The following is a 112582-nucleotide window of genomic DNA, read 5'->3' as shown; positions in this document are numbered from 1 at the left end:
CAGACGCAGTTGGCGTTGATCTGTCGGCAGTTGGGGCCGTTGCGCACATTGGCTGCACACTTGATCAAAGACACCGGCGCAGCTTAGGCCGCTATCGGGGGCAAGCCCCCTCCCACAGGGGACTGCATTCCGAAGGCAGGACGATAAGGCCAGAAAGAACGCTACATCCCATGCTCTTTCATTAACCGGTCATAACTACCGTCGGCCTTCATCTTGGCGATCTCCCGATCGAAGCCGGCAACGATCTGCGCATGCTCCGGGTTCTTCAGGCTGACCAGGATATGCAGGCTGTTCTCACTCAGCGGCTTGGGCAGGAACTCCACCGAATTGCGCACCCGCGGCGACTCCCGCGCCAGGTAGTAGCGGGCCACATACTCATCTTCCAGCGTCAGCCTCACCCGCTGTGCAGCGAGCATGCGCACGGCCATGGCGAAGTTATGCACCGGTATTTTCTGTAACTGTGCATCCTGATCGAACGCTGGCGAATAGGCATACCCGCGCACGACAGCAATAGGTTCGCCGTGCAACTGCTCCAGGTTCTGATAGTCGATCGGGTCATCGCCACGTTTAATGAAACGCACCCGGTTGAGCAGGTACTCGGCGGAGAACTGCCCAAACTGCGTGCGGGCATCGTCGTACCAGGCATTGATCAGCACGTCGTAGCGCCCCTCACTGACCCCCATCAGCGCGCGCGCCCAGGGCACCTGCTCGAAATCGCTGGCGTAGCCGGCGCGGGCCAACGCAGTGCTGACAATATCGGTGGCCAACCCACCGTTGACCAGCGTGATATCGGTAAACGGTGGCCAGGCGTCCGCGACCAGACGCAGGCGTTGCGCGAGCGCCGGTTGGGCCAGCAACAGCACTGCAATCAAAGCAACGGCACGATAACTTCGCAGCATGCTCAAAGTCCTTGGCGGGCACGTGATGGCTTTATAACAGTAGCTCATCAATGAGCTTGTATTGCAGATTACACAAAGAAGTCAGCGGCGAGCGCAGAGAATGATGGCAAATTGACGCCATTCACAAAAATGCACGACTTAGACAGCAACCGCCGTCGCGCTTACTATCCTCTCCAGGCATTTCCAAGAGCACATATGATGACGATTGAATGGGTCTGCAAGCATCACGACGATTTGGGCAAAGAGCAGCTCTACGCCATCCTGCGCCTGCGCTGCGAGGTGTTTGTCGTGGAGCAGCGGTGCGCTTATCAGGACATCGACGGGCAGGACCTGTCCGGCGATACCCACCACCTGATGGCCTGGAAAGAGAATGAACTGGTGGCCTACCTGCGCTTGCTGGACCCGGAGTCCCAGGGCGGCGACGTGGTGATTGGCCGGGTCATCGTGGCACCCTCGGCGCGCGGCAGCGGCCTGGGGCACCGGATGATGGAGGAGACGCTCAAGCACATCGCAGAAATCTGGCCCGAGATGCCGATCTTTCTCTCTGCCCAGGCGCATTTGCAGGAATATTACGGGCGGTATGGGTTTGTGGTGGCGGGTGAGGAATACCTGGAGGACGATATTCCACATATTGGTATGCGGCGCGCTTGAGGGCCCCATCGGGGGCAAGCCCCCTCCCACATTTTGACAGTGTGAACCCAACCCAGTGTGGGAGGGGGCTTGCCCCCGATTGCGTCAGCCCTATCACCGCATCCCTCAGGGGTAACCCAACACCTGCTTGATCGACACCAGATTCCCTTCGATCCATTGGCGATCAATCGCGCCCCAGCTGCGAATCCGATAGTGCCCGGCATGATTGCGCGCACCGTCTTGCTGCTCGAACTCACACACGATATCCAGGTCGGCCAGCGCCGCAATCGTGTCCTGCGCGGTGCGCCTGGGCATGCCGGTGACGTCAGTCAGTGCCGGGACAGTGCTGGCCAGCTGGCTGTCGATCAAGTACGCCACGTACAGGCGGCGGTAAAAGCTGCTTTTGGTCTTGCTCACATCCATGGTCAATCGCCTTGTGCGGTCAGGGCTTGCCCTGCAGGTCGCGATACGTGAGGTACACCCGCAGGTCGAATTCCACCTGATGGTAGCCCGGCATCATGTAGTCGCAGAGTTTGTAGAACGCCTTGTTGTGGTCCGATTCCTTGAAGTGCGCCAGCTCATGCACCACGATCATGCGCAGAAATTCCGGTGCCGCCTCCTTGAACAACGCGGCAATACGGATCTCTTTCTTGGCTTTGAGGTTGCCGCCCTGCACTCGGGAAATCGTGGTGTGCAAACCCAAGGCGCGATGGGTCAGGTCCAGGCGGTTATCGAACAGCACCTTGTCGATGGCCGGGGCGTTGCGCAGGTGTTCCTGCTTGAGCGCCAGCGCATACGCGTACAACGCCTTATCGCTCTGCACCGCGTGGCGCTCGGGATAACGCTGCTCCAGGTAGGCGCCCAACTGGTCCTTGGCGATCAATTGGCGCACCTGCTCCTGGAGCGCGGCGGGATAGGCCTGGAGGTATTTCAACGCGGTCATGGGATCTGCAACGGGGCTCGAAAGGCCACCAGTGTAGCGAATTCACAGCTGACGGGGGTGAGACCAGGCGCCAACTTCCTCGGCGAGCAATGGTTGCGCCGCCAATGGGCCCTGGATAAACAGGCAACCATGGGTTTTAAGCCACAGGGCCTGCTCCGATGTCTCCACGCCCTCGGCGATGACCAACACATCGAAATGCTCGCACAGCTGGATAATGCTGCGAGCCATCGCCGCGTCCCGTGTCGAGCCCGGCAGGCGAGCCACCAGTTGCGGGTCCAGCTTGAGCGTATCGAACTCCAGGTCACGCAGATGGGCCAAGGAGCAGCGACCCGAGCCGAAATCATCCAGGGCAATGCGTACACCGATCTGGCGCAGTAACTTGAGTTGCTTGGTGGAGTCTTGAAGGTTGTTCATCAGGCAGTCTTCACTGATCTCGACCTCCAACTGCCGCGCCTTCAAGCCATGCTGCTCCAGTACCTGCTGCAGTTGGTTCGCGAGGTTAGGCATATTGAACTGGCTGCTGCTGAGGCTGACACTCAACACCAGCTCGCTATCGAAAATGCCTTGCCAGGCTTCGCGCTGAACCGCGACCTCCTGGTAGATCCAGGCACTCAGTTGGCTGATCAGGCGGGCCTCTTCCAGCAACGGTAGAAACAGCCCCGGCGGCACGTCGCCGACGCTCGGGTGCTGCCAGCGCAACAGGGCCTCGAAGCCACGCAAACGCCCATCCTCCAACGACACCTGCGGCTGGAACACCAAGGTGAACTCTTTGTTCTGGATCGCCGTGCGCACACTGTCTTCGAGCATCAGCCGTGAGCGCGCGCGGCCGTTCATGTCTTTATCGTAGTAACGATACTGCTGGCGGCCGGCGCGCTTGGCTTCGTACATGGCGATATCCGCCGCTCGCAGCAGGCCGCTCAGGTCGGCACCGCAATCCGGGTACGTCGCAATCCCGATGCAGGCCCCGAGCATCACATCCAAGCCGTCGACGTGTTGGCTGACAGACACGCGCTCGATCAGTTTTTCCGAGATTTTCGCCGCTTGTTCCGGAAATTCCAGCTCCAACAACGCGGTGAACTCATCCCCGCCCATGCGCCCGAGAATGTCATAGGAACGCAGACACGCCTGCATCTGTTCCGAGACCCAACGCAGTACACGGTCACCGGCGTCATGGCCCAAGGTATCGTTGACCCGCTTGAACCCGTCGAGGTCCAGGTACAGCAACACCAGTGATTGATCACTGCGCTCGCTGCGCGCCAGGGTGCTTTCCACCGCCTGCTGGAAACCGCGCCGGTTCAACAGCCCGGTCAACGGATCGGTGACGGCCTGGAACTCCAACTGTTGATGCAGATGGCGCACTTCCGACATGTCGAGCACCGTCACCACCATGGCCCTCTGCTCAGCGGGCAGAGGCGCACAAGACAAGGCCACCGGCACTTGCTGGCCGCGACGGGTGCGCAAGATCGCGTCGTGCTGGCGCCACGTTTCGCCTTTGCGATACGCCTCGTACATCGGGAAACCCAACCAGGCAGGCACGTGAGGCTTTTGCAGGAAACTCAGGAAACTTTCACCCTGCAACTCAGCCATCGTAGCGTTGAGCAAGCGTGAAATCGCCGGGTTGGCATACTGGATGACACTGCCCTCACCCACCACCAAAATACCCTCGGCAGCGTTGTCCAGCACCGAGGCATTGAAGGCACGGGCAGCCTCCAGCTCAAGGCTCAGGCGCTGCAAGGAGCGCCGGTTACGCTGGTGTTCCAACAGTGCCTGCACTTTGGGCTTGAGGATATTCGGGTCAAAGGGTTTGAACAGGTAATCGATGGCACCGCTGGCATAGCCTTCCTGCACTGCGTCGGGCGATTGGGCATGGGCGGTGAGGAAGATGATCGGGGTCATTCGCGTACGCTGGCTGCCGCGCATCAGGCGCGCCACTTCAAAGCCATCCATGCCGGGCATGCGCACGTCCAGCAATACCAGATCGATCTCGTGGGCCAGCAATAATTCGAGGGCTTCCAGGCCGGAAGCGGCGGTAATCACCCGCCAGTCTTCGCGCTGCAACAATGCACGCATGCTGATGAGATTTTCCGGGTAGTCATCGACCACCAAAAGAACCGAACTGCCATCGCCGTGGTGTGGAGCACAATCCATGCTACTTCTCTTCCTTGAAGGGCTGCACCGGTCACTTCTAAGACTAAAACCGGACAAACACTGAGGTCTCACTCTAGACCCGGTTCTAAAAAAGCAGAAGCGACGTCGATACCATCATTGCGCCAATAGCCAGGAAGCCGACTAACGGTACAGCCCTGCAGGCCACGCGGTATGGGACACATGGCTTTTTGGCATTCCATTGGCGCCAAAAAATTGCCAACAAGTATTTAACAATCGGTTTGAACCGACCTATAAAGAACCCGTGCAGCCCTCGGGCTAAAGCCTTCAACCCCTGTAATAAGGCCAACACCATGATCGACCTTTCCACCTGGAACCTGAGCATTCCTGTCGGCTCCCCGCCCGCGACTATCGACACACCGAAGCTGGTCAGCGGCTTCAAGGACCAGTACTTCCAGGCCGAAGGCAGCAACGTGCAATTCTGGACACCGGTGACCGGCACCCGCACCGAAAACGCCATCTACCCCCGCAGCGAATTACGTGAAACCTATGCCGACGGAAGGCTGCGAAACTGGACCTACCCAGAAGCGAACAACTTCCTGCGCGCGACCCTGGAGGTCAACCAGGTGCCGTCGTCCGGTAAAGTCGTGATCGGGCAGATTCATGCCTATGACAGCCAGAAGCCGCTGATCAAACTCGAATACCAGTTCAAGGAAAAGACCCAGACCGGCAACATCGTCGCCAAGGTGCGCATGCGCCCGGACGACGGCGAAGGCCGCGTGGTAACCATCGCGTCGAATGTGCCGCTGGAGAAGAGTTTTACCTACGTGATCAACCTCAACAAAGCCGGCCTGCTCAGCGTGTATGCCGCGGACGGAGAGTGGAACGAGCGAATCGGCGCGGCGTGGGGGAACAAGCCGTTGTACTTCAAGGCGGGGGTGTATGTGCAGGACAACAGTGGGGATAGCAAGGAAGGCGCGCGGGTGACGTTTGCCAAGTTGGATATTGATCACGAGTGAATGGTCCTGTGATCCCAAGGATTGCACCTCGATGAATCCAGTTTCTTAAACCCTCTGTGACGCCGGGCTTGCCTGCAATCGGAGTATCAGCCAACTTCTTCAAGTGACTGACACCCTTCTATCGCGGCAAGCTTGGCTCCCACGGTTGATCTCATTTGCCTGTTCGCAGCAAACGGTGGCTATTCTTCTCCTGAGTTAAGAATGTTCCATGAAGCCAACTGCCACCTTGCCGGTTCATGCCTTGCACTGAATCGGCAACCGACACCCCTGTTCTGCTCATCGATAGCGACGCCCCACTACCGGATATCCACGCCTGCCTGTTGGAACACAGTGTCAGCGAGCTAAAGCTAATGAGCCATCAGTAGTACTAAGCTCTCAGACCGCCCCTGAAGCTTTGTTCTACCTCTCATAATCTCAACCTTCGTAGCGTTCAATTTCAGCGACGGAGATCACACCCTACTACTCTCTCACGACACACTACCTACGGGATCTGAAAGCTCTCTCGAAGCACGTTTTGAATAGAAATTCGAATTAGATATAGCAAAAAACCATAAAGAACTGTGAATATTAACAGGTTCATAGAGAGCAAAATGAAGATAGTATTTTAAATACTACACACCAGTAATATTTAACCACTCGAAAACCTATGAGCAAATACTCCCAGGCGACATAGCTATCGCTATAAAGACAGGAATAAATTCATGACCACACTGACGGCGATTTCTCCTTATCCACTTCAACCGATAACGTCTGCAATTTCGGCGACATCGATCAATGGCCTGCCAGTCATGACACCTGCGGCAGGGTACGCACCGCTTATCGTGTTATCGCTAAGTCTCTTGGGTTTAACGACCTTCCTTCATGTCAACACTAGAGTAGGAGACAGGATGGATTTCTATTTGGACCCTGTTTCAGGTCCGCCCGCAGCCGCTCCATTTCATACAAAAACATTCACTCAGGCTGACCTCAACTTATTATTGTCTGCCAATGTGGCGCGATACGCTGCCGAAATTCAAAATTTCGCGCCCCCTCCACTAGGCGACTATGACTGTTATTACGTACAAACCAATTCAAATGGAACAGTAGCAGTAGCATCATTGGCAATGATCTGGAGGTTCAGTTAATCAATTCTATTTCAAAAATCGCTTCAAATAAATCACTCCTCACACCCATCAAGGGTAGAAATCCGTAAGAATTACATCTCACCGGCGTGGCAGCAAACGCATGATCGACTAATTTCAATGCTGTTTTCTAGGCATTTGTCTCGAGTATCGAGCCTTTAACTTCCCCTCGAAATCCCCCCTTCACCCTCCGCACGATTCAATATTTTTCCATTATCAATACGATACATATCTCAGTAAACGCTTTCTTGAAACAAACCCAAATTAAAAGTGCTGAGGCACATATCACTTTTCAAGTTCCCAAAAAAATTCCTCAGCCCTTAAAATCATATCAAAAATATTTTTATCGCAAAAAAATATATACAACTGTTATTTCTAACAGTATCCATCAGGTTCCATTGGTACCAATATCAAGGCTCACCTACGTATAGGAGTTCCAACATGGCAATTATCTACGCTCCGGGTTCAACGGTCTTCAACAATGGCCCTGTTATCTACCCGTCAGTGCCACAACCTGCGCCACAACCTGCACCTACAGTGGGAATAACTTTCACGCCGCTAGGTTGCTTGTTATTGACTGGCCTGTTTGGAAAAGTACCACGCAAATGCTACCTAAAGTCCGTAAACATGGCCAACTCAACAATTGAAGTAACTGAGGAGTCGGGAGTTAATACTACAATCGACACTAAAACAAACCGAATCTACATTAATGCTCCGTACTCAGTCATCAACAACTATGAAAACAACTTTTACCAAAATCCTTACATTAACGCACCCGGTTCACAGTTCTCGATATGGGGTAGAAAAATAGATCTTTCGCAACCGATTATTGCCATCACTAATCAAGTTTCTTAAAGACTCTGAGGATTAACACATGCAAACCACATGCAATGCAGACGCCAGTATAGCACTGGAAATTAATGACCCAGTCACGTTTATAGCAAACGCAACTTTGTATGAAAACGTGAACCTAGTAGGTTTAGATCAAAAGGCCGCAAGTATAATAGTGGTAGGTCCAACGACGGGAGGGAGACCCCGTGCATTCCTCGTAAAGGATTGCACCTTCCTACTGGCAATTGACCTTACGACCCCCTCAGCATTGAGACCAACACCTGTTCTCTATCTGACGACGCAAGGAAGCTGAAACCCAAATATTTTTTGGGAGGGATTTCCCTCCCATATTTTTAGAGTTTAAAGCCGAGGCGACCATGGCATTCTCTTCTTATCTAACTAACATTTATCTATCACCTGAACCAGGTGAGCAGCTTGAGATAAGGACAGCACAAGGAAATTTTATTTCAACGGACATCTGGGCAGACCCACAAACCAAGAACATATATTTTAAAACAAAAGATGGAAGAACTTACAACTTCACGATTTATGATGTAGACACTATTACATATATAGCCTCAGAAGACTCTATTCTCCAAATACCGATACAACTGGAAGACGGCTCGGTCTCACACGTCATTACTACAACAGGACCATCCACAATCGACATATTCCATCTTCAGCCAATTTACCGTACCAGCACGACGTATAATCGAAACAACATACCTACAACAGCAAGAGCTAGAGTATGGTTAAAACTAGCACATAACACTCAACAGCTACACATTGTACATTGTTAATTCGAGCAAACTCTGTAACGCGCACCTAAACCTCTTTATGCAAGATAGCTTTAATTGCGGCATCAGAGCCGTACAGCGGGTTTAAAATTGCCAACCTAGAGATTAGTTTTTGATACCGAGACATAGCCAAACTTATTAACCCCAACCTTATATTCGAGATTATCTCATGACAACTCTTCCTCAACGCCCATTCGGCGCAGGCCAAGCCCCGCAACTGGTAAACCCAAAACAATTTCCGTCGCCGCCCTTCTTCACCTCCAATCCAATTGCTGACATAGCAAACAACACGCCGATTGACTTTCTTATCCCCAGCCACTCTAGTTTTCGGCCAGGAGACGTTATAGAGATTTACATAGACCGAACACCCACAGCAACTCCTAGCACAACGCCTTATGCAACAATCCCGGTAGGAATTATGCCTGGAACAAACAGCGTCGCTCAAAATACCAAGTTCCAAATACCCTTTACCGACGCAAGAAAAATGTTAGACCACGTGTTTGAGATATCCTGTGCCTCTGGAACGCCTGGAAGCCCGCATATATTCCACGTCAGTTATTTTTTTGGAATTACGTTTATAGTGCCCTAACTCGCACATTACAAAAACCTAGCTTAAAGCGCTCGCACCCTAAGTTAAATTATTTTCTGAATCAATTGGCGCGCTTTCTAATCAGGCTCCAGCCTGTGCTGAAGCCCCTTCTGTATGTACTCTTATCTTGTTTATCTATCAATGGCTCCTGTTAACTTCAAAAATGAATCAAAAATTAAGCGCACAGAAAAATCAGCCCTGTCAACTGTCAGAGTTCACAGTTGAAAGCCTCATTACCGAGACTAAGATAATACCTCACACACCCATAAGGTGATCATCATGGCCACGCCAACATACAAGGTTTTCCCACAACTTGAGCTTCTCTACAGCACCGACGCGAATGCCAATACGCCTTTTACTGAGACTATCATTGGTATTGACAGAAAAAATCCTGCATGTGTTGACTACACAGTTAATAATAAAAACTACGCCACCCACTCAAATACCTCAGGACTCATGATTCGAACTGCACCATCGGCGCTGATCAAAAAAGGTTATATAGTAGATATCTATATAGACAACCTGACTAAAGGCACTACTTTAGCTTACCAATTCACATTGACATACGAACTCTCCGGCGCAATATACTTCCCCCAAAAAGAAATGGAGATTCTAGACGAAGGAAATTGGGACCTATATGGAAGCATATCAACGCCTGCCGCCAGTGCAAACTATACGGTCTATGCAATACTCTCTAAATACCTGCAAGTTAAAAAACCCTAAATCATCCGTCTCTTTTCGAACGCCTGACCGACCAACATTGACTACTTTGATTAAAATCCAGCTTAACCAGATATTCAGCCACAAAAAAGCCCGCATTATTGCGGGCTTTCTTCAAATACCTGAAATTCAAATCACATTAGCGTAGCTCAGCCGATCAAATGACGCTGGAAATAATACCGCCTTCAAAAAATTCTATGACTTGTGGATGCTGAGATCGACTTCAGAGCGATACACGAAAGATCTCTATCGTCTAAACAACCTCATGAAAACTCAACATCACGCCTATTACAGACTTATATACCAAAATAAAACACATATGACAACTACTTAAAACAATAAATTCTAAACACCTGTCAACATTCACAGTTACCTTCTCAAGAATCATACTCTAGATTAATTATAAACAACTGCCTATCACCGAATTTGGTGCATGCCAGTTTCCAAACCAGGGATCTCTTCGATCAAAATTCATCTATGGTTTTTCAATCACACACCACAACAGCCCTTAGCAGGAGGCCCTCTAACCATGACTAACTTTTAATTCGAATCTTTATCAAAATTACATCACCACGATTCGCGACCCTGATTAAAACAACCATAAGCATCACAGGAACCACACAAAACAAACGTATCAACAGAAAACAAACGACAAAAAGGAATATGATCATGAACGCTAAAAAAACAGTTGTGAGCGTAGTTCTTGATGTAGAGTCCCATGTAAGCTTCGTCGCTGACGTAAATGGTAGGGTTAGAGCAACTTCTGGAATAATAAAATCTCTTGATAAAGCTACAAAAACATTAACACTTGAACTCGACGGCACCACAGCAAATACAACTTACCCCTTGGATAAAATCAAGTCATTTGAGCTACCAGATAGCTATCTCAGCACCGCATATGCACTCACAAAATTCACTTCTTATATCAAAGATGGACACCAATATTATACAATTCATGAATCTCCAATCCCACCGGGAGGCGGACCACATTCTGTAACAGCAGGGTCATATGAAGTTAGTGGAAGTAATATCAGCCAGGATGTTGGCGATGAAGACGATGACGATGACTATGACGATGATCAAGAAGACGGCAGCGGCTACGACTTCGCCAAAGGCATGTATCGCCTTTATTTCAGCGCTACCCATTTCACCACTAGCCGCAGGGGTACACCTGCTCTTATCTTGAATTTAATAATCCCTTAAATTGCAAACATTTAGGACAATAACCAACTCACCACTCACATCAAAAAACTACCAAAGTATTTACCGATCTAGGCTTCACGCCTTCATTACTACAGGTTCCGGCGTGAAGTTCTAGATCACATACCACTAATAACTAAATCCATGTCAGTGGACGCATCATCCCGGATAACAAATGTTTTTCAAAGTTAACCATTACGACAGCTTAACGTACAAATTCAAAGTTCAGAGATCACCCACCGTATACACTCATTAAATTAACTTTTTACAGATCCCAGTCAAACTCATTTTCTTGTGTTTACAGGCGAAGGCCAGATATCAATTTTCGCCCACCTAATAACTGATTGCTCATTCGTCGGCCGAAAAAAACCCGCATCACTGCGGGCTTCTTTTCAAACACCTGAGGCTCAATTCACCTTGGCGTTCAACTCACCTTTCAAATACCGCTGGTACATCGCTTCCAACGAGATCGGCTTGATCTTCGAAGCATTACCGGCCGTGCCGAACGCTTCGTAGCGAGCGATGCACACGTCGCGCATTGCCGTTACGGTGGCGCCGAAGAACTTACGTGGGTCGAACTCGCTCGGGTTGGTCGCCATCAGGCGACGCATCGCACCGGTGGAGGCCAGGCGCAGGTCGGTGTCGATGTTGACCTTGCGCACGCCGTACTTGATGCCTTCGACGATTTCTTCAACCGGTACGCCGTAGGTTTCCTTGATGTCGCCGCCGTACTGGTTGATGATCGCCAGCCACTCTTGCGGTACCGAGGAAGAACCGTGCATCACCAGGTGGGTGTTGGGGATGCGCTTGTGGATTTCCTTGATGCGGTCGATGGCCAGCACGTCGCCGGTCGGTGGCTTGGTGAACTTGTAGGCGCCGTGGCTGGTGCCGATGGCGATGGCCAGGGCATCCACCTGGGTCTTTTTCACGAAGTCGGCGGCTTCTTCCGGGTCGGTCAGCATCTGGCTGTGATCCAGCACGCCTTCGGCGCCGATACCGTCTTCTTCGCCGGCCATGCCGGTTTCCAGGGAGCCCAGGCAGCCCAGCTCACCTTCAACCGAGACGCCGCAGGCGTGAGCCATGGCCACGGTTTGTTGGGTCACGCGTACGTTGTACTCGTAGTCGGTCGGGGTCTTGCCGTCTTCGCCGAGGGAGCCGTCCATCATTACCGAGCTGAAGCCCAGTTGAATGGAGCGCTGGCACACATCAGGGCTGGTGCCGTGGTCCTGGTGCATGCACACCGGGATGTGCGGGAATTCTTCGATCGCGGCAAGGATCAGGTGACGCAGGAACGGCGCGCCAGCGTATTTGCGGGCACCGGCCGAAGCCTGGACGATCACGGGGGAGTCGGTCTTGTCAGCGGCTTCCATGATGGCGCGCATCTGCTCAAGGTTGTTGACGTTAAAGGCTGGGACGCCGTAGCCGAACTCGGCTGCGTGGTCCAGCATTTGACGCATGCTGATAAGTGCCATTGTGTTGTCTCTCCCGATCGAGGGTCGTTAATCGTGCAAGCCTGCCGTAGCGCAGGCCGCTATTCAAGTTATTGCCGGTCAGGTTTTGCACGCCTGGCCTGCTGAATCGTTATTTCTGATGGGCGCGACTCAAGTTCCAGTTTTGAACCGAATCTCATGTGGGAGGGGGCTTGCTCCCGATGGCAGCCTCCCAGTGATGAATCTCTTGACTGACCCACCGCTATCGGGGGCAAGCCCCCTCCCACATTTGGATCTCATGACCTTCGAGACCGCGCTCCAGTTACTGGGCCTTGCAGCCGCGCCCGATCAAATCGTCAGTCGCAACCCAGTAGACCAGGCCTTCCTCACCTTTAGTGTGAAACGCCAATTGACCGTCGCTGTACAGCACGCCCGAGGCGGCAACCTCTTGTTTGAGGCGGTAAACCTGCTCGGAACCCCCGAGACGTACATCCACCTCGGAACGAGCCTGGTTCGCGAAGCGCCAGTTGACCTCAGCCTTGCTGTCGCAGGTCCAGGTGGTCCACTTATCGGCAGGCTCTGCCTTGTTGAACATGTTCATGCTGCTGCAACCGGCCAACAGGGCCAGTGCCGTGAGGGCGAAAACGCCTTTCATTGCCAATCCTCGAACGCAGGCCCAAGGGCCCCTGCTGCTGTCGGTTAGTTGATCAGACCCGTCAAGGGCAACCCTGTTCCTGACCGTTGGGCGCGGCGTCGTATTTCTCCAGCCGCTCGTTGCCGATGCGCTTGTTGATCACCGGCATGGTTTCGGCTTGCCAGTCAGCCTGGTAGCAACTGTGTTTGCGAGGCGCATCGGCTTTGTCCGCCTCGGGCGCCACACGTGGCGTACTACCGCAGGCGGCCAACAGGCCTGCGGTCATCACCAATGCCAGCGACTTGATCATGGGAATGCTCCTTTTCCGGATCACGCGCCTTAACCTTTGGCTCGGGTTTCCAGCACTTCCACGGCCGGCAGCACCTTACCCTCGACGAACTCGAGGAACGCGCCACCACCGGTAGAAATGTAGGAAATTTGATCAGCAACGCCATATTTATCGATGGCCGCCAGGGTGTCGCCGCCACCGGCGATGGAGAACGCCGCGCTTTCAGCAATCGCCTTGGCCAGCACTTTGGTGCCGTTGCCGAACTGGTCGAATTCGAACACGCCGACCGGACCGTTCCACAGGATGGTCCGGGAAGCTTTCAGCAGTTCGGCGAAATTAGCCGCGGTTTGCGGGCCGATATCCAGGATCATGTCGTCGGCGGCCACGTCAGCGATCAGCTTGACGGTGGCTGCGGCGCTCTCGGCGAACTCCTTGGCAACCACCACGTCGACCGGCAACGGCACGCTGACCTTGGCGGCGATGGCGCGGGCGGTGTCCAGCAGGTCCGGCTCATACAGCGACTTGCCTACCGGGTGGCCGGCAGCGGCCAGGAAGGTGTTGGCGATACCGCCGCCGACGATCAGCTGGTTGCAGATCTGGCTCAGGCTGTTGAGCACGTCCAGTTTGGTGGACACTTTGGAACCGGCCACGATGGCGGCCATCGGTTGCGCCGGCGCGCCCAGGGCCTTGCCCAGTGCATCCAGTTCAGCCGCCAGCAGTGGGCCGGCCGCCGCGACCTTGGCGAACTTGGCCACGCCGTGGGTCGAACCTTCGGCACGGTGAGCGGTGCCGAAGGCGTCCATCACGAACACGTCGCACAGGGCCGCGTATTGCTGGGCCAGTTCGTCGCTGTTCTTTTTCTCGCCCTTGTTGAAGCGCACGTTTTCGAACAGCACGATATCGCCCGCTTTAACCTCAACGCCACCCAGGTAGTCAGCTACCAGCGGCACGTCGCGGCCCAGGGCCTTGCTCAGGTAGTCGGCCACCGGCTTGAGGCTGTTTTCGGCGGAGAACTCACCTTCGGTCGGACGGCCCAGGTGGGAGCACACCATCACGGCCGCGCCTTTTTCCAGGGCCAGCTTGATGGTCGGCAGCGAGGCCAGGATTCGCGCATCGCTGGTGACAACACCGTCCTTGACTGGGACGTTGAGGTCTTCGCGGATCAGTACGCGCTTACCTTGCAGATCGAGGTCGGTCATCTTCAACACGGTCATGGGTCGCAGTTCCTGAATTACTGTTGAGGTTGTTTAGAAGCGATGTGCAGATAGTGTTCGGCAACATCCAGCATGCGGTTGGCAAAGCCCCATTCGTTGTCGAACCAGGCCAGGATGTTCACCAGCCTGGGGCCGGAAACGCGGGTCTGGCTGGCATCGACAATCGCCGAATGCGGGTCATGGTTGAAATCACAACTGGCGTGGGGCAACTCGGTGTAGGCCAGCAAGCCTTTGAGCGGGCCGCGGGTGGCGGCATCACGCAGGATCCGGTTGACCTCCGTCGCATCGGTGTCGCTGACGGTCTGCATGGTGATATCCAGGCAGGACACGTTCACCGTCGGCACCCGTACGGCTTTGGCCTGGATTCGCCCGGCAAGTTCCGGCAAAAGGCGCTCGATCCCACGGGCCAGGCCGGTGGACACCGGAATCACCGACTGGAACGCCGATCGTGTGCGGCGCAGGTCTTCGTGATGGTAGGCGTCAATCACCGGCTGGTCGTTCATCGCCGAGTGAATCGTGGTGATCGACACATAATCCAGGCCAATCGCCTGATCCAGCAGGCGCAACAGCGGCACGCTGCAGTTGGTGGTACAGGAGGCGTTGGACACCAGCAACTCATCACCGGTCAGGCAATCCTGGTTGATGCCGTAGACGATGGTGGCGTCGACATCCGCCTCGCTGGCCATCGGCTGGGAAAACAGCACGCGTGGCGCGCCAGCGTCGAGGAACCGCTGGCCATCGCCACGGGTGTGGTAGGCACCGGAGCATTCCAACACCAGGTCGACGCCCAGCGCCGCCCAGTCGATGCCCTCGGGGGTGGCACTGCGCAGCACTTTCACGCAGTTGCCATTAATGTGCAGACAATCGCCGTCAACCCGCACTTCGCCAGGGAAGCGGCCGTGGGTGGAGTCAAAGCGTGTCAGGTATTCAATACTGGCCATGTCGGCCAGATCGTTGATCGCGACAATTTCAAAGCCAGCCGCCGCCCCTCGCTCGAACAGAGCACGCAAGACGCAACGACCAATGCGGCCGTAGCCGTTGAGTGCAACTTTGTAGGGACGCGGTTGAGGCATGGGGTTCTCGTAGTGTGGGCGACATAAACCATTGTAGGAGCGAGCTTGCGTGGCGAGGGAGCTTGCTCCCGCTGGAGTGCGAAGCACTCCCAGACCGGTTGACGAAGTGTATCTGACACATATCGATCGCACGGTTTGGGGCCGCTTCGCAGCCCAGCGGGAGCAAGCTCCCTCGCCACAACAAGCTCGCTCCTACAAGGAGACGTGCTTTTAGTCTTCCAGCAGCTCTTCAGCCTGGCCCAGGATGTTCTCCAGGGTGAAGCCGAACTCTTCGAACAACGCTGGCGCCGGCGCCGACTCACCGTAGGTGGTCATGCCGATCACACGGCCTTCCAGGCCCACGTACTTGTACCAGTAGTCGGCGTGAGCCGCTTCGATGGCAATGCGCGCGCCGACTTGCAGCGGCAATACCGATTGCTTGTAGCTCGCGTCCTGGGCTTCGAACACGCTGGTGCAAGGCATCGAAACAACACGAACCTTGCGGCCTTGCTCGGTCAGCTTGTCATAAGCCTGAACCGTGAGGCCCACTTCGGAACCGGTGGAGATCAGGATCAGTTCCGGCTCGCCGGCGCAGTCCTTGAGCACGTAGCCGCCGCGGCTGATGTCGGCGATCTGCGCGTCGGTACGCACCTGGTGCTGCAGGTTCTGACGCGAGAAGATCAGCGCCGATGGGCCGTCCTTGCGCTCGATCGCATGCTTCCAGGCCACCGCGGATTCCACCGCGTCGGCAGGGCGCCAGGTGTCCAGGTTCGGCGTGGTGCGCAGGCTGGTCAGTTGCTCGACCGGCTGGTGCGTCGGGCCGTCTTCGCCCAGGCCGATGGAGTCGTGGGTGTACACATGGATTACACGCTTCTTCATCAGCGCGGCCATGCGCACGGCGTTGCGTGCGTATTCCATGAACATCAGGAAGGTCGCGCCGTAAGGCACCAGGCCGCCGTGCAGCGACACGCCGTTCATGATGGCGCTCATACCGAACTCGCGCACGCCGTAGTACATGTAGTTGCCGCTGGCATCTTCAGCCGAGACACCTTTGCAACCTTTCCACAGGGTCAGGTTGGAACCGGCCAGGTCAGCCGAACCGCCGAGGATCTCAGGCAGCAGCGGGCCGAAGGCATTCAGGGTGTTCTGGCTGGCTTTACGGCTGGCGATGGTCTCGCCCTTGGCCGCGACTTCGGCGATGTAGGCCGAGGCTTTTTCCGCAAAATCGGCAGGCAGGTCACCGGCCAGGCGGCGTACCAGTTCGTTGGCCAACTCAGGGAACTGGGCGGAGTAGGCAGCGAAACGCTGATCCCATTCGGCTTCAGTGGCCAGGCCCTTTTCCTTGGCGTCCCACTCGGCATAGATGTCGGCAGGAATTTCAAACGGGCCGTGGTTCCACTTCAGCGCTTCGCGGGTCAAGGCGATTTCCGCGTCACCCAGCGGGGCGCCGTGGCAGTCTTCCTTGCCTTGCTTGTTCGGCGAGCCGAAACCGATGGTGGTCTTGCAGCAGATCAGGGTTGGCTGCGCGCTCTTGCGAGCGGTATCGATAGCGGTCTTGATTTCTTCCGGGTCGTGGCCGTCGACGTTGCGGATCACCTGCCAGTTGTAGGCTTCGAAACGCTTCGGGGTGTCATCGGTGAACCAGCCTTCGACTTCGCCGTCGATGGAGATGCCGTTGTCATCGTAGAAGGCAATCAGCTTGCCCAGGCCCAGGGTGCCGGCCAGGGAAGCGACTTCGTGGGAAATGCCTTCCATCATGCAGCCATCACCCAGGAACACATAGGTGTGGTGGTCGACGATGTCGTGGCCAGGGCGGTTGAACTGTGCGCCCAGTACTTTTTCAGCCAGCGCAAAGCCGACGGCGTTCGCCAGGCCCTGGCCCAGGGGGCCGGTGGTGGTCTCCACGCCTGGGGTGTAGCCGAATTCCGGGTGGCCCGGAGTGCGGCTGTGCAGTTGGCGGAAGCTCTTGAGGTCATCGATGGTGACGTCGTAGCCGGTCAGGTGCAGCAGCGAGTAGATCAGCATCGAGCCATGGCCGTTGGACAGCACGAAGCGGTCACGGTCGGCGAACGACGGGTTGCTCGGGTTGTGCTTCAGGTAGTCACGCCAAAGTACCTCGGCGATATCCGCCATGCCCATCGGGGCACCGGGATGGCCGCTGTTGGCTTTTTGCACGGCATCCATGCTGAGGGCACGAATGGCGTTGGCACGCTCACGACGGCTGGGCATCGCTGATCTCCTGGGGATTTTGAATAGACAATGAATAAAAGAAACGGAAAAAAGGACCGGCATTTTCCCTCAGCCACCGCCTGCGGGCAATGACAGATAGTCACTTGGCGGTGTTTTTCCTGTGCTTTAAGCGGCAATCGCCTGCAGAAACCTTTCACCGGTTCGTCCCAAGACTATACCGACTGCTTATAACCGCCACTTATCGTTCAATATCAAAACTTTTTGATATTGACCTTGCGGGGACCTCCCCCCACCACTAGACTGCTGGCCTTATGAACCTACCCGTGCCCTCCCTGCGCCCAGACGACGGCGATGAACTGGCAGCCTTGTGCAAGGCCGCTGGTGATCCGCTGCGCCTGAACGTATTGCGTGCACTGGCCAACGACTCCTTCGGTGTACTGGAACTGGCGCAGATCTTCGCCATCGGCCAGTCGGGCATGAGCCACCACTTGAAGGTGCTGGCCCAGGCCGAACTGGTGGCCACCCGCCGTGAAGGCAATGCGATCTTCTACCGCCGCGCCCTGCCCCACACCGAACTGCTCGGCGGCAAGCTGCACGCGGCCTTGCTGGAGGAGGTGGACAACCTCGGGCTGCCGACGGATGTACAGGCGCGTATCGCTCAAGTGCACGGGCAACGCGCCGCTGCCAGCCAGGACTTTTTCTCACGGGTAGCCGAGAAGTTTCGCGCCCAGCAGGACCTGATCGCCGGTTTGCCCCAGTACCGCGAGAGCGTACTGGCGTTGTTGGACAAGCTGAGCTTCAGTGAAGAGGCGAGCGCACTGGAAGTCGGCCCTGGCGATGGCGGTTTCCTGCCGGAGCTGGCGCGCCGCTTCAAGCAGGTCACCGCGCTGGACAACAGCCCGGCCATGCTCGAGCTGGCGCGCCAGTTATGCGAGCGCGAGGCACTGGGCAATGTCAGCCTGCAGTTGGCTGACGCCCTGAATCACACCAGCCTGCGGGCCGACTGCGTGGTACTGAATATGGTCTTGCACCATTTCGCCGCCCCCGCCGACGCCCTCAAGCAAATGGCCGGGTTGCTGCACCCCGGCGGTAGCCTGCTGGTTACGGATCTATGCAGCCACAACCAGAATTGGGCCAGGGAGGCCTGCGGTGATCTCTGGTTGGGTTTTGAACAGGACGATCTGGCCCGTTGGGCCACCGCTGCGGGACTCGTTCCCGGGGAAAGCCTCTATGTAGGTTTACGTAATGGTTTCCAGATCCAGGTTCGCCACTTTCAGCGACCGGCTGGCGACACTCACCATCGGTAAATATCAGGAAAACATCGAGATGAGCGAATACTCCCTTTTCACCTCCGAGTCCGTGTCTGAAGGGCATCCGGACAAAATCGCCGACCAGATTTCTGATGCGGTGCTGGACGCCATCATTGCTCAAGACAAGTTCGCCCGCGTGGCGTGCGAGACCCTGGTGAAAACCGGTGTAGCGATCATCGCTGGCGAAGTGACCACTTCGGCCTGGGTCGACCTGGAGCAGATCGTCCGTGATGTGATCACCGACATCGGCTACAACAGCTCCGACGTCGGCTTCGACGGCGCCACCTGCGGCGTGATGAACATCATCGGCAAGCAGTCCCCCGACATAAACCAGGGCGTGGACCGTGCCAAGCCGGAAGATCAAGGCGCGGGCGACCAGGGCCTGATGTTCGGCTACGCCAGCAACGAGACCGACGTGCTGATGCCGGCACCGATCACCTTCTCGCACCAGTTGGTACAGCGCCAGGCCGAAGCCCGTAAATCCGGCCTGCTGCCATGGCTGCGCCCGGACGCCAAGTCCCAGGTGACCTGCCGCTACGACGGCGGCAAGGTGGTCGGTATCGACGCTGTTGTATTGTCGACCCAACACAACCCGGACGTGTCCTACGCCGACCTGCGTGAAGGCGTGATGGAACTGATCGTCAAGCACGTGCTGCCTGCCGAACTGCTGAGCAAAGACACCCAGTTCCACATCAACCCGACCGGCCAGTTCATCATCGGTGGCCCGGTGGGCGACTGCGGCCTCACCGGTCGCAAGATCATCGTCGACAGCTACGGCGGCATGGCCCGTCACGGCGGTGGCGCGTTCTCGGGCAAAGACCCATCCAAGGTTGACCGCTCGGCGGCCTACGCCGGTCGTTACGTGGCCAAGAACATCGTCGCCGCCGGCCTGGCCGAGCGTTGCGAGATTCAAGTGTCCTACGCCATCGGTGTAGCGCAGCCTACGTCGATCTCGCTGAATACTTTCGGCACCGGCAAGATCAGCGACGACAAGATCATCAAGCTGGTACGCGAAATCTTCGACCTGCGCCCTTACGCGATCACCACCATGCTCGACCTGCTGCATCCGATGTACCAGGAAACCGCAGCCTATGGCCACTTCGGCCGTACACCTGCACAGAAGACCGTCGGCGACGACACCTTCACCACCTTCACCTGGGAAAAAACCGACCGCGCCAACGACCTGCGCACCGCTGCCGGTTTGTAATCGCTCGCAGTACCCAAGGCCCCGCCGGTTAGCCCGGCGGGGCTTTTTATTGCCCGCAGGTTTACGCACAACGGTCAAATATTTTGGATCCAAACCTTGCAGGCCAAATAATGGCCCTCTAGAATCCGCGCCCTCTCGGGCCCTTCACCTCCATCTGGATATTGCACTGCGCCCGCCCGGGACGGATAAGCGCGCAGGCAATCGAACATTGAGGTTTTTCATGCGCATTTCCACGCTCGCCCCTGCCGCCCTTCTGCTCAGCCTGTTCACCCTGCCGGCTCACGCCGCGGACCTGAGCGCACTGAGCGGTGCCCTGAGCTCCCAACTGGGCGGCGGTAATTCCGGCGATTGCCAGCAACACGCCAAAGACCTGCAAGCCAAGATCGATGCAGCCAATGCTCAGAACGACGTTTTGAAAGTGAAGGCCTTTGAGGCTGCGCTGGAACAAGTCAACAAAGGTTGCAACAAACTCGCCGAGTCCCAGGCCAAAGTCGACGCCAGCCAGCAAAAGCAGCAGGCCAAGGCACAGAACAACGACGCGGTGAAAGCCTTGGGCGGCCTGTTCAAGTAAGCCGAAACACCCAGTAAAAAGCCCCGCTCGTTCGGGGCTTTTTTGTGGCTGCGTGGATCACTTAGGCTGGGCACCCTTTTCGAGCAAGGATGCTCATGATGCGCTTGCTGATGGTTTTACTGCTGAGTGCTCTACCTTTGTGGGTCACGGCCGAAGACTGCACCGACCGGACCCGCTCACAGTTCGACACCCTGGCCAGGCAAATACACCTGTGGGATGACCGTTACCACCGCCTCGGCCAATCCCCCGTCAGTGACGAACTCTACGACCAGGCCCGCCAGCGCCTGAGCCGGTGGCGCGAATGTTTTCCCCACCCCACATCGGACACCGACTCACCTCTGGCCAGTTCACGGGGCACGCGGCCTCATCCGGTGGTACACACCGGCCTCGAAAAGTTGCTGGATGAATCGGCCGTCGCCGACTGGCTTGGGCGCCGCCAAGACGTCTGGATTCAACCCAAGGTCGACGGCGTGGCGGTGACATTGGTGTACCGCAGCGGGCGCTTGAGCCAAGTCATCAGTCGCGGCGATGGCGTGCTCGGCCAGGACTGGTCCACCTCCGCCAGCAAGATCGCCGCGATCATCCAGCAACTGCCGGAGCCCATCGATGTCGTGTTGCAAGGCGAGCTTTACTGGCGCCTGGATGCACACGTGCAGTCGGAACAGGGCGGGCTCAATGCCCGCAGCAAAGTAGCCGGCCTGATGAATCGCCACCAGTTGAGTGACGTCGAAGCCGCCGGAATCGGCCTTTTCGTCTGGGCCTGGCCAGAAGGCCCGGCCAGCTTCTCCGAGCGCCTGGCGACCCTGGCACGCTGGGGTTTCAGCGACAGCGAGCGTTACAGCCACCCTATCAAACACATCAGCGAAGCCGCGCATTGGCGCACTTATTGGTACAACCAGCCTCTGCCCTTCGCCAGCGATGGCGTGGTGCTGCACCAAGCCGCGCGCGCACCCGCCGAACGCTGGCAAGTCGCTGCACCTTACTGGGCAGTCGCCTGGAAATACCCGGCCGCCAAGGCCCTGGCACTGGTACGCAAGGTGCAATTCAAGATCGGTCGTACGGGGCGCATCACCCCCATTCTGGAACTGGAACCCGTGCGCCTGGATGATCGGCAGATCAGCCGGGTCAGCGTCGGCTCCCTGAAGCGCTGGCAAACCCTGGATATCCGCCCCGGAGACCAGGTGTCCATCAGCCTGGCCGGCCAGGTGATTCCCCGATTGGACGAAGTCATCCTGCGCAACGAGACCCGGGTGCAAGTGCAAGCGCCCGACGCCCATGCGTTCCATGCCTTGAGCTGCTGGCAACTGGACCCCGGCTGCGAGGAGCAGCTGCTCGCGCGCCTGACCTGGCTCAGCAGCAACCAGGGCCTGGCTTTACCGCATATGGGCCGCGAGACCTGGAACATATTGATCCAGGCCGGTCTAATCGCAGGCTTTCTCGATTGGTTAACCCTGGATGCGACAGAGCTTGCTAACATTGACGGCTTCGGCGACCGCAGCCGTGCGCGGGTGCTCGACAACATCCACAGCGCCCGGCAACGCCCTTTTGCACAATGGCTCAAAGCCCTGGGCGTACCGCCCTCGGCACGCAATAACCTGGAAGGCGGCTGGCACACTCTGGCTGCCCGGGACACACAAGCCTGGCTCGCCACCGACGGCATCGGCCCGGGTCGCGCCGCGCAACTCAGCGCTTTTTTTCACGACCCGCAAGTGCAGGCGCTGGCTCAAACATTACGTACGGCCGGAATAGACGGGTTTTGAACCCAGGCCAACTACTTTTAACCCCGGCAGAATTCATCCTGCCATCGGATCGCGACTTTGGAGTCCCACATGAATTTTTTCGCCCCCCTCGCCCTATTGACCGCCGCAAGCTTCATGACCACACCGTTGCTGGCAGCCGAAGAAGACTCGCCACTCACCGGCTGCGCCGCCAAGCGCCAGGCCATCAGCACGCAGATCGAACAAGCCAAGGTGCACGGCAACAGCGAGCAGCAGGATGGCCTGGAAAAAGCCCTGAGCGAAGTCACCACCCACTGCACTGACGCCTCCTTGCGCAAAGAGCGTGAAAACAAAGTGCTCGACGCCAAGCACGAAGTCAGCCGCCGTCAGGCCGACCTCGACAAGGCGATGAAAAAGGGCGACGCCGACAAGATCAACAAGCGCAAGGACAAGCTCGCCGACTCGCGCAAAGAGCTGCAGGACGCCGTGGAAGAACTCGACAAATAAAACCGGTCAATGGTCTCGGAACTGCTTATGGCAGGCGGTGCAGGCATCTTCGACTTTCTGCACGGCAGGCCCCAGGTTGCTGGCTTTGTAAGGCTGGACTTGGCTGGCGATCACCAGTTCACCGGTGGCCGCCTCAAGGTTACGCGCCAGCTCCTGGAAACGTGCCTGTTGTTGCCACACGTTATCCTTGGCGCTGGTATGGTCTTCTTCACGTACGCTTGGGAAATGTTTCCACGGTTCGTGGGACAACGCGTCCAGCTTGACCGCACCTTCGGCAAACTTTGCGCCGTCGAACGGAATGCGTCCGCGCAACATGCCCCCCAGGTCTTCGCCGGTCTTGAGCATCTGCTTGAAGATCGCCTTGCGCTGACCCAGCGGCGAGTTCGGATCAACACCGCCACAGGCGGACAACGTCAGGCAGGCCAGCAATACCACGGTCAGTTTTTTAAAAGTCATGATGGCTTCAAGGTCACGGGAACGGCGGCCAGTATCCTCGCCCCGCCCGTAAAGACCAATAGCCCTATTAATAATAAGGGTTGCCCACAGGCATAAATGCACGGGTGACCGCTTCAGGAATTGCTTGTATATGAATCTCACCTTCAAACCTTGGAGCCGCCTGGCGTGGGCTCTGCCGATCTTCGCGCTGCTGGCGGGCTGTGACGGCGGCAAAGACGCCAATCAACCGCAAGCCCCCAAACCCCATGCTATCGCCACTTATGTGAGCGCGCCGTGGGAAGCCTTGCCAAGCGTGTCCGACAGCGACCTGCTGGCCGGTTTTGAGTCCTGGCGCAGTGCCTGCCAACGCCTCAAGGCCGATCCGGTGTGGGGCGCGACCTGTGCGGCCGCAGTGAGCGTGCCGGGCAATGCCGAGGCGGTTCGCGGTTTTCTCAAGGAGCGCCTGGATGTATTTGGCCTGCGCTCGGCCGACAACACTCCGAACGGCCTGATCACCGGCTACTACGAGCCGGTCTACCCCGGCAGCCTGACCGAAACCGCCACGGCCCATGTGCCGGTGTATGGCGTGCCGGACGACCTGATCATCGTCAACCTGGAAAGTATCTACCCCGAACTCAAGGGCAAGCGCCTGCGTGGTCGCCTGGAAGGTCGCGTCCTCAAGCCCTATGACGACGCCAGCACCCTCAACAGCCAAGGCTCGACCGCCAAGCCGATTGCCTGGCTGACCAACCCGATGGACCTGCAGTTCCTGCAAATCCAGGGCTCGGGGCGTATTCAACTGGCAGGCGGGCGCCAACTACGCGTGGGTTACGGCGACCAGAACGGCTACCCCTATCGCCCGATCGGACGCTGGCTGGTAGAGCAAGGCGAACTGAAAAAAGACGATGTGACCATGGGCGCCATCAGCGCCTGGGCCAAGGCCCATCCACAGCGCATTCCGGAACTGCTGGCGAGCAACCCCAGCTACGTGTTCTTCAGCGCCCGCCCCGACAGTAACGAAGGGCCACGGGGTTCTTTGAATGTGCCGTTGACGGCCGGTTATAGCGTGGCCGTTGATCGCAAGGTCATTCCGCTCGGCAGCCTGTTGTGGCTGTCGACCACCAAACCCGATGGTTCACCGATCTCAAGGCCCGTCGCCGCGCAAGACACGGGCGGCGCGATCACGGGTGAAGTGCGTGCGGACTTGTTCTGGGGCACGGGGGATGCGGCGGGTGAATTGGCCGGGAACATGAAGCAGCAGGGGCAGATCTGGATGTTGTGGCCTAAAGGTGCTGCATTGCCACAGGTGCCGGACGCGCCTGCCGGCACCTGATGTTGACCTATGGCGAGGCCGCCCCAAACCAGGCACCTGAGCTCTGCCTGGAAGAACGCGGTGCCTGGATTAGGGCGGCTTCGCCATAGGTCAACATCAGGGGTTTGCGTCAGGCGTCAGATCGAGACAAAGAAGAAACTCGCAATCAACGCCATGCCCACGAACCACACCAGCGAACGCAACATCGCCCAGTCCGCCAGGTAGCAAATGATGTACAGCAGGCGACTGGTGATAAACAACACGGCCAGCACGTTGATCGTCACCAGCGACGCCGTACCGGCCAGGTGCGCAATAATCACCGCCGCGGCGAATGCCGGCGTCACCTCAAAGCTGTTCAGTTGTGCGTTGTGGGCGCGTCTGGCTACCCCTTCCAGGGTATCCAGGAAAGCACGTGGGTCGTGGTTCTGCCGCGGTCCGAATTTGCCGCCGCTGAACTTGGCCACTCCCGTGCACAGGTAAGGTAGGAAAATCGCGATCAATACACACCAGAATGCCACCGTCATCACAGATTCCTTTTGTTGTTTTAACCAGCGGTTAGAGTTTTAGCACCAAACATTCGCGACCGCACTCACCCGCTATGAGCCCTGTCGAACCGAAAAGGTTCTATCCAGCGCTTGCAACATCCCACCGCTGCTGCGGTCCATCCACCCATTGACGAACGATCCAAACCACTTCCAAGGACCCCGGATGCTTGAACTTGTCGCCGCTTTCATTTGCCTCACCACACTGCTCACCTATGTGAACTTCCGTTTCATCGGCCTGCCGCCCACTATTGGCGTGATGGTCACGGCCCTGCTCTTCTCACTGATCCTGCAAGGGTTGAGCGTGCTTGGCTACCCTGGCCTGGAAGACCGCATCCAGCAACTGATCGGCCAGATCGACTTCGGCGACTTGCTGATGAACTGGATGCTGTCGTTCCTGTTGTTTGCCGGCGCCTTGCACGTGAACTTGAATGACCTGCGCAGTTACCGCTGGCCCATCGGCCTGCTGGCAACCTTCGGCGTGTTGATTGCTACCGTGGTGATCGGCAGCCTGGCGTATTACATCTTTGCCCTGTTTGGCTGGCACGTGAGCTTCCTCTACTGCCTGTTGTTCGGCGCGCTGATTTCCCCCACTGACCCGATTGCAGTGCTCGGCGTACTGCGTACCGCCAACGCCTCGAAGCCCTTGAAAACCACCATCGTCGGCGAATCGCTGTTCAACGACGGCACAGCGGTCGTGGTGTTTACCGTATTGCTGGGCATCGCGCAGTTGGGCGAAACCCCGACCGTGGGTGCCACCGCCATGCTGTTCGCCCACGAGGCATTGGGTGGCGTGGTGTTCGGCGGCTTGATTGGTTACCTGGTGTACCTGATGATCAAAAGCATTGAACAGCATCAGGTCGAAGTGATGCTGACCCTTGCCCTGGTCATCGGCGGCTCGGCGATGGCCACCGAACTGCACGTCTCTGCACCGATTGCGATGGTGGTCGCAGGGCTGATCATCGGCAACCTGGGCCGCAAACTGGCGATGAACGACATGACCCGGCGCTACCTGGACGGTTTCTGGGAACTGCTCGATGACATGCTCAACGCCCTGCTGTTTGCGCTGATCGGCATGGAGCTGTTGCTGCTGCCGTTCAACTGGCTGCATGTGTTCGCGGCAAGCTTGCTGGCCGTGGCGATCCTGCTGTCGCGCCTGCTGACGGTGGCTCCGGCGATCCTGCTGCTGCGTCGCTGGCGCAGCGTGCCGCGTGGCACCATCCGCATTCTCACCTGGGGCGGCCTGCGCGGCGGCGTTTCGGTGGCATTGGCCCTAGCCTTGCCGCTGGGCCCGGAACGCGACCTGTTGCTGAGCATCACCTACATCGTGGTGTTGTCATCGATCCTGCTGCAGGGCTTGAGCATCGGCAAGCTGGTCAAGCATGTGACCCAGGGCGAACCCGAGGCCACACCCGAACCTCACTGATCCTTGTTGATGGGCTGCGGATGCCTTGGGTCCGCAGCTTGTTTGCCGGGCAGGCTGCCTTCGCTGCGGATCTGCGCATGGCTGATCAACGCAAAGATGAAGCTGCCACCAATGATGTTGCCGGCCAGGGTCGGGCCGGCAAATACCAGCCAGAAGTCATGCCACGACAGTTCACCGGCAAACACGAGGTAGGACACTTCCGCCGACCCCACCACGATATGGGTGAAGTCGCCCAGCGCCATCAGGTAGGTGATCAGAATGATGATCCAGATCTTGGCGCTTTCCATCGACGGGATCATCCACACCATGGTGGCGATCATCCAGCCGGAAACGATGCCCTTGGCGAACATCTGGCCGGCGTCGTTCTCCATGATCTTGCGCCCGATCTCGAGGAAGGCAAGGTCGGTCTTGCTGTCGAAGATCGGCAAGTGCAGCATCACGTAGGCAACCAGCAAGGTGCCGCACAAGTTACCCACCAGCACCACGGACCACAGCCGCAGCAGCCGACCCGCATTGTTCAGCGTAGGTTTGCTCATCACCGGCAGCACGGCGGTCAGGGTGTTCTCGGTGAACAGTTGCTGGCGTGCCAGGATCACCGCGAGGAACCCCGCGCAGTAGCCGAAACTGGCGATGACCTTGAAGGCTTCGCCCTCCGGCAGGCGCGAGTTGAGCAGCCCCATGGCCATCAATGACAATCCCATGGTCAACCCGGCTGCCAGCGCCGACCACCACAACGCCGCAACGTTGCGCTCCAGTTCCTGGTCGCCCTGGGTACGGATGATTTCATGCAGCACAGCCGCACGGGGCGGCTGGTTTTTGTCTACGTCCTGCTGCTCTTCCTGCGACAGGTTGGGGGTCTTGCCGTCTTCGGGGGTGGCCATGATCTACAGTGTCCTTAGGGGGTTCCTGTAGCTACGACACGCCACAACGATGGCTGTTCAGTGGCACCGTATTTAAACCGGAATGCGCCAGGCCTTGGCCATTTCAACGGCTGTTCAGTGGCACCGTATTTAAACCGGAATGCGCCAGGCCTTGGCCATTTCAACGGTGGTCGACCTGACCGGCTTGCTCCAGGGTTTATTGCGCGCACCGTAGTGCTCAATGATGCCGTCGAGTACGCGGTTGAACTCGGCGGGCGTGGTCGCATCGGCCAAGTCACGCGCCGAGCGCTGCAATAACTCAAGATTGGCCTTCGATTGGCCCGGGCGGTGCATTGAGGGGTAAATCACTTCACGCGTGAAATTCTCGGCTTTCACCGCGATATCGCGTCTTTTCATCTCAGCGACGGCACTGCTCATCACTTTGGACAGGGGCGAAGCCTGTTTGGCAGCCACTTGCAGCAACTGCTGGAAGTTGCGCTGGCCCGGCGCATTCAAGCGCTGCGCCAGCCACTCGATGTGCTCAGGTTTACGGGCCAGCGCGTCCAGGTTACGCAAGGCTGCCGCCACCTTGGGCGTGACCTTGAGGGCGCCACCGGTTTGATTGGCCTCGCTGATGGCGCTGTCCAAGGCGTGCAAGGCTTGTTGTGCATGCCTGCGAAACATCAACACCTGTGCGGCAGCCGGGTCTTTCTGGAGTTCCGTTTGCACGCCGGCAAGCAGTTCATCGTCCATCGCCAGCACCGCACTTTCCAATGAAGGAAACTCGTGCGTTTCACGCGCCTGCGCACGCTGATCCAGATGCCCTGCGACCGCTTGCCGGCTGCGTGCCTGCAGCTCCTGTTTCTGTTCGGGGGTCATGGTGAAGTTGACCGTACCGTTGAGCAGGCCGCGAAAGTCACCTTTGTTGGTTTTCAGCGGCAAGGTCACCGTCTGATCGCGATACGCCTTGAGTCGCTGCTCCTGATAAGCGCCCGCTGCGGCGTGGGGCGTACCGGTAAAGCGGTCGACCAAATGACTGAAGAATCCCCCACTTTTTTTCGGCCCTGCTGCTGCGGACTCAAACTCGACGACCAGCGACTCGGGCCGATTCAACGGGCCCTGCGCAACGGCGCCGCCGATCACCCCCGGCGCGGGCGTATTGGCCAGCAGGCCACCGTCCTGAAACGCCGTGATCTGAGCCTGTGCCTGGAATGCATGGCCTTGCTCCTCAGGGCTTTTGAACAGCCCCGGCAAGGCACCCGAGATACGCGCTGCCCGGGCAATGTCCATATCCGGAGTGAGACTGGCGTTGAACACAACCAACTGCGGCCGCCCATCGAACATGCCCGTGCCGGTGATATTGAGTGACTTGATCGCCGGGATATGCCGGCTCAACACCTCCAGATCGCGGAACGTCGGCGCACCACCGGCTCTGAGCCTGGCGGCGATCTTCATCACCTCGGCGGGCGGCTTGGCCCCGGGCATTGCGGCGATATGGGCGAGGATCGACTTACGCGACTCGTTGCGTATCATCTCCTCCAGCGGCGAGGCCTCGGTTTGCAGGCGCGGCAACAGGGTCAGCAGCAGTTGGGAAATGTTTCCGGCGGCGCCAGGCAGACGCCCGGCGAGCTTGCCAAGTTCGGAACTGATGGTTTGCAGCCAGGCCGTCACCGGGTCCTGGCTATTGAGCAGGCTGGGCAGGTCGATACTGTTCGACAACTCACCGAACGCCTGCGCGCCCATGCCGCTGGCGATCAGCGTCGCGGAAATCGCTCCGGCCGATGAGCCGGAAATCACTTTGACGCCAGGGAGCTTATTGGCCTGCTCGAGCGCCTGTAGCACTCCGGGGAAAGCGATACCCTTCGCACCGCCACCACTGAGCACAAGATGGCTCACCGCCGGCGGCGACAGAACCACTTTTACGCGGCCATCGCTGTAACGATGAAGGCTTAACTTGCGCGGGCCCACCTCTTTGAGCAGAGGCGTCTTCACCGCCTGTTCGAGCGCTTGAGGAAACGAAGATTGGACAGGCGAGGTTGACACTTTCATACACGGGGCTCTCTCTACAGGGTGTAGGCCTGAGTGATAAGAGAGCCACGCAAAGATCCTTACGGAATAACCCGGTAAAGATTCAACACCTACCCGGCGACGGCGTCGTCCTGGAACTGGTCCTTCACGTATTTGATCTCGGTACGCCCATGGGGCGCAGGCAAGCCATCTTCGCCGAGGTTGACGAACACCATTTTTTCCACGGTGAGGATACTTTTGCGGGTGATCTTGTTGCGCACTTCACAGGTCAGGGTGATGGAGGTGCGGCCGAACTCGGTAGCCGTGATGCCCAGTTCGATGATGTCGCCCTGGCGCGAAGCGCTGACGAAGTTGATTTCGGAAATGTACTTGGTCACCACGCGCTGGTTGCCCAGTTGGACAATCGCGTAGATGGCCGCTTCTTCATCGATCCAGCGCAGCAGGCTGCCGCCGAACAGGGTGCCGTTGGGGTTGAGGTCTTCAGGTTTTACCCACTTGCGGGTGTGGAAGTTCATGGTCACTCCAAAGCGTCTTGCCGAATGATGGGTGACATCATGGCAGAGCCTGGGCTCTGGCTCTATGAGCCATTGCCTATCAACCCCATGAGCGATCTTCATATGACCGACGGAAAGGCTTGGGAAGTCAGGCGCACACGGCTATAATCGCCACCGTTTCAAAACGGTCATCTACGATTGATACCGTTCTCCCGCCACCTGTCCGAGGGGCGCTGCAGCAGGTTCAACCTGTCAGGCTCGGATGGGGCGTTGTCCGGCCTGGTTGCCCTGGCCTGATACTAAACGCACAACGGCGCCCATTCGCACACTACGAATGGAGGCTCTTCATGAGCGCTGTCAACACGCCTGCAGATTTCAACGACTACAAAGTCGCCGACATGTCCCTCGCTGCCTGGGGCCGTCGCGAAACCTTTATCGCCGAATCCGAAATGCCTGCCCTGATGGGCCTGCGTCGCAAGTACGCCGCTGAGCAGCCGCTCAAGGGCGCGAAGATTCTCGGCTGCATCCACATGACCATCCAGACTGCCGTGCTGATCGAAACCCTGGTTGCCCTGGGTGCCGAAGTACGCTGGTCGTCCTGCAACATTTTCTCGACTCAAGACCAGGCCGCTGCCGCGATCGCTGCCGCCGGTATCCCGGTATTCGCCTGGAAAGGCGAGACCGAAGAAGAGTACGAGTGGTGCCTGGAGCAAACCATCCTCAAAGATGGCAAGCCTTGGGATGCCAACATGATCCTCGACGACGGCGGCGACCTGACCGAGCTGCTGCACAAGAAATACCCGGCCATCCTGGACCGCGTCCACGGCGTGACCGAAGAAACCACCACTGGCGTACACCGCCTGCTGGACATGCTGGCCAAGGGCGAGCTGAAAATCCCGGCCATCAACGTCAACGACTCGGTGACCAAGAGCAAGAACGACAACAAGTACGGCTGCCGTCACAGCCTGAACGACGCCATCAAGCGCGGCACCGACCACCTGCTGTCGGGCAAGCAAGCCCTGGTGATCGGCTACGGTGACGTGGGCAAGGGTTCGTCCCAGTCGCTGCGTCAGGAAGGCATGATCGTCAAAGTCTCCGAAGTCGACCCGATCTGCGCCATGCAAGCCTGCATGGACGGCTTCGAAGTGGTTTCGCCGTTTATCGATGGCGTCAATGACGGCACCGAAGCGAGCATCGACAAGGCCCTGCTGGGCAAGATCGATCTGATCGTCACTACGACCGGCAACGTGAATGTTTGCGACGCGAACATGCTCAAAGCCCTGAAGAAGCGTGCTGTTGTCTGCAACATCGGTCACTTCGACAACGAGATCGACACCGCTTTCATGCGCAAGAACTGGGCATGGGAAGAAGTGAAGCCGCAGGTACACAAGGTTCACCGTACCGGTGCCGGCGATTTCGACCCGCAGAACGACGACTACCTGATCCTGCTGGCTGAAGGCCGCCTGGTTAACCTGGGCAACGCCACCGGCCACCCAAGCCGCATCATGGACGGCTCGTTCGCCAACCAGGTACTGGCACAGATCTTCCTGTTCGGCCAGAAGTACGCCGACCTGTCGCCGGCCCAGAAAGCCGAGCGCCTGACGGTAGAAGTACTGCCGAAGAAACTCGACGAAGAAGTGGCCCTGGAAATGGTCCGCGGCTTCGGCGGCGTTGTGACTCAACTGACCAAGACCCAGGCCGACTACATCGGCGTGACCGTTGAAGGTCCGTTCAAGCCGCACGCTTACCGCTACTGATTTGCCTGCTGCCCGCTCTCTACTCACGGGAGAGCGGGCTTTATGTGGGAGGGGGCTTGCCCCCGATGGCGGTAGCACATTCAACAGCTCTGTTGACTGAACGACTGCTATCGGGAGCAAGCCCCCTCCCACATTGACGGTGTACACCTCCCGGCATTTTGAGTTTCCAAGGATCCGACCATGTCCCAAGACCGTCGCTACAGCTTCGAGTTCTTCCCGACCAAGACCGATGCTGGGCATGAAAAACTGATGGCCACTGCTGAGCAACTGGCCCGCTACAACCCTGACTTCTTCTCCTGCACCTACGGTGCCGGCGGTTCCACCCGCGACCGTACGATCAACACCGTGCTGCAGCTGGAAAGCCAAGTCAAAGTTCCCGCCGCTCCGCACTTGTCGTGCGTGGGCGACAGCAAGGCCGACCTGCGCAGCCTGCTGACCCAATACAAGCAAGCCGGCATCAAGCGTATCGTCGCCCTGCGTGGTGACCTGCCGTCCGGTATGGGGATGGCCAGCGGTGAACTGCGCCACGCCAATGACCTGGTGAGCTTCATCCGCGAAGAAAGCGGCGATCACTTCCATATCGAAGTGGCGGCTTACCCGGAGATGCACCCTCAGGCACGTAACTTCGAAGACGATCTGCGCAACTTCGTACGCAAGGCCAATGCCGGCGCCGACAGCGCGATCACCCAGTACTTCTTCAACGCCGACAGTTACTTCTACTTCGTCGAGCGTGTACGGGCCATGGGCGTGAACATCCCAATCGTGCCGGGCATCATGCCGATTACCAACTACAGCAAGCTGGCGCGTTTCTCCGACGCTTGCGGCGCTGAAATCCCACGCTGGGTGCGCAAGCAACTGGAAGCCTATGGTGATGACGTCAAGAGCATCCAGGCGTTCGGCGAACAGGTCATCACGCAAATGTGCGAACAATTGTTACAAGGCGGTGCGCCAGGGCTGCATTTCTATACCCTGAACCAGGCTGAACCCAGCCTTGCCATCTGGAACAACCTCAAGCTGCCACGCTAACGCTTGCCCGGTTGTGCCAAGGCCCTCGTCCAGACGAGGGCCTTTGTCGTTTTACGTAGCCACGGAACTGCGAAATCCGCCCCACCTCCGATCAAGGCCCATGCCCACTTGATGGACGCTGCGGCGAAATAGCTCGCGCCGCCAATGCGCGTGCCAGAGCTTCTCTTTAGGGCTGGAGCGTCGTAATCTCCCGGCATGCCTGTCATTTTAAAGCTGTTGACTGCTGCGCTTTTCGCTTGCCTGAGCCTGGCCGCTTACGGCGAGAAGCTGCGCATTGTCACTGAGCCTTGGACGCCCTACGTCTACGACGACAACGGCACCATGCGCGGGCTCGACTATGAAACCACGGTGACCGTGTTCCAGCGCCTGGGGGTGGATGTGCAATGGCAGTTCCTGCCCTGGAAGCGCTGCCTGGCAATGCTCGACCAAGGCCACGCCGATGGTGCGCTGGATATTTTCCACAGCCACGACCGCGATGCCCTGCTGCTTTACCCCAGCGAGCCGTTATCGGAGGTCGAGTTCGTGCTGTTCTACGCCAACGAACGCCCTCACCCCGCCAAGACCCTGGACGAGTTGCGCGGCCTGACGGTCGGCATCTCGCCAGGCTACCTGTATGGCAGCGCCTTCAGTGACTCCACGGCCTTCAACCGCGAACCCGCTCCCAGCCACGAAGCCAATTTCGGCAAACTCATGCTGGGGCGCATCGACCTGCTGATCACTGACCGACGCGTGGGAATGCATGTCATCAAGGACCTGGGCCTGGAAGGCAAGGTCAGCCAGGCACCGCTGGTGGTCAGTCGCCAGCAGCAATTTCTGGCCGTACGCCGTGGCGCGGGCATGGACCTGCTGGTGCAACGTTTCGCCGCCGAGCTCAAGCGCTTCAAACAAGAGCCGGCCTATGCCGTATTGAGCGCAAAATACGGCGATGCCCACCTGCACACCATCCCGATTACCACGCCCGCAGGAACCGTTGAGCAGCAGGAAAGCAGCGCGCAGTGATTGCTCTGTTATACTCCGGCCTTTCCGCCAGGCTTACGCCCGGCCGCTGAGGTCTTGAAAAAGGCACCTAACCCAGCTACTGCGCAGCTTTCAGCCCGCGCGAGCCGGTGGAGTGCCCGCCAGACGCAGCAGGACCGGACGGGGTTGCGCTCCCCTAAGCGCCATTCACGCCCGGCAAGATTATCCCTTTGGGCCAAGCCCTAACTAAAACAGGATTACTCATGTCCTTTGCTTCCCTCGGTCTCTCCGAGGCTTTAGTCCGCGCCATCGAGGCTGCGGGCTATACCGAGCCTACTCCGGTGCAACAGCGGGCCATTCCCGCCGTGTTGCAAGGTCGCGACCTGATGGTTGCGGCACAGACAGGTACTGGTAAAACCGGTGGTTTCGCCCTCCCGATTCTGGAGCGGTTGTTCCCCAACGGTCACCCGGACAAATCCCAGCGTCACGGCCCGCGCCAACCGCGCGTACTGGTCCTGACCCCAACCCGCGAACTCGCAGCCCAGGTGCATGACAGCTTCAAGCTGTATGCCCGCGACTTGAAGTTCGTCAGTGCCTGCATCTTCGGCGGCGTCGGCATGAACCCACAGGTTCAGGCCATGTCCCGGGGCGTTGACGTGCTGGTAGCGTGCCCGGGTCGCTTGCTCGACCTGTGCGGTCAAGGCAGCGTCGACTTGTCCCACGTCGAAATCCTCGTGCTGGACGAAGCCGACCGCATGCTCGACATGGGCTTTGTCCATGACGTGAAAAAAGTCCTCGCCCGTCTGCCGGCCAAGCGCCAGAACCTGCTGTTCTCGGCGACGTTCTCCCAGGACATCACCGCCCTGGCCGGCAAGCTGCTGCACAACCCGGAGCGCATCGAAGTCACGCCACCGAACACCACGGTCGAGCGTATCGAGCAACGTGTGTTCCGCCTGGCCGCCAGCCACAAGCGTGCATTGCTGGCCCACCTGATCACCGCCGGCGCCTGGGAACAGGTGCTGGTGTTCACCCGTACCAAGCACGGCGCCAACCGCCTGGCCGAGTACCTGGACAAACACGGCCTCACCGCCGTCGCCATCCACGGCAACAAGAGCCAGAACGCGCGCACCAAGGCCCTGGCCGACTTCAAGGCCGGCACCGTACGCATCCTGGTTGCCACCGACATCGCCGCCCGAGGCCTGGATATCGACCAGTTGCCGCACGTGGTCAACTTCGAACTGCCTAACGTCGACGAAGACTATGTGCACCGTATCGGCCGTACCGGCCGCGCCGGTCGTTCGGGTGAAGCCATTTCCCTGGTTGCACCGGACGAAGAAAAACTGCTGAAAAGCATTGAGCGCATGACCAAGCAGAAGATCGCCGACGGCGACCTGATGGGCTTCGATGCCAGCGCCGTAGAGGCTGAAAAGCCTGAAGCGCGCGAGCGTCCGGACGTGCGCAACCCACGCAACCCACGCGGTCCTAAGGGCGATGGCCCGAACGGCGGCGGTGGTGGCGGCGGGCGTCGCGACAAGGGCAAAGACAAGGGCAAGGAAAAGTCCGCGAGCAACGGCCGTGGCGAACGCCCAGCCCGCGAGCAGAAGCCCCGCGAAGGCACACCGGCCCGCGAACAGCGCCAGCCGAGCCAGCCACCCCGCGCCGCAGCCGACCGTGCTCCGGACGAGTTCCTGGACGACGATATCGACAACTTCGGTAACCGCGTCGACTACGTGCCTCAGGCCAAACCGGCCCAGGGCCGTGGCCGCCGCCCAGGTGCTCCGGCACAGGGCGCAGGCGCGGGCGCTCCGCGCAGCGGCCAGCCTCAAGGCGGCCGCCAGAACGGCCCACGCAACAGCAGCGGCGGCACCGCCGGCACCCCACCAGCCAAGCGCAATGGCGGACGTAATGGCGCATCACGTGACGGCCAGGCCCGTCGCGAAGATTCGCGTAACCGCCGCCCGGCCCGTGACGACCAGCCTCGCTCGTCTGAACCTGCCGTGCAGAACCCGCGTGGTGGCCCGGCGCCGAAGATCATCCACAAGGAGTCCAAAGCCGACCGCTTCCCGACACCCGAGCAGCTGGATCAACTGCCAGGCCGTCCTCGTGGTGAAAAACCAGCGCTGCTGACCCGCAACCGCTGAGTTTTCAAGCCCCATAAAAAATGCCCCGCATCGAAAGATGCGGGGCATTTTTGTATGCGAGGCGAAAATTACTTCGCTTTCACACCTTCAAAGGTGATGTACAAATTAACCACGTCGGACTGTGGACCTACGTCCATGCCACCTGGATTGAACTCCTTGCGGCTGATCGAGGTGGTCCCTTCAAAGCCGGCACGGTAGCCGCCCCATGGATCCTTGCCTTCACCCAGGAACGTAGCCTTGACCACGATAGGCTTGGTCACGCCGTGGAAGGTCAGGTCGCCAGCCACATCGGCAGTCTGCTTGCCATCAGCATTCTTGCCGGTTGGCTTGACGCTGGTGGAAACGAACTTGGCGTCCGGGAATTTGCCCGACTCCAGGAAGTCCTTGCTGTTGACGTGCTTGTCACGTTCAGCATGGTTGGTGAACACACTGGCAGTGCGCACATTGACTTCGATCTTGGCGTCTTCAGGCTTGGCCGCGTCAAAACTGAACTTGCCGTCCAGATCCTTGAAGGTACCGGTGATGTAGCTGTAGCCCAGGTGGCTGATCTTGAAGTCGACGAAGGCGTGCTGGCCTTCTTTGTCGATCACATAGTCGGCAGCCATTGCCGAACCTGCGGACAGCAGGGCAGAACCGATTGCCAGAGCGGCGAGAGTCTTTTTCAACATGCTTTCTATTCCTTGTGAGTCGAGGTTGAACATCAGGCTTTGCGCCCCAGCATTCGCGTCAGGGTCACATCACGATCGATAAAGTGGTGTTTCAATGCAGCCACGCCATGCAAACCGGCGAAAACCACCAGCACCCAGGCCAGATACAAATGCACCACACCCGCGGTATCTGCCTGGTCCGGTAGACCGGAAACCAAGGCAGGAATTTCAAACAGGCCAAACACCGGGATACCGACACCGTCGGCGGTGGAAATCAGGTAACCGGCAATCATCACGGCAAACAGCCCGAGATAGAGAAACGCGTGGCCAAATGCGGCCCCCATACGGGTCAAGCGGCTATAGCTGGCCAGCGGTGGTGGCGGCGGGCTGATCAAGCGCCAGACGATCCGCACCAGCATGATGGCAAACAGCGTGATGCCGATGCTCTTGTGCAAATCCGGAGCTTCTTTGCGCCAGGCGCTGTAATAGTCGAGACCGACCATCCACAAGCCCAGGGCGAACAAACCAAACACCACCAGGGCAACGCCCCAGTGCAAGACCATACTGACCCAACCATAGCGGGCCTCTGAATTGCGTAGCTGCATGTACTTAATCCCGTAAGAGCTGTGCCAAGCCTAGCGATTTACCTATCGAATTAAAGCGGAAAATTTTGCTTTGAAATATCAAGAAATACGATATTGAGAGTAGGCAGATTAAATTAACAAGGGATTAAGGACTATCCAGAAGAAACGTGACAGACCGTCCTGTGTTTACTGCCTATTCGCACGTAATGGGTTGTGACACGGCCGCCCATTGCATAGGCTTGCGCGATTGTTTCGCCTGCGTGGTGCGCAGGACCGCTTCGAGGAGAAAACCGATGGGCTTGAACAACCAGTGGATGCAACGCGACCTCGCGGTGCTGTGGCACCCCTGCACCCAGATGAAAGACCACCAGCAATTGCCGCTGATCCCCATCAAGCGCGGTGAAGGCGTGTGGCTGGAAGACTTCGAAGGCAAGCGCTACCTCGACGCCGTCAGTTCCTGGTGGGTCAATGTGTTTGGTCACGCCAACCCGCGCATCAACCAGCGCATCAAGGATCAGGTCGACCAGCTTGAACACGTGATCCTCGCCGGTTTCAGCCACCAGCCGGTGATTGAGCTGTCCGAGCGCCTGGTGCAAATGACGCCTGAGGGCCTGACCCGGTGCTTCTACGCCGATAATGGATCGTCCTGCATCGAAGTCGCGCTGAAAATGAGCTTTCACTATTGGCTCAACCGGGGCCTGCCGAACAAGAAGCGCTTCGTCACCCTGACCAACAGCTACCATGGCGAGACCATCGCCGCGATGTCGGTAGGCGACGTGCCGCTGTTCACCGAAACCTATAAGGCGCTGCTGCTCGACACCCTCAAAGTGCCCAGCCCGGACTGCTACCTGCGCCCTGAGGGCATGAGTTGGGAAGAACACTCGCGCACTATGTTCCAGGCCATGGAACAGACCCTGGCGCAGCACCATGAAACGGTCGCCGCCGTCATCGTCGAGCCGCTGATCCAGGGCGCCGGCGGCATGCGCATGTACCACCCGGTCTACCTCAAGCTGCTGCGCGAAGCCTGCGACCGCTACGGCGTACACCTGATCCACGACGAAATCGCCGTGGGCTTCGGCCGCACCGGCAGTATGTTCGCCTGTGAACAGGCCGGCATCCGCCCGGACTTCCTGTGCCTGTCCAAGGCCCTCACCGGCGGCTACCTGCCGCTGGCCGCCGTGGTCACCACCGAAGACGTGTACAGCGCGTTCTACGACGACTACCCCACCCTGCGCGCCTTCCTGCACTCCCACAGCTACACCGGCAACCCGTTGGCGTGCGCGGCGGCCCTGGCCACCCTGGATATTTTCGAAGAAGACAACGTCATCGAAAATAACCAGGCCCTGGCCCAGCACATGGCCAGCGCGACTGCGCATCTGGTTGACCACCCCCACGTCGCGGAAGTCCGCCAGACCGGCATGGTGCTGGCCATCGAGATGGTCCAGGACAAAGCCACCAAGACCGCCTACCCCTGGCAGGAACGCCGTGGCCTGAAGGTATTCGAACATGCCCTGGAACGTGGCGCGCTGTTGCGGCCGCTGGGCAGCGTGGTGTATTTCCTGCCGCCCTATGTGATTACGCCACAGCAGATCGACTTCCTCGCCGAGGTGGCCAGCGAAGGCATCGATATTGCGACCAACAGCCGCGTCAGCGTGGCGGTGCCCAACAATTTCCACCCCGACTTCCGCGATCCCGGCTGACTGATCGTTCCCGCGCTCTGCGTGGGAACGCATCCCCGGACGTTGCGCGTCCGCTCTGCAGACCCTTTTCCAGAGAACACAAATGAGATTGTCCCGTTTCTTCACCGACACCCCGCTGAGTCTCGGCGATCACGAATTGCCCGAAGCCCAGGCGCATTACATCAGCCGCGTGCTACGCATGACGGAAGGCGACGCCGTGCAATTGTTCGACGGCTCCGGCCAGGAATTCCTGGGCAGCTTGCTGGAAGTCGGCAAAAAGCGCGTCACCGTGCAGCTGACGGAACGTTTCGCAGGCCAGGCCGAATCACCGCTGCACATCCACCTCGGCCAGGGCCTGTCCCGGGGCGAGCGCATGGACTGGGCGATCCAGAAAGCCACCGAATTGGGCGTCAACGCCATTACCCCGATTTTCAGCGAGCGTTGCGAGGTGCGCCTCAAAGACGAACGCGCCGACAAACGCCTGCTGCACTGGCGCCAGGTGGCGATCAGCGCTTGCGAGCAATGCGGACGTTCAACGGTGCCGGTGATCCATCCGCCGCTGCTGTTGGCGGACTGGTTGAAGCAGACCGAGGCCGACCTGAAGCTGGTGCTGCATCCGGTCGCGGCGCCGCTGGTCAGCCATGCCAAGCCCTCGAGCCTGGCCTTCCTGATTGGCCCCGAGGGTGGGCTGACGGACGCCGAAGTCGAAACCGCCCAAGGCGCCGGCTACCATGCCGCCCGCCTTGGCCCACGGGTGTTGCGTACCGAGACGGCACCGGTGGTGGCGCTGGCGGTGGCCCAACAACTGTGGGGCGATTTCTAAGCCTGTTTGGTAAAACCAATCCCGATAATGTGGGAGCAAGCCCCCTCCCACATCCACCTCTATCCAGGCGGGGTTATCAGTCCACCGGATCACTGACCGGCTTGGCGATAATCGCCTTCAACTCAGCGGTCATCGGGAATTCCAGGTTCAGGCCCTTGGGCGGAATCGGCTGTTCAAACCAGCGCTGGTAAATCCCGTTGATCTCCCCGCTGCGATACAGGTCGCCGAGTGTCTCGTTGACCACGGCCAGAAATTGCGGGTCGTCCTTGCGCACCATGCAGCTGTAGATTTCCCTCGATTGCTCCTTGCCGACCACCACCCAGTGGTGCGGGTCCCTGGCCTTGGCGCGCTCGCCGTACAGCAGCGCGTCATCCATGTAGAACGCCGCCGCACGGCCGGTCTCCAGCATCTTGAACGCTTCGCCATGATCCTTGGCGCTGATCACGAACATATTGGTTTTGTGCTCGGCGTCATAGCTCTTGAGAAAGCGCTCGTTGGTGGTGCCCGCAGTGGTCACCACGTTCTTGCCCTTGAGGTCGTCGAACCCCTGGATGCCACTGTCCTTGGCGGTGAGCAACTGGCCCTTCACGTAGATAAAGCCATAGGAGAAGGCCACCTGCTTCTGTCGCTCGGCCGTCACCCCGGTGGACCCGCACTCCAGGTCGACGGTGCCGTTCTGCACCAGGGGAATGCGGGTCTGGGAGGTCACCAGGTTGTATTTGACCTTGAGGTCCGCCACCCCGGTTTTCTGCTGAATGCGTTCGACGATCTTGTTCGCCAACTCCACCGAATACCCCATGGGCTTGCCGCTCTGGTCCCCTACGTAGGAAAACGGCACCGATGCGTCGCGGTAGCCCAGGGTGATGGACCGGCTGCTGGCGATCTTGCTCAGCGTGCCCTCCAGCGGTGCTTCGTTCGCATAAGCCTGTGCCCCGAGTAAAAGCCCCAGGGTGCAGCCGCTCAACAGGATTTTTTTCATTGTTATGCTCCGTTGGTTTTTTGGATTATTGACGTACGGCGATCACGCTGATTTCCACCTGTACACTGGGCCGCGCCAGCTCCGCTTGCAGCGTGGTGCGCGTTGGCGCCATGCCCGGGGATAGCCATGCGGACCACACTTCATTCATCGGGGCAAAACCCGCGCCGATATCTTTCAGATAAATAGTCGCATTGAGCAGATGGTCCTTATCGCTACCGGCCTGGGCCAGCAGCGCATCGATCTTTGCCAGGACCTCGCGGGTTTGTGTCGCCACGTCCTGGCCTTCGCCCGGCACCTGACCCGAAAGAAATACAAGATCCTTGAAGGTGACGGCGCCAGAGAGGCGCTCGTTGCTGTCGATTCGGCTGATGGTCATGGGACATCCTCATGCAGCGCGGGGCGCCAGGCCCTGCATATCAATGGAAGGAACCTGCTGGCCAATCAACTCAGCCAGCAGTTGGCCGCTACCGCTGGCCAGCGTAAACCCGAGCGCGCCATGGCCCAGGTTCAACCACAGGTTGCTATAAACACTGGCGCCGATCAGCGGCACGCCGGTCGGAGTGGCCGGACGCATGCCTGCCCATTCGACCGCGTGGGCATAGTCGCCGGCCAGAGGGAAAGTCTCCAACGCCTGACGCTTCATCAGCGCCAGGCGCTTGGGTTCAAGGCGGGCGTCAAAACCGACGATGTCCACCATGGCCGCCACCCGCAGTTGCTCACCGATGCGCGCGTAGACGATCTTGCGGTCGTAGTCGGTGATGCTCACACTCGGCGCCCGGTGCTGTGGGCCGATGGGCACGCTCAGGCTGTAGCCCTTGAGCGGATACAGTGGCAGCGCCAACCCCGGCAGGCCCAACTCAGCACTGCGATGGCCGGCCGCGAGTACCAGTTGTTCCACGGGCAGCACTTCATCGCCCAACTCGACGGCCCGCACCACGCCGTTGGCGTGGCGAATCGCAGTCACCCGCCGCCCCAGCAAAAACCTGCACCGGCCCGACGCCTCAAGCCGCTCGGCGAGCCGCCGGCAGAAGGCATGACAATCGGCAACTTCCTCGTTCGGCGTGTAAATGCCGCCGACAAAACCACCGTCTGCCAGTGCGGGTTCTAAACGCGCGCACTCCACGGCCGACAGTACTTGCTGCTGGAGGATATCCGTGACTTTGCTGCGTGCCTGTTCAAACGTGGCCGCGTGGCGGAAGGTCACCAACTTGCCGTTACGCCGCCAGTCGAAACCGTCCAGATGATCATCCTCGCGCCAGCGCTGCAACGTGTCCTGGCTCAGGGACGCCAGGCGCAGCAGGTGCTCGGCATTGCTCTTGTTGACCGAGCCACGGCAGGCGCCAAGAAACGCGGCCATCCAGCGCCATTGCTGAAGGTCCAGGCGCGGGCGCAGCCTCAGCGGCGAGTCACCACGCAGCAACCAGCCAATGGCTTGCAGGGGGACACCGGCGTCGGCCAACGGTGCGACGTAGCGATAAGACAACTGCCCACCGTTGGCGAAACTGGTTTCACTGCCCACACTGTCGCGAGCCTCGATCAGTGTCACCTCATGGCCCGCCCGCACCAACGCGTAGGCACTGGCCAAACCGATGACGCCACCGCCGATGATGCAAACTCGCTTGGCCATCCCCGCCACCCGTGGTTGAAGTAAGAGGTTCCAAGGGTAGAGGCAGGTGACAGGTCACCGACAATGAATAAAGATGGTCCACCTATAAACAAAGGTTATGGACTTGCCATGCGCTTGCGGCATATCGAAATTTTCCAGGCCATCCGCCAGACCGGCTCCGTCAGCGCCGCCGCGCAGTTGTTGCACGTCTCGCAACCGGCAGTGACCAAGGTGTTGCAACACGCCGAATTGCAGCTCGGCTTCCCGCTGTTCCTGCGGGTGCGCGGCAAATTGCAGCCCACCCCGGAAGCCCTGGCGCTGGAAAGTGAAGTGGAGAAAGTCATCCAGAGCCTGCAAGGGGTGCGGCGCCTGGCCAAGAGCCTGCGCCACGAGCCTGGGCAAAGCGTGCGCATCGGTGCGATTCCGGCGCTGGCATTGTCACTGTTGCCACCGGCGGTGCTGGAGTGGAAGCGCGATTACCCGGACATCGCCTGCGAGCTGTCCAGCGACCACAGCCGCGAGCTGGTCCACAAGCTGTTGATGCGCGAGATCGACCTGGCGCTGACGCTCAACTTCTCCGGCCATCCGGGGCTGACCACCCAGGTGCTGGCCAACGGTGTGCTGGTGGCGTTGGCGTCCAAAGGCTATTGGCCCGAAACCGCGTCGGCTCAACCTTTACCTTTATCGGATCTGGCCGGCGCACCGCTGATTGGCTTGTCCAGCGCTGACCCACTGGCGGCAAAACTCGAGAGTTACCTGGAAAGCGTCGACCCGGCGCCTCGGGTGACCCTCTCCGTACAGACCTACTCCCTGGCCCGGGCCATGGTGGAGTCCGGCGCGGGCTTGACGGTGATCGATCCCTTCACTGCATCAGGTGCCTCGACGACCACCACCTGCATCCGCACGCTCACACCGCCGCTGCCCATCACCCTGTATGCCTTGACCCGCGCCGACGAGCCGCCGCCGCATATGCTGGCCAAGCTGGTGGAGATCTTCGGACTGCGCGCCAGGGAGCTACTGGAGCGCTTATAAGACGTAATGCATGATCGCCACGAAGTGCAGCAGGCTGCCGCCGATCACGAACAGATGCCAGATCCCGTGGGAATGCCGCAGCCGGTCCTCCAAGGCAAAGAAGATGATGCCGACGGTGTACAGCACCCCACCCGCCGCCAGCCAGGTAAACCCCGCCGTGCCCAGCGCGGCGATCAGCGGCTTGACGGCCACCAGCACAATCCAGCCCATCACCGCGTAGATCACGATCGACAGGATGCGCGCCTCGGAGCGCGGCTTGATCTCCTGCAGGATGCCGATCACCGCCAGCCCCCACACGATGCCGAACAGCGTCCAGCCCCACGGGCCACGCAAGGTCACCAGGCAGAACGGCGTGTAACTGCCGGCAATCAGCAGGTAGATAGAGAAATGATCGACCTTCTGCATGATCTCTTTTCGCCGCCCGCGCACGCTGTGGTACACGGTCGACGCGCTGTACAGCACCAGCAACGTAAAGCCATAAATCGCCACGCTGACAATCTTCCACGGGCTGCCATCCAGGCTTGCCACCACCAACATCCACACTGCACCAATACACGCCGCCACTGTGCCGAGCAAATGGCTCCAGGCGTTGAATCGTTCACCGTGGTACATCTGTCACCGACCTCCCTAACCGTTAACCATTGGCGAGCTAGCGTCCAACCTTGCGCATAAGAGTGCAAGTGTCTTGTGACGTTCCGAGGACGCCACGCGGTTTTGCGGGCACAATCGAACGCATTCGAACAAGAGCCACGGCCATGCTGATCGACGAAGAGTTCACCCTCAAGAAGCTGGAAATCTTCCTGGCGTTCATGCGCACCGGTAACCTGGCCCGCGCCGCCGCCGAGCTGCAAACCAGTAACGTCAGCGTGCACCGCGCCATCCACTCCCTGGAAAATGCCCTGCGTTGCCCACTGTTCAAACACGAAGGGCGCAACCTCACCCCGCTGGAAAGTGCCTACGTGCTGGAAGAGCGCGCGCAAAAACTGGTCGCCGATGTGGTCGACAGCGTGCGCTTGACCCGTGAAGCCGCGGGTTTCTCCGCCGAACGCTTCAAGCTCGGCGCGTTGTATTCGCTGACGGTCAAGACCGTGCCGCAACTGATCATGGGCCTGAAAATACGACGCAGCGAACTCAACATCGACCTGATCCTGGGCTCCAACTTCGACCTGCTCTACAAGCTCAAGAATATGGAAGTGGACGCGATCCTGATCTCCCTCGATGAACACGCCAACGACCCTGACTGCGAACAGATCGCACTGTTCTCGGATGACATCTTCCTCGCCACCCCGGCCGACTCGCCGTTCGATCGCGAGCAGCAGATCGACCTCGCCGATGTTCGCGACGCCACCTTCATCACCCTCACGCAAGGCTTCGCCACCCACCAGGATGGCAATCGCGTATTCAAGCAAGCTGGGTTCGAACCGAAGGTCGCGATGCAGGTGAATGACATTTTCACGTTACTGAGCATGGTCAGTTCGGGAGTGGGCTATGCCCTGCTGCCGGGACGGATTGCGGCGGTGTATGAGAACCGGGTGAAACTGATACCGCTGCAACCGCGGTATCGGTTGCAGCAGCATATTGGCGTGGTGTTCTTGAAGGCCAAGGAACGCGACCCGAATTTGCTCGCGTTGCTGGCGGAGTGTCGGATGTATGCCAACCGCCAGACCGCTATCGGGAGCAAGCCCCCTCCTACATTTTGATATGTGAACCCAATCAAGTGTGGGAGGGGGCTTGCTCCCGATGACGCCAGACCAGACAACACAAACTGCAGCGTCAGCCAACCAGCCCACGCACAATGAAGTACAGCACCGAAGGCCCGAGCAAACATCCAAGCCCGGTATGGAACGTCGCCGTCAACGCCCCATAAGGCACCAACCGCCGATCCGTCGCCGCCAGCCCCGCCGTCACTCCGCTCACCGTGCCGGCCAAACCGCCAAACACCATCGCCGAGCGCGGGTTATCCAAGCCCATCCAGCGCGCCGCCACCGGGGTGCCGACCATCACCAGAATCGCCTTGATCAAGCCGGTGGCAATCGACAGCGCCATCACATCCGACGTCGCGCCAATCGCCGCGCCGGTCACCGGGCCGACGATGTACGTCACCGCACCGGCGCCGATGGTGGTCATGCTGACCGCATCGCGATAACCAAAGGCCCAGGCCATGCTGGCGCCGACAATAAACGGCAGCACCGTGCCCAGCAGCAACGCGATCACGCCGATCAACCCAGCCTTGCGCGCTTCGGTGGCTTGCACTTCAAACGCCGTGGCCACGATGGCGAAATCCCGCAGCATCGCACCGCCCATCAGGCCAATGCCGGAGAACAACGCCACATCGGCCAAGCCCTTTTGCCCGCCGGTAAGTGTGCCGCCGACCCAGGCCAGTACCAGCCCGATAACGATGGCAATCGCCGAACCATGAATGCGCCCGAACGTCAGGCGCTTGGACAGCACCACGGAAATCCACATCACCACACCCACGAAGGCGAATGCGGTAACCAGGCCGTTATGTTCCAGACCTTTCTCGATGAGGTCCCACATATCAGCGACCTCCTGCCGACGCGATCAGCGGCTCTTCAGCGGGTAGCGGTTCGCCTTTGTGGGTGCGGCTGATCAGGGCAATCGTGCAACCGCAAACCAGTACCGAACCGATGGCCGCCAGTACCGCCACCGGCCCACCGTGCAGGGCCGTCACCACGTTTTGTTGCGCCGCCATCGCCACCACCACGGGGATGTACATCGCGCCCCAGAAGCCCACGCCCATCTCGCAATCCTTGGTCATGCCACCGCGTTTTTGCATCCACAGGCGGGCGCAGATCAGCAGGATCATCGCAATGCCCACTCCGCCCACGTTGGATTTGACGCCCAGCAACACGCCGAGCATGTCGCCCATGATCACGCCCGCTAGCGTGCAGATCGCCAGCAATGCCACACCGTAGATAATCATTGTTGTTGTCCTCAAAGTGCTCGATCGAAATTGTTGTTTTTGTACTTCGAATGCCTTGGGTGGGGCTTTATCGGTGGCGGCGTTCCTCCTCTTGCAGCAGGGCCTGCAAGGTGTCCAGGCGCGCGCCTTCATAGGCGATCACCGTGCCTTGCTCGAACACCCGGCGTGACAGGCCGGTCAGCACGGAGCCCGGCGGCAATTCGATTTGCAGGCGCACGCCGCGCTCATAGGCGCTTTGCACGGTGCCGCGCCAATCGACGATGCGGCACATGTTGAACGCCAGGTCATCGCGCAGTTGCTCGGGGTTGTGGATAGGTCGGGCACGCGTGCTGCTCAGGTAGGTGATGCGAGGCGCCTTGAGTGCAACGAAGGCTTGTGCCAACACCTGGGCGGGTTGCTCCAGCAGCGCGCAGTGGGACGGCACGCTCACCGCCAGGCGCTTGGCAATGCCGTTGCCCTTGATGCGCTCGGCGACAAGCGCCATCGCCGCGTTGCTGCCGGCAATGACGACCTGGTTGTCGGCATTGATATTGGCCAGGTACACCGGGGTTTGCGGGCTGTGGATAGCGGTCAGCAAGGCTTCGACGGTGGCTAACTGCGCACCGATGATCGCCGTCATGCCATACCCTTGTGGATAAGCCTGCTGCATCAGTTCGCCGCGCAGGCTGACCAGTCTGACCGCGTCGGCAAAATCCAGGGCACCGGCGATCACCGCGGCCGGATAAGCACCGATGGAGAGGCCCGCCACGTAATCCGGTGTGTATTGCAGCTGGCGGGCATGGGCCACCCCGCTGATCAACAGGCACAGTTGCACGGCGCGCGTCGACTCAAGGGCTTGCGCGCAATCGAGTTGGCGAACGTCCTCGCCCAAGGTATCGCTGGCTTCATCCAGCACAGCGGCAGGCAATGGCTGGAGCATGCCCGGCCGTTGCGCGCCCTGCCCCGGAAACACCAGCAGGCTGCTCATGCCACGGCCTGCCAGGGGTTGAATACGAGGTGCGCACCGCTGACGGTTTTCAACAACACGCGGCGTGACGGGCCAGCCCATTCGCGTAAAGCGACCGCGCCGAAGGGCGTTTGCAGTTGCAGGTCCACCGCACACACGGCCGTGTTCAACAACGCCAGCAGGTCCCGCGCGGCATGCCGATCAAGCGGTTCAGGTGTACACAGAATCAAATCCAGATCGCTTTGGGCATGCAGCGCCTCGATGCCGCTGGCCAACTCAAAGCCGGCGCTGCCGCTGACGCCCCAGTCCAAAGACGCCAGCAACGGGCGCAGTTGATCAAGCGCGCGCAATGCCGGCATCTCCCGCGACGAGCGGCGCTCACGCAGGGCTTGCGGCGTGACGCTGCGCTGCACCGAGTGCAGGGGCATGGTCGTGGCAAAACGTTGCTCGCGTAAACGCCCACGCACACCGACCGCCACAGAGCCAGGCTCGGTGATGGCGCGACGCACCACCACCGGGTGGCCGGCGCTGATCGCGTCCAGCGCCCAGGCCGGTGCATCGGCAGGCAGTTGCGCCGGGGTCATGCCCCAGAGCAAATCGTGCGCGTTCACCATTGCTCCCGCAGCAGTTGGCGTACGTGGCTGGAGGCGGCGCGATTGGAGGCGCCCAGGCGCCCGCTCAGATCGGTGCTGGCGATATCCTTGATCGCGTGCACCAGGCAGTCGCTGACCCGCGCCACATCATCCGCCGTAGGCTGTTCGATCTGGCTGACCGACAGCGTCTCCCAGAGCAAACCGAGGCTGGCATAACTGTCAATGTCGTAGGCCATGGGCGGCACGCTGGCAGCCAGGGCTTCCAACTCTTCGACGCTGCGCAGGGTCACCCGCGCGGCAGAAGCTTTGCCCATGGCATGCACCATCACACCCGGGTCGCGCAGGGCGATCAAGCGATTGGCCTGGTAGCCGTGGGCGAGAAACGCACCCGACATGGCCTTGCCCACCAAGAGCGCAATCACCGGGTGCCCGGCCAAGCGAGCGCGGGCGTAACTGTCGGCGGCGGCGGCCAGGGCCTGATGAATGCCGAGGGCTTCTTCGCGACGCCCGTAGGCTTGGCTGGGCACATCGACGATGGCAATGATCGGACGCCGGTCGCCACGGGCGATGGCGTCATCCACCGCCTTGGCCAGGCCCCAGCCTTCGAGCAAGCCGACTTCCCCATTGCGGGCACGGGCAAAGCGGTTTTGTGGGTCGGTGACCACGGCGATAAAGCGCACGGCTTGCCCGCCCAAGGCAGCGTCGGCGACCCTCAATGAAGCCGGCAAGCCCTCAACAGGCGTCGCCCCGGCGCTCAATGCGTTGAACCACTGCAAGCCTCTCATGGGAGTTCTCCTTGATACAGCTTGCGCACCGTCGCCGGATCGATCTGCGGCGTGGCGTCCAGTTCGGCCAGGCGCGCCAAGTAGTACTCGGCCTGACGGCTGCGCTGTTGAGCGGGTAAGCCTTGTTGCAGCAGCGCGGTGACGGTCTGCTGGATCTGCACGGCATCGTCCGCGACATAGCGGTCGGCCAGGCCACTGTTAAAGCGTTGCTCCCCTCCGGTGAGGCTCCAGATGAAAGGCCGGTCACGGGAGTCATACTCATCCAGGCCCGCTTCCTGCTCGATCACTTGCGGGCCGTTCAGGCCCAGGCGGGCTTCACGGGTGACAACGAGGTAGCTGCACAGCCCGGCCGCGATGGACATGCCGCCAAAGCAACCGACACTGCCGGCCACCACGCCGACCACGGGCTGGTATTGGCGCAGGTCGACAATCGCCGCGTGGATATCGGCAATCGCGGCCAGGCCCAGGTTGGCTTCCTGCAGGCGCACGCCACCGGTTTCCAGCAACAGCACGGCACGCGTGGGCACACCGTTGCGGTTGTCTTCGGCCGCCAGCTCCAAGGCGCCAGCGATTTTTGCGCCACCGACTTCACCGAGGCTGCCGCCCTGGAAATTCCCTTCGATGGCCGCGATCACTACCGGCAACCCGGCCATGCTGCCCTTGGCGATCACCACGCCATCGTCGGCCTGGGGTACCACGCCCTGGCGACTGAGCCAGGGCGACATCACGCGCTGGAACGGATCGATCAGTTCGCGCAGGGAGCCGGCGTCCAGCAATGCCTTGGCCCGCTGACGAGCGCCCAATTCGACGAAGCTGTGTTTAGCGAGCAAGTCAGTCATGCCCGACCTCCTCGAAACCCTGCTCCAGGCGCAGCCGCACCACGCCGGGCGTCGCGCCGAAATCGTGAATATCAATGCGCAACGCCGGTGGCGTCTGCTCCTGGAAAATCCGCTCAAACAGATGACGCCAACGTTGTTCGGCGCCATTCACCGAGGTTTGCACCTGGATCGTCAGCGTGCCCGCCGTGCCTGGCTCCAGCAGCACTTCCAGGTCTCCCGAACCGACACATCCCACCAATGCACGGCCTTTGGGCGGCACCCCGGCGGGGAATTCAAAGGATAAGGTTTCCATCACAACGCTCCGTCGAGGCGGTCGATAAACAGGCAGGCGGCCAACAGGTCGGCAGCGCCGCCGGGGGAGGCATTCAGGGCCAGCAGTTGCAGGTCCAACTCGTGCAGTCGGCGGCGTCCGGCGAGGGTTGCGCTGCCGCCAGCCTCCAACACGGCTTGGGCACCCTGCTGCATGGCGCTGATCCCTTCAGGGCCGGCACGGTAGAGCACGCAGGTGTCGGCCAGCTCGGTCATGATCGCCAACAGCGCGTCCAGCCGAGCGTTCTGCTCACCGACGTTTTGCAGGCGGCTTTTACGCAGTTGCGGCAAGCCGCGTTGCATCACCGAAAGGAAGCCGAGCTGGGCTTCCTCGCGAGCACCGCGCGCGCCGTAGCGTTGCGCAACTTGTGCGCCGTGGCTCAAGGGTTGCGGGGCATAGCGGTCATTGAGCAGGGCCAGCCTGGCGGCAGTCAGCGTGACAGCGCGGGGTTGCAACGCGGCGGCGGCGGTAAGCAGACCGAGCGCCCAGATCGCCCCACGATGAGTGTTCACGCCTTGAGTGGTGATCAGCATCGCTTGCTCACCTTCGCGCCCCAGCCGCCCGAGGGCTTCGCGCAGGGGCAGGCCGATTTCACCGAATTCGATCGCCGCCTCGGCCATGGCCTTGAACATCGGCCACAACGACAACGCCGAGGCGTGCATCAGGCCCAGGTGCAGATCGCTGTGGGCGCCGTTGCCGCGACGGTCCACCAAGGCGGGTTTGGGCGACAGGTCGGCCTCATCGATCAGCGCATCGACGGCCAGGTCGGCCAGCCGATCGGCGAGGCTGAGTTCATGCAATTTGAGGGCGCGCATTTACCAGCTCCTGAACTTGGCGGGCGGGTTGTACAAACCACCGGACCACTCCACCAGGTCGGCCACGCTCTTGGCGGCCAACAGCTCGCGGGTGGCGTCGGTACGGCGGATGCCGAGGTCTTCGGGCAAGGCGATCAAACCTTCACGACGCATGCGTGCGGTGTCCTTGGGGTTATGGCGCATGCCGATGGCCGTTACGCCTGCAACGGCGGCGATCATCGCTTGGCGCTCTTCCAGCGAGCGCGCCTTGTACAGGTAGGCAATGCCTTCTTCGGTGAGCAGGTGGGTGACGTCATCGCCGTAGATCATGATCGGCGCCAGCGGCATGCCGCTTTTACGGGCGACTTCCACCGCATCCAGCGTGTCGACGAAGGTGGGTTTGCCCCCTTCCTGGAAGGTCTCGACCATTTGCACCACGAGTTTTTTGCCGCGCTCAAGCAAGGCTTCCGGCGCGTCGTCGTGGCGCATATCCAGCCAGGCCGGTGTGCCATGCCGGCGGCCGCGTGGGTCGTGGCCCATGTTCGGCGCGCCACCGAAACCGGCGAGGCGGCCACGGGTGACGGTGGAGGAATGCCCATCACCGTCCACTTGCAGGGTGGCGCCGATAAACAGGTCCACCGCGTATTGGCCGGCGAGTTGGCAGAACATCCGGTTGGAGCGCATCGAGCCATCACGGCCGGTGAAAAATACATCGGGCCGTGCGGCGATATAGTTTTCCATGCCCAGCTCGGTGCCGAAACAATGCACGCTCTGCACCCAGCCGCTTTCGATGGCCGGGATCAGGGTTGGGTGTGGGTTCAGGGTCCAGTTACGGCAGATCTTGCCTTTGAGACCGAGGGATTCGCCATAGGTGGGCAGAATCAATTCAATCGCGGCGGTGTTGAAACCGATGCCGTGGTTGAGCGACTGCACGTTGTGTTTTTCGTAGATGCCGCGGATCGCCATCATCGCCATCAGCACATGCACCGGCTTGATGTGGCGCGGGTCGCGGGTAAACAGCGGTTCGATGTAGAACGGCTTGTCGGCCACCACCACAAAATCCACCCAGCTCGCCGGGATATCGACGCGGGGCAAGTCAGTAACGTCGTCCACCAACTGATTGACCTGCACGATGACGATGCCATCGCTGAACGCAGCGGGCTCGATCAAAGCCGGGGTGTCTTCGGTACTCGCGCCGGTGTAGATGTTGCCGGCGCGGTCAGCCATGAAACCGGCGGAGAGCACCACGTTGGGGATCAGGTCCACCACCAGTCGCGCATAGAGTTCGATGTAGGTGTGGATCGCGCCGATTTCCAGCAGGCCATCTTCCAGCAACTGGCTGATGCGCAGGGATTGGGTGCCGGCGAAAGAGAAATCCAGCTTACGGGCGATGCCTTTTTCAAACAGGTCCAGGTGCTCGGAACGGCCGACACTGGGCATGATCATGTGCAAGTCGTGGAGCTTGGCCGGGTCGGCCTTGGCCAGGGAGCGCGAGAGGAAATCGGCCTGCTTCTGGTTGTTGCCTTCCAGCACGACGCGGTCGCCGGGGAGGATCAGGGCTTCAAGGGCCTCGACGATTTTGTCACTGGCCAGCACGGCCCCGTCTGCGTATTGCCGGACCAACCCGAGGCGCCGCTGCTTCTCGTCGCGCCGCCGCGTCCAGCGCGAGTCGGGGGTGATTGTTGTTGTCATGGTCGCTCCACGAGGATTGCTGTCGTGGGCTGTACCTTAGGAGTGAAACTGGGGGGTATCAATCAAGCTGGTCGTTGGACTATTACGCTTGGGTTAACGATAACCCGAATGAATACAGGCATTCACGTTCTATGGGAGGGTTGGCGGTTTTCAAGTACTCCCACATTTGATCAAGTCATTCCCACTGATAGCTCGCCAACAGATACTCCACGCTACTCAGCAATGTCCTCGCGTTGTCAATCAACTGGGCTAACAGCGAATCGTCTTCATCCATATAACCTTCGTACTCCGCCAGGTTACGACGCTCATGACATAGCGCCAGCAACCTCACCGCCACCTTACTCACGTCGCAGGTATGAATCAGGCATTGAAAGACCAGATAGCGTTTCTCAGAGCGATACCCTTGCAGGCGTAGCGCCGTGAGAGCGAGAGCATGAGCGGCGTTATAGGCCAGATCGAAACGACTGGCGAACGATAACTGTGGATTACCAGCGTCCTTCAACCGATCCCTGGCTGAACGCATCAACCCATCGCACTCCTTGCGATCCGGCGGTTCAGCCTTTAAGCCACCACTACGTTGCAGGTTCTCCAGGTTTGCCTTGTTGTCCATCCGTGGGTTCCAGGGGGTTGTCCCCAATCAGGTTGATCTTGTCCTGCTGCATGACCCGCCGTACAAAACTGTTCCCCGCATGCCATTTGCCTATCCAGTCTTCAGGGGTGTAAAGCGTCGGGTTGATGGTGCGGCCCAGCTGTTCTTCCAGCGGCATCAACTGCTCCATGACTTCACTGTAGTTGAGGCTTTCGCCAACCAACATGAGATCTATGTCACTGGATGAGTGCGCCTCGCCCTTGGCGATGGAACCGTAGATAAAGGCCCAGGTTATCTGTTCGGCAAACGGTGTCAGTGCATTACGCAATGGCTCGTCCAGGCTCAAGGTCTTGCGCACGATGGCCAACAACTCCGAGTAAATCGGACATTGGGGGTTGGCTTGGTAGTGGGTCTGATTGCCCTGGCGTGTCATGTTCAAGATACCTGCCAACTGCAAACGCTCCAGCTCACGGGTGAGACTGCCCTTGCCCACTTGGGCCCAGCGTGCGATTTCATTGGTAAAGAAACTTTGATCGGGCTTGCCGTAAAGCAGGCCAAGCACTTTTTGCTGAGTGACGGTAAAGAGCACAGTGCTGAGCGGCAAGGTATGCATGACGGCGGCCAAAGAGTCCCAAAAAGGGAACGATAGGTCCCATTTTGGGAACGATCAAGTTTTAAAGCACAAGGGATCTCCCGCGCACAGCCGCAATCACAAGTACAGCAGACATAAAAAACGCCCACTGAATGGCTATAGACGCTGGTGCGCCCACGTGCTCAAGGCAAAAACACTTCCTGTAGTGAGCGGGCTTGTCCCGCGCTGGGTGGCGAAGCCGCCCCAACAGGGACGCTGGGGTGTTTCAGATAGACCGAGGCGCCTGGGTTTGGGGCGGATGCGCCACCCAGCGCCGGGCAAGCCCGCTCACTACATTGAATGTTGCAGGCCCAACGCGCAGCATCGGTCAATCACAACGCCATCACCACCTTGACTCCTCCAAGGCTTTCAAGAACGTAGCTGCTGTACTCATACACTCGCCCCCGAACATCCAAGCGAAGCACGCCCTCATGCCCACTGACTTGCACAGTGGGCTCCTGGGTTTTCAGAAAGGGATGTGCCGAGACCAATGTCTTGAGTAGTTCCTGATCATTTCCCAGATCCTTATGCACGTAGTACCTGTAGGAAAAACCCACCGTCGCGCCCCCCTGACCATCCCGAGCGCCGTAGATAGAGGTGCCGTTACCCAGGGAATACTTGAGTACTACCTCATCCAACTGCGGCGTACCGGAGCTCATCAACCAACTGATCGCCAAGTACCCGAGACACATCACCAGCAGCCCGTTGAGCAGGCCTTGAACCGGCCATTTAATATCCTTGGCTTTTCGCATATTCGATACCCTCCTTGATCCAGTGCTGGTCAATCTGATCATCGCCGTACGGCGCGTCTCCCCACCAGTCTCCAAACTCCGCCCGGGACGTCCCCGCCGCCTTTTGCGCAGCACCGGCCGCTCGCAACAGCAAGCCTTCCGGAATGCCCAGCACCGTGCCGGTAACCCCATAGTTGAAGTTGCCGAACGCCTCTGGCTGTCGATGCAAAGTGCCTACGACCTATGGCATGCCTAGGTCTGGAAGCGAACATATTTGTGTGTGGGAGGGAGGGGGCTTGCTCCCGATGGCTTGCTGCCTGTCGATACATCCTTGGCTGACCCACCGCTATCGGGAGCAAGCCCCCTCCCACACTCGCTCAGTGGTGTTTGTCAGTAAGCAGTCCCGCAGAGGGACCGCTTCACACTTCCGGCGACGGGCTGACTTGCTCCAGCGCACGATCCACCAACAACTGCCCCAACTCCACCATTTGCTGGATCCCGAGCATAACGGCGCGCTGGGACGTGTCCAAGTCAAAAGCCAGATTGCAGGTGAGAACGTTGAGGGAGGACAGGGTTTCGCTGGCGTTGACCAGCAGGGTTTCGGTGTTTTGATGAGGGTTTACGGTGAAGATTGGTGGGTGAGGCGTAGGTTTGATCATGATTCGCAGCTCCGATATGGGATGGAAACTGCCCTCTTCCGCTTGCACGCGAATTAAGGTGGCAGCCGTGCGCAGGTGTGCAAGACCGGGCATATCGGACCCCGGCAGATCCCGAAGAATCTCCCACGCACAGCCGCCATAACAAGTACAGCAGACATAAAAACGCCCACTGAATGGCTATGGGCGCTGGTGCGCCGACATGTAACCGGACTTGCACGTCCGTGTCACCGTTTTTTGCGATGACGGGACGAAGACTAGGCGCGCCGACTGCACGCGACAAGTTCATGCACGGCCCAAAATCTTGCAGGAGAAATCCTGAGCAACCGCCTCCCCTCATTACCCCTACAGGCAGCAAAGAATGCTCCGACAGGCTTTTCAGGTTGTTGCTCGGAACTCGCCTCTCTAGCCTTTTCCATCCGAATCGTGCCACGGGCAGGCATCATGAATCCGACTGTTAAATTCGATGCAAGGTCATTGCAGGGCGTGATGCATCACATCACAATTACGCCATGATCGTCAGCTGGAAACATAAGGGCCTTAGGGCCTTCTATGAGACCGGTTCAACCAGAGGCATCAACGCAAACCATGCAAAGCGCTTGCGCCGTGTTCTGCTCATTCTGGACAAAGCCGAGCACCCTGATGCGCTGGACCTGCCTGGCTGGCGCTTCCATCGTTTGAAGGGCGACCTGATCGACTACTGGTCCGTCAGCATAAGTGGTAACTGGCGCATCATTTTTCGGATGTTCGACGACCAGGTCGAATTGGTCGATTATCTTGACTACCACTGAGTGGAGGTATCGATATGGGTATGCACAACCCACCTCACCCAGGTGAAATTCTGCTTGAGGATGTGGTTCCCTCGCTGGGTATCACTATCACGGAAATGGCGCGGCGCCTCGGCTTCGCGCGAGAAACCTTTTCAAGGATCTTGCATGGCCGCGCCCCGGTCAGCCCGGACCTTGCCGTTCGGCTGGAACGGGCCGGCGTAAGTACTGCCCAGTTATGGTTGTCGATGCAAAGTGCCTACGACCTGTGGCAGGCCGAACATCGGGAGCAGCCGGTGATTGAGCGGTTTGTGCGGCCTGAGTAGCAAACACGAACGTACAGACGCAGCAGATCAACCGGCCCGCGACGTGGCCTCCCCCCACACGTTGATTCGTACAAGGCCTGAAAACAGAGCAATTCAGGCCAGGCCGGACTCGACCAGCAGCGCTTCCAGCCCCATCAAGTCCGGCACCTTCGCCACATGCTCCCCCACCTGCACCGCCGCCAACTCCAGGGGGCACAGGGGGACGTCCACATAGCTCAACTGGCTGTCGAGCTTGTACGAGCGGGGAATCCCCTGGATCACCATCGCAATGAACTTCAATGTCGGCCGCCCACCCAGCGTATTCAGCACCACGATCCGCGAGCGTTCGCTTGTGACGATGGCTTCACCGCACACCGCTTCAAAACTGATCAGCGGCAACTGCCGATCGCGCCAGGTGACTTGCCGCAAATACCAAGGGGGTGCATCGCTGGCCGGTTCGCCGCGTTGGAAGTCGATGAGTTCGGCCACGGCGACGTTGGGCAACACCAGGTGGCGGTCAGCCAGAGGTAGCAGCAGGCCGGTGACTAGGCTGGCACGGTGGTCAAGCATGGGACTTGCTCCAATAGGCGATGCTTTCCAGCAGCACCGACTCTTGATACGGCTTGCCGAGGTAGTCGTTGACACCAATGGCCATGGCGCGATCGCGGTGTTTCTGGCCGGTACGCGAGGTGATCATGATGATCGGCAGGCGCATCAGGCGCGGGTCGTTGCGCACCTGCATCGCCACTTCAAAGCCGTCCATGCGCGGCATTTCAATGTCGAGCAGCATCAGGTCCGGCGTGTGTTCTTCAAGCACGGCAATGGCATCGATGCCGTCCTTGGCAGTGAGGACGTTCATGCCGTTGCGCTCCAGCAGGCGGCTGGTGACTTTGCGCACAGTGACCGAGTCGTCCACCACCAGCACCAGCAGCGGGCGCTTTTTCAGCGGGTCGTTGAGCACCAGCGGCGCATCGACCACCTGGGCCGGCAAGGCCGGTTGCCGGGCGCGGATATGGGCGAGCAAGTCGATGATCAGCACCACGCGTCCGTCACCCAGGATCGTCGCCCCGGACAAACCCTGCACGCCCGCAAACTGTGGCCCCAGGGCTTTCACCACGATCTCTCGCGTACCGGCCATGGCGTCCACGTGTACCGCCACGTGACGTTCATTGCATTGCACCAGCAGCACCGGCACCGGCTGGTACTGGCCGAGCAATTTCGGGCGGGCGCCGGTATGCAACAGATCGCCAAGGTAAAACAATTCGTAGCGCTGGCCGGCGTATTCATAACTCGGTGGGTCTTGCTGATAGTGCCCCGCCAGTTCATGGGGCAGCACGCGCACCAACCCCTCAATAGTGTTGAGCGGGATCGCGTATTGATCGTCGGCGCATTGCACCATCAGCGCACGGTTGACCGAGACGGTAAACGGCAGGCGAATACGGAAGTGCACGCCCATGCCCGGTGTCGAATCGATCACCATCGAGCCGCCCAGTTGGCGCACTTCTTCATGCACCACGTCCATGCCGACGCCACGCCCGGAAATCTGCGTGATTTTTTCCGCAGTGGAAAAGCCTGGCTGCAAAATGAACTGCAACACATCGCGGTCGCTCATCTCCTGCTGAGGAGCCAGCAGGCCGCGCTTGATCGCCTTGCGCCGCACCGCGTCCAAGGGCACGCCGGCGCCGTCGTCGCGCATGTCGAAGACAATATCACCGCCTTCGTGGGTCAGGTCCAAGGTGATGCGGCCCTTCTCCGGCTTGCCGGCCAACAGCCGTACCTCGCGCGACTCCAGGCCATGGTCGACGGCGTTGCGCAACATGTGTTCCAGCGGCGCCACCATGCGTTCCAGCACGTTGCGGTCCATTTCGCCCTCGGCATTGCCGACCACGAACTCCACGTCCTTGCCCAACTCCTCCGCCACCTGCCGCACGATACGCTTGAGGCGCGGCAGCATCCGTTCAAACGGCACCATGCGCGTGCGCATCAAGCCTTCCTGCAACTCGGTGTTGATGCGGGCTTGTTGCTGCAACAGGTTGTGGGCGTCCTGATTGCGGCGGTCGAGGGTTTCCTTGAGGTCCAACAGGTCGAACGCCGACTCCGACAGCGCTCGCGACAATTGTTGCAGCTGCGAATGGCGGTCCATTTCCAGCGGGTCGAACTCCTCATAGCCCAGGCGCTCGGCCTCGGCCTGCTGATGGCTGAGGATACGGCCCTGGGTTTCAGTCTCGAGGCGACGCAACTGGTCGCGCATGCGCTCGATCGTGGTCTCCACCTCATTGAGGGCAACGCGTGCGTCGTTGACTTGCTGCTCGATGCGCCCCTGCAGGATCGAAGTTTCGCCGGCCAGGTTAACCAGGTCGTCCAGCAGGTCGGCGGAGATTTTCACCATGTCCGCCGCAGGGTCGACCGCAGCCTCGGTCTTGCCGCCGGGCAAGGCGACCGGTACCGGCGGCTCGTCGCCGGCCTGCACCAGGCTTTTGATGCGCCCGATGAGCTTGTCCACCGAGCCTACCGGCAACCCCTGTGCCACGGCGTCGATCATCTGCGCCAGGCGGTCATGACAGCCTTGCAGTAACGCGAACAGTTCGGCGGAAGGCGCCAGCTGGCCGGCGGATAACCCTTCGCAGAGAAATTCCAGTTCATGCGCCAAGTCGCCAATCGGCGCGATTTCGACCATGCGCGCACCGCCCTTGAGGGTGTGCAGATCACGCAGCAGGGTTTCCACCTCCTGACGATTACTCGGCTCAGCCTGCCAACGCGCCAGCGCACTGCCGGAGCTGTCGAGAATATCGGCGGCTTCTTCGAGGAAGATATCCAGCAGCTCAGGGTCGGCGCCCTGGGTGGGCGCTGCCGTGGCGGCAGCGGGCGCAGTGCTGCCTTGGCGCAATGCGCGCACCCTGGCGACCAGCTCGCCGCTGTCGCTCAAGGGTTGGTGGTGTTGCAGTTCTTCGAGTTGCAAGGCCAGCCGCTCGTGGCAGGCCATCAGCACCTGGGACAGCTCGGTGGAATAACTGTAGCGGCGGTCCACCAGGCCTTCATAAAGGCCCTCCAGCTCATGGGCCAGGTCGCCGATCGGCCCTATTTCGGCCATGCGCGCACCGCCCTTGAGGGTGTGCAGATCGCGTTGCAATGACGACAACGGGGCGACACTGTCGGGCTCCAGTAACCAGCGCTTGAGCGACTGCCCGGCGCTGTCGAGGATATCGACCGCTTCTTCCAGGAAGATCTCGACCAGTTCATCGTCCATGGCCGTGTCATGGTCGAGCCTTGCAGTCGCGGCGCCCAGTTCGGTAATGCTCGGAGCGCGGCTGCCGTCACGTTTGATCAGGCCGGTGGCGGAGGGGTCGAGGGCTTCATCCAGCAGCTCGCGCAAGGCTTCGACCCGCGCCGGTGCCGGGCTGATTTCCTGGCCGGCGGCCAGTTGGTCGAGCATGTTGATCAGCGCTTCATGGGCCTGTTCGGCCTCCTGGAAAAACCGTTCGCTGACCGCCAGGCTGCTCTCTTCCACGGCGCCATACAGGTCGAGCAAGGCTTCGCAGAGTGCGTCGATGCTGTGCAGGTCGGCGTCGTGTGCGCCCTCGCCCAGGGTGGTCAATTCGTCCAGCAGCGCCGTCAGTTCCTGGCGCTCGCCAGGGTGCTGCTGCCAGCGCCGTAACAGGCTTTCTGCGTCGAGCAGGATATCCATGCCCTGGGCCAGGAAGTTGGTGATCAATTGCGGGTCGCGCTTGGTACGCAGGCCAGTATTGGGTGCGTCGAGCAACGCTTGCAGTTGTTGATCGAGCAGGCCTTGGGTACGGCTGATCAGGTCTTGCGCGCCTTTTATCGGCGCCAGGGGGTCGCTGTCCAAATCACGCAGCCCACGCTGGAACAAGCCTTCGGCCTCCAGCAGCAACTCCACTTCGTCCAGGTCCAGCGGCAGGCGGTGAGCTTTGTATTCGCGGGTCAGGTGGTCAAGGGGGCGCGCCAGTTCGGCGATGGGTAGCACACCGGCCATATAGGCACTGCCCTTGAGCGTATGCAGGGCGCGTTGCAGCTCATCGCTGACTTGCAGCGGCACGTGTTCGGCGGCCTGTTGCAGGAACTGGTTGAGGCTCTCGAGATGGCTCTGGGCTTCGTTGCGGAAGATCTCCAGCAACAGCGGGTCATGCGGTTCGGCGCCGCTGGCCAAGGCATGGGCGCGGGCCGCCAGGGCATCGACTTCATCGCGCTGGCGCTGCTCGTCGTTGGCGAAGTCGGCGACCAGTGTCGGCAACAGGGCCACCGCTTCATCCAGCACCTGTTGCACTTCAAGGCCAAGGGTCACGCTGCGCTCCAGGACCCGATTGAGCAGGTTTTCCACCGCCCAGGCCAGCTCGGCCAGGACCAGCGCGCGCACCATGCGACCGCTGCCCTTGAGGGTGTGGAACGCCCGGCGCATTTCGCCCTGGGCGGTTTTGTCGGCGCTGTCCGGCAGGTAGCGGTGCAACACCTCGAGCACTTCGTCGACTTCTTCGAGGAAGACCTCGCGCAGCTCATCGTCAATCGGTTCTTCGTCGGCCGGTGGCGGCAGCAAGCTGCCGGGGCGGTGCAGGGCCGGCGGGTTCAAGCGCGAGGCCGGGCTGGCCAACGCATCGAACTGGGACTGGCTGGGGATGATCTCGGCCGACAGCGCCCCATCGGGCGCGACCAGCGCCTGGCGCCAGGGCTTTTCGGCAGGCAGGTAACCCAGCGCGGCCAGACCCTGGGTCGCCAGCTCAAGCACCCGCTCACCCGAAGCGTCAGGGTCCTGGAGCATGCGCTCCAGGTAGTATTCCAGGCTGCTGACCACCTCGGCAAAATGCCCCAATTGCACCTCGGCAGGAGGGCTGTCGCTGAGCATCAACTGTTCGTCGACGTAATCCGAGCAACCCCGCATCAGGCTGGCCGCCCGTGGCAGGGGAATCATCGCCAGCGCACCGCGCACCTGGCTCAACAGCTGCGGCAGCGACTCCAGGCGCTGGCGGTCCCAGTCCGCTTCGATGCAGTCGATGACCAGCTCCTGCGCTTGCCGCAGGCATTGGCAGGATTCGCGGATCACCAGTTGGTGAACCTGGGTCAGGTCGGTCGTGGGCAGACGGCTTTCTTCACGGCTTTGCGGTTCAACGGTGCCGACCATGCCCGCCAGAGTGGCCTCGACGTACAGCAAGGCACCGGCGACGTCCATCAGCACCGCATCGTTGGGCTCGCGCTGCCCCTGGACAAGGCTGAGGACCACGGCCAGTTGATCGATGATCACCTTTCGCGGTTGGCCAAACCCGAGTACCGCCAGGGTATCGGCTATCTGGCGCAGCGGCGCCAGCAACGCATCAAGATCGCTGGTGTGTTGCCGGTCGCTGCGCACGAACAGATCCAGGCGCTCCTTGACCCGCACCAGCTCTTCACACAAAGCGCCGAGTACCGAACCCATGCCGTCGCGATCCGGCCCGGCCAGGCGCGCACGCTCGGCATCGACCACGGCGCTGTCGGGCAAGGCTTCGTCCAGGCCGTAGCGCTCCTTGAGGCTTTGCATGCGCGGCGTCGGCCGAGTGACCTTGGCCACGTAGAACAGCAGGCTCCTGAGCAGTTCATCCGGTGCCGGCTGGTTGATCCCGCCGATCCCCTGGGCCAGCAGGCGCTTGAGTTGTTTGTCGCTGGCCTTGAGCAGGCTGCGCAAAGCCGGGCTGTTGGCGATCACCCCGGTGAGCATGCCTTCGACCAGCGCCGAGGTGACCTGCCACAACGGCAACAACGGCGCGCCTTGGCACAACGCTTCGAGGCGCGCAAAGACCCGCGCCATGTCCACCAGGTTACTGGGGCCGTGATCTTCACGCAGCAGGCCGGCCAAGGCTTGTTGCAGCAGTTGGTGCCACTGGCGCAGTTGCTCATGCAGTTCAGGCGGCGCACGTTGCGCCAGGACCTCATCGCTCAACGGCGCAATCGTCAGCAGTTGCGGACTGAACAGGCTGGTTTCCGACAGCAGGCTTTCACCGCGCGCGCTGCGCAGGTCGTTGAGCAGCGGCAGTACCACCAGCGGCAGGTCACGCCGGGCACTGTGGACGCGGTCCAGATACAGCGGCAATTGGCCGAGGGCCTGTTGCAGCAGGCGGATGCTTTCATCGCGCTGGCCGACACGCCCGGCCTGGAACGCCAGGGCCAGCTCTTCGAGTTCTTCGGCGAGCAAGGCGGCACCGTAGAATTCGACCATTTGCAGCGCACCCTGCACTTGGTGGATACCGGCCAGGCACTCGTCGATGGCTTCGCTGTCGCCGGTTTCGACAAATGTGTCCAGCGCCGAACGAGCCTGTTTCAGGGTTTCGGCAATGTCGCCCTTGACCCATTCGAGGGCCACGTAGTCGTGCCGATCAACCATAACTGCTCCGCTTAGAATTCATGAGTGGCTGGTGTTCTTGAAACCTGTGGCCTGCGGCGGCCAACTGTGGGAGGGGGCTTGCTCCCGATGACGGTGGTTCAGCCAATGGCTCAGGTGACTGATGCACCGCCATCGGGAGCAAGCCCCCTCCCACAGTTGCATCGCGTTTCAATCATCGGTTTGCTTGGCCGCCGGCAAGGTGAACCCGGATACCGACCTGCGCAACTGGCTGGCCATTTTTGCCAGGTTGCCAATGCTTTCAGCGGTGGCGGTGGAACCCGACGACGTCTGGGTGGTGATCTGCTGGATCACGTTCATGGTCAGGGAAATCTGCCCAGCCGACGACGTCTGCTGTTGCGCCGCGTTGGAGATGCTCTGGATCAGCGCCGCCAGGGTTTTCGATACGCCCTCGATCTCTTCCAGCGCGACGCCGGCGTCCTGGGCCAGTCGCGCGCCACGTACCACTTCGGTGGTGGTCTGTTCCATGGAGATCACGGCTTCGTTGGTGTCGGCCTGGATCGCGCGCACCAGGGTCTCGATTTGCCGCGTCGCGGCCGACGAACGCTCGGCCAGCCGTTGCACTTCATCGGCCACCACCGCAAACCCGCGCCCGGCATCCCCGGCCATGCTCGCCTGGATCGCGGCGTTGAGGGCGAGGATGTTGGTCTGGTCGGCGATGTCGTCGATCAGGCTGACAATATCGCCAATTTCCTGGGACGACTCACCCAGGCGCTTGATGCGCTTGGCGGTGTCCTGGATCTGTTCGCGGATGTTGTCCATGCCGTGGATGGTGTTGTGCACCACCTCGTTGCCCTTGTTGGCAATCTCCACCGAGCGCTCGGCCACCGCCGAGGATTCGGCGGCATTGGCCGACACCTGATCGATGGACTGGGCCATTTGCTTGATTGCGGTGGACGCCTCGGCGATCTGCTGGGCCTGGTGCTCCGAAGCCTGGGCCAGGTGCATGGCGGTGGCCTGGGTGTCCTGCACCGCACCGGCCACTTGCCCGGCCGTGAGGTTGATGGTGGCGACCAGGTCGCGCAATTGGTCCACGGAATAGTTGATGGAGTCGGCAATGGTGCCGGTGAAATCTTCAGTCACCGAGGCCGTGACGGTCAGGTCGCCGTCGGCCAAATCTTCGATCTCATCGAGCAGACGCATGATCGCGTTCTGGTTGCGCTCGTTCTTTTCGGCGGTTTCATGCAGCTGCCGGTTGGTTTCGCGCACCATCACCAAGCCGATCAGGATGATCGAAGTCAGCGCCAGCAGGCCCAGCACGTAGCCGCCAATGGTGTCGAGGCTGCGCCCGCCGGCGAGATTTTCAAAGCCGGTGGCCAGGTGCGAGGCTTCATCGAGCAGGGTTTGCGAAAGGTTGAAGATATTGCTCGCCGAGGCCCGTACCTGGAACAGTTGCGGCGAGGTTTCAAGGATCTCATCCACGGAACCGGAGACGAACTCGAACAGCTCGGCAATTTCCGCCAGCCGCGCCCGGGCATCGTGGTCCTCGACCTGGCTGATGCGCAACCCTGGGTTGCCCTGGAGCATCCCATTGAGCACTTCGCCGAAACGGTTGGCATCGCGGCCAAAGGCATCGGCGGCCTGTACCGAGGTATCGTCGCCGGCCAGCACGGTATTCACCGCGCCGAGGATACGTTCGGCCAACAGCGACTGGCGCTGGGCCAACACCACCTGGCTGGCCGGGGCGCCGCGTTGCAGCAGGATGTCGACGACTTTTTCCGACTCCATCTGCAACTGCGGCACCGTTTCGGCCAGGGTCGCAGCCACTTGGTGCAGGGACAGCACGGTCTGTTCGCTGGCAAGGATCGCGTCAGTGTTTTTCAGCAGCGCTTCCCAGTCGGTCTGCACCGCACGCATTTCGGCACGCACGGCGTGGGGCGCCGCCGGCAGGCCGGTTTGCGGGTCGCCTTTTTTCAGGTAACCCCAACGCTGGGCAAAGTCATTGCGTGCATCGCCCAGCAACTTGAACGCAGCAGCCTTGCCGGCGGCGGCTTCGGTGGCGTTCTTGGCGATACGCTGCGACAGCACGCGCAACTCACCGGCGTGGCCGATGTACTGCTTGTCGTAGGTGGACTGGGTGTTGAGGTACGCGAAGTTGGCAAACAGCAGCATGATGAACACGATCAACGCGATAAACAGCACGATGATCTGCGAACGGCTGCGCGACCCAGCCTCGGTTTTGGACGTGGTAGCGGTGGTCATGCGGCGACATCCATGAAACCTGGGGCCTGGGCCAGAGCGAAGGGGCTGAAGACCTGCCACGGCGGATCGCCGCCGAACTGGCCTTGAATATACGGCGCGCCAGGGTTGGCGCTCGCCATCAATGCGTCTTGCGCGAAATGCTGCATGCCCACCACCTCATCCACCAGCAGACCGACGAACAGGTCGTTGAACTCCACCACCAGCACCCGCCGCTGCTTGGGCGCCGGTGACCGCTCAAGGCCGAGGAACCCACCCAGATCCATCACCGGCAGCAGGCGCCCGCGCAGGTTGGCCACGCCCTTGACCCAGGGTTTGACCCCGGGCATCAAGGTGCAACGCGGTTCATGCAGCACCTCGGCGACTTCGCCCATGGGCGCCACATAACCGTTCGGCCCCACGCGAAAGGCGATCCCGCTCCAGCGCTGCTGGCGGGTTTCCTGGGACGGCAGGTCGGCGGCCAGCAGGCGGCAGCGGCGGTCGATGTCCAGCAGCAACTCGAAGGCGGTTTGCGACTCGGTCATGATGGTGAACCGTCAGCCGGCCAACACCTTGTTCAGGGTGGCGATCAGGGTGTCTTCATCCACCGGCTTGGTCAGGTAATCCTTGGCGCCCTGGCGTGCGCCCCAGATCTTGTCGGTTTCCTGGTCTTTGGTGGTGATGATGATGATCGGGATGCCGTTGGTTTCCGGCTCCTTGGACAACTGACGGGTGGCCTGGAAGCCATTGAGACCCGGCATCACGATGTCCATCAGCACGGCGTCGGGTTTTTCCTGGCGGGCCAGGGCCACGCCGTCCGCGCCGTTTTCGGCTTTCAGTACCTGGTGGCCATGCTTTTCCAGCATGCCGGTCAGTTTGTACATTTCGGTCGGCGAATCGTCGACGATCAGAACACGTGCCATGGTTTTCCCCATTACTTTGATGGATGCCGGCCCTTGTGAGGCGGTATCAGTGTGCTTGTTCTACTGCGGCGAAGGCAGGCACGTAGGCCTTGATCGCGCTCAGCAGCTCTTCCTTGCTGAAAGGCTTGGTCAAAAACTGATCGACACCCACGATACGCCCCTTGGCCTTGTCGAACAGGCCATCCTTGGAGGACAGCATGATCACCGGGATCGACTTGAACGCCGGGTTGTTCTTCACCAGTGCGCAGGTCTGATAGCCATCCAGGCGCGGCATCATGATGTCGACGAAGATAATGTGCGGGTGATGATCCACAATCCGCGCCAAGGCATCAAAACCATCGATGGCCGTGATGACCTCGCACCCCATGTTCTTCAACAGGGTCTCGGCGGTGCGGCGGATCGTTTTCGAATCGTCGATCACCATCACTCTCAAGGCGTGGGAATGCTGTTCCATATCTGCTCTACCATCGCCACAGCGAATCGGTTTTCGGTGTGTACTGCCTGATGTTGCACAGGATGAACGCCAGAAGCCTTGGAATTGGAGGGCTGCTGCGCCGTGGCAGTCTTTTTAGCACAGTCTCAGGGCGCAATCTATCGAGCGGCCCGCCCAGTGGTTTTTCCTTGACCCACAACAGCCGCAGCGCCACTCTGACGCCACTTTTATGCGCCCTTATTTGCTAGAGGAAATCCCCCATGAGCGTTCGCGTCGGCATTGTCATGGACCCTATCGCCAGCATTTCCTATAAAAAGGACAGCTCGCTGGCCATGCTCCTGGCCGCCCAGGCCCGCGGTTGGACGTTGTTCTATATGGAGCAGCGCGACCTGTACCAGGGCGACGGCGAAGCCCGCGCACGCATGCGCCCGCTGCAGGTGTTTGCCAACCCTGAGAAGTGGTTCGAACTTGCGGACGAAATCGACAGCCCGCTGAGCGATCTGGATGTGATCCTGATGCGCAAGGACCCGCCGTTCGACATGGAATTCGTCTACTCCACCTACCTGCTGGAACAGGCCGAGCGCGCCGGGGTACTGATCGTCAACAAGCCGCAGAGCCTGCGTGACTGCAATGAAAAGCTGTTTGCCACGCTGTTCCCACAGTGCACTCCGCCGACCGTGGTCAGCCGTCGCGCCGATGTATTGCGTGAATTTTCCGCCAAGCACGGTGACGTGATCCTCAAGCCGCTGGACGGCATGGGCGGCACGTCGATCTTCCGCCACCGCGCCGGTGACCCGAACCTGTCGGTGATCCTGGAGACCCTGACCGCCCTGGGCACCCAGCAGATCATGGGCCAGGCCTATCTGCCGGCGATCAAGGACGGCGACAAACGCATCCTGATGATCGACGGCGAACCGGTGGACTATTGCCTGGCACGCATCCCGGCGGCGGGCGAGACGCGCGGTAACCTGGCGGCCGGTGGTCGCGGTGAAGCGCGCCCTCTGTCGGAAAAGGATCGCTGGATTGCAGCCCAGGTCGGCCCCACCCTGCGTGAAAAGGGCCTGCTGTTCGTCGGGTTGGATGTCATCGGCGAAAACCTCACCGAAATCAACGTCACCAGCCCGACCTGCATTCGCGAGATCGACAATGCTTTCGGCACGAATATCGGCGAAATGCTGATGGCGGCGATTGAGCGCAAGCTACAAGCCAAGTGACATAGAACAGCCGGACACAAACCAACATTGCGTTATCATGCGCCACCTGTGAAACGCGCGATGTTGGTTTTCTTGCCATGACCCTCCCGTCCAATCTGCCCCCCGAACTCTCCCACAGCGGCGTGCGCCCGGCTGATCGGCTTGGATTTACCCTGTTCCTCGCGGCACTGGTCCACCTCGCATTGCTCCTCGGCCTGGGTTTCACCTTCGCCGAACCCAAGCAGATCACCAAGACCCTGGAGATCACCCTCGCCACGTTCAAGAGCGAGAAAAAGCCCGAGAAAGCAGACTTTCTGGCACAGGAAAACCAGCAAGGCAGCGGCACCCTGGACAAGAAAGCGGTGCCCAAGACCACCGAAGTGGCGCCATTCCAGGACAACAAGGTCAATAAAGTCACCCCACCGCCGACGCCCAAGCCCGAGGTCAAGCAAGCCACGCCCAAACCTGCCGTGACCACCGTCGCACCCAAACCGCAAAAAGCCCCGGCCCAGCGCGAGAAGACCAAGACCGAGCCGCAACCCGAGCCGGTGAAACCGGCGCCGACTTTCGACAGCTCGCAGCTCTCCGACCAGATTTCCAGCCTGGAGGCGGAGCTGGCCAACGAACAACAACTTTATGCCAAGCGCCCACGCATCTATCGCTTGAACGCTGCCTCGACCATGCGCGACAAGGGTGCCTGGTATAAGGACGAGTGGCGCAAGAAGGTCGAACGCATCGGCAACCTCAATTACCCGGATGAGGCACGGCGCCAGCAGATCTACGGCAATCTGCGCTTGCTGGTGTCGATCAACCGCGACGGCACGCTCTATGAGGTGCAAGTGCTGGAGTCGTCCGGCCAGCCCCTGCTCGACCAGGCCGCCCAGCGCATCGTGCGCCTGGCAGCGCCCTTTGCGCCGTTCAGCGGTGACTTGAACGACGTGGACCGCCTGGAAATCATCCGCACCTGGAAGTTCGCCCGGGGTGATCGGTTGTCCAGCAATTGATGACAATTGCCATTTGCCGCACATCCCCAGCTTGTCAGTTAGCCCCTCCAACGCCACACTAGTGGACATGAAAAACGTCAACCCGACCTACCTCAAGCACCAATTCCTGATCGCCATGCCCCATATGGCCGACCCGAACTTTGCGCAGACCCTGACCTATATCGTCGAGCACACCGCCAAGGGTGCCATGGGGTTGGTGGTGAACCGCCCGCAAGAGCTGAACCTGGCCGACATCCTCGAGCAACTGCGACCGGAGGTTGACCCACCGGCCCGCTGCCAGGGCGTACCGATCTATATCGGCGGGCCGGTGCAAACCGATCGCGGTTTTGTGCTGCACCCCACCGGGCCGAAGTTCCAGGCCACGGTCGATCTGGAAGGTGTGTCGTTGTCCACGTCCCAGGATGTGCTGTTCGCCATTGCCGACGGCGTTGGCCCTGAGCAAAGCGTGATCACCCTCGGTTACGCCGGCTGGGAGGCCGGGCAACTGGAGGCGGAACTGGCCAGTAACGCCTGGCTGACCTGCCCCTTCGATGCCGACATTCTGTTCAACACCGCCAGTGAACTGCGCCTGGAAGCGGCCGCCGCCAAGCTGCGCGTCAACCTCAACCTGCTGACCAGCCAGGCGGGGCACGCCTGATGGCTTTGCGTCTGATCCTCGGTTTTGACTACGGCACCAAACAGATCGGCGTAGCGGTCGGCCAGGTAATTACCGGCCAGGCCCGCGAGCTGTGTACCTTGAAAGCCCAGAACGGCGTGCCGGACTGGAACCAGGTCGAAGCCCTGATCAAGGAGTGGAAACCCGACGCCGTCGTGGTCGGCCTGCCCTTGAACATGGACGGTACCCCCAGCGACATGTGCCTGCGCGCCGAAAAGTTCGCCCGCCGTCTCAATGGGCGCTACAACCTGCCCTTCTATACCCATGATGAACGCCTCACCACCTTTGAAGCCAAGGGCGAGCGCCGCGACCGTGGCGGCCAGAAAGGCAGCTACCGCGACAACCCCGTGGACGCTATTGCCGCCGCCCTGTTGCTGCAGGGTTGGCTGGACGAAAACACCGCTTTATTTGAATCCTGACTGACGCGGCTTGCCGCGTCTTTTTACGTTTGAGCCCGGATCTTGCCAGCGCGAGACCTAGAAGGAGCACCCATGAGCCTGCCCAATCCCGCCGACCTGATCAGCCAGATGGCGACGCGCCTTACGGCCCATCTGCAACACCGCGGCATCAGCGAACCGCGCTTCATCGGCATCCGCACCGGCGGTGTCTGGGTGGCCCAAGCCTTGCTGGAAGCGCTGGGCAGCGAGTCGCCGCTCGGCACTCTGGACGTGTCCTTCTACCGCGACGACTTCAGCCAGAACGGCCTGCACCCGCAAGTGCGCCCTTCGGCCCTGCCGTTCGAGATTGAAGGCCAGCACCTGGTGTTGATCGACGACGTACTGATGAGCGGACGCACCATCCGTGCCGCCATGAACGAATTGTTCGACTACGGTCGCCCAGCCAGCGTGACGCTGGTGTGCCTGCTGGACCTGGATGCTGGCGAATTGCCGATCAGCCCGGATGTGGTCGGTGCCACACTGTCGCTGCAGGCCCACCAGCGGGTAAAATTGTCCGGTCCCACGCCGCTCGAACTCGAACTGCAAGACCTCGCCCTTTAAACCGCCTTGTAAAGAGTCCCCGCGATGACGCCTCTAGATGCCAAGCGCCCGCTGCAGCTCAATGCTCAGGGTCAGTTGCAACACTTCTTGTCCCTCGACGGTTTGCCCCGCGAACTGCTCACCGAAATCCTCGACACGGCCGACTCGTTCCTCGAAGTCGGTGGCCGGGCGGTGAAGAAGGTCCCGCTGCTGCGCGGCAAGACGATCTGTAATGTGTTCTTCGAGAACTCCACCCGCACCCGCACTACCTTTGAACTGGCCGCCCAACGGCTGTCGGCCGACGTGATCACGCTGAACGTGTCTACCTCGTCGGCGAGCAAGGGCGAAACCCTGCTCGACACCCTGCGTAACCTGGAAGCCATGGCCGCCGACATGTTCGTGGTCCGCCACGGCGACTCCGGCGCCGCGCACTTCATCGCCGAGCACGTATGCCCGCAGGTGGCGATCATCAATGGCGGCGACGGCCGTCATGCCCACCCGACACAGGGCATGCTCGACATGCTGACCATTCGTCGGCACAAGGGCAGCTTTGAAAACCTCTCGGTGGCCATCGTCGGCGACATCCTGCACTCGCGGGTTGCTCGCTCGAACATGCTCGCCCTGAAAGCCCTGGGCTGCCCGGACATCCGTGTGATCGCCCCGAAAACCCTGCTGCCCATCGGCATCGAGCAATACGGCGTGAAGGTCTATACCGACATGACCGAAGGGCTCAAGGATGTGGATGTGGTGATCATGCTGCGCCTGCAACGCGAGCGCATGGCTGGTGGCCTGCTGCCCAGCGAAGGCGAGTTCTACCGCCTGTTCGGCCTGACCACTGCGCGCCTGGCCGGCGCCAAGCCAGATGCCATCGTGATGCACCCAGGCCCGATCAACCGTGGCGTGGAGATTGAGTCGGCGGTGGCCGACGGTGCGCAGTCGGTGATCTTGAACCAGGTGACCTACGGCATCGCGGTCCGCATGGCGGTACTGTCCATGGCCATGAGCGGGCAAACCGCGCAACGTCAATTCGAGCAGGAGAACGCCCAGTGAAGCTCAGCATTCTCGGCGCCCGTGTCATCGATCCGGCCAGTGGCCTGGATCAAGTTGTCGATCTTCACCTGGAAGCCGGCAAGATCATCGCCATCGGTGCCGCGCCCAGCGGTTTCAGCGCCCACGAGACCATCGACGCCAAGGGCCTGGTGGCCGCTCCGGGCCTCGTGGACCTGAACGTCGCCCTGCGTGAACCGGGCTACAGCCGCAAAGGCAACATCACCAGTGAAACCCGCGCCGCCGCCGCCGGTGGCGTGACCAGCCTGTGCTGCCCGCCGAATACCAAGCCGGTACTGGATACCTCGGCCGTGACCGAGTTGATCCTCGACCGCGCCCGCGAAGCCGGCAATTGCAAAGTGTTCCCTGTCGGCGCCTTGAGCAAGGGTCTGGACGGTGAGCAACTCGCCGAGCTGATCGCCCTGCGCGACGCCGGTTGCGTGGCCTTCGGCAATGGCCTGGAAAGCTTTCGCAGCACCCGCACGCTGTTACGCGCCCTGGAATACGCGGCCACATTCGACCTGACGGTGGTCTTCCACTCCCAGGACCACGACCTGGCCGAAGGCGGCCTGGCCCATGAAGGCGCCGTCGCCAGCTTCCTCGGTTTGCCGGGCATCCCGGAGACCGCCGAAACCGTCGCCCTGGCCCGCGACCTGCTGCTGGTGGAACAAAGCGGCGTACGCGCGCATTTCAGCCAACTGACCAGCGCCCGGGGCGTCGCCCTGATCGCGCAGGCCCAGGCCCGTGGCTTGCCGGTGACGGCGGATGTGGCGCTGTATCAACTGATCCTGACGGATGAGGCGCTGATCGACTTCTCCAGCCTGTATCACGTGCAGCCGCCACTGCGCACCCGTGCCGACCGTGAAGGTTTGCGTGCGGCGGTGAAGTCCGGCGTGGTGTCGGCGATCTCCAGCCATCACCAACCCCATGAGCGCGATGCCAAACTGGCACCCTTCGGCGCGACAGAGCCGGGCATCAGCAGCGTCGAGTTGTTGCTGCCACTGGCCATGACGTTAGTCGATGAAGGTTTGCTCGATTTGCCGACATTGCTGGCACGCCTGAGCACAGGCCCGGCCCAGGCGCTGCGCTTGCCGGTGGGCAAATTGGCGGTGGGGGCTGCGGCGGATCTGGTGCTGTTTGACACGGGCAGTTCCACGGTGGCCGGGGAACACTGGCTGTCCAAGGGCGAAAACTGCCCGTTCATCGGCCATAGCCTGCCGGCGACGGTGCGTTACACCCTGGTGGATGGGCGGATTACCTACCCGATTTAATCGTTCACACCTCAAGTGTGGGAGGGGGCTTGCTCCCGATTGCAGTGGGTCAGCGACAGAAAAACTGGCTGATCCACCGCTATCGGGAGCAAGCCCCCTCCCACATTTGGATCTCGCGATGGATAGCAAGCTCAAAGGCCGCTAATGCGCTCGGCATTGCGGATGGAAATCTGGGTATTCAACGTCCAGAAGTCATACAACACCCCCACCAGGAACAAACCGCCGGTCAGCAGGTAGATCAGGCCGGTGATCCATTTGCCCTGGTACATGCGGTGCAAACCAAAAACCCCCAGGAACGCCAGCAGTACCCAGGCCACGTTGTATTCGATGGGCCCAGCGGTAAAACGCAGGTCGGCTTCACGGTCCATGGCCGGGATCAGGAACAAGTCGATCAGCCAGCCGATACCCAGCAGGCCGAAGGTGAAAAACCAGATCGTACCGGTGACCGGTTTGCCGTAATAGAAGCGATGGGCACCGGTAAAACCGAAAATCCAGAGCAGGTAACCAATCACCTTGCTGTGGGTGTCTTGCTGCGAAACATCCTGTCGATAGGTGTTCATGAAGTACCTCTTTTGCCTCGATAGATAAATTTTTTCACTTTCTTTGTGACTTTTTTACGGGCGCTCGACGTACGGCAAATGGTATCTTCCCTCCCCTCAAAGCCTTGTACCGCCTGACTTGTGTAGGACAATTGCGATAAAACGTCGCGTTTTCCTGTATTTGACCCCACGGTTCAGTCGACAAACGGCCTGAGAACGGCACAAAAAGCTGTTATAAAGTTGCGCGCAAACCCATAAGAGCCACGCCTAATGCGACCATTTTTCAAGACATGGCTAACCATTTGCCTATTAATGCCACTGGCCGCCCACGCCACCAATCGTGAGCAACGACTTCCGAACGTTAATGGTTTCACCCCTAAAGTCCACAGCACACCCAGCACTGCCAAGTCGGTAAAGCTGACCGTCAACCGCCCGACTCAAGTGAGCAAGGCCCACGGTAAAACGCTTCATACCCAACTGGCCGCGAACGGCAAGCAAAGCAGCACCGTGCTCAGCCGCGCCGTCAACGTGCTGGGTACTCCTTATCGTTGGGGCGGAAGCAGCCCAAGTAAAGGGTTCGACTGCAGTGGTTTGGTGAAATACGCATTTAATGACGTCAAAGCGGTGGATTTACCACGCACCTCCAACGCCATGGCTGCCGGCCACGGGTTGAAGGTAGATCGCAAGGACCTGAAACCGGGCGACCTGTTGTTCTTCAAACTCAAGAGCCGCCAGGTCAATCACGTCGCCATCTACTTGGGCAACGACCGTTTCATCCACGCACCGCGTCGTGGCAAGTCGGTCAGCATCGACACGCTGAAAAAACCGTTCTGGGACAAGAACTACGTGATCGCCAAGCGGGTCCTGCCTAAAGAGCAGAACAACTTGCGCGTGGTACAACGCTGATCTCAAGCTGAAATGCAGTAAATGTGGGAGGGGGCTTGCTCCCGAAAGCGGTAGATCTGTCAAACATGTGTTGACTGACACTCTGCTATCGGGAGCAAGCCCCCTCTCACATTTTGGCTTTCACTGGCCCCCAGAAGCTACATGTCTGCGGGAACCCTCGCCAGCTCCCGCGCAGCCTCCCGGCTGACCAGCCCCTCGCTCACCAGCGCCTTCAAGCTCATATCCAACGTCTTCATCCCCAATGCCCCACCGGTCTGGATCGCTGAAACCAGCTGTGCACCCTTGTCCTCGCGGATCAGGTTACGAATGGCCGGCGTGCCCAGCATGATCTCGTGAGCCGCTACCCGCCCGCCGCCGATCTTCTTGACCAGCGCCTGGGACACCACGGCCTGCAAAGACTCCGATAGCATCGAACGCACCATGGCCTTTTCCCCCGCCGGGAACACATCCACCAGCCTGTCCACGGTTTTCGCCGCGGACGCGGTGTGCAGGGTGCCCAGGACCAGGTGCCCGGTCTCGGCCGCCGTCAGCGCGAGGCGGATGGTTTCCAGGTCGCGCAGCTCTCCCACCAGAATCACATCCGGGTCTTCGCGCAACGCCGAACGCAGGGCCGCCGAGAAGCTGTGGGTATCACGGTGCACCTGCCGCTGGTTAATCAACGCCGATTTGGGTTTGTGGATAAATTCGATGGGGTCTTCGAGGGTGAGGATGTGCTGGCGCCGATGCTGGTTGAGGTGGTCGATCATCGCCGCCAGTGTCGTGGACTTGCCCGACCCGGTCGGCCCGGTCACCAGTACCAGCCCACGAGGCAATTGGGCGATACGCTGGAACACCTCCCCGAGACCCAGGCTTTCCAGGCTTCGCACCTGCGCAATGGTACGAAACACCGCCCCCATGCCGCGATCGTGTCGGAACACATTGGCTCGAAAACGCGCCACGCCAGGCAATTCAAATGCAAAATCCGTTTCAAGAGATGTTTCGAAATCCTTTTGTTGGTGTTGATTGAGCAAAGGGCTCAATAAGTCCGCAACTTGCGGTGGCGAAAGTATCGACCCCTCCAGGGGCCAGACTTCGCCATCGATGCGCAGCATCGGCGCCAGACCGGCGGACAAATGCAGGTCTGAGGCGCCACGGCGCACGCTGGCCGTGAGCAATTGCGTGATATCCATAGGGCTTTCCATTTCCAGTAGAATGCCGCGGACTCCATATCCACGGGTGCATCTTGAATGTCGACGATAGCAGACAACATTGGCTTGGTTAGCGAGCGGATCCGTGCCGCGGCCCATGCCGTGCAACGTGATGAACACAGCGTCCATCTGCTGGCCGTGAGCAAGACCAAACCCGCGCAAGCCGTGCGCGAAGCCTTTGCCGCCGGAATGCGCGACTTTGGCGAAAACTACCTGCAGGAAGCCTTGGGCAAACAGGCCGAATTAACCGACCTGCCCTTGAGTTGGCACTTCATCGGCCCCATTCAATCGAACAAGACTCGCTCGATCGCCGAGAACTTCGCCTGGGTGCATTCCGTGGACCGCTTGAAAATCGCACAACGCCTGTCCGAACAACGCCCGGCCGACCTGCCACCACTGAACATTTGCATCCAGGTCAACGTCAGTGGCGAAGCCAGCAAGTCCGGCTGCACACCCGCCGACCTGTCGGCCCTGGCCAGTGCCATCAGCGCCCTGCCGCGCCTGAAGCTGCGCGGGTTGATGGCGATCCCCGAGCCGACTGAAGACCGCGCGGCGCAAGATGCGGCGTTCGCAACGGTCAGAGACCTGCAAGCGAGCTTGAACCTGCCGCTCGACACACTTTCGATGGGCATGAGCCATGACCTTGAGTCGGCGATCGCCCAAGGCGCCACCTGGGTGCGGATCGGTACCGCCCTGTTTGGCGCCCGCGACTACGGCCAGCCGTGAAATGGCTGACTTCTCTCTGAATAAGGACCTGTCATGAGCAACACGCGTATTGCCTTTATCGGCGCCGGCAACATGGCGGCCAGCCTGATCGGCGGCCTGCGGGCCAAGGGCCTGCAAGCCCAGCAGATCCGTGCCAGCGACCCCGGTGCCGAAACCCGTGCCCGCGTCAGCGCCGAGCACGGTATCGAAACGTTCGCCGACAACGCCGAAGCCATCCAGGGCGTCGACGTGATCGTGCTGGCGGTCAAGCCGCAAGCCATGAAGGCCGTGTGCGAAAGCCTGCGCCCGAGCCTGCAACCGCAGCAACTGGTGGTCTCGATAGCCGCCGGCATCACGTGCGCCAGCATGAGCCAATGGCTCGGCGCCCAGCCGATTGTGCGCTGCATGCCCAACACCCCGGCGCTGCTGCGCCAGGGCGTGAGCGGCCTGTATGCAACTTCCAGCGTCAGCGCCGAACAACGCGACCAGGCCCAGGAGCTGCTGTCCGCCGTGGGTAGCGCCCTGTGGCTGGAACAGGAGCAGCAGCTGGATGCCGTCACCGCCGTCTCCGGCAGCGGCCCGGCCTACTTCTTCCTGCTGATCGAGGCCATGACCGCCGCCGGCGTCAAACTGGGCCTGTCCCACGAAGTGGCTGAACAACTGGCCGAGCAAACCGCGCTGGGGGCCGCGCACATGGCCGTCGGCAGCGAGGTGGATGCCGCCGAGCTGCGCCGTCGCGTAACCTCCCCAGGCGGCACCACGCAGGCCGCCATCGAATCCTTCCAGGCCGGGGGCTTTGAAGCCCTGGTGGAAAAAGCACTGGGTGCCGCGGCGCATCGTTCGGCTGAAATGGCCGAACAGCTGGGCAAATAGTCGTCCCCTTCATTAGGAAACCAACATGCTCGGAATCAATGACGCTGCCATTTTCATCATCCAGACCCTGGGCAGCCTGTACCTGCTGATCGTGCTGATGCGTTTTATCCTGCAACTGGTGCGGGCGAACTTCTACAACCCGCTGTGCCAGTTCGTGGTGAAGGCCACCCAACCGCTGCTCAAGCCACTGCGCCGGGTGATCCCGAGCATGTTCGGCCTGGACATGTCTTCGTTGGTGCTGGCGCTGCTGCTGCAGATCCTGCTGTTCGCCGTGATCCTGCTGCTCAACGGCTACCAGGCCAACACGGTGTTGTTGTTGCCGTGGGGCCTGATCGGCATTTTCTCGCTGTTTTTGAAGATCCTCTTCTGGTCGATGATCATCAGCGTGATCCTGTCGTGGGTCGCACCTGGCAGCCGCAGCCCGGGCGCCGAATTGGTGTACCAGATCACCGAGCCGGTGCTGGCGCCGTTCCGCCGCCTGATCCCTAACCTGGGCGGCCTGGATATCTCGCCGATCTTCGCGTTTATCGCGATCCAGCTCCTGCAAAGCTGGGTGATTCCGCGCCTGGCTTATTACGCGTTCATGCCCAAGGAACTGTTTGGCCTGATCTGACACGCAACGATCGTTCCCACGCTCAGCATGGGAACGCAGCACTGGACGCTCCGCGTCCCGAAGCGTGACGCAGAGCATCACAAAAGGCATTCCCACGCAGAGCGTGGGAACGATCCGCCGGGAAGGGTTTGCTTGCCGCTGGGTGCAGCGCTCTTTAGACTTACGCCTCATTTAAACGAGAGCAGGGTCGATGCCAGCTGCCTTTCCCCCCGATTCCGTTGGACTGGTCGTACCCCAAGTGGCGCACTTCAGCGAGCCGCTGGCCCTGGCCTGTGGCCGCTCGCTGCCCGCCTACGACCTGATCTACGAAACCTACGGCCAACTGAACGCCACGGCGAGCAATGCCGTGCTGATCTGTCACGCCCTGTCCGGCCATCACCACGCGGCGGGCTTCCACGCTGCCGATGATCGCAAGCCCGGCTGGTGGGACAGTTGCATCGGCCCCGGCAAGCCCATCGACACCAACAAGTTTTACGTGGTCAGCCTGAACAACCTCGGCGGCTGCAACGGTTCTACCGGCCCGAGCAGTATCAACCCGGAAACCGGAAAACCCTTCGGTGCCGACTTCCCGGTATTGACCGTGGAAGACTGGGTACACAGCCAGGCTCGTCTTGCCGACCTGCTGGGCATCGGCCAATGGGCAGCGGTGATCGGCGGCAGCCTTGGCGGGATGCAGGCCCTGCAATGGACCATCACCTATCCGGATCGCGTGCGCCATTGCCTGGCCATTGCCTCGGCGCCGAAACTCTCGGCACAGAACATCGCCTTCAACGAAGTCGCGCGCCAGGCCATCCTCACCGACCCCGAGTTCCACGGCGGTTCATTCCAGGAAGCCGGTGTGATCCCCAAGCGCGGCCTGATGCTGGCGCGGATGGTGGGGCATATCACCTACCTGTCCGATGACTCCATGGGCGAGAAATTCGGTCGCGGCCTCAAGAGCGAGAAGCTCAACTACGACTTCCACAGCGTCGAGTTCCAGGTGGAAAGCTACCTGCGTTATCAGGGCGAGGAGTTCTCGGGGCGTTTCGACGCCAACACCTACTTGCTGATGACCAAGGCCCTGGACTACTTCGACCCGGCGGCCAACCACGACGACGACCTGGCGAAAACCTTCGAAAATGCCACGGCCAAGTTCTGCGTGATGTCATTCACCACCGACTGGCGCTTCTCGCCGGCCCGCTCCCGCGAGCTGGTGGACGCGCTGATGGCGGCACGCAAGGACGTCTGCTACCTGGAGATCGACGCCCCCCAAGGCCACGACGCCTTCCTGATCCCGATCCCGCGTTACTTGCAGGCGTTCGGCAACTACATGAACCGTATTACTGTATGAGAACGCCATGAGAGCTGACCTGGAAATCATCCAAGACTGGATACCCGCCGGCAGCCGCGTGCTCGACTTGGGCTGCGGCGACGGCGAACTGCTGAGCTGGCTGCGTGACAACAAGCAAGTCACCGGCTATGGCCTGGAAAACGACCCGGACAACATCGCCCAGTGCGTGGCCAAGGGCATCAACGTGATCGAGCAGGACCTGGACAAGGGCCTGGGCAACTTTGCCAGCAACAGCTTCGATATCGTGGTGATGACCCAAGCCCTGCAGGCGGTGCACTACCCGGATCGCATCCTCGACGAAATGCTGCGCGTGGGCCGCCAGTGCATCATCACTTTCCCCAACTTCGGCCACTGGCGCTGCCGCTGGTACCTGGCGACCAAGGGCCGCATGCCGGTCTCGGACTTCCTGCCGTACACGTGGTACAACACGCCCAACATCCACTTCTGCACCTTCGAAGACTTCGAAGCCTTGTGCGGCGAGCGTGAGGCCAAGGTGATCAACCGCCTTGCCGTCGATCAACAGCACCGCCACGGTTGGGCGAGTAAGCTGTGGCCGAACCTGTTGGGAGAAATCGGGATTTACCGGGTCAGCAGCCCTGGCCTGGCCGAACACAAGATTGCCGTCTAATCATTTTCCAGAGGGACGCACATGAGCCGTTTGGCTGTTGTTCTATTGACCGCACTGCTTGGCGTCAACGCCATGGCCGCCGACGTTATCGACCCTAATCGCACGAAGGAATTCGGCGATATCACCGTGCGCTACAACACCTTCACCTCCAGCTTCCTGCAGCCGGAAACCGCCCAGGCAGTGGGCGTAGTGCGCAGCAAGAACAAGGGCTTGATCAACGTGTCGGTGTTCAAGGGCGTGACGCCCGTGGCAGCGCAAGTGACCGGCACCATCAAGGACTCGCTCGGCAAGAGCGAAGTACTGACCTTCAAGCAGATCACCGAAAAAGGCGTGACCAACTACCTCGCGCCATACTCGGTGCCGCAGCAGGAATTCAAGACCTTCACCATCAATGTTGAAACCGGCGGCAAGGCCCACGGTTTCAGCTTTGTCCAAGAACTCTTCCCGGCCGAATGATGAACCTCACCCAACTCGTACTGGCCAGCCATAACGCCGGCAAGCTCAAAGAACTGCAAGCCATGCTCGGTGGCTCCGTGCAGCTGCGCTCGATCGGCGAATTCAGCCAGGTCGAGCCGGAAGAAACCGGCCTGTCGTTCGTCGAAAATGCCATCCTCAAGGCGCGCAATGCCGCACGCCTCTCCGGCCTTCCGGCGCTGGCCGATGACTCGGGCCTGGCGGTGGACTTCCTGGGCGGCGCCCCTGGCATCTACTCGGCGCGTTATGCCGATGGCAAGGGAGACTCGGCCAATAATGCCAAGCTGCTGGACGCGCTCAAGGATGTGCCGGACGCCATGCGTGGCGCGCAGTTTGTGTGCGTACTGGCCCTGGTGCGACACGCCGATGACCCGCTGCCGATCCTCTGCGAAGGGTTGTGGCACGGGCGTATCCTGCACGCGCCCAGCGGTGAACACGGCTTTGGCTATGACCCGCTGTTCTGGGTACCGGAGCGCAATATCTCCAGCGCCGAACTGAGCCCGGCCGACAAGAACCAGATCAGCCACCGCGCCCGCGCAATGGATTTGCTGCGCCAACGCCTGGGCCTGAAATGACGCAAAACACCTCCGCGCAGCCGCTGATTCACGGCGGCGCGCGAACACCACGGGCGGCCCTGCCCCACTTGCCGCCCCTGGCGCTGTACATCCACATTCCGTGGTGCGTGCGCAAATGCCCTTATTGTGACTTCAACTCCCACACCGCCAGTAGCGTGCTGCCGGAAGAGGAGTATGTGGATGCCTTGCTGGCCGACCTCGATCAGGACCTGCATGCGGTGTATGGCCGCGAGCTGAGTTCGATCTTCTTTGGTGGCGGCACGCCCAGCCTGTTCAGCGCCGCCGCGTTGGGGCGCTTGCTCGAAGGCGTGCAAGCGCGCATTCGGTTTGCCGACGACATCGAGATCACTCTGGAGGCCAACCCCGGGACTTTCGAGCAAGAAAAATTTGTCGCGTACCGCAAGCTGGGGATCAACCGGCTGTCCATCGGCATCCAGAGCTTCCAGCAGGCGAAGCTCGAAGCCCTGGGGCGTATCCACAATGGCGATGAAGCCGTACGAGCTGCCGATATGGCGCGTCAGGCGGGCTTTGATAACTTCAACCTGGACTTGATGCACGGCCTGCCCGATCAGTCCCTGGACGACGCCCTGAGCGACCTGCGCCAGGCCATTGCGCTCAAGCCTACGCACCTGTCCTGGTACCAACTGACCCTGGAGCCCAACACCGTATTCTGGAACCAGCCACCTGCGCTGCCGGAAGACGACACGCTGTGGGACATCCAGGAAGCCGGCCAGGCGCTGCTTGCCGAACATGGCTACCGGCAATATGAAGTGTCGGCCTATGCCCAGGCGGGCCGCCCGGCCCGGCATAACCTGAACTACTGGAGCTTCGGTGACTTTATCGGCATCGGCGCCGGCGCCCACGGCAAGCTCAGCCACCCGGACGGGCGTATTGTGCGCACCTGGAAGACGCGAGCGCCGAAGGACTACCTCAACCCGGCCAAAAGCTTCCAGGCTGGAGCCAAAGAGCTGACGAACGAGGAACTGCCGTTCGAGTTCCTGATGAACGCCTTGCGCCTCACCGAAGGTGTCGAAGCCAGACTCTATGCCGAACGCACCGGCCTCGACCTGGCCAGCCTCGACGAAGGCCGCCGCGAGGCAGAACAAAGTGGCTTAATGCAGGTCGAACCGTCACGCCTGGCGGCGACCGACCGCGGGCAACTTTTTCTCAATGACCTGTTGCAGAAGTTTTTGAGCTGATCGCTCTTAAGGAAATCACATGGATTTGGTACTCGACCTGCTCGCCACTGTGTCCCGCTGGAGCCGTAGCAACCTGTCGGAAATCTCCCTGGCCCTCGTGGGCTGTTTGCTGGTGCTGTTCGGCGCCGACATCAAGGGTTGGGTCGAAGCGCGCCTGGGCAGCATTGCTGGCGCTTTGCGCGTACCGCTGATGGCGCTGGTGTGCATGATCGGCAGCGGCGCGGCGCTGATCTATGCCACGCCGTGGATTGTGCGGGGGTTGAGCCAGTTCAATAACTACAGCCTGGCACCGGTGCTGGTGGTCGTGCTGGTGTTGATTGGCGTTGTCGCAGACCGGCGCTAATTCCAAGCACACTGCAAAAACAAATGTGGGAGCAAGCTCCCACATTTTTTACCGCATTTCAAAACTGCGGCCGGGTCAGGCCAGTTTCTCGAACTTCAAATCCCACACCCCATGCCCCAATCGCTCGCCGCGGCGTTCGAACTTGGTGATCGGACGCTCGGCCGGGCGTGGCACGCACTTGCCGTCTTCGGCCAGGTTGCGGTAGCCGGGCGCGACGTTCATCACTTCCAGCATGTATTCGGCATACGGCTCCCAGTCGGTCGCCATGTGCAGGATACCGCCCACTTTCAGCTTGCTGCGTACCAGTTCCGCGAAGGAAGCCTGGACGATGCGACGCTTGTGGTGACGAGCCTTGTGCCACGGGTCAGGGAAGAACAGCATCAGGCGATCGAGGCTGTTGTCGGCGATGCAGCGGTTGAGCACTTCAATCGCGTCGCAGTCATAGACTCGCAGGTTGGTCAGGCCCTGGGTCAATACGCCATTAAGCAGCGCGCCGACACCCGGACGGTGTACTTCCACACCGATGAAATCCTGTTCCGGCGAAGCGGCGGCCATTTCCAGCAAGGAGTGACCCATGCCGAAGCCGATTTCCAGGGAACGCGGGGCCGAACGGCCGAACACCTGGTCGTAGTCCACCGGCGCGTCAGCCAGGGGCAATACGAACAGCGGCGTGCCCTGCTCCAGGCCCTTTTGCTGGCCTTCGGTCATGCGACCGGCGCGCATCACAAAACTCTTGATACGGCGGTGCTTGGACTCGTCACCTTCTTCCACGGTGTTTGGCGTTTCGTTTGATTCAGTCATCAATAGCTCTTACTTGATCAGACCATCCAGCGGCGAGGAGGCGCTGGCGTAGAGTTTTTTCGGCATGCGGCCGGCGAGATACGCCAGGCGGCCTGCAAGGATGGCGTGTTGCATGGCTTGGGCCATCATGACCGGTTGCTGGGCATGGGCGATGGCCGAGTTCATCAGCACCGCATCGCAGCCCAGCTCCATGGCGATGGTGGCGTCGGAGGCAGTCCCCACGCCCGCATCCACCAGGACCGGGATCTTGGCTTCTTCAAGGATGATCTGCAGGTTGTACGGATTGCAGATACCCAGGCCGGAACCGATCAGACCGGCCAGCGGCATCACGGCGATGCAGCCGATGTCTGCCAGTTGGCGCGCGATGATCGGGTCATCGCTGGTGTAGACCATCACGTCGAAACCTTCCTTGACCAGGGTTTCAGCGGCCTTGAGGGTTTCGATCACGTTGGGGAACAGGGTTTTCTGGTCGGCCAGTACTTCCAGTTTCACCAGGTTATGGCCGTCGAGCAGCTCACGCGCCAGGCGGCAAGTACGCACGGCTTCGATGGCGTCGTAGCAACCGGCGGTGTTCGGCAGAAAGGTGTAGCGATCCGGCGACAACACGTCGAGCAGGTTCGGCTCGCCTTCGATCTGGCCCAGGTTGGTGCGGCGCACGGCAAACGTGACGATCTCGGCGCCCGAGGCTTCGATGGCCAGACGGGTTTCTTCCATGTCGCGGTACTTGCCGGTACCGACCAGCAGACGGGACTGGTAAGTACGACCGGCCAGAACGAAGGGCTTGTCGCTACGAACGATGCTCATGGGAAATCCTCGAAATGGGGTGAGGTTCTGCAGAATGCGGGTTGGCGCGATTGAGCGCCTGACAGCTAGCCGCCGCCGATGGCGTGGACCACTTCGACCTGGTCACCTTCGGTGAGCGCGGTCTCGGCGTGCTGGCTACGCGGGACGATATCCAGGTTGAGCTCCACTGCGACGCGACGCCCGGTCAGGTCCAGGCGGGTCAGCAGGGCCGCAACGGTTTCACCGTCGGGCAGTTCAAAGGGTTCGCCGTTCAACAGAATGCGCATGCCACGGGCCGTCATCGTTTTTAGGGGCCAGCATTCTAGCGCGATTGAGACCTCAAGGTCAGCTCCAAGCGTCAAGCGGTCAGTTGCAAGCGCCACGCGGCCAAGCCAAGGAAGAACCATCCGAGCAGAAACGCCAGCCCGCCAAATGGCGTGATGATCCCCAGTTTGCTGATCCCGGTCAGGGTCAGCACATACAGGCTGCCAGAGAACAGCAGGATGCCGAAGGTAAACGAGAGACCCGCCCAATTCACCAATCGGCCCGGGATATGCGCAGCCAGCAACGCCACGCCGAACAGCGCCAGGGCATGCACCAACTGATAGGTCACGCCGGTATGGAAGATCGCCAGGTACTCGGCGCTCAGGCGGTTTTTCAGGCCGTGGGCGGCGAAAGCCCCCAGGGCGACCCCGGTAAAGCCGAAAAAGGCAGCCAGCATCAGAAAGCTACGCAGCATGAGGAACTCCAGTCAGACTCAAAGGGCCGGGTCTGTATAATGGCCCGCTCAACGGGTTCGGCCAAGCCATCTCTATGCTGCGTTTCCTCTTCAAGCGTTTCCTCACAGTCGTGAAATGGTTTGCCATCGGCAGTGTATTGCTGGTGCTGCTGTTGCGTGTCGTGCCGCCACCGTTCACGGCGCTGATGGTGGAGCGCAAGGTCGAATCCTGGATTGATGGCGAGCCGATTGACCTGCAGCGCACCTGGGTGCCGTGGGCTGAGATATCCGATGAACTGAAAGTGGCGGTGATGGCCGGTGAAGACCAGCGCTTCCCGCAACACTGGGGCTTTGATTTCGGCGCGATCCAGGCGGCGATTCTGCATAACGAGCGCGGTGGCTCCATTCGCGGTGCCAGTACCCTGAGCCAGCAGGTCTCCAAGAACCTGTTCCTGTGGGCCGGCCGCAGCTATTTCCGCAAGGGCCTGGAAGCCTGGTTCACTGGGCTGATCGAGGTGTTGTGGCCCAAGCAGCGGATTCTTGAGGTGTACCTCAACAGCGTGGAATGGGATGAAGGGGTATTTGGGGCGCAAGCGGCAGCAGAGCATCACTTTGGAGTGAGTGCCAAGGCGCTTTCTCGCCAGCAGGCCAGTTATCTGGCGGCAGTGCTGCCCAACCCACGGGTGTGGAGTGCCAGTCATCCAACGGCCTATGTGGCAAGGCGGGCAGCTTGGATTCGCCAGCAAATGAGCCAGCTGGGTGGGGATGGTTACCTGACTGAGCTGAACAACTCCAGAAAAGCCCCCTGGTCCGACTGATACCACTCAGAAACAACTGTGGGAGGGGGCTTGCTCCCGATTGCTGTGCGTCAGTCACAGATGAACTGGCAGAAACACAGCTATCGGGAGCAAGCCCCCTCCCACATTTTGACCAGGCCGCGCTTTAAGCAGCGATGGACAACTTCAGCTTGTTCATCGCGCTTTTCTCAAGCTGGCGAATCCGCTCGGCCGACACGTTGTACTTCTGCGCCAGGTCGTGCAGCGTGGCTTTTTCTTCCGCCAGCCAACGCTGGTAGAGGATGTCACGGCTGCGGTCGTCCAACACTTCCAGCGCTTCGTGCAGGTTGTGGTTGGAGTTGTCGCTCCAGTCGGCGTCTTCCAGTTGACGGGCCGGGTCATACCGGTGGTCTTCCAGATAGTTGGCCGGCGATTGGAAGGCGCTGTCGTCGTCCGCTTCGGCGGCCGGGTCGAAGGCCATGTCATGGCCGGTCAGGCGGCTTTCCATCTCGCGCACTTCACGTGGCTCCACGCCGAGGCTTTCGGCCACGCGGTGGACTTCTTCATTGTTCAACCATGCCAGGCGTTTCTTCTGGCTGCGCAGGTTGAAGAACAGCTTGCGCTGGGCCTTGGTGGTCGCGACTTTCACGATGCGCCAGTTGCGCAGGATGAACTCGTGGATTTCCGCCTTGATCCAGTGCACGGCAAACGACACCAGGCGCACACCCATTTCCGGGTTGAAGCGCTTTACAGCCTTCATCAGGCCAACGTTGCCTTCCTGGATCAGGTCAGCCTGGGCCAGACCGTAGCCGCTGTAGCTACGGGCGATATGTACGACAAACCGCAGGTGGGCGAGCACCATCTGCCGAGCCGCCTCCAGATCCTGCTCATAGTAGAGACTCTCGGCCAGTTCACGCTCCTGCTCGGGCGTCAGCAATGGAATGCTGTTCACCGTGTGCACATAGGCCTCCAGGTTCGCACCCGGGACCAAGGCATAAGCAGGTTGCAAAGAAGTGGTCATACGAAAAAACCTCCGACTCACATAACTCGTGCAGCTAAGCACTGCGAAAATTGACCGGGAACCGTAGGACAAGTTCCCTAAACCACCCATACGGTCAATACAAACGAAACCACATTAATCTGACATTAACTACTTCGGTGCCAGCTCGCGTAAATGACGAGCGACCGCAATCCACGCACCGATATACCCCAACAAGACAGCGCCAAGCAAGAGACTCAGACCATCGGCCACCGGCACGCCGGCCAAGGCAAAATCGCTGCCGTACAACCCGGCAAGCCCGACGACCGCGTCGTTCAGCCAGTCAAGGCCAAACGCCAGCACGCCCCAGGACAAAATCCCCGCACCAAAGCCATAAAGCGCGCCCATGTACAGAAAAGGACGACGCACATAGCTGTCTGTGCCGCCGACCAGTTTAATCACTTCTATCTCGGTGCGACGGTTTTCAATATGAAGACGAATGGTATTACCTATCACCAAAAGTAATGCAGACACCAACAGCACCGTCAGCCCGAATACAAAGCGGTCACCCAGCTTGAGGATCGCGGCCAGGCGCTCCACCCAGACTAGATCAAGCTGCGCCTGTTGCACCTTGGGCATCTCTGCGAGTTTTTGTCGCAGGGCTTCCAGGGCCGGCTTGTCGACTTCATTGGGCGTCACCAGCACCACACCCGGCAGCGGGTTCTGCGGCAACTCCTTGAGCGCCTCGCCCAGCCCGGATTGTTGCTGGAATTCCTCAAGGGCCTGGTCACGGCTGATGTATTCAGCATCGGCGACGCCCGGCAATTGCTTGATGTCATCGCGCAGGCCCTCGCCATCTTTGGCACTGGCGTCGATGTTCAGGTACAGGGAAATCTGTGCCGCACGCTGCCAGGAGCCACCCAGGCGCTCCACATTATTGAGCAGCAGCGACAACCCCATCGGCAGGCTCAATGCCACCGCCATCACCAGACAGGTGAAGAAACTGCCGATCGGCTGCTTGCCCAGGCGGCGCAGACTGTCGAGCAAGCTGGCACGATGGCTTTCGATCCAGGCGTGCAGCAGGGTGCCGAAGTCCGGGCCCTCATCATCGTCGCGCTTTTTCTTCTTCTGCGGTTGCGGGTCAGCCGCTTTCGGCGCCACGCGCTCGGAAACTTTAGGGCTACGTGTTGCACTCATACACCCGCCTCCCCGTCACCGATCAGGCGGCCACGCTGCAGGGTCAGCATGCGGTGACGCATGCGGGCGATCAGTGCCAGGTCGTGGCTGGCAATCAGCACGCTGGTGCCCAGACGATTGATGTCTTCGAACACGCCCATGATCTCGGCGGCAAGGCGTGGGTCGAGGTTACCGGTCGGTTCGTCCGCCAGCAGCAAGGCCGGGCGGTGGACGATGGCGCGGGCAATGCCGACGCGTTGTTGCTGGCCGGTGGACAGGTCGCCAGGATAAAGATCGGTCTTGTCCGACAACGCGACACGCTCCAGGGCCGAGTCCACGCGCTTGATGATCTCGGCCTTGGACAGCCCGAGGATCTGCAACGGCAGCGCGACGTTATTGAATACCGTGCGATCGAACAACAACTGGTGGTTCTGGAACACCACGCCGATCTGGCGACGCAGGAACGGAATCTGCGCATTGCTGATGGTTGCCAGGTCTTGCCCGGCCAACAGCAGTTTGCCGGTGGTAGGGCGCTCCATGGCCAATAGCAGGCGCAACAAGGTGCTCTTGCCGGCGCCGGAATGGCCGGTGACAAACAAAAACTCGCCGCGACGCACTCGAAAGCTCAGCTCATGCAAGCCCACATGCCCGTTGGCATAGCGTTTACCGACCTGTTCGAATCGAATCATGAACGCTCCCGTTCGGCAAACAGTGCCTGTACAAAGGGTTCGGCTTCAAAAGTGCGCAGGTCGTCGATGCCTTCACCGACGCCGATGTAGCGAATCGGCAACCCGAACTGTTTTGCCAGGGCGAAGATCACGCCACCTTTGGCCGTGCCGTCGAGCTTAGTCAATGCCAGGCCGGTCAGTTGCACCGTCTGGTTGAATTGCTTGGCCTGGCTGATGGCGTTCTGGCCAGTACCCGCGTCGAGCACCAGCAATACTTCGTGTGGCGCATCGGCGTCGAGCTTGCCGATCACGCGGCGCACTTTCTTCAGCTCTTCCATCAGATTGTCTTTGGTGTGCAGGCGACCGGCGGTATCGGCGATCAACACATCGATGTTGCGCGCCTTGGCGGCCTGCACGGCGTCGAAGATCACCGAAGCAGAATCGGCACCGGTGTGCTGGGCGATCACCGGGATCTTGTTGCGCTCACCCCACACCTGCAGCTGTTCAACAGCAGCGGCGCGGAAGGTGTCACCGGCCGCCAGCATGACTTTCTTGCCTTCTGACTGCAGTTTTTTCGCCAGTTTGCCGATGGTGGTGGTCTTGCCCGCGCCGTTCACACCCACAACCAGGATCACGAATGGCTTGTTCGGCGTGATCACCAGCGGCGCTTCCACGGGCTTGAGCATCGCGGCCAGTTCAGCCTGCAGTGACTTGTAGAGGGCGTCGGCGTCGGTCAACTGCTTGCGCGCCACCTTCTGGGTCAGGCTCTGGATGATCACCGCAGTGGCTTCGACGCCCACGTCGGCGGTCAACAAACGGGTTTCGATGTCTTCCAGCAGTTCGTCATCGATGACCTTCTTGCCCAGGAACAGGCTGGCCATACCTTCGCCGATGCTTGCGCTGGTCTTGCTCAGGCCCTGCTTGAGGCGAGCGAAGAAGCCGGTTTTGCTGGCTTCGGTGACGGCGGCGACAACCGGCTCTGGCTCCGGCTCGATCACGACCGTAGCAACCGGCTCCAATGCCGGCGGCGCTTCGACCACTACCGTTACGGGCTCAATGACGGCAGGAATGGGCGGCGTGACATGTTCGGCTTGCACATCCTCAACCAGCGCCACGGGCTCTTCGGCCACCGGCAACTGTGGCCACGGCGTATGTATCGGGTTGGACTCGGGCTCAGGCTCAGGCGCGGCCTCGACCACCGGCTGCAACACCGGTTCAGCCATCGGCAATACCACCGGCGCCGGAGTTTCGGCAACCGGTTCGGCCGCAACTACTGGGGGCTCTGGAATCGGCTCAGGTTGAACCTGCGGCTGTTCGACGACGGGTTCCTGCGGCCTTTTGCGCAGCCATCCGAACAGGCCTTTTTTCTCGCCAGCCGCAGCTGGGCTCTTCTTGTCGTCGTTGGAACCAAACATGGAGGACGGCTATCTCAAAGTAGCGATGCGCCAGGGCGCTTCGGTAAATAAATTCAATGCAGAACAGACTGCTTTAAAGCTCGCTTGTTCATGCGCAACATTTTCAGGGCATAAATAAAGACCCTGACAAATCGATTCAATATAGGACTGAAGCGATAACATCGGCGAAAAGTGGAAGATCGTCGGGGAAACCCACGCTCTATTCCAAGATTCCGACGACTGAACCCGGGACAGGATGACCGCCGCAGTGGCCGTGTCCAAATCGGATCAGTATCCTAGCACCTCCTCGCCCGCCGACGCTAAGACCAAGCGGGCAGCCCAACAGGTTTAAAAACGAATGAATGCTCTAGCCCGCCGCGCCGCAGGCCTGCTGCTCAGCACAGTTTGTCTGCCCCTTTGCGCTTTCGCAGCCGACCCACAACCTACCCATGAATTCACCCTGGATAACGGCCTCAAAGTGGTCGTGCGCGAAGATCATCGTGCTCCGGTGGTGGTTTCCCAGGTTTGGTACAAGGTGGGTTCAAGCTACGAAACCCCAGGCCAGACCGGTTTGTCCCACGCCCTGGAACACATGATGTTCAAAGGCAGCGCCAAGGTCGGCCCCGGCGAAGCCTCGCTGATCCTGCGCGACCTGGGCGCCGAGGAAAACGCCTTCACCAGTGACGACTACACCGCCTATTACCAGGTGCTGGCCCGTGATCGCCTGGGCGTAGCCTTCGAACTGGAAGCCGACCGCATGGCCAGCCTGCGCCTGCCGGCCGATGAGTTCAGCCGCGAAATCGAAGTGATCAAGGAAGAACGCCGCCTGCGCACCGACGACAACCCAATGTCCAAGGCCTACGAGCGCTTCAAGGCCATGGCCTACCCGGCCAGCGGCTACCACACGCCGACTATCGGCTGGATGGCCGACCTTGAGCGCATGAAGGTCGAGGAGCTGCGTCACTGGTACCAGTCCTGGTACGTGCCGAACAATGCCACCCTGGTGGTCGTCGGCGACGTCACGCCGGACGAGGTGAAAAACCTGGCCCAACGTTATTTCGGCCCGATTCCCAAGCGCGACGTGCCACCGGCCAAGATCCCACTGGAGCTGGCCACGCCTGGCGAACGCCTGCTGACCATGCGCGTACAGACCCAGTTGCCGAGCGTTATCCTCGGCTTCAACGTCCCAAGCCTGGCAACGGCCGAAGACAAGCGCTCGGTACAAGCCCTGCGCCTGATCTCCGCCTTGCTGGATGGCGGCTATAGCGCACGTATTTCCGAGCAACTGGAACGTGGTGAAGAACTGGTTTCAGCCGCCTCCACCGGCTACGACGCCTACACCCGTGGCGACAGCCTGTTCACCCTGACGGCCACGCCGAACCAACAGAAGAAAAAGACCATTGCCCAAGCCGAAGCCGGCCTGTGGCGCCTGCTGGAAGAGCTGAAAGCCAAACCGCCGACCGCCGAGGAACTGGAGCGCATCCGCGCCCAGGTCATTGCCGGCGTGGTCTACCAGCGCGACTCCATCACCAGCCAGGCCACGGCCATCGGTTCGCTGGAAACCGTCGGCCTGTCCTGGAAGCTGATGGACACTGAACTGGCCGAGCTGCAAAGCGTGACGCCGGAAGATATCCAGAAAGCCGCGCGCACCTATTTCACCCGCGATCGTCTGAGCGTCGCCCATGTTCTGCCTGAGGAGACCGCTCATGAGTAATCGAAGCAGCCGCCTGATCTTTCCCGGCCTGGTCGTCGTCACCCTGGTCGCCGCAAGCGCCGTGTACTTCCTGCGCCCAAGCGAATCCGTCGCCAGCCAGGCGCTGGACAAGGCGCAATCGAGCAACACCCTGCAATCGCTCGCGGAGTTGGACGGCAAGGCGCCGACCAACCGCAAACTCGACGTGCAAACCTGGAACACCGCTGAAGGCGCCAAGGTACTGTTCGTCGAAGCCCATGAACTGCCGATGTTCGACATGCGCATCCTGTTCGCCGCCGGCAGCAGCCAGGACGGTGACGTCCCGGGCCTGGCCCTGATGACCAACGCCATGCTCAACGAGGGTGTGCCGGGCAAGGATGTGAGCCAGATCGCCAGCGGTTTTGAAAGCCTGGGCGCCGATTTCGGCAATGGCGCTTACCGCGACATGGCGCTGGTGTCCTTGCGCAGCCTGAGCGACAGCGACAAACGCGATGCCGCGTTGAACCTGTTTGATGAGGTGATCGGCAAGCCGACCTTCCCGGCCGACTCCCTGGCGCGCATCAAGAACCAGATCCTTGCCGGTTTCGAATACCAGAAGCAGAACCCCGGCAAACTGGCGAGCCTGGAGCTGTTCAAACGCCTCTACGGTGACCACCCGTACGCGCACCCGAGCGAAGGCACCGCCGAAAGCGTTCCAAAAATCACCCTCGCCCAGCTGCAGGCGTTCCACGCCAAAGCTTACGCCGCGGGTAATGCAGTCATTGCAGTGGTCGGCGACCTGACCCGCGCCGAAGCCGAAGCGATGACCGCCAAGGTTTCCGCATCGCTGCCCAAAGGTCCGGCGCTGGCCAAGATCGCTCAGCCAAGCGAGCCCAAGGCCGGCCTGAGCCACATCGAGTTTCCGTCCAAGCAGACTCACCTGCTGTTCGCCCAACTGGGTATCGACCGCGCCGATCCGGACTACGCAGCCCTCTCCCTGGGCAACCAGATCCTCGGCGGCGGCGGCTTCGGCACTCGCTTGATGAGTGAAGTGCGCGAAAAACGCGGCCTGACCTACGGCGTGTACTCCGGCTTTTCGCCGATGCAGGTACGCGGCCCGTTCATGATCAACCTGCAGACTCGCGCCGAAATGAGCGGCGGCACCCTGCGCCTGGTCGAGGACGTGCTGGCCGACTACCTCAAGACCGGCCCGACGCAAAAGGAACTGGATGACGCCAAGCGCGAGTTGGCCGGCAGCTTCCCACTGTCGACGGCAAGCAACGCCGATATCGTCGGGCAACTGGGCGCGATGGGTTTCTACAACCTGCCGCTGAGCTATCTGGAAGATTTCATGAAACAATCCCAGGCCCTGACCACAGAGCAGGTCAAGGCTGCCTTGAACAAACACTTGAGCGCCGACAAGATGGTCATCGTGACCGCCGGCCCGACGATTGCGCAAAAGCCACTACCGCCCCCCACTGACAAACCCGCCGAGCAACCGCTCGGGGTTCCGGAGCATTAATGGCCAGTTCATCTCGCCCGAAAAAACCTGTCCACAACGTCCATAACGGTGTGGGCCAACTGCGCATCATTGGTGGTGAATGGGGCAGCCGCAAGCTGAGCTTCCCCGATGTCGTGGGCCTGCGCCCGACGCCGGATCGCGTGCGTGAAACCCTGTTCAACTGGCTCGCGCCGCACATCGGCGGGGCCAAGGTACTGGACCCGTTTGCCGGTAGCGGCGCGCTGTTCCTGGAGGCGCTGTCCCGTGGGGCGGCCCAAGGCCAGGCGCTGGATGCCAGCAATGTGGCGGTGTCCAGCCTCAAGGAACACCTGGGCACCTTGCGCTGCACCACCGGCCAGGTCCAGACCGCCGACGCCTTGCGCTACCTGGACACCCAGCCGGCCAGCGAATACGACGTCGTGTTCCTCGACCCACCGTTCAACCAGAACCTGTTGCCGACCGTGTGTGCGTTGCTTGAAGAACGCCAATGGCTGGCGCCCGATGCCTGGATCTACACTGAAAGCGAGACTGCGCCATCCACGCTTGGCCTGCCGGGCAGTTGGCGCCTGCACCGGGAACAGAAGTCCGGCCGCGTGTATTACGCCCTGTGGCACCGCAACACCATGTAGTGAGCGGGCTTGCCCCGCGCTGGGTGGCGCAGCCGCCCTAAACCAGGCGCCTAATTTCTGCCTGGATACATGCCTTAAAACCAGACGCCTGAGCTCTACCCGGACGCATGCGTTGGACGGATTGGGACGGCTGCGCCGCCCAGCGCGGGGCAAGCCCGCTCACTACAGAGACCTTCATGAAGATGTCGTCTGGAAATTTTACGCCCGCCTTCGGCCTCGGCAACCCACATCTGCAAACGCTGTGGGGGCCGTTGTGGCGCCCGACCACCCACCTCGAGCGCCAGCGCGAACGTTTATGGCTGGACGACGGCGACTTCCTTGACCTCGACTGGCATGGCCCCCACGACGTGCAAGCACCGTTGGTGCTGGTGCTGCATGGGCTGACCGGCTCATCCAACTCACCCTACGTGGCCGGCCTGCAAAAAGCCCTCGCCGAGCAGGGCTGGGCCAGTGCGGCGCTGAACTGGCGCGGCTGTTCGGGTGAGCCAAACCTGCTGGCACGCAGCTATCACTCGGGTGCCAGTGAAGACCTGGCGGCGGCGATTGCACACCTGCGAGCCAAACGGCCGTTGGCACCGCTGTATGCAGTTGGTTATTCGCTGGGCGGCAACGTGCTGCTCAAGCATCTGGGTGAAACCGGTGAAAGGTCGGGCTTGCAAGGCGCGGCGGCGGTATCGGTGCCGTTTCGTCTGGATCAGTGTGCGGATCGTATCGGGCTGGGGTTCTCCCGGGTTTACCAAAAGCATTTCATGCGCGAAATGCTGACGTACATCCGCGTCAAACAGAGCCGTTTTCTGCAGGACGGTCGTGCTGAAGGGCTGAAAACCCTGGAAGCACTCGGTTCGTTGGAAAAAATGCGTACGTTTTGGGATTTCGACGGACGAGTGACCGCACCGCTGCACGGTTTTCTGAATGCCGAAGACTATTACCGTCGCGCATCGAGCCGTTACTACCTGAGTGGGATCCGCACCCCCACCCTGATCATCCAGGCCGCCGACGACCCCTTCGTGTTCAGCCACAGCCTGCCCGAAGCCAGCGAACTGTCAGATTGCACCGAGTTCGAGTTGCTGGCCAAGGGTGGGCACGTGGGGTTTGTGGACGGTTCGCTGAAGCGCCCCGGCTACTACCTCGAACGACGAATCCCACAATGGCTACAGACAAAACGCAGTTAAACATGTGGGAGGGGGCTTGCTCCCGAAGGCGGTGTATCAGTATCAGATGTCCTGACCGACCTACTGCTATCGGAGCAAGCCCCCTCTCACATTTTGATTGGATTCACACCGGCATTACGTCAATCGCCAGTAGCGACCTTCCGCGCAGGATCGGTAATCCACTCGCTCCACGACCCCGCATACAAGGTGCCCAAGGGGTAACCCGCCAGGCTCAGGGCGAACAGGTTGTGGCACGCCGTCACGCCTGAGCCGCAATAGGCAACCAGCTTGTCCGGCGAGCGGCCCTGCAACTGCGCGGCAAACCGCTGCTTGAGCTGTTCGGCCGGCAGGAAGCGGCCGTCACTGCCCAGGTTTTCACTGAATGCCGCACATTGCGCACCAGGAATATGCCCGGCGACCGGATCGATAGGCTCCACTTCGCCGCGAAAACGCGGTTGAGCGCGGGCATCGATCAACGTCATGCCGGGTTCGCCCAGACGTTTTTGCAGCTGTTCGGCATCTACCAGCAGATGATTGTCCGGCGTGCCGGTAAAGGCTCCCGGCTCAATCACCGGTGCATCCAGGCTCAACGGGAAACCGGCCGCGTGCCAAGCCTTGAGGCCGCCGTCCAGGATAAACACGCCATCGCGCTTGCCCAGCCAGGCCAGCAGCCACCAGGCGCGGGCGGCATAGGCGCCAGGCCCGTCGTCATACAGCACAATGTCGGTGTCGGCGTTGATGCCCCACGCCCGCAGTTGCTGTACCAGAGAGTCCGCCGCCGGCAGCGGGTGACGACCGGTCACGCCCTTCGTCACCGGGCCGCTGAGGTGACGCTCCAGGTCGGCGTATTGCGCGCCTTCGATATGCCCTTCGGCATAGCTGCAAAGCCCATAGTCAGGGTCTTCCAAGGCAAAACGGCAATCAAGGATCACCAGCCCTCCACGCTGTTGGCGCTCGGCCAGTTGCTGGGGGCTGATCAGTTGCGCAAGCGGCATGACGGACTCCTGTGAACAGATTAGGGAAAGGTCCTACTTCACTTCTTCCAGTGCCTGATTCAACGGCACGTAAAACTCTTTGAACAGCGCATCCACCGCTTCCTTCGCCTGAGGCGTGACAAACCCCGCCTCCAGCACCAGCACCTGATACACCCCGCGTTTGATCGCTTCAGCGCTCAAGTGGGCGGAGTTTTCATTGGTGGTGCACAGGAAACGCACCCAGGAGGTCAGGATGATCCAGGCATTGAGGGTCAGGGCTTCGGTTTGCATCTTATCCATATTGAGGATGCCGGCATCGACGAACCCTTGGTAGATGGCACCGCCCTGGGTCAGGCAACGTTGGGAGAAACGCCGGTAGCCGGTGGCCAGTTCCGGGTCGCTTTCCAGCAAATGTTCAAGGTCACGGTGCAGGAAACGATAGCGCCACATGCCGGCCAGCACGGCCTGCAGATAGAAGCGTTTGTCTTCGACGGTGACGGCGCGGCCTTGGGGCGGGCGCAGGAAACTGTCCACCAAGGCTTCATATTCACGAAACAGTACGGCGATGATCGCCTGCTTGTTGGGGAAGTGGTAGTACAGGTTGCCCGGGGAAATTTCCATATGGGCGGCAATGTGGTTGGTGCTGACGCTACGCTCGCCCTGCTGGTTAAAAAGCTCCAGGCTGGTTTGCACAATGCGCTCGCTGGTCTTTACTCGTGGTGCCATAGGGGATCAGCTTCTATACACGTGATGAGGCATCTTACGGCCTATCCTTGCCAGGATAAATCCGCATGTTGCTGCAATGTTATTTGACAATTTAGAGTAATGACTCTAATAAATGGTGCCTTCCAATAATAGTCGGGAACTGCGCCATGCCTGCCAACGTTGCCTATCTGCAAGATTCCCAGGGGCCGGATCAACTCCAGCCCCTGTTCGACGCACAACGGCGTGCCTACGCGGCCAACCCGATGCCGCCGGCCGAGCAGCGCCAGCAATGGCTCAAGGCATTGCGCGACCTGCTCAGTGACGAACGCCAGGCGTTGATCAACGCGATCAGCCAGGACTTCAGCAACCGCAGCGCCGACGAAACCCTCTTCGCCGAATTGATGCCCAGCCTGCATGGCATTCACTATGCCAGCAAACACCTCAAGGGCTGGATGAAACCCTCCCGCCGCGCCGTAGGTATCGCCTTCCAACCGGCTTCAGCCAAAGTCATCTACCAACCGCTGGGTGTGGTTGGGGTGATCGTGCCCTGGAATTACCCGTTGTATCTGGCTATAGGCCCGCTGGTCGGGGCTTTGGCGGCGGGGAACCGGGTGATGCTCAAGCTCAGCGAGTCCACCCCTGCCACTGGCGAGCTGCTCAAAGCCCTCTTGGCGAAAATCTTCCCCGAGGATCTGGTGTGCGTGGTGCTGGGCGAGGCCGAAGTGGGCATGGCGTTTTCCAGGCTGCCCTTCGATCACCTGCTGTTTACCGGCGCCACCAGCATCGGCAAGCATGTAATGCGTGCTGCCGCCGAACACCTCACGCCGGTCACCCTGGAACTGGGCGGCAAATCGCCTGCCATCGTTTCCGCCGATGTGCCGCTCAAGGATGCCGCCGAACGCATCGCCTTCGGTAAAGCCTTGAACGCCGGGCAGACCTGCGTGGCACCGGATTACGTGTTGGTGCCGGAAGATCGTATCGAGGATTTCGTCGAAGCCTACACCCAGGCCGTTCGCGGGTTTTATCCGACCCTGGCTGACAACCCGGACTACACCGCCGTCATCAACGAACGGCAATTGGCCCGGCTCAATAGCTACGTCAAGGACGCGACCGACAAAGGCGCCACCCTGATTGCGCTGTATGACCAGGGCCAGGCACGACGCATGGCCCACAGCCTGCTGCTTGACGTCAGTGATGACATGATCGTGATGCAGGATGAAATCTTCGGGCCTTTGCTGCCTATCGTGCCTTATCGCGGCCTCGACCAAGCCTTTGCCTACATCAACCAACGCCCTCGCCCACTGGCCCTTTACTACTTTGGCTACAACAAGGGCGAACAGAACCGTGTGCTTCACGAAACCCATTCCGGTGGCGTATGCCTGAACGACACTCTGCTGCATGTGGCTCAGGACGATATGCCGTTTGGTGGCATCGGCCCCTCAGGCATGGGCCACTACCATGGGCATGAAGGCTTCCTGACGTTCAGCAAGGCCAAAGGCGTATTGGTGAAGCAGCGCCTGAACGCCGCAAAGTTGATCTACCCGCCTTACGGAAAATCGATCCAGAAGTTAATCCAGAAGCTGTTTATCCGCTGATATCTCTACCTTCGGCACTCTCCACCTTCGGGACTCTCCACCTTCGGGACCATAAAAACAATGAACCCCAGCCTGACTGAATCACCCGCGCTGTCACGGCGCGGCGTCTTGAAAATCGGCCTGTGCGCCAGCGCCTTCCTGGCCACTGCCGGGTTGGGCGCCAGTCTCAGTGGCTGCTCCAGCAGCACCCCGGCCAGCGGCTTTGCCATGCTGCGCAGTAGTGATCTGCCCTTCCTGCGTGCAGTGATCCCGGTGCTGCTCGAAGGCGCCGCCAGCGCCCAGGTGGTGGTCGACGGGGTTGAAGACACCCTGAAAAAACTCGACTACAGCCTGCAACACCTGTCGCCGGAAATGTTCAAGCTCACCCAGCAACTGTTCGATGTATTGGCCATGGGCATCACTCGTGGTCCGTTGACCGGGATCTGGGGCAGTTGGGAAAACGCCAGCGCGGAGCAAATCCGCAATTTCCTGCACCGCTGGGAAAACAGCTACCTGAACCTGCTGCGCATGGGCCAGGGCTCGTTGCTCAAGCTGGTGATCATGGCCTGGTACTTCCGGCCAGAATCCTGGGCCCACTGCGGCTACCCCGGCCCGCCGAAGATCTGATGCGTATCTTCCCTCATAAAAACAAGAGACGACCCTGATGCCCGTACCCGATCTGTTCCGCGACGGCCTGGCCCGCGGCTGGAAAACCCACAATGGCGCCGCCCTCGACAACGACCTGACCCTGGAAGCCGACGTGGCGATCATTGGCAGCGGTGCCGGCGGCGGCACCACGGCTGAAATCCTCAGCGCGGCGGGCTACAAGGTGCTGCTGATCGAAGAAGGCCCGCTCAAGACCAGCAGCGACTTCAAGCTGTTGGAGGACGAGGCCTACGCCAGCCTGTACCAGGAAGGCATCGGCCGCATGAGCAAGGACGGCGCGATCACGATCCTGCAGGGGCGGGCCGTGGGCGGTACCACGCTGATCAACTGGACCTCCAGCTTCCGCACACCCGACCCCACGCTGACCCACTGGGCCAGTGAATACGCGGTCAAAGGCCACAGCAGCGCCGAGATGGCGCCGTGGTTCGAGAAAATGGAACAACGCCTGGGCATCGCACCCTGGGCCATTCCACCCAACGCCAACAACGATGTGATCCGCAAGGGCTGCGAACAGCTCGGCTACAGCTGGCACGTGATCCCACGCAACGTGCGCGGCTGCTTCAACCTGGGTTATTGCGGCATGGGTTGCCCGGTCAACGCGAAGCAGTCAATGCTGGTGACCACCATTCCGGCCACCCTGGAAAAAGGCGGTGAGCTGCTCTACCTGGCCCGTGCCGAACGCCTCAAATACAGCGGCGACACCATCAGCAGCCTGGAGTGCGTGGCCATGGACGAGCGCTGCGTGGCACCCACCGGCCGCAAGATCACGGTCAAGGCCAAGCATTACGTGCTGTCCGGCGGCGGCATCAATAGCCCGGCACTGCTGATGCGCTCGGACGCGCCGGATCCGCACTCGCGCCTGGGCAAGCGCACGTTCCTGCATCTGGTGAATTTTTCCGCCGGGCTGTTCGACGAGGTGATCAACCCATTCTACGGTGCGCCACAGTCGATCTATTCCGACCACTTCCAATGGCAGGACGGCACCACCGGCAAAATGTCCTACAAGCTCGAGGCGCCGCCCTTGCACCCGGGCCTGGCCAGTACCTTGTTCGGTGGCCACGGCACGCAAAACGCGCTGGAGATGGGCCAGTTGCCCCACACCCACGCCATGCTGGCGTTGATGCGCGACGGTTTTCACCCCGACAGCCAAGGCGGCACCGTGGACTTGCGCGGGGACGGTACGCCCGTGCTCGACTATCAAGTCTCACCTTATGCCTGGGACGGCCTGCGCCGGGCCTTTCACAGCATGGCCGAGATCCAGTTCGCCGCCGGCGCAAAGTCGGTCAAGCCACTGCATCACGATGCGCGTCATGTGAACACCCTGGCCCAAGCACGCGAACTGATTGACGGCCTGAACCTGGAACTGCACCGAACCACGCTGGGCAGCGCCCATGTGATGGGCGGTTGCGCCATGGGTGAAGATCCGAAAATCGCAGTGGCCGATAGCCTCGGTCGCCATCACCAACTGCGTAACCTGTCGATCCACGACGGCTCGCTATTTCCCACCAGCATTGGTGCCAACCCGCAATTGTCGGTGTATGGCTTGACGGCGCAACTGGCGACGGCATTGGTCGAACGTCTGAAAACAGCATGAAAAAACCGGGTATTCACGGTATCTATCTACATAAGTCGACTTGGCCGACCGGGATGGCTGCGATACCATCCGGTTCCCCAACGGACTCCGCCAGGACGACGCGATGAACCGAGTGTTGTACCCAGGTACCTTCGACCCGATTACCAAAGGCCATGGCGATCTGGTCGAACGCGCCTCTCGCCTGTTCGACCATGTGATCATCGCAGTCGCGGCCAGCCCCAAGAAAAACCCGCTGTTTCCCCTGGAACAGCGCGTGGAACTGGCGCGTGAGGTCACCAAGCACCTGCCCAACGTGGAAGTAGTGGGTTTCTCCACACTGCTGGCCCATTTCGCCAAAGAGCAGAACGCCAATGTATTCCTGCGTGGCCTGCGTGCGGTGTCGGACTTCGAATACGAATTCCAGCTGGCCAACATGAACCGCCAATTGGCGCCAGACGTGGAAAGCCTGTTCCTCACGCCGTCGGAACGTTATTCGTTCATTTCCTCGACGCTGGTCCGTGAGATCGCGGCGTTGGGCGGCGATATCACCAAGTTCGTGCACCCGGCCGTCGCCGATGCGCTGACGTTACGCTTCAAGAAGTAAGAATGACTGTGGCGAGGGAGCTTGCTCCCTCGCCACAGGCTCGCACTGCGGGCGCCAATGCGGCACAATTGCGCGCATTAGTTTTCAGATGCCTTGGCTGACCGCCCTGGCAGGAGTTTCCATGTCCCTGATCATCACCGACGATTGCATCAATTGCGACGTCTGCGAACCTGAGTGCCCGAACGCTGCCATTTCCCAGGGCGAAGAGATCTACGTGATCGACCCGAACCTGTGCACCCAGTGCGTCGGCCACTACGACGAGCCTCAATGCCAGCAAGTGTGCCCGGTAGACTGCATTCCACTGGACGAAGCGCATCCCGAGACCGAAGAGCAGTTGATGGAGAAGTACCGGAAGATTACCGGTAAGGCCTGAAGTTTATCGGCGCCCATTCGGGCCTCATCGGGAGCAAGCCCCCTCCCACAGTTGACCAGGTTCCACCATGAGAATGCGGTCGAGTGTGGGAGGGGGCTTGCTCCCGATGGCGATATCCGCCCTCACACCGCAATCAGCGCTGGCACTTGGGGCAAAACACACTCGCCCGCTGCCCCAGCACCACATTGCGCAACTCGCTCCCGCAGACCTTGCACGCCTCGCCTCCCCGGCCGTAGACGAACAGTTCCTGCTGGAAATACCCCGGCTGTCCGTCACCACCGATAAAGTCCCGCAGCGTGGTACCGCCCCGCTCGATGGCGGCCGCCAGCACGCGCTTGATCTCGATCGCCAGCTTCAAGTACCGCGCTCGTGAAATGCCGCCGGCCTCTCGACGCGGGTCGATGCCCGCCGCAAACAGCGCTTCCGTCGCGTAGATATTGCCCACGCCCACCACCACCGCGTTGTCCATGATGAATGGCTTCACCGCCATCGAACGGCCACGGGACAGTTGGAACAGGCGCTCGCCATCGAACAGCTCGGTCAAAGGCTCCGGGCCGAGGCGGATCAGCAGTTCGTGATTGTGTGGGTCCTGGCTCCACAGCATCGCGCCGAAGCGCCGCGGGTCGGTGTAGCGCAGCGCCAGGCCGGATTCGAGTTCAATGTCCACATGCTCATGCTTGGCCGCCGGCAGGCCGGCTTCCACCAGGCGCAAATTACCCGACATGCCCAGGTGGCTGATCAGGGTGCCCACTTCAGCGTTGATCAGCAGGTATTTGGCCCGCCGCTCCACCAGCACGATGCGTTGCCCGGACAGGCGCACGTCCAAGTCCTCCGGGATCGGCCAGCGCAGGCGTCGCTCACGCACCACCACACGGCTGACGCGCTGGCCTTCCAGGTGCGGGGCAATTCCGCGTCTCGTGGTTTCGACCTCTGGTAACTCGGGCATGTGTACCTCTTGAAGACAGGTTTAGTGGGCGCCCAGTTCGCGGATCGACAATTTCATGCTTTCGAAGTCGTAGTCCGACAGGCCCACGTAGTCCAGCACCAGATGGCCGATGGCGTCCCACTCGTGGTCCACCGCCTGGTTGCCCAGCACGCGGTGCGACGAACAAATGTGCTCGGCCATTTTCAGGATTGCCAGCAGGTTTTTCAGCTGCGAATTGCGCGACGACTCATCGCTGAAAATCGCCAGGGCGTTGTGATGGTTGGCAATCGCGTCGGTCACGTGTTCCGGCAGGCGCCAGGATTTGGCGGTGTAATAGCCGACCACGGCATGGTTGGTGTTGAACGCATTGTTTTCGGTGTCGACCACACGGCAGTCGGGGTTGGTGTTGGCGTAGGCTTCCTCGAGCACCGTCATGTAGTTGGGAAAGCGCTTGAGCATCAACGGCACGCCGCAATCGTGGAACAGGCCCAGGGCATAGGCCTCGTCGACCGCTTGCGAGCCGGTGCGCTTGGCCAGGGTCAGGCAGGTCATGGCCACATCCTGGGCAGTGTCCCAGAAGCGGTTGAGGGTGACGATGGTGTCGTCGCTCATCTCGCCCCTGATCGACTGCGCGTTGATCAGGTTGATGATCGAGCGGCTGCCCAGCAGGTTCACGGCGCGCTGGATCGAGGCGATCTTGTTGCTCAGGCCGTAATACGGCGAGTTGACGATTTTCAACAACGCGCCGGACAGGCCCGGGTCCTGGGAGATCAGCCGTGCAATCACCTCCAGGTCTGGGTCGGGCATGTACTGCTCCATCTGCAAATCCACCATGATTTGCGGTTGAGGCGGCACACTGATGCCTTGCAGGGCCTGTTGGATCTGTTCGGCGGAAAGCTCTTGGGACATAAGTACACACTCTGGACTAGACGGGGATTCTAACCTCTATAGGAACCTGACCGACACCTCAAAAACCTGAACAAAAACCCGGTCAAATGGGCGAGAGGGCTGGTTGCCGACTGCATCAGCGCCGTACGTCAGATACACCGCGCCGCCTGCATCGCGGGCAAACCCACTGCCACATGAACCACGCCGCAACAGGTATACTCCCGCTCTTTTTTCCGGAGCGACGTCATGTCCCTGCCAAGCCTGCGTCTCAAAGCCAACGCCGATCGTCGTTTGCGCAACGGCCACCTGTGGGTCTACAGCAACGAAATCGACGTGGCCGCCACCCCACTTCACGGCTTCCAGGCAGGCGACCAGGCCATCCTGGAAGCGGCCGGCGGCAAGACCCTCGGCATCGTGGCCATGAGCCCGAACAACCTGATCTGCGCCCGCCTGCTGTCGCGCGACATCAAGTTGCCGCTGGACAAGTCGCTGCTGGTACACCGCCTGAACGTCGCCCTGTCCCTGCGTGAGCGCCTGTTCGACAAGCCGTTCTACCGCCTGGTCTACGGTGACTCCGACCTGCTGCCGGGCCTGGTGGTCGATCGTTTCGGCGACATCCTGGTGGTGCAGATCGCTTCGGCGACCATGGAAGCCCACAAAGACGACGTGATCGCTGCGCTGACCCAAGTGCTCAAGCCAAGCGGCATCCTGTTCAAGAACGACTCCGCCGCACGTGACGCCGAGGGCCTCAACCGCTACGTCGAAACCGTGTTCGGCCTGGTGCCGGAGTGGGTGGCGCTGGAAGAAAACGGCGTGAAATTCGAAGCCCCGGTGATCCAGGGCCAGAAGACCGGCTGGTTCTACGACCACCGCATGAACCGCGCGCGCCTGGCCCCGTATGCCAAAGGCAAGCGCGTACTCGACCTGTACAGCTACATCGGCGGCTGGGGCGTGCAAGCTGCCGCCTTCGGCGCCAGTGAAGTATTCTGCGTCGACGCCTCCGCCTTCGCCCTTGATGGCGTAGAGCGCAACGCCGCGCTGAACGGCTTCGCCGAGAAAATGACCTGCATCGAAGGCGACGTCTTTGAAGCCCTGAAAGAACTGAAAGCCAGCGAAGAACGCTTCGACGTGATCGTCGCCGACCCACCGGCCTTCATCAAACGCAAAAAAGACATGAAAAACGGCGAAGGTGCCTACCGTCGCCTCAACGAACAAGCCATGCGCCTGCTCAGCAAGGACGGCATCCTGGTCAGCGCCTCGTGCTCCATGCACCTGCCGGAAGACGACCTGCAAAACATCCTGCTGACCAGCGCCCGCCATCTGGACCGCAATATCCAGATGCTCGAACGCGGCGGCCAGGGCCCGGACCACCCGGTGCACCCGGCGATTGCCGAGACGCGGTATATCAAGAGCATTACTTGCCGGTTGTTGCCGAATAGCTAAGTAACACCAGGCCACCTGTAGGAGCGAGCTTGCTCCTACAGGAATAGGCCACATTCTTAAAGGAGCAGTCTGATTCGATTTTGATTGAGTTCCACTTTTCCCAGACTAGTATCGGTTTCTGGTTTCACTCCGGAAAACAAAAACAATGCCTGGACCTACCCTCTCCCGCTTTATCCTGATCACCTGCATTTCACTGATCAGCTTCTTTCCCATCAATATCCTGCTGCCCTCATTTCCCGCCCTGTCTGCCCGGTTCGATACGCCCAGCGCAGATATCGCACTGTCCATCAGCCTGTTCACCCTGGTCTTTTCCATCTCCCAATTGGTCGCCGGCCCGCTTTCGGACAAATGGGGACGCAAGGAAGTCCTGCTCGGCTGCATTACGCTGTCAATCCTGGGTGCGATAGGTTGCGCACTGGCACCGGATTATCTGGCCTTTCTGCTGTTTCGAAGTGTCCAGGCAGTGGGTTGCGGTTTCTTTGTACTGGGCCATGCACTGGTGGAAGACCTGTTCGAGGAGCAGGATCGCGCCCGCATACGCCTCTACTACATGACCCTGAGCGGTTCTTTTGTCGCTCTGTCACCGCTGATCGGATCCTGGCTGCAAACCAACTTCAATTGGCAAGGCAGCTTCTACGGCTTTGCGTTGATGGCTTTGGGGATGTTGATCCATGCGTTCTGCATCCTGCCCTCCAAGTCCGCCAGGCAGCACCGCGACCCAGTTTCTGTCCTCGGTACACTCAAAGCCGTCGCTCGCAATCGCGACTTCCTGCGTTACTGGTGGATCGCCGCGCTGGTGTTCGCCTGCTACTTCGCGCTGATCAGTGTGACGCCGCTGATTTTTATGGATGCGCTGAAACTCTCCGAATACCAATACGCGCTGGTGCTGATGGTGTACGGCATAGCCTATCTTCTCGGCGGCGTTGCGGCCTCGCACCTGCAAAAACGCATCTCGCTGTCCCGGCAGATCAACATCGGCCTCGGCCTGCTACTCGTCGCTGGCGTGCTGCTGACATTGATCATCAGCCTTCAAGCCATCACCCCCGTGACCTTGCTGATCCCGATGCTGATCAGTGCCCTGGCCGTCACACTGGTGCGCCCCGCCGCGATCTCGGCGGGCATGCTGCTGTTTTCAAGCAGCGCCGGTACGGCAGCATCAGCAGGCAACAGCATCATGTTCCTGACGGCAGCCGTCAGCAGCGCCGTGCTTGCGCAAACCGGGACACATTTATTGATGACCATCGGCGTGAGCTTCATGGTTTTCAGCCTCTGGGGTTGGCTGACGAACGCCAGGGTGGGAAAGTAAAACCCATATTGTGGCGAGCAAGCTTGCTTGCGTTGAGGTGCGAAGCTCTCCCAAAAGGGCCGGCGCCTGCTTCGCCACTGAGCGGGAGCAAGCTGCCTCGCCATAGACGGCCATTCCCTCCAGCCGCCAGCGGTGTAGAATCGGCCCTATTCATCGCCAGTCATCCCCCGGCGGGTTTATGAGCTCAAGGCCACTGCGCGCGGCGATCCCGTAGCGTTTGAGGCAACTTCCGGACACCACGGCCATTTTTCGGGTGTTCCTGACGTCAATAGAGGCTCACTTCCCTTTAGTACCTGATTAGCCGCCCGGAGTGCTCCATGCCAGATTACCGCTCGAAAACATCCACCCACGGCCGCAACATGGCCGGTGCACGCGCACTGTGGCGTGCCACGGGGATGAAGGATGACGACTTCAAGAAGCCAATCATCGCGATTGCCAACTCGTTCACCCAGTTCGTACCGGGCCACGTCCATCTCAAGGACCTGGGCCAGTTGGTCGCCCGCGAGATCGAACGCGCCGGCGGTGTAGCCAAAGAGTTCAACACCATCGCCGTGGATGACGGCATCGCCATGGGCCATGACGGCATGCTGTATTCCCTGCCGAGCCGCGAGATCATTGCCGACTCCGTGGAGTACATGGTCAACGCCCATTGCGCCGACGCCATCGTGTGCATCTCCAACTGCGACAAGATCACCCCCGGCATGCTGATGGCGTCCCTGCGCCTGAATATCCCGGTGATCTTCGTGTCCGGTGGCCCGATGGAAGCCGGCAAGACCAAACTCGCCTCCCACGGCCTCGACCTGGTCGACGCCATGGTCATCGCCGCCGATTCCAGCGCTTCTGACGAGAAGGTCGCGGAATACGAGCGCAGTGCTTGCCCGACCTGCGGTTCGTGCTCCGGCATGTTTACCGCCAACTCGATGAACTGCCTGGTGGAAGCCCTGGGCCTGGCCTTGCCGGGCAACGGTTCCACGCTGGCCACCCACAGCGACCGCGAGCAACTGTTCCTGCAGGCCGGCCGCACCATCGTCGAGCTGTGCAAGCGCTACTACGCCGAGAACGATGAGTCGGTGCTGCCGCGCAACATCGCCAACTTCAAGGCGTTCGAAAACGCCATGACCCTCGACATCGCCATGGGCGGGTCGACCAATACCATCCTGCACTTGCTGGCTGCTGCCCAGGAAGCCGAGATCGATTTCGACCTGCGCGACATCGACCGGTTGTCCCGCCACGTGCCGCAACTGTGCAAGGTCGCGCCGAACATTCAGAAGTACCACATGGAAGACGTGCACCGTGCCGGCGGGATCTTCTCGATTCTCGGCTCGCTGGCCCGTGGTGGCCTGCTGCATACCGACCTGCCGACCGTACACAGCCGTAGCATGGAAGAAGCGATCGCCAAGTGGGATATCACCCAGACCCGTGACGAAGCGGTGCATCACTTCTTCAAGGCCGGCCCGGCGGGCATTCCGACCCAGACCGCATTCAGCCAGTCGACCCGCTGGGAAACGCTGGACGACGACCGGGAAAACGGCTGTATCCGCAGCGTCGAGCACGCCTACTCCAAGGAAGGCGGCCTGGCCGTGCTGTACGGCAACATCGCCCTGGACGGCTGCGTGGTGAAAACTGCCGGTGTGGATGAGTCCATCCACGTGTTCGAAGGCAACGCCAAGATCTTCGAAAGCCAGGACAGCGCCGTACGCGGCATCCTCGCCGACGAAGTAAAAGCAGGCGATATCGTGATCATCCGCTACGAGGGCCCGAAAGGCGGCCCGGGTATGCAGGAGATGCTCTACCCGACGTCCTACCTGAAATCCAAAGGCCTGGGCAAAGCCTGCGCCCTGCTGACCGACGGCCGCTTCTCCGGCGGCACCTCGGGCCTGTCCATCGGCCACGCCTCCCCGGAAGCCGCTGCAGGCGGCGCGATTGGCCTGGTGCAGGACGGCGACAAAGTCCTGATCGACATTCCGAACCGCTCGATCAACCTGTTGATCAGCGATGAAGAACTGGCTGCGCGCCGGGTCGAGCAGGACAAGAAAGGCTGGAAGCCGGTGGAAAAGCGTCCGCGCAAAGTCACCACCGCGCTGAAGGCTTACGCCCTATTGGCCACCAGTGCCGACAAAGGTGCGGTGCGTAACAAAGCGATGTTGGATGGACTGTAAGGTTTAACCAATGTATGAAGCCCTGCACGGACGTGCGGGGCTTCTTTCATTCTTGGTTTATTTATCGGCCAGTCGAGTTTGCAGGTAACGATAAAGTTCGCCGGCACTCTTTCGGTAACCTTGCTCATTAAGATGAATCAAATCGTTTTGGGCCAAATCATCGGACCGCCAGGCTTCTATTGAGCAAGCACCCCCCATATAGGCTCGCCAGTCCCAGAATAGAGCTCCCGACTGTAAAGCCACCTGCTTTTGAATCTCAATGACTTGCGACAGGTTTTTCGGCTGGCGCTCTTTACAGGTCAAACCGGAACGCTGTTTTATCGAATCAGCCGGGCCGATCAACAAGATCAGGGTATCGGGAAGCGTGCGCTGCAACAGCGTCAGCTTTTCCCTCAGGTCGGCTTGATACAGTGCCAAGTCCAGATTGTCATCGAAAGCTTCGTTGCCACCATACGCCAACACCAGCAGGTCTGGATGCAATGCCTGCAAGGTCTGCGGCCATCCGGCTTGCCAGGCATCGACTATTTTCAGGGTCGCGCCATTAACCCCCAACGCGGAGTAAGTCACGCCAGTAGGTTGCTGTGACTCAATATTCCAGCCGCCCAGTGCGACTCCTCGATTAGCCGTTATCGTCAGGTTCAACGGTAGGTTCAGATCCTTGAGCGTCGAACTGAAGCGCCACTGACCGGAGGTCGACGGCAATGGCACTTGAGAGCGATGAGCGCCGTCATCGGCTATCAAATTGCTGTCGAAGTCGGACCGGTACAGCGCAGAAACACAGTAACGCGACTCACGCGGCTCACGGACATCAATTTTTACCTGCGCGTTGACCACCCTGGGTAGCGACAGATAGCCACCCAACGGGAATTCATCGCTGAACTGATTACGACTGGAAACCAGGCGCCATTGATCAGTATCAGTGGAGAGCACGACTTGATCGTAACGAGTGCCAGGAATAGGCGTCGCTGCAATAAAACCAATGCCACCTTCACCATATTGCATCTGAAACAGATGACGCAGCTCGCCGGACAACCAATCTGCGGCCGTATGGGAATCGCCCAACTGCAAGATATTGACTGATGCCCTATGCGCAGCGTCGAGCTTGGCGGCCAGTTTCGCAAGGTTAACGGCCGTGGCCTCCTGCTGTTGCGATGCAGAAGCTGGAATCTCGCAAAGAGAAATGCAGCCGCTCAATACGGTAAACAACACGATTGATCGGCATTGAGATGTAAACATGCTGCAACCCCCAGGCGTCTAGTTGCTGACTATAGCCGCCGGCCAGAAACACAGGGGATTGCACACGTGTCCGAGTTAGGCCTGTTACTGAATCTCGTCCGGCTTGACGATCACCCAGTTCTTGTCCGCCGTCACCGGCAACCCTTCCTTGGCCTGCGCCGCCGCGTGCTTGGCCATCATGCCGTTGAGCTGGGTCATGTACTTGTCCTTACGGTTGACCCATAAGTGGATGCCGCCCTTGGCCACGTCCACATCGTGAAACAGCATGTAGCCATCGCTGGTTGGGGTATCCCCCCCGACGATCACCGGTTTTTTCCATTCGTCGATGTAGGTGAGGATCGCGGCGTGTTTGCCGGCCATCCAGGTCGCCGGGGTCCACAGGTAGGGGGTGAGTTCCAGGCCGAGGTTGGCCTTCTCATCATATTTGCCGGCCGTGATCTGCTTGCGTGCGGTGGTCAGCTCGCCGGTCTTGCGATCCTTGAGCAGGGTGCTCACGCCGATGACATTCTCAGGCTTGACGTTGTAGCCGTACTTCGGATCGGCAGCGACCATGCGTACCAGTTCCTCCGAGGCCGCCGTCATCACGTACACCTCGATGCCGTTCTCCATCAGCTTGTTGTACAGCTCGGCCTGGCCGGTGAACACCTTCGGCGGCTGGACCTCGGAGGTCTTCACCACATCACCTTCGTAATAAGTGACCGGCACGGGCTTGCCGGAGGCCATCAGCTCATCCACGTAGCCCTTGAGTTCTTTGAGGGTGAAGCCGGCAAAGATCTGCGCCACCCACGGGTAGCAAACCATGTCGTCGACTTCGCAGAGGCGATAGTAGTAGCTGAACAGGCTTTCCTTGTGGTCGGCGGTATCTTTGAACGGGATCAGCTTGAGGGAAGGGTCCATGGTGTCGCGGGTGATCAGGCCCTTGTTTTCAAGGTAGGGCAACAGGGACTCTTCGAGGTCGTAGCGGTAGCTGGTGTTATCCATGTCGAATACCGCGAAATTACCTTTGTTGGCATTCGCGGCGATCATCTTGTTCAGTTGCTCGGCGGCAGGCGCCGGCCAATGCTTCAACTCGGTGGCGGCAGATGCCTGGCTGGCGAGGCCGAGGCAGAAGGCGGCGGCAAGTAATGTAGGCGCGAGCTTCATAAGCGTTTTCTCCCTGGGTCAAAGACATCGACGCTAACAAATCTGTATGACAGTTATCGCCCGAGCACGACCGCTTACATCGTGATCACGCCAAAGGCATGTGCCTGAGCGTCAGACGCTTATTCCAAAAACGACAGATACCATTCCATATCGGTATTAAATCAATATATTTCAAGCTGTTAGGCTTCCCGGTTCGCAATCGCAGGCTCGTGCGATTGGCTGCCTTCTCAACGGAGCTTTAATGAATCTGCCCCTGATTCTCAACTTACTGGTGTTCGTGGCCCTGTTGCTGGGCCTGGCACAAACCCGTCGGACCCAATGGAGCCTCGCCAAAAAGGTCCTGTTCGCCCTCGCCCTGGGCGTGGTGTTCGGTACGGTCCTGCACACGATCTACGGTGACGGCAATCCAGTCCTCAAGGCGTCCATCGGCTGGTTCGACCTGGTCGGCAACGGTTACGTGCAACTGCTGCAAATGATCGTGATCCCGCTGGTATTCGCTTCGATCCTGAGTGCCGTGGCGCGCCTGCATAACGCCTCTTCCCTGGGCAAGATCAGTTTCCTGACCATCGGCACGCTGCTGTTCACCACCGCCATTGCGGCGCTGATCGGCATCGGCCTGACCAATCTGTTCGGCCTCACCGCCGAAGGCCTGGTAGCCGGTACCCAGGAAATGGCCCGCCTGCAAGTGATCCAGAGCGATTACGCCGGCAAGGTCGCTGACCTGAATATCCCGCAGTTGCTGCTGTCGTTCGTGCCGGCCAACCCGTTTGCCGACCTGGCCCGAGCCAAGCCGACGTCGATCATCAGCGTAGTGATTTTCGCCGCCTTCCTCGGGGTTGCCGCGCTGCAGCTGCTCAAGGACGACGTGGAAAAAGGCCAGAAAGTGCTCAACGCCATCGACACCCTGCAAGCCTGGGTGATGCGCCTGGTGCGCCTGGTGATGAAACTGACCCCTTACGGTGTATTGGCGCTGATGACCAAAGTGGTCGCCGGCTCCAACCTGCAAGACATCATCAAGCTCGGCAGTTTCGTGGTGGTCTCGTACCTGGCCCTGGGCCTGATGTTCGTGGTGCATGGCCTGCTGCTGTCGCTGGCCGGGATCAACCCGTTGCGCTTTTTCCGCAAGGTGTGGCCGGTGCTGACGTTTGCCTTTACCAGCCGCTCCAGCGCGGCGGCGATTCCGTTGAGCATTGAGGCGCAAACCCGTCGGTTGGGCATCCCGCAATCCATCGCGGGGTTTGCGGCGTCGTTCGGCGCAACCATCGGCCAGAACGGTTGCGCAGGGCTTTATCCCGCCATGCTGGCGGTGATGGTTGCCCCGACCGTGGGCATCAACCCGCTGGACCCGCTATGGATCGCAACCCTGGTGGCGATTGTGACCTTGAGTTCGGCTGGCGTTGCCGGTGTAGGCGGCGGTGCAACCTTTGCCGCGCTGATCGTGCTGCCGGCCATGGGCTTGCCGGTGTCACTGGTGGCGCTGCTGATTTCCGTGGAGCCGCTGATCGACATGGGCCGCACGGCGTTGAACGTGAACGGGTCGATGACGGCGGGTGCGATTACCAGCCAGATCATGGGGCAGACGGATAAAGCGCTGCTGAATGCCGATGAGCATGCCGAGTTAGCGCAGTCCTGATAGACCGCTATCGGGAGCAAGCCCCCTCCCACACTTGAGCGCATTCTCATGTTGCAACGCGTTCAAATGTGGGAGGGGCTTGCTCCCGATGCTTTAAGCTTTTTCCCAGACTTCGAAGGTGTACGCCGGCTTATCACCGTCGGCCGGGTTCTCGACATTCGAAACCAGCTTCCACTGGTTCAAATCAAACTCCGGAAACCACGCATCCCCTTCCGGGCTCAGCGCCACGCGCGTCAGGTACAAGCGGTCCGCCTGTTCCAGCCCCTGCGCATACAGCTGCGCGCCGCCGATCAGCATCAGCTCATCCGCGCCTTGCTCCAGCGCCCACGCCTCGGCGCGCTCGACCGCCGCGTCCAGTGATGGAAAAACTTGCGCACCTTCAAGCTCAAGATCGGTCTGACGGCTGACCACAATGTTCAAGCGCCCCGGCAACGGTCGGCCCAGGGAGTCCCAGGTCTTGCGCCCCATGATGATCGGCTTGCCAAGCGTGGTGGCCTTGAAATATTTGAAATCCCCCGGCAAATGCCAGGGCATGCTGTTGTCGACGCCGATCACACGGTTTTCACCGAGGGCTGCGATCAGGCTTAAAGGGAGAGTTTTTTTCATGGCGACGAGAATACCAGAGCCACGAGCCAGGGGTTATGCTCCAGGCTCACTGACACAACAGGATGGCGCGTGACAGCACTGAACCCACTGCACACACTCTGGTTGACGGAAACCGTGCGCCTGCGTGAAGAACACGCCGGCCCCCTGGAAGACCTGGAAGCCAACCGCCTGGCCCGCACGGCCGGTGGCGACCTGCCGACGCGCATTCAACAGCGCGCCCTGCACCTGGCCGAACGCGATGGCCTGAGCGCCGCCCTCACCCGCTGGCTGCAAGGCGCACGCCTGGCATTGGTGTTGCTGGCGATCGTCGCACTCGTCAGCGGCGCCGGCCTGGCCTTTGCCGCGCTGGGCAACGGGCTGGCCCCGGTCAACGTGTTCTGGGCCTTGGGCAGCCTGCTCGGCTTGAACCTGATCCTGCTGGTCAGCTGGGCCTTGGGCCTGCTGTTTGCCGGTGAGCACGGCGCCAGCCTGGGACGCCTATGGCTGTGGCTCAGCGAAAAGCTCGCCCGCGACGCCAAGGCCGCACAGTTGGCGCCTGCGCTGTTGCTCTTGCTGCAACGGCAGAAACTCAATCGCTGGGCTGTGGGCGTGCTGGTCAACAGCCTTTGGCTGTTGGCGCTGCTCAGTGCCATGGTGATTTTGCTGACGCTGCTCGCTACCCGACGCTATGGTTTCGTGTGGGAAACCACCATCCTCGGCGCCGACACCTTCGTCGCCGTGACCCAGGCCCTAGGCGCCCTGCCCGGGTGGCTGGGCTTCAATGTGCCGACGGTCGAGATGATCCGTGCCAGCGGCGACTCCGCATTGAATATCGAAAGCGCCCGCCAGGCCTGGGCCGCGTGGCTGGTCGGGGTGTTGCTGGTGTACGGCATACTGCCCAGGCTGATCCTTGCCCTGCTGTGCCTGTGGCGCTGGAAACGCGGGCGCGCTGCCCTGCGCCTGGACCTCAACCTGCCCGGCTACAGCCAATTGCGCGAACGCCTGATGCCGAGCAGCGAACGCCTCGGCGTCAACGATGCCGCACCGGAGCAACTGCACGCCGTCACCGGCGGCGTCAGCGAACTGGAAAGCGACGGCGCCTTGCTGGTAGCCATCGAGCTGGACGATCAGCATCCCTGGCCCCCCAAATTGCCGGCCGGCGTCAAAAACGCCGGGATCCTCGACAGCCGCGAGTCGCGCAACAAGCTCCTGGAACAACTCA

Annotated in this window: 114 protein-coding genes, 1 pseudogene and 1 riboswitch (2 of these 116 running past the window's edge); of the genes and pseudogenes, 57 read left to right on the top strand and 58 right to left on the bottom strand. The window is 60.3% G+C overall.

The annotated features are described in order from the left end of the window. Positions 1–87, top strand: the 3' end of a protein-coding gene (yccS, locus tag DK870_RS11580) for a YccS family putative transporter (RefSeq protein ID WP_104994896.1). The gene continues 2097 nt to the left of window position 1, outside the view; only the last 87 of its 2184 coding nucleotides appear in the window; its start codon lies off the left edge, out of view; it ends in the stop codon at positions 85–87. A 74-nt stretch (positions 88–161) separates the two neighbouring features. On the opposite strand, the gene DK870_RS11575 is transcribed toward yccS, so the two are convergent. Beyond that, positions 162–899, bottom strand: coding sequence for an ABC transporter substrate-binding protein (locus DK870_RS11575; protein WP_060753397.1), 738 nt, complete (start codon positions 897–899; stop codon positions 162–164). 198 nt (positions 900–1097) lie between these two features. Between DK870_RS11575 and DK870_RS11570 the strand changes: the two genes are divergently transcribed. Continuing rightward, positions 1098–1550, top strand: coding sequence for a GNAT family N-acetyltransferase (locus DK870_RS11570; RefSeq protein ID WP_060753677.1), 453 nt, complete (start codon positions 1098–1100; stop codon positions 1548–1550). Positions 1551–1655: 105 nt separating this feature from the next. Here the strand turns inward: DK870_RS11570 and DK870_RS11565 are convergent, their stop codons facing one another. Genes DK870_RS11565 through DK870_RS11555 form a run of 3 tightly spaced genes read right to left on the bottom strand, consistent with a single transcriptional unit; the run spans position 1656 to position 4620 of the window. Beyond that, positions 1656–1952, bottom strand: a complete 297-nt coding sequence (locus DK870_RS11565) for a helix-turn-helix domain-containing protein (protein WP_104994898.1) — start codon at positions 1950–1952, stop codon at positions 1656–1658. 19 nt (positions 1953–1971) lie between these two features. Beyond that, positions 1972–2472: a M48 family metallopeptidase gene (locus DK870_RS11560; protein ID WP_090368301.1), complete on the bottom strand. Its 501-nt coding sequence runs from the start codon at positions 2470–2472 to the stop codon at positions 1972–1974. 42 nt (positions 2473–2514) lie between these two features. Further along, a complete protein-coding gene (locus DK870_RS11555) occupies positions 2515–4620 on the bottom strand; it encodes a bifunctional diguanylate cyclase/phosphodiesterase (RefSeq protein ID WP_161548678.1) in 2106 nt (701 codons plus the stop codon). Positions 4621–4931: 311 nt separating this feature from the next. Between DK870_RS11555 and DK870_RS11550 the strand changes: the two genes are divergently transcribed. The 6 genes and pseudogenes from DK870_RS11550 (at position 4932) to DK870_RS11530 (ending at position 10858) form a co-directional block, all read left to right on the top strand. Next, positions 4932–5597, top strand: coding sequence for a polysaccharide lyase family 7 protein (locus DK870_RS11550; RefSeq protein WP_060753402.1), 666 nt, complete (start codon positions 4932–4934; stop codon positions 5595–5597). 236 nt (positions 5598–5833) lie between these two features. Beyond that, positions 5834–5953 (top strand): annotated as a pseudogene (locus tag DK870_RS29655) (fructose-bisphosphate aldolase); the annotation flags it as partial. A gap of 345 nt (positions 5954–6298) precedes the next feature. Beyond that, complete coding sequence (locus DK870_RS11545; RefSeq protein WP_161548677.1) at positions 6299–6721, top strand: hypothetical protein; 423 nt, start codon at positions 6299–6301, stop codon at positions 6719–6721. Between the two features lie 438 nt (positions 6722–7159). Next, complete coding sequence (locus DK870_RS11540; RefSeq protein ID WP_161548676.1) at positions 7160–7573, top strand: hypothetical protein; 414 nt, start codon at positions 7160–7162, stop codon at positions 7571–7573. A 1641-nt stretch (positions 7574–9214) separates the two neighbouring features. Next, positions 9215–9658: a hypothetical protein gene (locus DK870_RS11535; RefSeq protein ID WP_161548675.1), complete on the top strand. Its 444-nt coding sequence runs from the start codon at positions 9215–9217 to the stop codon at positions 9656–9658. Positions 9659–10324: 666 nt separating this feature from the next. Then, positions 10325–10858: a hypothetical protein gene (locus tag DK870_RS11530; protein WP_161548674.1), complete on the top strand. Its 534-nt coding sequence runs from the start codon at positions 10325–10327 to the stop codon at positions 10856–10858. 404 nt (positions 10859–11262) lie between these two features. Here DK870_RS11530 and fba read toward each other — a convergent pair whose 3' ends face one another. From fba to tkt, 6 genes are all read right to left on the bottom strand, one after another. Next, the gene (fba, locus tag DK870_RS11525; protein WP_003177554.1) at positions 11263–12327 is read right to left on the bottom strand and encodes a class II fructose-bisphosphate aldolase; all 1065 of its coding nucleotides are present in this window, start codon (positions 12325–12327) and stop codon (positions 11263–11265) included. A gap of 280 nt (positions 12328–12607) precedes the next feature. After that, entirely contained in the window at positions 12608–12940 is a 333-nt protein-coding gene (locus tag DK870_RS11520; RefSeq protein ID WP_161548673.1) for an MliC family protein, read from the bottom strand. A 61-nt stretch (positions 12941–13001) separates the two neighbouring features. After that, on the bottom strand, positions 13002–13229 hold the full coding sequence (locus DK870_RS11515; protein ID WP_060753404.1) for a hypothetical protein: 228 nt from the start codon (positions 13227–13229) through the stop codon (positions 13002–13004). Between the two features lie 29 nt (positions 13230–13258). Continuing rightward, positions 13259–14422, bottom strand: a complete 1164-nt coding sequence (locus tag DK870_RS11510) for a phosphoglycerate kinase (protein ID WP_161548672.1) — start codon at positions 14420–14422, stop codon at positions 13259–13261. A gap of 17 nt (positions 14423–14439) precedes the next feature. Beyond that, on the bottom strand, positions 14440–15495 hold the full coding sequence (epd, locus tag DK870_RS11505) for an erythrose-4-phosphate dehydrogenase (protein ID WP_060753406.1): 1056 nt from the start codon (positions 15493–15495) through the stop codon (positions 14440–14442). Between the two features lie 210 nt (positions 15496–15705). Further along, positions 15706–17703, bottom strand: coding sequence for a transketolase (gene tkt / locus DK870_RS11500; protein ID WP_090368286.1), 1998 nt, complete (start codon positions 17701–17703; stop codon positions 15706–15708). 272 nt (positions 17704–17975) lie between these two features. Here tkt and DK870_RS11495 point away from each other — a divergent pair, with 272 nt between their 5' ends. The 5 genes from DK870_RS11495 (at position 17976) to DK870_RS11475 (ending at position 22977) form a co-directional block, all read left to right on the top strand. Next, the gene (locus DK870_RS11495) at positions 17976–18971 is read left to right on the top strand and encodes a metalloregulator ArsR/SmtB family transcription factor (protein WP_161548671.1); all 996 of its coding nucleotides are present in this window, start codon (positions 17976–17978) and stop codon (positions 18969–18971) included. Between the two features lie 19 nt (positions 18972–18990). Beyond that, positions 18991–20181: a methionine adenosyltransferase gene (gene metK / locus DK870_RS11490; RefSeq protein WP_060753409.1), complete on the top strand. Its 1191-nt coding sequence runs from the start codon at positions 18991–18993 to the stop codon at positions 20179–20181. Between the two features lie 220 nt (positions 20182–20401). Continuing rightward, positions 20402–20752, top strand: coding sequence for a hypothetical protein (locus DK870_RS11485; protein ID WP_060753410.1), 351 nt, complete (start codon positions 20402–20404; stop codon positions 20750–20752). Between the two features lie 95 nt (positions 20753–20847). Beyond that, entirely contained in the window at positions 20848–22512 is a 1665-nt protein-coding gene (gene ligB, locus DK870_RS11480) for an NAD-dependent DNA ligase LigB (RefSeq protein WP_161548670.1), read from the top strand. A 69-nt stretch (positions 22513–22581) separates the two neighbouring features. Continuing rightward, on the top strand, positions 22582–22977 hold the full coding sequence (locus tag DK870_RS11475) for a DUF1090 domain-containing protein (RefSeq protein WP_161548669.1): 396 nt from the start codon (positions 22582–22584) through the stop codon (positions 22975–22977). A gap of 6 nt (positions 22978–22983) precedes the next feature. Here the strand turns inward: DK870_RS11475 and DK870_RS11470 are convergent, their stop codons facing one another. Beyond that, positions 22984–23433, bottom strand: coding sequence for a cytochrome c (locus DK870_RS11470; RefSeq protein WP_064454500.1), 450 nt, complete (start codon positions 23431–23433; stop codon positions 22984–22986). A 130-nt stretch (positions 23434–23563) separates the two neighbouring features. On the opposite strand from DK870_RS11470, the gene DK870_RS11465 reads away from it, so the two are divergent. After that, positions 23564–24745 carry a murein transglycosylase A gene (locus DK870_RS11465; protein WP_161548668.1) on the top strand — a complete coding sequence of 394 codons (1182 nt, stop codon included), beginning with the start codon at positions 23564–23566 and terminating at the stop codon, positions 24743–24745. A 116-nt stretch (positions 24746–24861) separates the two neighbouring features. Here DK870_RS11465 and DK870_RS11460 read toward each other — a convergent pair whose 3' ends face one another. Further along, a complete protein-coding gene (locus DK870_RS11460) occupies positions 24862–25248 on the bottom strand; it encodes an MAPEG family protein (protein ID WP_060753415.1) in 387 nt (128 codons plus the stop codon). A gap of 184 nt (positions 25249–25432) precedes the next feature. On the opposite strand from DK870_RS11460, the gene DK870_RS11455 reads away from it, so the two are divergent. After that, positions 25433–26692 carry a sodium:proton antiporter gene (locus DK870_RS11455; protein WP_090368274.1) on the top strand — a complete coding sequence of 420 codons (1260 nt, stop codon included), beginning with the start codon at positions 25433–25435 and terminating at the stop codon, positions 26690–26692. Here DK870_RS11455 and DK870_RS11450 read toward each other — a convergent pair. The 3 genes from DK870_RS11450 to DK870_RS11440 all read right to left on the bottom strand — a co-directional run bounded on the left by DK870_RS11450 (position 26686) and on the right by DK870_RS11440 (position 30095). Then, positions 26686–27573: a formate/nitrite transporter family protein gene (locus tag DK870_RS11450; protein ID WP_161548667.1), complete on the bottom strand. Its 888-nt coding sequence runs from the start codon at positions 27571–27573 to the stop codon at positions 26686–26688. The genes DK870_RS11455 and DK870_RS11450 overlap by 7 nt on opposite strands. Positions 27574–27702: 129 nt before the next feature. Further along, positions 27703–29601, bottom strand: coding sequence for a patatin-like phospholipase family protein (locus DK870_RS11445; protein ID WP_161548666.1), 1899 nt, complete (start codon positions 29599–29601; stop codon positions 27703–27705). 89 nt (positions 29602–29690) lie between these two features. Then, entirely contained in the window at positions 29691–30095 is a 405-nt protein-coding gene (locus DK870_RS11440; RefSeq protein WP_060753419.1) for an acyl-CoA thioesterase, read from the bottom strand. A 198-nt stretch (positions 30096–30293) separates the two neighbouring features. Then, a riboswitch (S-adenosyl-L-homocysteine riboswitch) is annotated at positions 30294–30400 on the top strand. A 21-nt stretch (positions 30401–30421) separates the two neighbouring features. Here DK870_RS11440 and ahcY point away from each other — a divergent pair. From ahcY to DK870_RS11420, 4 genes are all read left to right on the top strand, one after another. After that, complete coding sequence (gene ahcY / locus DK870_RS11435; RefSeq protein WP_060753420.1) at positions 30422–31831, top strand: adenosylhomocysteinase; 1410 nt, start codon at positions 30422–30424, stop codon at positions 31829–31831. Between the two features lie 180 nt (positions 31832–32011). Next, complete coding sequence (gene metF, locus DK870_RS11430) at positions 32012–32857, top strand: methylenetetrahydrofolate reductase [NAD(P)H] (protein ID WP_060753421.1); 846 nt, start codon at positions 32012–32014, stop codon at positions 32855–32857. 195 nt (positions 32858–33052) lie between these two features. Then, complete coding sequence (locus tag DK870_RS11425; RefSeq protein ID WP_161548665.1) at positions 33053–33856, top strand: ABC transporter substrate-binding protein; 804 nt, start codon at positions 33053–33055, stop codon at positions 33854–33856. Positions 33857–34077: 221 nt separating this feature from the next. Continuing rightward, positions 34078–35955, top strand: coding sequence for a DEAD/DEAH box helicase (locus tag DK870_RS11420; protein WP_104994909.1), 1878 nt, complete (start codon positions 34078–34080; stop codon positions 35953–35955). Between the two features lie 68 nt (positions 35956–36023). Here the strand turns inward: DK870_RS11420 and DK870_RS11415 are convergent, their stop codons facing one another. Then, complete coding sequence (locus tag DK870_RS11415) at positions 36024–36623, bottom strand: YceI family protein (RefSeq protein ID WP_060753425.1); 600 nt, start codon at positions 36621–36623, stop codon at positions 36024–36026. A 32-nt stretch (positions 36624–36655) separates the two neighbouring features. Further along, positions 36656–37207, bottom strand: a complete 552-nt coding sequence (locus DK870_RS11410) for a cytochrome b (protein WP_060753426.1) — start codon at positions 37205–37207, stop codon at positions 36656–36658. Between the two features lie 272 nt (positions 37208–37479). Here DK870_RS11410 and DK870_RS11405 point away from each other — a divergent pair, with 272 nt between their 5' ends. Further along, entirely contained in the window at positions 37480–38886 is a 1407-nt protein-coding gene (locus DK870_RS11405; RefSeq protein ID WP_060753427.1) for an adenosylmethionine--8-amino-7-oxononanoate transaminase, read from the top strand. Between the two features lie 82 nt (positions 38887–38968). Beyond that, positions 38969–39688: a 16S rRNA (uracil(1498)-N(3))-methyltransferase gene (locus tag DK870_RS11400; RefSeq protein WP_060753428.1), complete on the top strand. Its 720-nt coding sequence runs from the start codon at positions 38969–38971 to the stop codon at positions 39686–39688. A gap of 76 nt (positions 39689–39764) precedes the next feature. On the opposite strand, the gene DK870_RS11395 is transcribed toward DK870_RS11400, so the two are convergent. From DK870_RS11395 to DK870_RS11385, 3 genes are read right to left on the bottom strand one after another with little or no spacing between them, the layout of a single operon-like run. Continuing rightward, positions 39765–40667: a transporter substrate-binding domain-containing protein gene (locus DK870_RS11395; RefSeq protein WP_060753429.1), complete on the bottom strand. Its 903-nt coding sequence runs from the start codon at positions 40665–40667 to the stop codon at positions 39765–39767. 25 nt (positions 40668–40692) lie between these two features. After that, the gene (locus tag DK870_RS11390; RefSeq protein ID WP_060753430.1) at positions 40693–41043 is read right to left on the bottom strand and encodes a RidA family protein; all 351 of its coding nucleotides are present in this window, start codon (positions 41041–41043) and stop codon (positions 40693–40695) included. Positions 41044–41052: 9 nt separating this feature from the next. Continuing rightward, positions 41053–42294 (bottom strand): D-amino acid dehydrogenase, encoded by a 1242-nt coding sequence (locus tag DK870_RS11385; RefSeq protein WP_104994910.1) that lies wholly within the window; start codon positions 42292–42294, stop codon positions 41053–41055. A 108-nt stretch (positions 42295–42402) separates the two neighbouring features. Between DK870_RS11385 and DK870_RS11380 the strand changes: the two genes are divergently transcribed. After that, positions 42403–43305 (top strand): LysR family transcriptional regulator, encoded by a 903-nt coding sequence (locus DK870_RS11380; protein WP_161548664.1) that lies wholly within the window; start codon positions 42403–42405, stop codon positions 43303–43305. Here the strand turns inward: DK870_RS11380 and DK870_RS11375 are convergent. Further along, complete coding sequence (locus tag DK870_RS11375) at positions 43300–43917, bottom strand: hemolysin III family protein (protein WP_060753433.1); 618 nt, start codon at positions 43915–43917, stop codon at positions 43300–43302. The genes DK870_RS11380 and DK870_RS11375 overlap by 6 nt on opposite strands. 143 nt (positions 43918–44060) lie before the next feature. Here DK870_RS11375 and DK870_RS11370 point away from each other — a divergent pair, with 143 nt between their 5' ends. After that, positions 44061–45005: a LysR substrate-binding domain-containing protein gene (locus DK870_RS11370; RefSeq protein ID WP_104994912.1), complete on the top strand. Its 945-nt coding sequence runs from the start codon at positions 44061–44063 to the stop codon at positions 45003–45005. Positions 45006–45078: 73 nt separating this feature from the next. On the opposite strand, the gene madM is transcribed toward DK870_RS11370, so the two are convergent. The 14 genes from madM to DK870_RS11300 all read right to left on the bottom strand — a co-directional run bounded on the left by madM (position 45079) and on the right by DK870_RS11300 (position 54818). Next, positions 45079–45843 (bottom strand): malonate transporter subunit MadM, encoded by a 765-nt coding sequence (gene madM / locus DK870_RS11365; RefSeq protein ID WP_060753435.1) that lies wholly within the window; start codon positions 45841–45843, stop codon positions 45079–45081. 1 nt (position 45844) lies between these two features. After that, the gene (madL, locus tag DK870_RS11360) at positions 45845–46249 is read right to left on the bottom strand and encodes a malonate transporter subunit MadL (RefSeq protein WP_090368256.1); all 405 of its coding nucleotides are present in this window, start codon (positions 46247–46249) and stop codon (positions 45845–45847) included. A 67-nt stretch (positions 46250–46316) separates the two neighbouring features. Continuing rightward, positions 46317–47216 (bottom strand): malonate decarboxylase subunit epsilon, encoded by a 900-nt coding sequence (gene mdcH, locus DK870_RS11355; RefSeq protein WP_104994913.1) that lies wholly within the window; start codon positions 47214–47216, stop codon positions 46317–46319. Next, on the bottom strand, positions 47213–47809 hold the full coding sequence (locus DK870_RS11350) for a malonate decarboxylase holo-ACP synthase (protein WP_104994914.1): 597 nt from the start codon (positions 47807–47809) through the stop codon (positions 47213–47215). The genes mdcH and DK870_RS11350 overlap by 4 nt, the downstream gene beginning before the upstream one ends. Continuing rightward, complete coding sequence (gene mdcE, locus DK870_RS11345) at positions 47803–48573, bottom strand: biotin-independent malonate decarboxylase subunit gamma (RefSeq protein WP_104994915.1); 771 nt, start codon at positions 48571–48573, stop codon at positions 47803–47805. The genes DK870_RS11350 and mdcE overlap by 7 nt, the downstream gene beginning before the upstream one ends. Further along, a complete protein-coding gene (locus tag DK870_RS11340; RefSeq protein WP_104994916.1) occupies positions 48570–49412 on the bottom strand; it encodes a biotin-independent malonate decarboxylase subunit beta in 843 nt (280 codons plus the stop codon). The genes mdcE and DK870_RS11340 overlap by 4 nt, the downstream gene beginning before the upstream one ends. Continuing rightward, entirely contained in the window at positions 49405–49704 is a 300-nt protein-coding gene (locus tag DK870_RS11335) for a malonate decarboxylase subunit delta (protein WP_161548663.1), read from the bottom strand. The genes DK870_RS11340 and DK870_RS11335 overlap by 8 nt, the downstream gene beginning before the upstream one ends. Continuing rightward, positions 49704–50537: a triphosphoribosyl-dephospho-CoA synthase gene (locus tag DK870_RS11330; protein WP_161548662.1), complete on the bottom strand. Its 834-nt coding sequence runs from the start codon at positions 50535–50537 to the stop codon at positions 49704–49706. The genes DK870_RS11335 and DK870_RS11330 overlap by 1 nt, the downstream gene beginning before the upstream one ends. Continuing rightward, the gene (mdcA, locus tag DK870_RS11325; protein WP_090368242.1) at positions 50538–52208 is read right to left on the bottom strand and encodes a malonate decarboxylase subunit alpha; all 1671 of its coding nucleotides are present in this window, start codon (positions 52206–52208) and stop codon (positions 50538–50540) included. It abuts the gene before it with no gap. Positions 52209–52383: 175 nt separating this feature from the next. Beyond that, the gene (locus DK870_RS11320) at positions 52384–52818 is read right to left on the bottom strand and encodes a hypothetical protein (protein WP_060753444.1); all 435 of its coding nucleotides are present in this window, start codon (positions 52816–52818) and stop codon (positions 52384–52386) included. Then, positions 52781–53410, bottom strand: a complete 630-nt coding sequence (locus tag DK870_RS11315) for a nucleotidyltransferase domain-containing protein (RefSeq protein WP_104994920.1) — start codon at positions 53408–53410, stop codon at positions 52781–52783. Before DK870_RS11315 ends, DK870_RS11320 begins: the two co-directional genes overlap by 38 nt. 350 nt (positions 53411–53760) lie before the next feature. Then, positions 53761–54180 (bottom strand): hypothetical protein, encoded by a 420-nt coding sequence (locus DK870_RS11310; RefSeq protein WP_161548661.1) that lies wholly within the window; start codon positions 54178–54180, stop codon positions 53761–53763. Next, positions 54158–54388, bottom strand: coding sequence for a polymorphic toxin type 44 domain-containing protein (locus DK870_RS11305; protein WP_161548660.1), 231 nt, complete (start codon positions 54386–54388; stop codon positions 54158–54160). The genes DK870_RS11310 and DK870_RS11305 overlap by 23 nt, the downstream gene beginning before the upstream one ends. Before the next feature lie 190 nt (positions 54389–54578). After that, positions 54579–54818: a DUF6124 family protein gene (locus DK870_RS11300; protein WP_090368238.1), complete on the bottom strand. Its 240-nt coding sequence runs from the start codon at positions 54816–54818 to the stop codon at positions 54579–54581. Positions 54819–55327: 509 nt separating this feature from the next. Here DK870_RS11300 and DK870_RS11295 point away from each other — a divergent pair. Both DK870_RS11295 and DK870_RS11290 read left to right on the top strand, forming a co-directional pair. Further along, on the top strand, positions 55328–55606 hold the full coding sequence (locus tag DK870_RS11295) for a type II toxin-antitoxin system RelE/ParE family toxin (protein ID WP_065938127.1): 279 nt from the start codon (positions 55328–55330) through the stop codon (positions 55604–55606). Between the two features lie 14 nt (positions 55607–55620). Further along, positions 55621–55908, top strand: a complete 288-nt coding sequence (locus DK870_RS11290; RefSeq protein ID WP_060753449.1) for a HigA family addiction module antitoxin — start codon at positions 55621–55623, stop codon at positions 55906–55908. A gap of 93 nt (positions 55909–56001) precedes the next feature. Here the strand turns inward: DK870_RS11290 and DK870_RS11285 are convergent, their stop codons facing one another. The 6 genes from DK870_RS11285 to pilG all read right to left on the bottom strand — a co-directional run bounded on the left by DK870_RS11285 (position 56002) and on the right by pilG (position 65827). Then, complete coding sequence (locus tag DK870_RS11285) at positions 56002–56457, bottom strand: chemotaxis protein CheW (protein WP_104994923.1); 456 nt, start codon at positions 56455–56457, stop codon at positions 56002–56004. Beyond that, on the bottom strand, positions 56450–62254 hold the full coding sequence (locus DK870_RS11280; protein ID WP_161548659.1) for an Hpt domain-containing protein: 5805 nt from the start codon (positions 62252–62254) through the stop codon (positions 56450–56452). Before DK870_RS11280 ends, DK870_RS11285 begins: the two co-directional genes overlap by 8 nt. Before the next feature lie 168 nt (positions 62255–62422). Beyond that, complete coding sequence (locus DK870_RS11275) at positions 62423–64474, bottom strand: methyl-accepting chemotaxis protein (protein WP_161548658.1); 2052 nt, start codon at positions 64472–64474, stop codon at positions 62423–62425. Continuing rightward, entirely contained in the window at positions 64471–64995 is a 525-nt protein-coding gene (locus tag DK870_RS11270; protein WP_161548657.1) for a chemotaxis protein CheW, read from the bottom strand. The genes DK870_RS11275 and DK870_RS11270 overlap by 4 nt, the downstream gene beginning before the upstream one ends. 12 nt (positions 64996–65007) lie before the next feature. Beyond that, positions 65008–65373: a twitching motility response regulator PilH gene (gene pilH / locus DK870_RS11265; RefSeq protein WP_003234583.1), complete on the bottom strand. Its 366-nt coding sequence runs from the start codon at positions 65371–65373 to the stop codon at positions 65008–65010. A 46-nt stretch (positions 65374–65419) separates the two neighbouring features. Continuing rightward, positions 65420–65827, bottom strand: coding sequence for a twitching motility response regulator PilG (gene pilG / locus DK870_RS11260; protein WP_060753454.1), 408 nt, complete (start codon positions 65825–65827; stop codon positions 65420–65422). 239 nt (positions 65828–66066) lie between these two features. Between pilG and gshB the strand changes: the two genes are divergently transcribed. From gshB to DK870_RS11225, 7 genes are all read left to right on the top strand, one after another. Continuing rightward, complete coding sequence (gene gshB, locus DK870_RS11255) at positions 66067–67020, top strand: glutathione synthase (protein ID WP_161548656.1); 954 nt, start codon at positions 66067–66069, stop codon at positions 67018–67020. 77 nt (positions 67021–67097) lie between these two features. Next, the gene (locus DK870_RS11250) at positions 67098–68003 is read left to right on the top strand and encodes an energy transducer TonB (protein WP_060753455.1); all 906 of its coding nucleotides are present in this window, start codon (positions 67098–67100) and stop codon (positions 68001–68003) included. 67 nt (positions 68004–68070) lie between these two features. After that, complete coding sequence (locus DK870_RS11245) at positions 68071–68640, top strand: YqgE/AlgH family protein (RefSeq protein WP_060753456.1); 570 nt, start codon at positions 68071–68073, stop codon at positions 68638–68640. Continuing rightward, entirely contained in the window at positions 68640–69077 is a 438-nt protein-coding gene (ruvX, locus tag DK870_RS11240; protein ID WP_003195067.1) for a Holliday junction resolvase RuvX, read from the top strand. The genes DK870_RS11245 and ruvX overlap by 1 nt, the downstream gene beginning before the upstream one ends. A gap of 72 nt (positions 69078–69149) precedes the next feature. Beyond that, entirely contained in the window at positions 69150–69656 is a 507-nt protein-coding gene (pyrR, locus tag DK870_RS11235; RefSeq protein ID WP_060753457.1) for a bifunctional pyr operon transcriptional regulator/uracil phosphoribosyltransferase PyrR, read from the top strand. A 24-nt stretch (positions 69657–69680) separates the two neighbouring features. Then, entirely contained in the window at positions 69681–70685 is a 1005-nt protein-coding gene (locus tag DK870_RS11230) for an aspartate carbamoyltransferase catalytic subunit (protein WP_060753458.1), read from the top strand. Then, positions 70682–71953 (top strand): dihydroorotase, encoded by a 1272-nt coding sequence (locus DK870_RS11225; RefSeq protein WP_104994927.1) that lies wholly within the window; start codon positions 70682–70684, stop codon positions 71951–71953. The genes DK870_RS11230 and DK870_RS11225 overlap by 4 nt, the downstream gene beginning before the upstream one ends. 131 nt (positions 71954–72084) lie before the next feature. On the opposite strand, the gene DK870_RS11220 is transcribed toward DK870_RS11225, so the two are convergent. Then, on the bottom strand, positions 72085–72513 hold the full coding sequence (locus DK870_RS11220) for a TM2 domain-containing protein (RefSeq protein ID WP_104994928.1): 429 nt from the start codon (positions 72511–72513) through the stop codon (positions 72085–72087). Positions 72514–72762: 249 nt separating this feature from the next. Between DK870_RS11220 and DK870_RS11215 the strand changes: the two genes are divergently transcribed. After that, complete coding sequence (locus tag DK870_RS11215) at positions 72763–73398, top strand: C40 family peptidase (RefSeq protein ID WP_060753461.1); 636 nt, start codon at positions 72763–72765, stop codon at positions 73396–73398. A 137-nt stretch (positions 73399–73535) separates the two neighbouring features. Here DK870_RS11215 and DK870_RS11210 read toward each other — a convergent pair whose 3' ends face one another. After that, positions 73536–74567, bottom strand: a complete 1032-nt coding sequence (locus DK870_RS11210; protein ID WP_161548655.1) for a type IV pilus twitching motility protein PilT — start codon at positions 74565–74567, stop codon at positions 73536–73538. Positions 74568–74624: 57 nt separating this feature from the next. Between DK870_RS11210 and DK870_RS11205 the strand changes: the two genes are divergently transcribed. The 9 genes from DK870_RS11205 (at position 74625) to DK870_RS11165 (ending at position 81325) form a co-directional block, all read left to right on the top strand. Then, positions 74625–75311: a YggS family pyridoxal phosphate-dependent enzyme gene (locus tag DK870_RS11205; RefSeq protein WP_161548654.1), complete on the top strand. Its 687-nt coding sequence runs from the start codon at positions 74625–74627 to the stop codon at positions 75309–75311. 33 nt (positions 75312–75344) lie between these two features. Next, positions 75345–76163: a pyrroline-5-carboxylate reductase gene (gene proC / locus DK870_RS11200; protein ID WP_090368224.1), complete on the top strand. Its 819-nt coding sequence runs from the start codon at positions 75345–75347 to the stop codon at positions 76161–76163. A 25-nt stretch (positions 76164–76188) separates the two neighbouring features. Continuing rightward, entirely contained in the window at positions 76189–76776 is a 588-nt protein-coding gene (locus DK870_RS11195) for a YggT family protein (protein WP_060753465.1), read from the top strand. A 190-nt stretch (positions 76777–76966) separates the two neighbouring features. Then, a complete protein-coding gene (locus DK870_RS11190; RefSeq protein ID WP_090368222.1) occupies positions 76967–78106 on the top strand; it encodes a homoserine O-acetyltransferase in 1140 nt (379 codons plus the stop codon). 7 nt (positions 78107–78113) lie between these two features. Next, positions 78114–78734, top strand: a complete 621-nt coding sequence (metW, locus tag DK870_RS11185) for a methionine biosynthesis protein MetW (protein ID WP_104994931.1) — start codon at positions 78114–78116, stop codon at positions 78732–78734. A gap of 21 nt (positions 78735–78755) precedes the next feature. Further along, entirely contained in the window at positions 78756–79190 is a 435-nt protein-coding gene (locus tag DK870_RS11180; RefSeq protein WP_090368220.1) for a DUF4426 domain-containing protein, read from the top strand. Next, a complete protein-coding gene (gene rdgB, locus DK870_RS11175) occupies positions 79187–79783 on the top strand; it encodes an RdgB/HAM1 family non-canonical purine NTP pyrophosphatase (protein WP_161548653.1) in 597 nt (198 codons plus the stop codon). The genes DK870_RS11180 and rdgB overlap by 4 nt, the downstream gene beginning before the upstream one ends. Continuing rightward, the gene (hemW, locus tag DK870_RS11170) at positions 79780–80982 is read left to right on the top strand and encodes a radical SAM family heme chaperone HemW (protein ID WP_090368218.1); all 1203 of its coding nucleotides are present in this window, start codon (positions 79780–79782) and stop codon (positions 80980–80982) included. The genes rdgB and hemW overlap by 4 nt, the downstream gene beginning before the upstream one ends. Before the next feature lie 19 nt (positions 80983–81001). Then, positions 81002–81325, top strand: a complete 324-nt coding sequence (locus tag DK870_RS11165; protein ID WP_016972961.1) for a DUF3392 domain-containing protein — start codon at positions 81002–81004, stop codon at positions 81323–81325. Positions 81326–81400: 75 nt separating this feature from the next. Here DK870_RS11165 and trmB read toward each other — a convergent pair whose 3' ends face one another. From trmB to DK870_RS11145, 4 genes are all read right to left on the bottom strand, one after another. Further along, a complete protein-coding gene (trmB, locus tag DK870_RS11160) occupies positions 81401–82126 on the bottom strand; it encodes a tRNA (guanosine(46)-N7)-methyltransferase TrmB (protein WP_060753471.1) in 726 nt (241 codons plus the stop codon). 9 nt (positions 82127–82135) lie between these two features. Further along, on the bottom strand, positions 82136–82930 hold the full coding sequence (locus tag DK870_RS11155; RefSeq protein ID WP_060753472.1) for a thiazole synthase: 795 nt from the start codon (positions 82928–82930) through the stop codon (positions 82136–82138). A 65-nt stretch (positions 82931–82995) separates the two neighbouring features. Further along, positions 82996–83196: a sulfur carrier protein ThiS gene (thiS, locus tag DK870_RS11150; protein WP_060753678.1), complete on the bottom strand. Its 201-nt coding sequence runs from the start codon at positions 83194–83196 to the stop codon at positions 82996–82998. A gap of 71 nt (positions 83197–83267) precedes the next feature. Continuing rightward, positions 83268–83648, bottom strand: coding sequence for a DUF423 domain-containing protein (locus DK870_RS11145; RefSeq protein WP_060753473.1), 381 nt, complete (start codon positions 83646–83648; stop codon positions 83268–83270). A gap of 74 nt (positions 83649–83722) precedes the next feature. Here DK870_RS11145 and mtgA point away from each other — a divergent pair, with 74 nt between their 5' ends. Next, entirely contained in the window at positions 83723–84445 is a 723-nt protein-coding gene (gene mtgA / locus DK870_RS11140) for a monofunctional biosynthetic peptidoglycan transglycosylase (protein WP_161548652.1), read from the top strand. Positions 84446–84569: 124 nt separating this feature from the next. Here the strand turns inward: mtgA and rpoH are convergent, their stop codons facing one another. From rpoH to ftsY, 4 genes are all read right to left on the bottom strand, one after another. Next, the gene (gene rpoH, locus DK870_RS11135) at positions 84570–85424 is read right to left on the bottom strand and encodes an RNA polymerase sigma factor RpoH (protein ID WP_060753475.1); all 855 of its coding nucleotides are present in this window, start codon (positions 85422–85424) and stop codon (positions 84570–84572) included. A 129-nt stretch (positions 85425–85553) separates the two neighbouring features. Next, positions 85554–86579, bottom strand: coding sequence for a permease-like cell division protein FtsX (ftsX, locus tag DK870_RS11130; RefSeq protein WP_090368208.1), 1026 nt, complete (start codon positions 86577–86579; stop codon positions 85554–85556). After that, positions 86576–87247, bottom strand: a complete 672-nt coding sequence (ftsE, locus tag DK870_RS11125) for a cell division ATP-binding protein FtsE (RefSeq protein ID WP_003176700.1) — start codon at positions 87245–87247, stop codon at positions 86576–86578. The genes ftsX and ftsE overlap by 4 nt, the downstream gene beginning before the upstream one ends. Then, positions 87244–88641: a signal recognition particle-docking protein FtsY gene (gene ftsY / locus DK870_RS11120; RefSeq protein ID WP_161548651.1), complete on the bottom strand. Its 1398-nt coding sequence runs from the start codon at positions 88639–88641 to the stop codon at positions 87244–87246. Before ftsY ends, ftsE begins: the two co-directional genes overlap by 4 nt. Positions 88642–88978: 337 nt before the next feature. On the opposite strand from ftsY, the gene DK870_RS11115 reads away from it, so the two are divergent. The 4 genes from DK870_RS11115 to DK870_RS11100 all read left to right on the top strand — a co-directional run bounded on the left by DK870_RS11115 (position 88979) and on the right by DK870_RS11100 (position 93594). Further along, positions 88979–90334, top strand: coding sequence for a pitrilysin family protein (locus DK870_RS11115; RefSeq protein ID WP_161548650.1), 1356 nt, complete (start codon positions 88979–88981; stop codon positions 90332–90334). Beyond that, positions 90327–91814, top strand: a complete 1488-nt coding sequence (locus tag DK870_RS11110) for a pitrilysin family protein (protein WP_104994936.1) — start codon at positions 90327–90329, stop codon at positions 91812–91814. Before DK870_RS11115 ends, DK870_RS11110 begins: the two co-directional genes overlap by 8 nt. Continuing rightward, a complete protein-coding gene (gene rsmD, locus DK870_RS11105) occupies positions 91814–92422 on the top strand; it encodes a 16S rRNA (guanine(966)-N(2))-methyltransferase RsmD (RefSeq protein WP_104994937.1) in 609 nt (202 codons plus the stop codon). The genes DK870_RS11110 and rsmD overlap by 1 nt, the downstream gene beginning before the upstream one ends. Positions 92423–92598: 176 nt before the next feature. Then, the gene (locus DK870_RS11100; protein ID WP_161548649.1) at positions 92599–93594 is read left to right on the top strand and encodes a hydrolase; all 996 of its coding nucleotides are present in this window, start codon (positions 92599–92601) and stop codon (positions 93592–93594) included. A 119-nt stretch (positions 93595–93713) separates the two neighbouring features. Here DK870_RS11100 and DK870_RS11095 read toward each other — a convergent pair whose 3' ends face one another. Both DK870_RS11095 and DK870_RS11090 read right to left on the bottom strand, forming a co-directional pair. Beyond that, positions 93714–94568 carry a sulfurtransferase gene (locus tag DK870_RS11095; RefSeq protein ID WP_161548648.1) on the bottom strand — a complete coding sequence of 285 codons (855 nt, stop codon included), beginning with the start codon at positions 94566–94568 and terminating at the stop codon, positions 93714–93716. Positions 94569–94601: 33 nt separating this feature from the next. Further along, complete coding sequence (locus DK870_RS11090; protein WP_161548647.1) at positions 94602–95273, bottom strand: TetR/AcrR family transcriptional regulator; 672 nt, start codon at positions 95271–95273, stop codon at positions 94602–94604. A 146-nt stretch (positions 95274–95419) separates the two neighbouring features. Here DK870_RS11090 and DK870_RS11085 point away from each other — a divergent pair, with 146 nt between their 5' ends. The 5 genes from DK870_RS11085 to DK870_RS11065 all read left to right on the top strand — a co-directional run bounded on the left by DK870_RS11085 (position 95420) and on the right by DK870_RS11065 (position 100042). Further along, positions 95420–96847, top strand: a complete 1428-nt coding sequence (locus DK870_RS11085; RefSeq protein WP_161548646.1) for a coniferyl aldehyde dehydrogenase — start codon at positions 95420–95422, stop codon at positions 96845–96847. Positions 96848–96907: 60 nt separating this feature from the next. Then, positions 96908–97453, top strand: coding sequence for a twin-arginine translocation pathway signal protein (locus DK870_RS11080; protein WP_161548645.1), 546 nt, complete (start codon positions 96908–96910; stop codon positions 97451–97453). A gap of 37 nt (positions 97454–97490) precedes the next feature. Further along, positions 97491–99086: a GMC family oxidoreductase gene (locus DK870_RS11075; protein WP_161548644.1), complete on the top strand. Its 1596-nt coding sequence runs from the start codon at positions 97491–97493 to the stop codon at positions 99084–99086. A gap of 103 nt (positions 99087–99189) precedes the next feature. Continuing rightward, positions 99190–99669, top strand: a complete 480-nt coding sequence (gene coaD, locus DK870_RS11070; protein WP_003176711.1) for a pantetheine-phosphate adenylyltransferase — start codon at positions 99190–99192, stop codon at positions 99667–99669. 121 nt (positions 99670–99790) lie between these two features. After that, positions 99791–100042, top strand: coding sequence for a YfhL family 4Fe-4S dicluster ferredoxin (locus DK870_RS11065; protein WP_003195146.1), 252 nt, complete (start codon positions 99791–99793; stop codon positions 100040–100042). Between the two features lie 133 nt (positions 100043–100175). On the opposite strand, the gene mutM is transcribed toward DK870_RS11065, so the two are convergent. Both mutM and DK870_RS11055 read right to left on the bottom strand, forming a co-directional pair. Beyond that, entirely contained in the window at positions 100176–100988 is an 813-nt protein-coding gene (gene mutM / locus DK870_RS11060; protein WP_060753488.1) for a bifunctional DNA-formamidopyrimidine glycosylase/DNA-(apurinic or apyrimidinic site) lyase, read from the bottom strand. 21 nt (positions 100989–101009) lie between these two features. Then, positions 101010–101822, bottom strand: coding sequence for an HDOD domain-containing protein (locus DK870_RS11055; protein ID WP_178126866.1), 813 nt, complete (start codon positions 101820–101822; stop codon positions 101010–101012). A gap of 279 nt (positions 101823–102101) precedes the next feature. Between DK870_RS11055 and DK870_RS11050 the strand changes: the two genes are divergently transcribed. The 3 genes from DK870_RS11050 (at position 102102) to ilvD (ending at position 106763) form a co-directional block, all read left to right on the top strand. Continuing rightward, positions 102102–103298 (top strand): class I SAM-dependent rRNA methyltransferase, encoded by a 1197-nt coding sequence (locus DK870_RS11050; RefSeq protein ID WP_060753490.1) that lies wholly within the window; start codon positions 102102–102104, stop codon positions 103296–103298. A 145-nt stretch (positions 103299–103443) separates the two neighbouring features. Then, positions 103444–104604 (top strand): MFS transporter, encoded by a 1161-nt coding sequence (locus DK870_RS11045; protein WP_161548643.1) that lies wholly within the window; start codon positions 103444–103446, stop codon positions 104602–104604. Positions 104605–104921: 317 nt separating this feature from the next. Continuing rightward, the gene (gene ilvD / locus DK870_RS11040; protein ID WP_060753492.1) at positions 104922–106763 is read left to right on the top strand and encodes a dihydroxy-acid dehydratase; all 1842 of its coding nucleotides are present in this window, start codon (positions 104922–104924) and stop codon (positions 106761–106763) included. 57 nt (positions 106764–106820) lie between these two features. Here ilvD and DK870_RS11035 read toward each other — a convergent pair whose 3' ends face one another. Both DK870_RS11035 and DK870_RS11030 read right to left on the bottom strand, forming a co-directional pair. After that, positions 106821–107999 carry an SGNH/GDSL hydrolase family protein gene (locus DK870_RS11035; RefSeq protein ID WP_060753493.1) on the bottom strand — a complete coding sequence of 393 codons (1179 nt, stop codon included), beginning with the start codon at positions 107997–107999 and terminating at the stop codon, positions 106821–106823. An 84-nt stretch (positions 108000–108083) separates the two neighbouring features. Next, positions 108084–109142 (bottom strand): phosphorylcholine phosphatase, encoded by a 1059-nt coding sequence (locus tag DK870_RS11030; RefSeq protein ID WP_090368182.1) that lies wholly within the window; start codon positions 109140–109142, stop codon positions 108084–108086. A gap of 241 nt (positions 109143–109383) precedes the next feature. On the opposite strand from DK870_RS11030, the gene DK870_RS11025 reads away from it, so the two are divergent. Next, positions 109384–110775, top strand: a complete 1392-nt coding sequence (locus DK870_RS11025) for an L-cystine transporter (protein WP_161548642.1) — start codon at positions 109384–109386, stop codon at positions 110773–110775. A 93-nt stretch (positions 110776–110868) separates the two neighbouring features. On the opposite strand, the gene DK870_RS11020 is transcribed toward DK870_RS11025, so the two are convergent. After that, complete coding sequence (locus DK870_RS11020) at positions 110869–111381, bottom strand: dihydrofolate reductase (protein ID WP_161548641.1); 513 nt, start codon at positions 111379–111381, stop codon at positions 110869–110871. Between the two features lie 69 nt (positions 111382–111450). Between DK870_RS11020 and DK870_RS11015 the strand changes: the two genes are divergently transcribed. Next, positions 111451–112582: the 5' portion of a DUF2868 domain-containing protein gene (locus tag DK870_RS11015; protein ID WP_161548640.1), read on the top strand. Its footprint extends 248 nt past the window's final position; only the first 1132 of its 1380 coding nucleotides appear in the window; its start codon is at positions 111451–111453; its stop codon lies beyond the right edge, outside the window.

This window comes from Pseudomonas sp. Q1, assembly GCF_009935975.1.
Classification (GTDB): domain Bacteria; phylum Pseudomonadota; class Gammaproteobacteria; order Pseudomonadales; family Pseudomonadaceae; genus Aquipseudomonas; species Aquipseudomonas palleroniana.
This window is presented reverse-complemented; position numbering and strand designations above follow the sequence as displayed.

Coding starts and splice junctions, on each gene's coding strand:
- DK870_RS11465 (WP_161548668.1), top strand. CDS start 23,564: ATGAATCTCACCTTCAAACCTTGGAGCCGCCTGGCGTGGGCTCTGCCG.
- DK870_RS11380 (WP_161548664.1), top strand. CDS start 42,403: ATGCGCTTGCGGCATATCGAAATTTTCCAGGCCATCCGCCAGACCGGC.
- DK870_RS11115 (WP_161548650.1), top strand. CDS start 88,979: ATGAATGCTCTAGCCCGCCGCGCCGCAGGCCTGCTGCTCAGCACAGTT.
- rsmD (WP_104994937.1), top strand. CDS start 91,814: ATGGCCAGTTCATCTCGCCCGAAAAAACCTGTCCACAACGTCCATAAC.
- DK870_RS11020 (WP_161548641.1), bottom strand. CDS start 111,381: ATGAAAAAAACTCTCCCTTTAAGCCTGATCGCAGCCCTCGGTGAAAAC.
- metW (WP_104994931.1), top strand. CDS start 78,114: ATGAGAGCTGACCTGGAAATCATCCAAGACTGGATACCCGCCGGCAGC.
- DK870_RS11145 (WP_060753473.1), bottom strand. CDS start 83,648: ATGCTGCGTAGCTTTCTGATGCTGGCTGCCTTTTTCGGCTTTACCGGG.
- DK870_RS11285 (WP_104994923.1), bottom strand. CDS start 56,457: ATGCTTGACCACCGTGCCAGCCTAGTCACCGGCCTGCTGCTACCTCTG.
- DK870_RS11205 (WP_161548654.1), top strand. CDS start 74,625: ATGTCGACGATAGCAGACAACATTGGCTTGGTTAGCGAGCGGATCCGT.
- DK870_RS11470 (WP_064454500.1), bottom strand. CDS start 23,433: ATGACTTTTAAAAAACTGACCGTGGTATTGCTGGCCTGCCTGACGTTG.
- mdcE (WP_104994915.1), bottom strand. CDS start 48,573: ATGAGAGGCTTGCAGTGGTTCAACGCATTGAGCGCCGGGGCGACGCCT.
- fba (WP_003177554.1), bottom strand. CDS start 12,327: ATGGCACTTATCAGCATGCGTCAAATGCTGGACCACGCAGCCGAGTTC.
- DK870_RS11475 (WP_161548669.1), top strand. CDS start 22,582: ATGAATTTTTTCGCCCCCCTCGCCCTATTGACCGCCGCAAGCTTCATG.
- DK870_RS11520 (WP_161548673.1), bottom strand. CDS start 12,940: ATGAAAGGCGTTTTCGCCCTCACGGCACTGGCCCTGTTGGCCGGTTGC.
- DK870_RS11320 (WP_060753444.1), bottom strand. CDS start 52,818: ATGGACAACAAGGCAAACCTGGAGAACCTGCAACGTAGTGGTGGCTTA.
- DK870_RS11195 (WP_060753465.1), top strand. CDS start 76,189: ATGCTCGGAATCAATGACGCTGCCATTTTCATCATCCAGACCCTGGGC.
- DK870_RS11450 (WP_161548667.1), bottom strand. CDS start 27,573: ATGGCCACCCCCGAAGACGGCAAGACCCCCAACCTGTCGCAGGAAGAG.
- pilH (WP_003234583.1), bottom strand. CDS start 65,373: ATGGCACGTGTTCTGATCGTCGACGATTCGCCGACCGAAATGTACAAA.
- ruvX (WP_003195067.1), top strand. CDS start 68,640: ATGGCTTTGCGTCTGATCCTCGGTTTTGACTACGGCACCAAACAGATC.
- DK870_RS11370 (WP_104994912.1), top strand. CDS start 44,061: ATGCTGATCGACGAAGAGTTCACCCTCAAGAAGCTGGAAATCTTCCTG.
- rdgB (WP_161548653.1), top strand. CDS start 79,187: ATGATGAACCTCACCCAACTCGTACTGGCCAGCCATAACGCCGGCAAG.
- ftsY (WP_161548651.1), bottom strand. CDS start 88,641: ATGTTTGGTTCCAACGACGACAAGAAGAGCCCAGCTGCGGCTGGCGAG.
- DK870_RS11045 (WP_161548643.1), top strand. CDS start 103,444: ATGCCTGGACCTACCCTCTCCCGCTTTATCCTGATCACCTGCATTTCA.
- ahcY (WP_060753420.1), top strand. CDS start 30,422: ATGAGCGCTGTCAACACGCCTGCAGATTTCAACGACTACAAAGTCGCC.
- DK870_RS11330 (WP_161548662.1), bottom strand. CDS start 50,537: ATGCGCGCCCTCAAATTGCATGAACTCAGCCTCGCCGATCGGCTGGCC.
- mdcA (WP_090368242.1), bottom strand. CDS start 52,208: ATGACAACAACAATCACCCCCGACTCGCGCTGGACGCGGCGGCGCGAC.
- DK870_RS11445 (WP_161548666.1), bottom strand. CDS start 29,601: ATGAAAGTGTCAACCTCGCCTGTCCAATCTTCGTTTCCTCAAGCGCTC.
- DK870_RS11220 (WP_104994928.1), bottom strand. CDS start 72,513: ATGAACACCTATCGACAGGATGTTTCGCAGCAAGACACCCACAGCAAG.
- DK870_RS11405 (WP_060753427.1), top strand. CDS start 37,480: ATGGGCTTGAACAACCAGTGGATGCAACGCGACCTCGCGGTGCTGTGG.
- pilG (WP_060753454.1), bottom strand. CDS start 65,827: ATGGAACAGCATTCCCACGCCTTGAGAGTGATGGTGATCGACGATTCG.
- thiS (WP_060753678.1), bottom strand. CDS start 83,196: ATGCGCATTCTGTTGAACGGCGAACCCTTTGAACTGCCCGACGGTGAA.
- DK870_RS11245 (WP_060753456.1), top strand. CDS start 68,071: ATGAAAAACGTCAACCCGACCTACCTCAAGCACCAATTCCTGATCGCC.
- DK870_RS11400 (WP_060753428.1), top strand. CDS start 38,969: ATGAGATTGTCCCGTTTCTTCACCGACACCCCGCTGAGTCTCGGCGAT.
- DK870_RS11230 (WP_060753458.1), top strand. CDS start 69,681: ATGACGCCTCTAGATGCCAAGCGCCCGCTGCAGCTCAATGCTCAGGGT.
- metK (WP_060753409.1), top strand. CDS start 18,991: ATGAGCGAATACTCCCTTTTCACCTCCGAGTCCGTGTCTGAAGGGCAT.
- DK870_RS11250 (WP_060753455.1), top strand. CDS start 67,098: ATGACCCTCCCGTCCAATCTGCCCCCCGAACTCTCCCACAGCGGCGTG.
- DK870_RS11515 (WP_060753404.1), bottom strand. CDS start 13,229: ATGATCAAGTCGCTGGCATTGGTGATGACCGCAGGCCTGTTGGCCGCC.
- DK870_RS11030 (WP_090368182.1), bottom strand. CDS start 109,142: ATGAAGCTCGCGCCTACATTACTTGCCGCCGCCTTCTGCCTCGGCCTC.
- DK870_RS11460 (WP_060753415.1), bottom strand. CDS start 25,248: ATGACGGTGGCATTCTGGTGTGTATTGATCGCGATTTTCCTACCTTAC.
- DK870_RS11090 (WP_161548647.1), bottom strand. CDS start 95,273: ATGGCACCACGAGTAAAGACCAGCGAGCGCATTGTGCAAACCAGCCTG.
- DK870_RS11455 (WP_090368274.1), top strand. CDS start 25,433: ATGCTTGAACTTGTCGCCGCTTTCATTTGCCTCACCACACTGCTCACC.
- mutM (WP_060753488.1), bottom strand. CDS start 100,988: ATGCCCGAGTTACCAGAGGTCGAAACCACGAGACGCGGAATTGCCCCG.
- DK870_RS11575 (WP_060753397.1), bottom strand. CDS start 899: ATGCTGCGAAGTTATCGTGCCGTTGCTTTGATTGCAGTGCTGTTGCTG.
- DK870_RS11565 (WP_104994898.1), bottom strand. CDS start 1,952: ATGGATGTGAGCAAGACCAAAAGCAGCTTTTACCGCCGCCTGTACGTG.
- pyrR (WP_060753457.1), top strand. CDS start 69,150: ATGAGCCTGCCCAATCCCGCCGACCTGATCAGCCAGATGGCGACGCGC.
- DK870_RS11295 (WP_065938127.1), top strand. CDS start 55,328: ATGATCGTCAGCTGGAAACATAAGGGCCTTAGGGCCTTCTATGAGACC.
- DK870_RS11300 (WP_090368238.1), bottom strand. CDS start 54,818: ATGATCAAACCTACGCCTCACCCACCAATCTTCACCGTAAACCCTCAT.
- DK870_RS11340 (WP_104994916.1), bottom strand. CDS start 49,412: ATGACTGACTTGCTCGCTAAACACAGCTTCGTCGAATTGGGCGCTCGT.
- DK870_RS11315 (WP_104994920.1), bottom strand. CDS start 53,410: ATGCATACCTTGCCGCTCAGCACTGTGCTCTTTACCGTCACTCAGCAA.
- DK870_RS11210 (WP_161548655.1), bottom strand. CDS start 74,567: ATGGATATCACGCAATTGCTCACGGCCAGCGTGCGCCGTGGCGCCTCA.
- DK870_RS11025 (WP_161548642.1), top strand. CDS start 109,384: ATGAATCTGCCCCTGATTCTCAACTTACTGGTGTTCGTGGCCCTGTTG.
- DK870_RS11410 (WP_060753426.1), bottom strand. CDS start 37,207: ATGCAGCTACGCAATTCAGAGGCCCGCTATGGTTGGGTCAGTATGGTC.
- DK870_RS11485 (WP_060753410.1), top strand. CDS start 20,402: ATGCGCATTTCCACGCTCGCCCCTGCCGCCCTTCTGCTCAGCCTGTTC.
- DK870_RS11165 (WP_016972961.1), top strand. CDS start 81,002: ATGGATTTGGTACTCGACCTGCTCGCCACTGTGTCCCGCTGGAGCCGT.
- DK870_RS11275 (WP_161548658.1), bottom strand. CDS start 64,474: ATGACCACCGCTACCACGTCCAAAACCGAGGCTGGGTCGCGCAGCCGT.
- madM (WP_060753435.1), bottom strand. CDS start 45,843: ATGTGGGACCTCATCGAGAAAGGTCTGGAACATAACGGCCTGGTTACC.
- DK870_RS11535 (WP_161548675.1), top strand. CDS start 9,215: ATGGCCACGCCAACATACAAGGTTTTCCCACAACTTGAGCTTCTCTAC.
- DK870_RS11035 (WP_060753493.1), bottom strand. CDS start 107,999: ATGTTTACATCTCAATGCCGATCAATCGTGTTGTTTACCGTATTGAGC.
- DK870_RS11100 (WP_161548649.1), top strand. CDS start 92,599: ATGAAGATGTCGTCTGGAAATTTTACGCCCGCCTTCGGCCTCGGCAAC.
- DK870_RS11080 (WP_161548645.1), top strand. CDS start 96,908: ATGAACCCCAGCCTGACTGAATCACCCGCGCTGTCACGGCGCGGCGTC.
- DK870_RS11390 (WP_060753430.1), bottom strand. CDS start 41,043: ATGACCATCAGCCGAATCGACAGCAACGAGCGCCTCTCTGGCGCCGTC.
- mtgA (WP_161548652.1), top strand. CDS start 83,723: ATGCTGCGTTTCCTCTTCAAGCGTTTCCTCACAGTCGTGAAATGGTTT.
- DK870_RS11540 (WP_161548676.1), top strand. CDS start 7,160: ATGGCAATTATCTACGCTCCGGGTTCAACGGTCTTCAACAATGGCCCT.
- hemW (WP_090368218.1), top strand. CDS start 79,780: ATGACGCAAAACACCTCCGCGCAGCCGCTGATTCACGGCGGCGCGCGA.
- DK870_RS11050 (WP_060753490.1), top strand. CDS start 102,102: ATGTCCCTGCCAAGCCTGCGTCTCAAAGCCAACGCCGATCGTCGTTTG.
- epd (WP_060753406.1), bottom strand. CDS start 15,495: ATGCCTCAACCGCGTCCCTACAAAGTTGCACTCAACGGCTACGGCCGC.
- mdcH (WP_104994913.1), bottom strand. CDS start 47,216: ATGAGCAGCCTGCTGGTGTTTCCGGGGCAGGGCGCGCAACGGCCGGGC.
- DK870_RS11385 (WP_104994910.1), bottom strand. CDS start 42,294: ATGGCCAAGCGAGTTTGCATCATCGGCGGTGGCGTCATCGGTTTGGCC.
- tkt (WP_090368286.1), bottom strand. CDS start 17,703: ATGCCCAGCCGTCGTGAGCGTGCCAACGCCATTCGTGCCCTCAGCATG.
- proC (WP_090368224.1), top strand. CDS start 75,345: ATGAGCAACACGCGTATTGCCTTTATCGGCGCCGGCAACATGGCGGCC.
- DK870_RS11375 (WP_060753433.1), bottom strand. CDS start 43,917: ATGTACCACGGTGAACGATTCAACGCCTGGAGCCATTTGCTCGGCACA.
- DK870_RS11350 (WP_104994914.1), bottom strand. CDS start 47,809: ATGGTGAACGCGCACGATTTGCTCTGGGGCATGACCCCGGCGCAACTG.
- ftsE (WP_003176700.1), bottom strand. CDS start 87,247: ATGATTCGATTCGAACAGGTCGGTAAACGCTATGCCAACGGGCATGTG.
- ligB (WP_161548670.1), top strand. CDS start 20,848: ATGATGCGCTTGCTGATGGTTTTACTGCTGAGTGCTCTACCTTTGTGG.
- ilvD (WP_060753492.1), top strand. CDS start 104,922: ATGCCAGATTACCGCTCGAAAACATCCACCCACGGCCGCAACATGGCC.
- metF (WP_060753421.1), top strand. CDS start 32,012: ATGTCCCAAGACCGTCGCTACAGCTTCGAGTTCTTCCCGACCAAGACC.
- rpoH (WP_060753475.1), bottom strand. CDS start 85,424: ATGACCACTTCTTTGCAACCTGCTTATGCCTTGGTCCCGGGTGCGAAC.
- DK870_RS11395 (WP_060753429.1), bottom strand. CDS start 40,667: ATGAAAAAAATCCTGTTGAGCGGCTGCACCCTGGGGCTTTTACTCGGG.
- DK870_RS11180 (WP_090368220.1), top strand. CDS start 78,756: ATGAGCCGTTTGGCTGTTGTTCTATTGACCGCACTGCTTGGCGTCAAC.
- DK870_RS11425 (WP_161548665.1), top strand. CDS start 33,053: ATGCCTGTCATTTTAAAGCTGTTGACTGCTGCGCTTTTCGCTTGCCTG.
- DK870_RS11550 (WP_060753402.1), top strand. CDS start 4,932: ATGATCGACCTTTCCACCTGGAACCTGAGCATTCCTGTCGGCTCCCCG.
- DK870_RS11555 (WP_161548678.1), bottom strand. CDS start 4,620: ATGGATTGTGCTCCACACCACGGCGATGGCAGTTCGGTTCTTTTGGTG.
- DK870_RS11155 (WP_060753472.1), bottom strand. CDS start 82,930: ATGAGCATCGTTCGTAGCGACAAGCCCTTCGTTCTGGCCGGTCGTACT.
- DK870_RS11310 (WP_161548661.1), bottom strand. CDS start 54,180: ATGCGAAAAGCCAAGGATATTAAATGGCCGGTTCAAGGCCTGCTCAAC.
- DK870_RS11420 (WP_104994909.1), top strand. CDS start 34,078: ATGTCCTTTGCTTCCCTCGGTCTCTCCGAGGCTTTAGTCCGCGCCATC.
- DK870_RS11215 (WP_060753461.1), top strand. CDS start 72,763: ATGCGACCATTTTTCAAGACATGGCTAACCATTTGCCTATTAATGCCA.
- DK870_RS11440 (WP_060753419.1), bottom strand. CDS start 30,095: ATGAACTTCCACACCCGCAAGTGGGTAAAACCTGAAGACCTCAACCCC.
- DK870_RS11065 (WP_003195146.1), top strand. CDS start 99,791: ATGTCCCTGATCATCACCGACGATTGCATCAATTGCGACGTCTGCGAA.
- madL (WP_090368256.1), bottom strand. CDS start 46,249: ATGATTATCTACGGTGTGGCATTGCTGGCGATCTGCACGCTAGCGGGC.
- DK870_RS11280 (WP_161548659.1), bottom strand. CDS start 62,254: ATGGTTGATCGGCACGACTACGTGGCCCTCGAATGGGTCAAGGGCGAC.
- DK870_RS11545 (WP_161548677.1), top strand. CDS start 6,299: ATGACCACACTGACGGCGATTTCTCCTTATCCACTTCAACCGATAACG.
- DK870_RS11510 (WP_161548672.1), bottom strand. CDS start 14,422: ATGACCGTGTTGAAGATGACCGACCTCGATCTGCAAGGTAAGCGCGTA.
- DK870_RS11110 (WP_104994936.1), top strand. CDS start 90,327: ATGAGTAATCGAAGCAGCCGCCTGATCTTTCCCGGCCTGGTCGTCGTC.
- DK870_RS11495 (WP_161548671.1), top strand. CDS start 17,976: ATGAACCTACCCGTGCCCTCCCTGCGCCCAGACGACGGCGATGAACTG.
- DK870_RS11560 (WP_090368301.1), bottom strand. CDS start 2,472: ATGACCGCGTTGAAATACCTCCAGGCCTATCCCGCCGCGCTCCAGGAG.
- trmB (WP_060753471.1), bottom strand. CDS start 82,126: ATGACTGAATCAAACGAAACGCCAAACACCGTGGAAGAAGGTGACGAG.
- DK870_RS11290 (WP_060753449.1), top strand. CDS start 55,621: ATGGGTATGCACAACCCACCTCACCCAGGTGAAATTCTGCTTGAGGAT.
- DK870_RS11270 (WP_161548657.1), bottom strand. CDS start 64,995: ATGACCGAGTCGCAAACCGCCTTCGAGTTGCTGCTGGACATCGACCGC.
- DK870_RS11095 (WP_161548648.1), bottom strand. CDS start 94,568: ATGCCGCTTGCGCAACTGATCAGCCCCCAGCAACTGGCCGAGCGCCAA.
- DK870_RS11075 (WP_161548644.1), top strand. CDS start 97,491: ATGCCCGTACCCGATCTGTTCCGCGACGGCCTGGCCCGCGGCTGGAAA.
- DK870_RS11415 (WP_060753425.1), bottom strand. CDS start 36,623: ATGTTGAAAAAGACTCTCGCCGCTCTGGCAATCGGTTCTGCCCTGCTG.
- DK870_RS11530 (WP_161548674.1), top strand. CDS start 10,325: ATGAACGCTAAAAAAACAGTTGTGAGCGTAGTTCTTGATGTAGAGTCC.
- ftsX (WP_090368208.1), bottom strand. CDS start 86,579: ATGAGTGCAACACGTAGCCCTAAAGTTTCCGAGCGCGTGGCGCCGAAA.
- coaD (WP_003176711.1), top strand. CDS start 99,190: ATGAACCGAGTGTTGTACCCAGGTACCTTCGACCCGATTACCAAAGGC.
- DK870_RS11085 (WP_161548646.1), top strand. CDS start 95,420: ATGCCTGCCAACGTTGCCTATCTGCAAGATTCCCAGGGGCCGGATCAA.
- DK870_RS11190 (WP_090368222.1), top strand. CDS start 76,967: ATGCCAGCTGCCTTTCCCCCCGATTCCGTTGGACTGGTCGTACCCCAA.
- DK870_RS11570 (WP_060753677.1), top strand. CDS start 1,098: ATGACGATTGAATGGGTCTGCAAGCATCACGACGATTTGGGCAAAGAG.
- DK870_RS11335 (WP_161548663.1), bottom strand. CDS start 49,704: ATGGAAACCTTATCCTTTGAATTCCCCGCCGGGGTGCCGCCCAAAGGC.
- gshB (WP_161548656.1), top strand. CDS start 66,067: ATGAGCGTTCGCGTCGGCATTGTCATGGACCCTATCGCCAGCATTTCC.